At 67.5% G+C, this 113,197-nt stretch carries 108 protein-coding genes and 2 pseudogenes (1 of these 110 cut by a window edge); 79 read left to right on the top strand and 31 right to left on the bottom strand.

Features of this window, described 5'->3' with window-relative positions; translation table 11 throughout:
* Both ACZZZQ_RS00550 and ACZZZQ_RS00545 read right to left on the bottom strand, forming a co-directional pair.
* Positions 1–268, bottom strand: partial view of a response regulator gene (locus ACZZZQ_RS00550; RefSeq protein ID WP_056278385.1) — the beginning only. The gene continues 386 nt to the left of window position 1, outside the view; the window shows 268 of its 654 coding nt (coding positions 1–268); the start codon lies at positions 266–268; its stop codon lies off the left edge, out of view.
* Complete coding sequence (locus ACZZZQ_RS00545; protein ID WP_463506662.1) at positions 265–1,914, bottom strand: sensor histidine kinase; 1,650 nt, start codon at positions 1,912–1,914, stop codon at positions 265–267. The genes ACZZZQ_RS00550 and ACZZZQ_RS00545 overlap by 4 nt, the downstream gene beginning before the upstream one ends.
* Positions 1,915–2,071: 157 nt before the next feature.
* Between ACZZZQ_RS00545 and ACZZZQ_RS00540 the strand changes: the two genes are divergently transcribed.
* Positions 2,072–3,616 carry a CitMHS family transporter gene (locus ACZZZQ_RS00540; protein ID WP_230100612.1) on the top strand — a complete coding sequence of 515 codons (1,545 nt, stop codon included), beginning with the start codon at positions 2,072–2,074 and terminating at the stop codon, positions 3,614–3,616.
* 18 nt (positions 3,617–3,634) lie between these two features.
* Positions 3,635–4,048 carry a hypothetical protein gene (locus tag ACZZZQ_RS00535; RefSeq protein ID WP_053095751.1) on the top strand — a complete coding sequence of 138 codons (414 nt, stop codon included), beginning with the start codon at positions 3,635–3,637 and terminating at the stop codon, positions 4,046–4,048.
* Between the two features lie 13 nt (positions 4,049–4,061).
* Here ACZZZQ_RS00535 and epsC read toward each other — a convergent pair whose 3' ends face one another.
* Entirely contained in the window at positions 4,062–4,631 is a 570-nt protein-coding gene (gene epsC / locus ACZZZQ_RS00530; protein WP_053095752.1) for a serine O-acetyltransferase EpsC, read from the bottom strand.
* Positions 4,632–4,638: 7 nt separating this feature from the next.
* Positions 4,639–5,577 (bottom strand): cysteine synthase A, encoded by a 939-nt coding sequence (gene cysK, locus ACZZZQ_RS00525; protein WP_053095753.1) that lies wholly within the window; start codon positions 5,575–5,577, stop codon positions 4,639–4,641.
* Between the two features lie 98 nt (positions 5,578–5,675).
* Between cysK and prmC the strand changes: the two genes are divergently transcribed.
* The 16 genes from prmC (at position 5,676) to ACZZZQ_RS00445 (ending at position 21,571) form a co-directional block, all read left to right on the top strand.
* Positions 5,676–6,536 carry a peptide chain release factor N(5)-glutamine methyltransferase gene (prmC, locus tag ACZZZQ_RS00520; protein ID WP_463506661.1) on the top strand — a complete coding sequence of 287 codons (861 nt, stop codon included), beginning with the start codon at positions 5,676–5,678 and terminating at the stop codon, positions 6,534–6,536.
* A 48-nt stretch (positions 6,537–6,584) separates the two neighbouring features.
* Positions 6,585–7,292, top strand: a complete 708-nt coding sequence (locus ACZZZQ_RS00515; RefSeq protein ID WP_053095755.1) for an L-threonylcarbamoyladenylate synthase — start codon at positions 6,585–6,587, stop codon at positions 7,290–7,292.
* Positions 7,289–8,461, top strand: coding sequence for an MraY family glycosyltransferase (locus ACZZZQ_RS00510; RefSeq protein ID WP_053095756.1), 1,173 nt, complete (start codon positions 7,289–7,291; stop codon positions 8,459–8,461). Before ACZZZQ_RS00515 ends, ACZZZQ_RS00510 begins: the two co-directional genes overlap by 4 nt.
* Positions 8,458–9,033: a hypothetical protein gene (locus tag ACZZZQ_RS00505; protein WP_053095757.1), complete on the top strand. Its 576-nt coding sequence runs from the start codon at positions 8,458–8,460 to the stop codon at positions 9,031–9,033. The genes ACZZZQ_RS00510 and ACZZZQ_RS00505 overlap by 4 nt, the downstream gene beginning before the upstream one ends.
* Positions 9,034–9,179: 146 nt before the next feature.
* Complete coding sequence (gene atpB / locus ACZZZQ_RS00500; RefSeq protein WP_053095758.1) at positions 9,180–9,962, top strand: F0F1 ATP synthase subunit A; 783 nt, start codon at positions 9,180–9,182, stop codon at positions 9,960–9,962.
* A gap of 43 nt (positions 9,963–10,005) precedes the next feature.
* Positions 10,006–10,242, top strand: coding sequence for an ATP synthase F0 subunit C (atpE, locus tag ACZZZQ_RS00495; RefSeq protein ID WP_042541851.1), 237 nt, complete (start codon positions 10,006–10,008; stop codon positions 10,240–10,242).
* Positions 10,243–10,269: 27 nt separating this feature from the next.
* The gene (locus tag ACZZZQ_RS00490; protein ID WP_053095759.1) at positions 10,270–10,824 is read left to right on the top strand and encodes a F0F1 ATP synthase subunit B; all 555 of its coding nucleotides are present in this window, start codon (positions 10,270–10,272) and stop codon (positions 10,822–10,824) included.
* On the top strand, positions 10,824–11,612 hold the full coding sequence (locus tag ACZZZQ_RS00485; protein WP_053095760.1) for a F0F1 ATP synthase subunit delta: 789 nt from the start codon (positions 10,824–10,826) through the stop codon (positions 11,610–11,612). The genes ACZZZQ_RS00490 and ACZZZQ_RS00485 overlap by 1 nt, the downstream gene beginning before the upstream one ends.
* Positions 11,613–11,659: 47 nt before the next feature.
* On the top strand, positions 11,660–13,300 hold the full coding sequence (gene atpA, locus ACZZZQ_RS00480) for a F0F1 ATP synthase subunit alpha (RefSeq protein WP_053095761.1): 1,641 nt from the start codon (positions 11,660–11,662) through the stop codon (positions 13,298–13,300).
* A gap of 20 nt (positions 13,301–13,320) precedes the next feature.
* Complete coding sequence (locus tag ACZZZQ_RS00475) at positions 13,321–14,220, top strand: F0F1 ATP synthase subunit gamma (RefSeq protein ID WP_053095762.1); 900 nt, start codon at positions 13,321–13,323, stop codon at positions 14,218–14,220.
* Between the two features lie 23 nt (positions 14,221–14,243).
* Entirely contained in the window at positions 14,244–15,698 is a 1,455-nt protein-coding gene (gene atpD / locus ACZZZQ_RS00470) for a F0F1 ATP synthase subunit beta (protein WP_053095763.1), read from the top strand.
* Positions 15,699–15,700: 2 nt separating this feature from the next.
* Positions 15,701–15,961, top strand: a complete 261-nt coding sequence (locus tag ACZZZQ_RS00465; protein ID WP_053095764.1) for a F0F1 ATP synthase subunit epsilon — start codon at positions 15,701–15,703, stop codon at positions 15,959–15,961.
* 72 nt (positions 15,962–16,033) lie between these two features.
* The gene (locus tag ACZZZQ_RS00460) at positions 16,034–16,780 is read left to right on the top strand and encodes a YaaA family protein (protein ID WP_400340863.1); all 747 of its coding nucleotides are present in this window, start codon (positions 16,034–16,036) and stop codon (positions 16,778–16,780) included.
* A gap of 118 nt (positions 16,781–16,898) precedes the next feature.
* Positions 16,899–17,678, top strand: a complete 780-nt coding sequence (locus ACZZZQ_RS00455) for a large exoprotein (protein WP_463506660.1) — start codon at positions 16,899–16,901, stop codon at positions 17,676–17,678.
* Between the two features lie 242 nt (positions 17,679–17,920).
* Positions 17,921–18,739 (top strand): PP2C family protein-serine/threonine phosphatase, encoded by an 819-nt coding sequence (locus tag ACZZZQ_RS00450; protein ID WP_053095767.1) that lies wholly within the window; start codon positions 17,921–17,923, stop codon positions 18,737–18,739.
* Between the two features lie 57 nt (positions 18,740–18,796).
* Positions 18,797–21,571: an FtsK/SpoIIIE domain-containing protein gene (locus tag ACZZZQ_RS00445; RefSeq protein WP_463506659.1), complete on the top strand. Its 2,775-nt coding sequence runs from the start codon at positions 18,797–18,799 to the stop codon at positions 21,569–21,571.
* Between the two features lie 19 nt (positions 21,572–21,590).
* Here ACZZZQ_RS00445 and ACZZZQ_RS00440 read toward each other — a convergent pair whose 3' ends face one another.
* Complete coding sequence (locus tag ACZZZQ_RS00440; RefSeq protein ID WP_400340866.1) at positions 21,591–22,586, bottom strand: asparaginase; 996 nt, start codon at positions 22,584–22,586, stop codon at positions 21,591–21,593.
* Positions 22,587–22,689: 103 nt separating this feature from the next.
* Between ACZZZQ_RS00440 and ACZZZQ_RS00435 the strand changes: the two genes are divergently transcribed.
* On the top strand, positions 22,690–23,184 hold the full coding sequence (locus ACZZZQ_RS00435; RefSeq protein ID WP_463506658.1) for an OsmC family protein: 495 nt from the start codon (positions 22,690–22,692) through the stop codon (positions 23,182–23,184).
* A gap of 12 nt (positions 23,185–23,196) precedes the next feature.
* Here the strand turns inward: ACZZZQ_RS00435 and ACZZZQ_RS00430 are convergent, their stop codons facing one another.
* Positions 23,197–23,976, bottom strand: a complete 780-nt coding sequence (locus ACZZZQ_RS00430) for a lysophospholipid acyltransferase family protein (RefSeq protein ID WP_187249494.1) — start codon at positions 23,974–23,976, stop codon at positions 23,197–23,199.
* 123 nt (positions 23,977–24,099) lie between these two features.
* Here ACZZZQ_RS00430 and ACZZZQ_RS00425 point away from each other — a divergent pair, with 123 nt between their 5' ends.
* Positions 24,100–25,089, top strand: coding sequence for an FKBP-type peptidyl-prolyl cis-trans isomerase (locus ACZZZQ_RS00425; RefSeq protein WP_056278410.1), 990 nt, complete (start codon positions 24,100–24,102; stop codon positions 25,087–25,089).
* A gap of 36 nt (positions 25,090–25,125) precedes the next feature.
* A complete protein-coding gene (gene dxr, locus ACZZZQ_RS00420; RefSeq protein WP_431739371.1) occupies positions 25,126–26,208 on the top strand; it encodes a 1-deoxy-D-xylulose-5-phosphate reductoisomerase in 1,083 nt (360 codons plus the stop codon).
* 84 nt (positions 26,209–26,292) lie between these two features.
* Here the strand turns inward: dxr and ACZZZQ_RS00415 are convergent, their stop codons facing one another.
* The 3 genes from ACZZZQ_RS00415 to ACZZZQ_RS00405 form a co-directional block, all read right to left on the bottom strand.
* The gene (locus ACZZZQ_RS00415; RefSeq protein ID WP_463506657.1) at positions 26,293–27,915 is read right to left on the bottom strand and encodes a Mur ligase family protein; all 1,623 of its coding nucleotides are present in this window, start codon (positions 27,913–27,915) and stop codon (positions 26,293–26,295) included.
* Between the two features lie 89 nt (positions 27,916–28,004).
* Entirely contained in the window at positions 28,005–28,700 is a 696-nt protein-coding gene (locus tag ACZZZQ_RS00410; protein ID WP_463506656.1) for a YcnI family copper-binding membrane protein, read from the bottom strand.
* A gap of 88 nt (positions 28,701–28,788) precedes the next feature.
* Complete coding sequence (locus ACZZZQ_RS00405; protein WP_463506655.1) at positions 28,789–29,361, bottom strand: hypothetical protein; 573 nt, start codon at positions 29,359–29,361, stop codon at positions 28,789–28,791.
* Positions 29,362–29,443: 82 nt separating this feature from the next.
* Between ACZZZQ_RS00405 and ACZZZQ_RS00400 the strand changes: the two genes are divergently transcribed.
* The gene (locus ACZZZQ_RS00400; protein ID WP_150115054.1) at positions 29,444–30,760 is read left to right on the top strand and encodes a M50 family metallopeptidase; all 1,317 of its coding nucleotides are present in this window, start codon (positions 29,444–29,446) and stop codon (positions 30,758–30,760) included.
* A 43-nt stretch (positions 30,761–30,803) separates the two neighbouring features.
* Here ACZZZQ_RS00400 and ACZZZQ_RS00395 read toward each other — a convergent pair whose 3' ends face one another.
* Positions 30,804–32,687, bottom strand: coding sequence for a chorismate-binding protein (locus tag ACZZZQ_RS00395; protein ID WP_463506654.1), 1,884 nt, complete (start codon positions 32,685–32,687; stop codon positions 30,804–30,806).
* Between the two features lie 230 nt (positions 32,688–32,917).
* Here ACZZZQ_RS00395 and ispG point away from each other — a divergent pair, with 230 nt between their 5' ends.
* Together ispG and ACZZZQ_RS00385 are read left to right on the top strand one after the other, a co-directional pair.
* Positions 32,918–34,069, top strand: a complete 1,152-nt coding sequence (gene ispG, locus ACZZZQ_RS00390) for a flavodoxin-dependent (E)-4-hydroxy-3-methylbut-2-enyl-diphosphate synthase (RefSeq protein ID WP_187249498.1) — start codon at positions 32,918–32,920, stop codon at positions 34,067–34,069.
* 83 nt (positions 34,070–34,152) lie between these two features.
* The gene (locus ACZZZQ_RS00385; RefSeq protein WP_187249499.1) at positions 34,153–35,019 is read left to right on the top strand and encodes an alanyl-tRNA editing protein; all 867 of its coding nucleotides are present in this window, start codon (positions 34,153–34,155) and stop codon (positions 35,017–35,019) included.
* A 6-nt stretch (positions 35,020–35,025) separates the two neighbouring features.
* Here ACZZZQ_RS00385 and ACZZZQ_RS00380 read toward each other — a convergent pair whose 3' ends face one another.
* Together ACZZZQ_RS00380 and ACZZZQ_RS00375 are read right to left on the bottom strand one after the other, a co-directional pair.
* Positions 35,026–35,718 (bottom strand): nucleotidyltransferase domain-containing protein, encoded by a 693-nt coding sequence (locus tag ACZZZQ_RS00380; protein WP_056278433.1) that lies wholly within the window; start codon positions 35,716–35,718, stop codon positions 35,026–35,028.
* Between the two features lie 40 nt (positions 35,719–35,758).
* Positions 35,759–37,174, bottom strand: a complete 1,416-nt coding sequence (locus ACZZZQ_RS00375) for an RNB domain-containing ribonuclease (protein ID WP_463506653.1) — start codon at positions 37,172–37,174, stop codon at positions 35,759–35,761.
* A gap of 164 nt (positions 37,175–37,338) precedes the next feature.
* Here ACZZZQ_RS00375 and ACZZZQ_RS00370 point away from each other — a divergent pair, with 164 nt between their 5' ends.
* Positions 37,339–38,109 carry an isocitrate lyase/PEP mutase family protein gene (locus tag ACZZZQ_RS00370; protein ID WP_053095782.1) on the top strand — a complete coding sequence of 257 codons (771 nt, stop codon included), beginning with the start codon at positions 37,339–37,341 and terminating at the stop codon, positions 38,107–38,109.
* Positions 38,110–38,152: 43 nt separating this feature from the next.
* On the top strand, positions 38,153–39,910 hold the full coding sequence (locus tag ACZZZQ_RS00365) for a proline--tRNA ligase (RefSeq protein WP_463506652.1): 1,758 nt from the start codon (positions 38,153–38,155) through the stop codon (positions 39,908–39,910).
* Positions 39,911–39,976: 66 nt separating this feature from the next.
* Here the strand turns inward: ACZZZQ_RS00365 and ACZZZQ_RS00360 are convergent, their stop codons facing one another.
* Entirely contained in the window at positions 39,977–40,480 is a 504-nt protein-coding gene (locus tag ACZZZQ_RS00360; protein WP_053095784.1) for a pyridoxamine 5'-phosphate oxidase family protein, read from the bottom strand.
* A 124-nt stretch (positions 40,481–40,604) separates the two neighbouring features.
* Here ACZZZQ_RS00360 and ACZZZQ_RS00355 point away from each other — a divergent pair, with 124 nt between their 5' ends.
* Positions 40,605–41,645: an LOG family protein gene (locus ACZZZQ_RS00355; RefSeq protein WP_053095785.1), complete on the top strand. Its 1,041-nt coding sequence runs from the start codon at positions 40,605–40,607 to the stop codon at positions 41,643–41,645.
* Here ACZZZQ_RS00355 and ACZZZQ_RS00350 read toward each other — a convergent pair.
* Entirely contained in the window at positions 41,614–42,969 is a 1,356-nt protein-coding gene (locus ACZZZQ_RS00350) for a flavin monoamine oxidase family protein (protein WP_463506651.1), read from the bottom strand. The genes ACZZZQ_RS00355 and ACZZZQ_RS00350 overlap by 32 nt on opposite strands.
* A 131-nt stretch (positions 42,970–43,100) precedes the next feature.
* Here ACZZZQ_RS00350 and nusA point away from each other — a divergent pair, with 131 nt between their 5' ends.
* The 5 genes from nusA (at position 43,101) to ACZZZQ_RS00325 (ending at position 50,070) form a co-directional block, all read left to right on the top strand.
* Positions 43,101–44,084, top strand: a complete 984-nt coding sequence (gene nusA / locus ACZZZQ_RS00345) for a transcription termination factor NusA (protein ID WP_053095786.1) — start codon at positions 43,101–43,103, stop codon at positions 44,082–44,084.
* A 59-nt stretch (positions 44,085–44,143) separates the two neighbouring features.
* Positions 44,144–44,398, top strand: a complete 255-nt coding sequence (locus ACZZZQ_RS00340) for a YlxR family protein (protein WP_072591126.1) — start codon at positions 44,144–44,146, stop codon at positions 44,396–44,398.
* A 95-nt stretch (positions 44,399–44,493) separates the two neighbouring features.
* Positions 44,494–47,301: a translation initiation factor IF-2 gene (gene infB, locus ACZZZQ_RS00335; RefSeq protein WP_187249504.1), complete on the top strand. Its 2,808-nt coding sequence runs from the start codon at positions 44,494–44,496 to the stop codon at positions 47,299–47,301.
* Positions 47,302–47,372: 71 nt separating this feature from the next.
* The gene (rbfA, locus tag ACZZZQ_RS00330; RefSeq protein WP_053095788.1) at positions 47,373–47,807 is read left to right on the top strand and encodes a 30S ribosome-binding factor RbfA; all 435 of its coding nucleotides are present in this window, start codon (positions 47,373–47,375) and stop codon (positions 47,805–47,807) included.
* Between the two features lie 304 nt (positions 47,808–48,111).
* Positions 48,112–50,070, top strand: a complete 1,959-nt coding sequence (locus tag ACZZZQ_RS00325; RefSeq protein WP_463506650.1) for a helix-turn-helix transcriptional regulator — start codon at positions 48,112–48,114, stop codon at positions 50,068–50,070.
* A gap of 9 nt (positions 50,071–50,079) precedes the next feature.
* On the opposite strand, the gene ACZZZQ_RS00320 is transcribed toward ACZZZQ_RS00325, so the two are convergent.
* The gene (locus ACZZZQ_RS00320; protein WP_463506649.1) at positions 50,080–50,979 is read right to left on the bottom strand and encodes an HhH-GPD family protein; all 900 of its coding nucleotides are present in this window, start codon (positions 50,977–50,979) and stop codon (positions 50,080–50,082) included.
* Positions 50,980–51,083: 104 nt separating this feature from the next.
* Between ACZZZQ_RS00320 and truB the strand changes: the two genes are divergently transcribed.
* The 6 genes from truB (at position 51,084) to ACZZZQ_RS00290 (ending at position 57,397) form a co-directional block, all read left to right on the top strand.
* Positions 51,084–51,977 carry a tRNA pseudouridine(55) synthase TruB gene (gene truB, locus ACZZZQ_RS00315; protein ID WP_463506648.1) on the top strand — a complete coding sequence of 298 codons (894 nt, stop codon included), beginning with the start codon at positions 51,084–51,086 and terminating at the stop codon, positions 51,975–51,977.
* A complete protein-coding gene (locus ACZZZQ_RS00310; RefSeq protein ID WP_320488041.1) occupies positions 51,974–52,342 on the top strand; it encodes a hypothetical protein in 369 nt (122 codons plus the stop codon). The genes truB and ACZZZQ_RS00310 overlap by 4 nt, the downstream gene beginning before the upstream one ends.
* 53 nt (positions 52,343–52,395) lie before the next feature.
* The gene (locus ACZZZQ_RS00305) at positions 52,396–52,842 is read left to right on the top strand and encodes a hypothetical protein (protein ID WP_233277308.1); all 447 of its coding nucleotides are present in this window, start codon (positions 52,396–52,398) and stop codon (positions 52,840–52,842) included.
* On the top strand, positions 52,839–53,792 hold the full coding sequence (locus ACZZZQ_RS00300) for a bifunctional riboflavin kinase/FAD synthetase (RefSeq protein WP_230100583.1): 954 nt from the start codon (positions 52,839–52,841) through the stop codon (positions 53,790–53,792). Before ACZZZQ_RS00305 ends, ACZZZQ_RS00300 begins: the two co-directional genes overlap by 4 nt.
* Positions 53,793–54,001: 209 nt before the next feature.
* Complete coding sequence (locus ACZZZQ_RS00295) at positions 54,002–56,146, top strand: DEAD/DEAH box helicase (RefSeq protein WP_463506647.1); 2,145 nt, start codon at positions 54,002–54,004, stop codon at positions 56,144–56,146.
* Positions 56,147–56,368: 222 nt separating this feature from the next.
* On the top strand, positions 56,369–57,397 hold the full coding sequence (locus tag ACZZZQ_RS00290) for an ATP-dependent 6-phosphofructokinase (protein ID WP_053095796.1): 1,029 nt from the start codon (positions 56,369–56,371) through the stop codon (positions 57,395–57,397).
* 73 nt (positions 57,398–57,470) lie between these two features.
* Here ACZZZQ_RS00290 and ACZZZQ_RS00285 read toward each other — a convergent pair whose 3' ends face one another.
* On the bottom strand, positions 57,471–59,570 hold the full coding sequence (locus ACZZZQ_RS00285; RefSeq protein ID WP_463506646.1) for a S9 family peptidase: 2,100 nt from the start codon (positions 59,568–59,570) through the stop codon (positions 57,471–57,473).
* Positions 59,571–59,729: 159 nt separating this feature from the next.
* Between ACZZZQ_RS00285 and ACZZZQ_RS00280 the strand changes: the two genes are divergently transcribed.
* Positions 59,730–61,109, top strand: coding sequence for an anion permease (locus ACZZZQ_RS00280; RefSeq protein WP_463506645.1), 1,380 nt, complete (start codon positions 59,730–59,732; stop codon positions 61,107–61,109).
* Positions 61,106–61,441: a peptidase gene (locus ACZZZQ_RS00275; protein ID WP_187249511.1), complete on the top strand. Its 336-nt coding sequence runs from the start codon at positions 61,106–61,108 to the stop codon at positions 61,439–61,441. Before ACZZZQ_RS00280 ends, ACZZZQ_RS00275 begins: the two co-directional genes overlap by 4 nt.
* 25 nt (positions 61,442–61,466) lie before the next feature.
* Here ACZZZQ_RS00275 and ACZZZQ_RS00270 read toward each other — a convergent pair whose 3' ends face one another.
* Positions 61,467–61,757: a hypothetical protein gene (locus ACZZZQ_RS00270; RefSeq protein WP_463506644.1), complete on the bottom strand. Its 291-nt coding sequence runs from the start codon at positions 61,755–61,757 to the stop codon at positions 61,467–61,469.
* Positions 61,758–62,112: 355 nt separating this feature from the next.
* Here ACZZZQ_RS00270 and ACZZZQ_RS00265 point away from each other — a divergent pair, with 355 nt between their 5' ends.
* Both ACZZZQ_RS00265 and ACZZZQ_RS00260 read left to right on the top strand, forming a co-directional pair.
* The gene (locus tag ACZZZQ_RS00265; protein WP_463506643.1) at positions 62,113–63,027 is read left to right on the top strand and encodes a metallophosphoesterase; all 915 of its coding nucleotides are present in this window, start codon (positions 62,113–62,115) and stop codon (positions 63,025–63,027) included.
* Between the two features lie 93 nt (positions 63,028–63,120).
* The gene (locus ACZZZQ_RS00260) at positions 63,121–64,581 is read left to right on the top strand and encodes an aspartate ammonia-lyase (protein ID WP_053095801.1); all 1,461 of its coding nucleotides are present in this window, start codon (positions 63,121–63,123) and stop codon (positions 64,579–64,581) included.
* A 72-nt stretch (positions 64,582–64,653) separates the two neighbouring features.
* Here ACZZZQ_RS00260 and ACZZZQ_RS00255 read toward each other — a convergent pair whose 3' ends face one another.
* Positions 64,654–65,520, bottom strand: coding sequence for a fumarylacetoacetate hydrolase family protein (locus ACZZZQ_RS00255; protein ID WP_463506642.1), 867 nt, complete (start codon positions 65,518–65,520; stop codon positions 64,654–64,656).
* Positions 65,521–65,608: 88 nt separating this feature from the next.
* Between ACZZZQ_RS00255 and ACZZZQ_RS00250 the strand changes: the two genes are divergently transcribed.
* The 4 genes from ACZZZQ_RS00250 (at position 65,609) to ACZZZQ_RS00235 (ending at position 68,981) form a co-directional block, all read left to right on the top strand.
* Positions 65,609–66,949, top strand: a complete 1,341-nt coding sequence (locus ACZZZQ_RS00250; protein WP_463506641.1) for a PrsW family intramembrane metalloprotease — start codon at positions 65,609–65,611, stop codon at positions 66,947–66,949.
* 12 nt (positions 66,950–66,961) lie between these two features.
* Positions 66,962–67,657 (top strand): alpha/beta fold hydrolase, encoded by a 696-nt coding sequence (locus tag ACZZZQ_RS00245; protein ID WP_463506640.1) that lies wholly within the window; start codon positions 66,962–66,964, stop codon positions 67,655–67,657.
* Between the two features lie 219 nt (positions 67,658–67,876).
* On the top strand, positions 67,877–68,245 hold the full coding sequence (locus ACZZZQ_RS00240; protein WP_053095804.1) for an FKBP-type peptidyl-prolyl cis-trans isomerase: 369 nt from the start codon (positions 67,877–67,879) through the stop codon (positions 68,243–68,245).
* A 181-nt stretch (positions 68,246–68,426) separates the two neighbouring features.
* The gene (locus ACZZZQ_RS00235; RefSeq protein ID WP_053095805.1) at positions 68,427–68,981 is read left to right on the top strand and encodes a YceI family protein; all 555 of its coding nucleotides are present in this window, start codon (positions 68,427–68,429) and stop codon (positions 68,979–68,981) included.
* 27 nt (positions 68,982–69,008) lie between these two features.
* Here the strand turns inward: ACZZZQ_RS00235 and ACZZZQ_RS00230 are convergent, their stop codons facing one another.
* The gene (locus tag ACZZZQ_RS00230) at positions 69,009–70,301 is read right to left on the bottom strand and encodes an MFS transporter (protein ID WP_463506639.1); all 1,293 of its coding nucleotides are present in this window, start codon (positions 70,299–70,301) and stop codon (positions 69,009–69,011) included.
* Positions 70,302–70,486: 185 nt separating this feature from the next.
* Between ACZZZQ_RS00230 and rpsO the strand changes: the two genes are divergently transcribed.
* A complete protein-coding gene (gene rpsO / locus ACZZZQ_RS00225; RefSeq protein ID WP_017203073.1) occupies positions 70,487–70,756 on the top strand; it encodes a 30S ribosomal protein S15 in 270 nt (89 codons plus the stop codon).
* Between the two features lie 107 nt (positions 70,757–70,863).
* Here the strand turns inward: rpsO and ACZZZQ_RS00220 are convergent, their stop codons facing one another.
* Complete coding sequence (locus ACZZZQ_RS00220) at positions 70,864–71,868, bottom strand: isopenicillin N synthase family dioxygenase (RefSeq protein ID WP_463506638.1); 1,005 nt, start codon at positions 71,866–71,868, stop codon at positions 70,864–70,866.
* Between the two features lie 155 nt (positions 71,869–72,023).
* On the opposite strand from ACZZZQ_RS00220, the gene efeU reads away from it, so the two are divergent.
* The 3 genes and pseudogenes from efeU to efeB all read left to right on the top strand — a co-directional run bounded on the left by efeU (position 72,024) and on the right by efeB (position 75,538).
* Entirely contained in the window at positions 72,024–72,974 is a 951-nt protein-coding gene (efeU, locus tag ACZZZQ_RS00215) for an iron uptake transporter permease EfeU (protein WP_463506637.1), read from the top strand.
* The gene (gene efeO, locus ACZZZQ_RS00210) at positions 72,971–74,203 is read left to right on the top strand and encodes an iron uptake system protein EfeO (protein ID WP_463506636.1); all 1,233 of its coding nucleotides are present in this window, start codon (positions 72,971–72,973) and stop codon (positions 74,201–74,203) included. Before efeU ends, efeO begins: the two co-directional genes overlap by 4 nt.
* A 22-nt stretch (positions 74,204–74,225) precedes the next feature.
* Positions 74,226–75,538, top strand: a pseudogene (gene efeB / locus ACZZZQ_RS00205) (iron uptake transporter deferrochelatase/peroxidase subunit).
* 13 nt (positions 75,539–75,551) lie between these two features.
* Here efeB and ACZZZQ_RS00200 read toward each other — a convergent pair.
* Together ACZZZQ_RS00200 and ACZZZQ_RS00195 are read right to left on the bottom strand one after the other, a co-directional pair.
* Positions 75,552–76,415 carry a serine hydrolase domain-containing protein gene (locus tag ACZZZQ_RS00200; protein ID WP_463497213.1) on the bottom strand — a complete coding sequence of 288 codons (864 nt, stop codon included), beginning with the start codon at positions 76,413–76,415 and terminating at the stop codon, positions 75,552–75,554.
* Positions 76,412–77,569, bottom strand: a complete 1,158-nt coding sequence (locus tag ACZZZQ_RS00195; protein WP_072591142.1) for an acyltransferase family protein — start codon at positions 77,567–77,569, stop codon at positions 76,412–76,414. Before ACZZZQ_RS00195 ends, ACZZZQ_RS00200 begins: the two co-directional genes overlap by 4 nt.
* 109 nt (positions 77,570–77,678) lie before the next feature.
* Between ACZZZQ_RS00195 and ACZZZQ_RS00190 the strand changes: the two genes are divergently transcribed.
* The 3 genes from ACZZZQ_RS00190 (at position 77,679) to ACZZZQ_RS00180 (ending at position 80,981) form a co-directional block, all read left to right on the top strand.
* Positions 77,679–78,902 (top strand): LLM class flavin-dependent oxidoreductase, encoded by a 1,224-nt coding sequence (locus ACZZZQ_RS00190; RefSeq protein WP_056279032.1) that lies wholly within the window; start codon positions 77,679–77,681, stop codon positions 78,900–78,902.
* Between the two features lies 1 nt (position 78,903).
* Positions 78,904–79,548 (top strand): FMN reductase, encoded by a 645-nt coding sequence (locus ACZZZQ_RS00185; RefSeq protein ID WP_053095813.1) that lies wholly within the window; start codon positions 78,904–78,906, stop codon positions 79,546–79,548.
* A gap of 80 nt (positions 79,549–79,628) precedes the next feature.
* Entirely contained in the window at positions 79,629–80,981 is a 1,353-nt protein-coding gene (locus ACZZZQ_RS00180; RefSeq protein ID WP_463506635.1) for an FAD-binding oxidoreductase, read from the top strand.
* A gap of 84 nt (positions 80,982–81,065) precedes the next feature.
* On the opposite strand, the gene ACZZZQ_RS00175 is transcribed toward ACZZZQ_RS00180, so the two are convergent.
* Positions 81,066–81,764 carry a response regulator gene (locus ACZZZQ_RS00175; protein ID WP_187249520.1) on the bottom strand — a complete coding sequence of 233 codons (699 nt, stop codon included), beginning with the start codon at positions 81,762–81,764 and terminating at the stop codon, positions 81,066–81,068.
* Entirely contained in the window at positions 81,761–83,032 is a 1,272-nt protein-coding gene (locus tag ACZZZQ_RS00170; protein ID WP_320488056.1) for a sensor histidine kinase, read from the bottom strand. The genes ACZZZQ_RS00175 and ACZZZQ_RS00170 overlap by 4 nt, the downstream gene beginning before the upstream one ends.
* 161 nt (positions 83,033–83,193) lie before the next feature.
* On the opposite strand from ACZZZQ_RS00170, the gene ACZZZQ_RS00165 reads away from it, so the two are divergent.
* On the top strand, positions 83,194–84,633 hold the full coding sequence (locus ACZZZQ_RS00165; protein ID WP_463506634.1) for a cation:dicarboxylate symporter family transporter: 1,440 nt from the start codon (positions 83,194–83,196) through the stop codon (positions 84,631–84,633).
* 60 nt (positions 84,634–84,693) lie between these two features.
* Here ACZZZQ_RS00165 and ACZZZQ_RS00160 read toward each other — a convergent pair whose 3' ends face one another.
* Complete coding sequence (locus tag ACZZZQ_RS00160; RefSeq protein WP_091232420.1) at positions 84,694–84,870, bottom strand: DUF5302 domain-containing protein; 177 nt, start codon at positions 84,868–84,870, stop codon at positions 84,694–84,696.
* A 39-nt stretch (positions 84,871–84,909) separates the two neighbouring features.
* A complete protein-coding gene (locus ACZZZQ_RS00155; RefSeq protein ID WP_232224545.1) occupies positions 84,910–85,482 on the bottom strand; it encodes a DedA family protein in 573 nt (190 codons plus the stop codon).
* A gap of 154 nt (positions 85,483–85,636) precedes the next feature.
* Between ACZZZQ_RS00155 and ACZZZQ_RS00150 the strand changes: the two genes are divergently transcribed.
* From ACZZZQ_RS00150 to ACZZZQ_RS00125, 6 genes are all read left to right on the top strand, one after another.
* Positions 85,637–87,562: a GDSL-type esterase/lipase family protein gene (locus ACZZZQ_RS00150; protein ID WP_463506633.1), complete on the top strand. Its 1,926-nt coding sequence runs from the start codon at positions 85,637–85,639 to the stop codon at positions 87,560–87,562.
* Positions 87,563–87,854: 292 nt separating this feature from the next.
* The gene (locus ACZZZQ_RS00145) at positions 87,855–90,131 is read left to right on the top strand and encodes a polyribonucleotide nucleotidyltransferase (RefSeq protein ID WP_053095817.1); all 2,277 of its coding nucleotides are present in this window, start codon (positions 87,855–87,857) and stop codon (positions 90,129–90,131) included.
* A gap of 216 nt (positions 90,132–90,347) precedes the next feature.
* Complete coding sequence (locus tag ACZZZQ_RS00140; RefSeq protein ID WP_053095818.1) at positions 90,348–91,376, top strand: aldo/keto reductase; 1,029 nt, start codon at positions 90,348–90,350, stop codon at positions 91,374–91,376.
* An 80-nt stretch (positions 91,377–91,456) separates the two neighbouring features.
* A complete protein-coding gene (locus ACZZZQ_RS00135) occupies positions 91,457–92,059 on the top strand; it encodes a histidine phosphatase family protein (RefSeq protein ID WP_053095819.1) in 603 nt (200 codons plus the stop codon).
* A 70-nt stretch (positions 92,060–92,129) separates the two neighbouring features.
* On the top strand, positions 92,130–92,870 hold the full coding sequence (gene dapB / locus ACZZZQ_RS00130; protein WP_187249523.1) for a 4-hydroxy-tetrahydrodipicolinate reductase: 741 nt from the start codon (positions 92,130–92,132) through the stop codon (positions 92,868–92,870).
* Positions 92,870–93,304 carry a hypothetical protein gene (locus tag ACZZZQ_RS00125; protein ID WP_463508074.1) on the top strand — a complete coding sequence of 145 codons (435 nt, stop codon included), beginning with the start codon at positions 92,870–92,872 and terminating at the stop codon, positions 93,302–93,304. Before dapB ends, ACZZZQ_RS00125 begins: the two co-directional genes overlap by 1 nt.
* A gap of 6 nt (positions 93,305–93,310) precedes the next feature.
* On the opposite strand, the gene ACZZZQ_RS00120 is transcribed toward ACZZZQ_RS00125, so the two are convergent.
* The 3 genes from ACZZZQ_RS00120 to ACZZZQ_RS00110 form a co-directional block, all read right to left on the bottom strand.
* Positions 93,311–93,736, bottom strand: a complete 426-nt coding sequence (locus ACZZZQ_RS00120) for an OsmC family peroxiredoxin (protein WP_056278497.1) — start codon at positions 93,734–93,736, stop codon at positions 93,311–93,313.
* Between the two features lie 85 nt (positions 93,737–93,821).
* Positions 93,822–94,388, bottom strand: a complete 567-nt coding sequence (locus tag ACZZZQ_RS00115; RefSeq protein ID WP_053095823.1) for a DUF4395 domain-containing protein — start codon at positions 94,386–94,388, stop codon at positions 93,822–93,824.
* 16 nt (positions 94,389–94,404) lie between these two features.
* The gene (locus ACZZZQ_RS00110; protein ID WP_053095824.1) at positions 94,405–94,818 is read right to left on the bottom strand and encodes a thioredoxin family protein; all 414 of its coding nucleotides are present in this window, start codon (positions 94,816–94,818) and stop codon (positions 94,405–94,407) included.
* Between the two features lie 96 nt (positions 94,819–94,914).
* Between ACZZZQ_RS00110 and ACZZZQ_RS00105 the strand changes: the two genes are divergently transcribed.
* Genes ACZZZQ_RS00105 through ACZZZQ_RS00095 form a run of 3 tightly spaced genes read left to right on the top strand, consistent with a single transcriptional unit; the run spans position 94,915 to position 96,958 of the window.
* Complete coding sequence (locus ACZZZQ_RS00105; RefSeq protein WP_463506632.1) at positions 94,915–95,724, top strand: thymidylate synthase; 810 nt, start codon at positions 94,915–94,917, stop codon at positions 95,722–95,724.
* The gene (locus ACZZZQ_RS00100; RefSeq protein WP_053095826.1) at positions 95,721–96,197 is read left to right on the top strand and encodes a dihydrofolate reductase; all 477 of its coding nucleotides are present in this window, start codon (positions 95,721–95,723) and stop codon (positions 96,195–96,197) included. The genes ACZZZQ_RS00105 and ACZZZQ_RS00100 overlap by 4 nt, the downstream gene beginning before the upstream one ends.
* Complete coding sequence (locus ACZZZQ_RS00095) at positions 96,197–96,958, top strand: SDR family NAD(P)-dependent oxidoreductase (RefSeq protein ID WP_372983635.1); 762 nt, start codon at positions 96,197–96,199, stop codon at positions 96,956–96,958. The genes ACZZZQ_RS00100 and ACZZZQ_RS00095 overlap by 1 nt, the downstream gene beginning before the upstream one ends.
* A 60-nt stretch (positions 96,959–97,018) precedes the next feature.
* Here ACZZZQ_RS00095 and ACZZZQ_RS00090 read toward each other — a convergent pair whose 3' ends face one another.
* Positions 97,019–97,558: an NUDIX domain-containing protein gene (locus ACZZZQ_RS00090; protein ID WP_056278504.1), complete on the bottom strand. Its 540-nt coding sequence runs from the start codon at positions 97,556–97,558 to the stop codon at positions 97,019–97,021.
* A 112-nt stretch (positions 97,559–97,670) separates the two neighbouring features.
* Here ACZZZQ_RS00090 and dapA point away from each other — a divergent pair, with 112 nt between their 5' ends.
* From dapA to ACZZZQ_RS00010, 16 genes are all read left to right on the top strand, one after another.
* Positions 97,671–98,648: a 4-hydroxy-tetrahydrodipicolinate synthase gene (gene dapA, locus ACZZZQ_RS00085; protein ID WP_372983634.1), complete on the top strand. Its 978-nt coding sequence runs from the start codon at positions 97,671–97,673 to the stop codon at positions 98,646–98,648.
* A gap of 68 nt (positions 98,649–98,716) precedes the next feature.
* Entirely contained in the window at positions 98,717–100,393 is a 1,677-nt protein-coding gene (locus tag ACZZZQ_RS00080) for a ribonuclease J (protein ID WP_400340922.1), read from the top strand.
* Positions 100,394–100,466: 73 nt separating this feature from the next.
* Complete coding sequence (locus ACZZZQ_RS00075) at positions 100,467–100,961, top strand: GNAT family N-acetyltransferase (protein WP_056278507.1); 495 nt, start codon at positions 100,467–100,469, stop codon at positions 100,959–100,961.
* 81 nt (positions 100,962–101,042) lie between these two features.
* Positions 101,043–103,781, top strand: a complete 2,739-nt coding sequence (locus ACZZZQ_RS00070; protein WP_463506631.1) for an FtsK/SpoIIIE family DNA translocase — start codon at positions 101,043–101,045, stop codon at positions 103,779–103,781.
* Positions 103,781–104,356, top strand: a complete 576-nt coding sequence (gene pgsA, locus ACZZZQ_RS00065; protein ID WP_072591151.1) for a CDP-diacylglycerol--glycerol-3-phosphate 3-phosphatidyltransferase — start codon at positions 103,781–103,783, stop codon at positions 104,354–104,356. The genes ACZZZQ_RS00070 and pgsA overlap by 1 nt, the downstream gene beginning before the upstream one ends.
* Complete coding sequence (locus ACZZZQ_RS00060) at positions 104,353–104,835, top strand: CinA family protein (RefSeq protein WP_372983631.1); 483 nt, start codon at positions 104,353–104,355, stop codon at positions 104,833–104,835. Before pgsA ends, ACZZZQ_RS00060 begins: the two co-directional genes overlap by 4 nt.
* 141 nt (positions 104,836–104,976) lie before the next feature.
* Positions 104,977–105,285, top strand: coding sequence for a helix-turn-helix domain-containing protein (locus tag ACZZZQ_RS00055; RefSeq protein WP_042541772.1), 309 nt, complete (start codon positions 104,977–104,979; stop codon positions 105,283–105,285).
* Between the two features lie 23 nt (positions 105,286–105,308).
* Positions 105,309–105,533 carry a DUF3046 domain-containing protein gene (locus ACZZZQ_RS00050; protein ID WP_053095835.1) on the top strand — a complete coding sequence of 75 codons (225 nt, stop codon included), beginning with the start codon at positions 105,309–105,311 and terminating at the stop codon, positions 105,531–105,533.
* Positions 105,534–105,818: 285 nt separating this feature from the next.
* Positions 105,819–106,862, top strand: a complete 1,044-nt coding sequence (gene recA / locus ACZZZQ_RS00045) for a recombinase RecA (protein ID WP_053095836.1) — start codon at positions 105,819–105,821, stop codon at positions 106,860–106,862.
* 306 nt (positions 106,863–107,168) lie between these two features.
* Positions 107,169–107,741, top strand: coding sequence for a regulatory protein RecX (locus tag ACZZZQ_RS00040; RefSeq protein ID WP_053095837.1), 573 nt, complete (start codon positions 107,169–107,171; stop codon positions 107,739–107,741).
* Between the two features lie 86 nt (positions 107,742–107,827).
* Positions 107,828–109,375 (top strand): tRNA (N6-isopentenyl adenosine(37)-C2)-methylthiotransferase MiaB, encoded by a 1,548-nt coding sequence (gene miaB, locus ACZZZQ_RS00035; RefSeq protein ID WP_463506630.1) that lies wholly within the window; start codon positions 107,828–107,830, stop codon positions 109,373–109,375.
* A gap of 32 nt (positions 109,376–109,407) precedes the next feature.
* The gene (gene miaA, locus ACZZZQ_RS00030) at positions 109,408–110,346 is read left to right on the top strand and encodes a tRNA (adenosine(37)-N6)-dimethylallyltransferase MiaA (RefSeq protein ID WP_463508073.1); all 939 of its coding nucleotides are present in this window, start codon (positions 109,408–109,410) and stop codon (positions 110,344–110,346) included.
* Positions 110,347–110,404: 58 nt separating this feature from the next.
* Positions 110,405–110,932 (top strand): dihydrofolate reductase family protein, encoded by a 528-nt coding sequence (locus tag ACZZZQ_RS00025; RefSeq protein ID WP_056278524.1) that lies wholly within the window; start codon positions 110,405–110,407, stop codon positions 110,930–110,932.
* Positions 110,925–111,401, top strand: coding sequence for a GNAT family acetyltransferase (locus ACZZZQ_RS00020; RefSeq protein WP_056278525.1), 477 nt, complete (start codon positions 110,925–110,927; stop codon positions 111,399–111,401). Before ACZZZQ_RS00025 ends, ACZZZQ_RS00020 begins: the two co-directional genes overlap by 8 nt.
* A 22-nt stretch (positions 111,402–111,423) precedes the next feature.
* The gene (dapF, locus tag ACZZZQ_RS00015) at positions 111,424–112,296 is read left to right on the top strand and encodes a diaminopimelate epimerase (protein ID WP_053095842.1); all 873 of its coding nucleotides are present in this window, start codon (positions 111,424–111,426) and stop codon (positions 112,294–112,296) included.
* Complete coding sequence (locus ACZZZQ_RS00010) at positions 112,296–112,946, top strand: HAD family hydrolase (protein ID WP_072591157.1); 651 nt, start codon at positions 112,296–112,298, stop codon at positions 112,944–112,946. The genes dapF and ACZZZQ_RS00010 overlap by 1 nt, the downstream gene beginning before the upstream one ends.
* A gap of 18 nt (positions 112,947–112,964) precedes the next feature.
* Here the strand turns inward: ACZZZQ_RS00010 and ACZZZQ_RS00005 are convergent.
* A pseudogene (locus tag ACZZZQ_RS00005) lies at positions 112,965–113,197 on the bottom strand (16S rRNA methyltransferase); the annotation flags it as partial.

Below are 113,197 nucleotides of genomic sequence, written 5' to 3'. Positions count from 1 at the left end.
GTCGAATCGTCGGCGCGTCGTCGGCGGCCGAGATGAGGATCGCGTCCACGCCGCTCTCACGCACGAGGGCGATGCCGTCTCCGTCCGGGAGGAAGACATCCGCCAGGAGGAGGTCAGGGCGTGATGAGCGGATGCCGTCCCGTGCCTCGGCGAGGGTGCGGACGGGCTCCAGTGCCGAGAATCCGGGCTGGTCGTCGATGATGCTCCGGTGCAGTCGTCCGACGCGGAAGTCGTCGTCGAGGATCAGCACCCGCAGGGGATCGTTCATCGGTTCTCCTCAGTCGTCGATGTGCCGGTGACGGTGCCACCGAGTCGAGCGGCGAACACGGCACCGTGCTCCTCGCCTCCGGCGTCGATGATCCAGAGATCGCCGCCGCGGCGTCGCGCGATGTCTCGGGCCAACGGGATGCCGAGCCCGCGGCCGTGCACGCGGTCTGTGTCGTCGTCGCGCGGCTGACTCGGAGCCATCGGGTCGATCCCCGCGAGGCCCGGTCCCGAGTCTGCGACCGTGACGACGAGCGCGTCGCCGTCTCCGAGCACCGCGACCTCGACCCAGCGGGGAGTCCGCGCTCCGGCGACGGCGGCGGTCACCGCGTTATCGACGAGGTTGCCCACGACGGCGGCGACGTCCTCCGGTTCTGCCACGCTGCCGATCAGCTGGCTCTCGTCCGCGACGCGCAGGGAGACGCCGCGTTCACCGGCCTCGATCCCCTTGGCGCCCAGGAAAGAGTGCAGGAACGGGTCGCTGAGCAGGTCGAGCCCGGCGACGGGGAATGCGACCGAGCCGCGCTCGACGAGCTCATCGAGGAACCCCCGGGCATCGTCGATCCTGGCTGCGTCGATGAGCCCCGCGACCACGTGCATCCGATTCGCGAACTCGTGACGCTGCACGCGCAGGGCGGCGGTCACGGCTTGCACGGTCTCCAGTCGCTCCGTCAGAGCGATGAGGTCGGTGCGGTCACGGATGATCAGCACATGTCCGAGCGGCCTGCCGTCGCGGATCACCGGACGGGAATCGATGTAGAGCACGCGGTTGTCCACGACGGTGCTCGACGTCGTGGGCGCTCCCGTCGCGGTCTCGACGACAGCGGTCGGCAGCGAGAGCTCCGCCAGCGGTCGTCCCACAGCGGCGTCGAGACCGAGCATCCGATCGGCCGCATCGTTGCTCACCCGCACGATCCCTGCCGTGTCGACGGCCAGGACGCCGTCATCCACGCCATTCAGCACTGCTGTCTGGTTCTGCACGAGCGCCACGAGCTCCTCGGGCTGCACGCCGAGCGTCAGGCGCTCCCAGCGACGGCGCAGCAGCAGGAAAGCGAGGAGAGCCAGCGCCAGGGCACCGGCGGCGGTAATGCCGATCACCGCGAGCAGCGGAGGCAGGTCATCGAAGACGCCTGTGCGCTCGAATCCGACGCTGACCTCGCCGACGGGGATCCCCGCATCGTCGAGCACGGGGACCTTGGCGCGAGCCGACTCGCCGAGGGTTCCGGTCTGCCAGTCGACCACCTCGTTCCCGGCGAGCACCTCCTCGAAGGGTGTGCTCACCATCTGGCCGATGCGTGAACTGGTGGGATGGGCGAGGCGGATGCCGTCCTCATCGGCGATAACGACGAACAGTGCACCGGTGCGGTCAGAGACGTCCGCTGCAAGGCGCGCGAGCTCGCCCTTCCTGAGCTCGTCCGGGTCCGGCGCCTCTTCGGCGGCCGAGATTCGTGCGACCTCGTCGCGGACCTGCGGGTCCTCGGCGAGGGTCCGGGCGATGCCGAGGGCAGTGGACTCGGCTTCGGTGCGAAGCTGCTGCACGGCGAGAAGGAGGTACACGCCGGTGCACATCACGACGACAAGGGCGACCGTGGCGAGATGCAGCAGCAGCGTGCGGGTCGCGAACCGAGGTCGCGTCGTCGTCGTCGACACCGTGGTCCTTCCTTCTCTGCTCCCGCGCAATATGCGCAGAACCCACGCTACGCGCACAACATCCGAGAATGCGGCATACCGCGCTCTGCGGGGAGGGATTGCCTAGTCTCGTCAGGATCCGTCGCAGTCGACGGAGCTTCGACGAAGGAGTCACAGCATGCTCGATGCACTCACCGGCCTGTCCACGGCCGCAGAAGAGGCGCCGACCTACGACCTCGCGTTCGTGCCGCCCGAATGGGTTCTGGTCCTCCTGGGATTCACCATGGTGCTGGCCTTCATGACGCTGATCATGACGAAGCGACTGACGCCCATGGTGGCGCTGATCCTCGTGCCGACCGTGTTCGGGCTGTTCGCCGGTGCGGGGCTCGGCATGGGCGACATGATCCTCGATTCGATCGCCACGATGGCCCCGACCGCAGCGCTGCTGATGTTCGCGATCATGTTCTTCGGCATCATGATCGACGTCGGCCTGTTCGATCCGCTGATCCGGGTGATCACGCGTGTTCTCGGCGATGACCCGGCGAAGGTCGTGCTGGGAACCGCGATCCTCGCGGGAGCCGTCTCGCTCGACGGCGACGGCTCGACGACGTTCATCATCACGACGTCGGCGATGCTGCCGATCTACCTCCGTCTCGGCATGAGTCCGGTCGTCCTCACGTGCGTCGCCGGCTTGATGAACGGCACTCTGAACATCGTTCCCTGGGGCGGGCCGACGGTGCGCGCGGCGACCGCTCTGGGACTGCAGCCGACGGACATCTTCGTCCCCATGCTGCCGGCTCTCGGCGTCGGCATCGTCGTGACGCTGGGCTTCGCCTGGATGCTCGGGCTGGGGGAGCGCCGCCGACTCGGGCGCCTCGACTCCGAAGGGCTGCTCACGGGTTCCGACGGCGGTGCTCTTTCTACAGTGCCGAAGATCTTCCGCGGTGCCGGACCGAAGCCCGGCGCCCGTGCAGCGCTCCGCACCGGCAACATCGTCGTCGTCGCCGGTGGGCGAGGCCCCGTCGCCGCGGCCAGCGTCGACCCGGCCGACACCGCCATGGCGGACACCATGCTCGACCCCGCGCGCCCGACGCTGAGGCCGCGACTGATCTGGTTCAACCTCGCGCTCACCGTCGCCGTCATGGTGCTGCTCGTTCTCGACATCATGCCGCTCCCGTACGTGTTCATGGTCGGTGCCGCCGTCGCGCTGCTGGTCAACTTCCGAGGGATCAAGGAACAGGCGTCCGAGATCGTGGCTCATGCGCCCAGCATCGTCGGTGTCGTCTCGATGGTGATCGCGGCCGGAGTCCTGGTCGGCGTCCTGACCGGCACCGGGATGGTCGATGCGATGGCGACCTGGATCACCGACGTGCTTCCGCCTGCGCTCGGCCCCTTCCTCGCACCCATCACCGGTGTTCTGTCGATCCCGTTCACGTTCTTCATGTCGAACGACGCCTTCTACTTCGGCATCCTGCCGGTGCTGTCGCAGAGCGCGGCGACGTTCGGCATCGACCCCGTCGAGATGGCGAGGGCATCGATCATCGGTCAGCCGGTCCACCTGCAGAGCCCGCTCGTGCCGGCGATCCTGCTGCTCGTCTCGCTCGCCAGCGTCAACCTGGGCGATCACCACAGGAAGGTGCTGTGGCGCGCGGTGATCGTGTCGCTCGTGATGCTCGCCGTCGGCATCCTGTCGGGCGCGATCCCCTTCTTCGTCGCCCAGTGAGAGCGATATGCTCAGCGCGTGATCACCTTCCTCTTCCGCGCGCTGATGTACGTCATCTCGGCCGGCCTCGGTCTCATCGTGGCCGACCTCGCGCTCGAGGGGTTCCAGATCCAGTGGGACCAGTGGTGGGGGTTCGTGCTCTGCATCCTGATCTTCGCCGTGTTGCAGAGCGTGCTCTCACCATGGGTCAGCAAGATCGCGGATCGCTACGCACCGGTCCTGATGGGCGGCATCGGCATCTTCTCGACGCTCATCGCCCTCGTGGTCGTCGTCCTGCTGCCGATCGGTGGGCTGCGCATCGTCGATCTCGTGGGCTGGCTGCTCGGATCGGTGATCGTCTGGCTGATCACGGCGCTCGGCAGTGTGCTGCTGCCACTGATCTTCCTTCGCAAGAAGGTCGACAAGGTGAGGTCTCGCCGCGGGGCGGCCTGAGAGCGCGGGCGCGTCAGATCGAGTAGTCGGGTGCGGTGAGCACCGCTCGGGTGTCCTCGCCCATGACCCGTGCACGGGGCTTGGCGGGCACACCGACGAGGATGCTGTCCGCCGGGGCGTCGCGCGTAACCACGGCATTCGCTCCGACCACGGAGCCCTCGCCGATCGTGATCGGTCCGAGGATCTTCGCGCCTGCTCCCACGGCCACGCCGTCGCCGAGCGTCGGATGCCGCTTGCCTGAGTCACGCGTGCGGCCGCCGAGAGTGACCCCGTGATACAGCATCACATCGTCGCCGACCTCTGCCGTCTCGCCGATGACCACGCCCATGCCATGGTCGATGAAGAAGCGTCGACCGATCCGCGCGCCGGGGTGGATCTCGATCCCGGTGAGCCATCGCGACACCTGTGATGTCGCACGGGCGAGCAGTCGCAGCCGGCGGCGCCACAGCGCGTGCGAGACCCGATGGGCCCAGATCGCGTGCATCCCCGGATACAGCAGTGCCACCTCGGCGCCGCTGCGCGCGGCGGGGTCGCGAAGTCGGGCTGCCGCGATGTCCTCGCGCATTCGGCCGATCATGTCCATCGGGAGTTCAGGCCTCGCGCAGATCCTCGTAGAGCGCGGTCGAGAGGTAACGCTCGCCGAACGAGGGGATGATGACGACGATCGTCTTCCCCGCAGCCTCCGGGCGCTGGGCGACCTGCAGAGCGGCCCAGATCGCGGCTCCGCTCGACATGCCCACGAGGATGCCCTCGCGGCTCGCGGTCTCGCGCGCGACACGGATGGCGTCGTCGAACGTGACGTCGATGACCTCGTCGAGGACATCGCGATCGAGGATCGGAGGCACGAAGTTCGGTCCGATGCCCTGGATCTTGTGCGGCCCGGGGTGTCCCTCGGTGAGGATGGGCGAATCCTTGGGTTCGACGGCGACGATCTTCACCCCGGGGACGCGCTCCTTCAGGACCTGACCGACGCCCGTGATGGTTCCGCCCGTGCCGATGCCGGCGACGAGGTAGTCGACGGAGCCCTCCGTGTCGCGGAGGATCTCCTCGGCCGTCGTGCGGCGGTGGATCGCGGGGTTCGCCTCGTTGGCGAACTGCTTCGCGAGAATGGCACCCGGAGTGCGGGCGGCGATCGCCTCCGCCTCGGCGATCGCGTTCGTCATGCCCTTCGTGGGGTCGGTGAGGATGAGTTCGGCGCCGAACGCCTTGAGAAGGAGGCGCCGCTCCTTGGACATCGAAGCGGGCATCGTGAGGATCACCTTGTACCCGCGTGCGGCGCCGACCATCGCCAGCGCGATACCGGTGTTGCCGCTGGTCGCCTCCACGATCGTGCCTCCGGGCTTCAGCTCGCCCGAGGCCTCCGCAGCGTCGACGATGGCGATGCCGAGCCGGTCTTTGACGCTCGAGGCCGGGTTGTAGAACTCGAGCTTGGCGAGAACTGTCGCGCCGAGGCCCTCGGTGACCCGGTTCAGACGAACCAGGGGAGTGTTGCCGAAAGCGGAGGTGATGTCGGAGTGGATACCGGGCATGGGGAGAGCCTTCCTGTGCGGGGGACTGCGCGCTCCAGCCTAGGCGAGAGCCCTAGGGGGTGGGCAATATGACACCTGCTGCGCTCTACGCTTGATCCATGTCCGATCTCTCCCTCGCCTCCGCCGTGCATGCGGCGGCCCGACAGCTCGCAGACGCCGGCGTCACGGATCCTCTCCTCGACGCGGAGCTGCTCGCCGGTCACGTCCTCGGCGCGCGGCGTGGTGAGGTGCAGGCATCGATCATCCGCGGTGATGCGGTGGAGGAGGCGGACGCCGAGGCGTTGCGGGCTCTGGTCGCCCGTCGTGCGAGCAGGGAGCCGTTGCAGCACATCACCGGAACGGCGCCGTTCCGCCACCTCGAGCTCGCGGTCGGGCCCGGAGTCTTCGTCCCGCGACCTGAGACCGAGACGGTCGTGCAGTACGCGATCGACGCGCTCCTCGGGTCCGCGCTTCCCGACCCGATCGGCATCGATCTCGGCACCGGCAGCGGGGCGATAGCACTCGCCATGGCCACCGAGGTGCCCCATGCGCGGATCTTCGCCGCCGAGCTCTCGCCCGACGCGTATCCGTGGGCGGCTCGGAACACGGCGGGGGTGGCCAACCTCACCCTCGTGAACGACGACCTGGCGCACGCGTTCGCGGAGCTCGACGGCACTGCCTCCGTCGTGATCTCGAACCCGCCGTACGTTCCGGACGCCGCGGTGCCTCGTGACCCTGAGGTTCGGCTCTTCGATCCGTCGATGGCGCTGTACGGGGGAGAAGACGGGCTCGACATCGTGCGTGTGCTCAGCGTGCGCGCGCTCGAGCTGCTGCATCCGGGCGGGCTGCTGGTGATCGAGCACGGGGAGCTCCAGGGCGAGGAGATCCGCAGCATCCTCACGCGCGACGGCTGGCGTGCCGCCGCGACGCACCGCGACCTCACCTTGCGAGACCGCGCGACGACCGCTCTGCGTCCCTGACGCGCAGACACGAACCGCACAGACATCGCCAACTAGAATCGGATCGTCATGTCCTCCATCTTCGATTGCGGCGACGAGGCCCAGCTCCTCGCCGGCATGCGCCACGCCCGCCAGGCCATCGCCCGCGGCGAACTCATCGTCATGCCCACCGACACGGTCTACGGCGTCGCCGCCGACGCGTTCTCTCCCGCTGCCGTACAGCGCCTCCTCGACGCCAAAGGGCGAGGGCGCAATCAGCCGCCTCCCGTGCTCATCGGCACGAAGGAGACGCTGCACGCGCTGGCGGAGTCCGTTCCCGAGCCCGTCCAGCGACTCGTCGACGCCTTCTGGCCCGGCGGCCTGACCATCGTTCTCCCCGCTCAGCCCTCTCTCGTCTGGGACCTGGGCGACACGGAGGGGACCGTCGCCGTCAGAATGCCCGAAGGGCGCGTCGCGCTGGAGCTCCTGGCGGAGACCGGACCGCTGGCCGTCTCCAGCGCGAACCTCACCGGCCGTGAGTCGGCGATCTCCGCGTTCGATGCCGAGCGGATGCTCGGAGACAGCGTGTCGGTGTATCTCGCAGACGGCGTCAGTCGCGACGGGGTCGCGTCGACGATCGTCGACGCGACCTCCCTGGTTCCCCGCGGCGCGGAGCCCGCCGCCGGTGGTGTTCGCATCCTCAGAGCCGGCGCCGTCAGCCGCGAACGGCTGGAGGAGGTGCTCGGCGACCTGCTCGAACCCGAGGCGCCGTCGCCGGAATCGGACGGGGATTCGTGAAGCAGTACCTCCTCACGATCATCCTGACCGCCGCGATCACCTTCGCGTTGACCTGGGCGGTCTGGAAGCTGAGCCTGCGTTTCAAGCTGTACCCCGGCATCCGAGAGCGGGATGTGCACACGACTCCCACTCCCCGTCTCGGTGGCGTCGCGATCTTCCTCGGCATCGCAGCGGCGATCGGTGTCTCGGCTCTGAATCCGTTCTTCACCACCATGTGGATGCCGCCGCAGACGATGTGGTCGATCCTCGCCGCATCCCTCTTGATCGCCGTCATCGGCGTCGTCGACGATCTGTGGGATCTCGACTGGATGATCAAGCTCGGCGCACAGTTCCTCGCTGCCGGGATCATCACCGTCGGTGGCGGGCTGCAGATCCTCTCCCTGCCGTTCGGCGATCTGATCGTCTTCTCGAGCTGGCTGAGCATCACCATCACGATGTTCGCGATCGTCATCGTGATGAACGCCGTCAACTTCATCGACGGCCTCGACGGCCTCGTCGCCGGCGTCTGCCTGATCGCGAACGGCGTGTTCTTCGCCTACTCCTACATCCTGACGCGTGACACCGGAGCATCGAGCTACTTCAACCTCGCATCCTTCCTCGCCGCAGTGCTGATCGGCGCGTGCCTCGGCTTCCTCCCGTTCAACTGGAGTCCTGCGAAGCTCTTCATGGGCGATTCGGGAGCGCTCGTGATCGGTCTGCTGATGGCGACGTCCGCGATCGCCGTGACCGGGCAGCTCGAGCCGTCGGCCCTCGATCCCGAGCGTCTCGGACGATCGCAGCTCCTCGGCGCGTTCATCCCGATCCTGCTCCCTCTTCTGGTCGTGCTGCTGCCGCTCCTCGATTTCGGGCTCGCAGTGCTGCGACGGATGAACGCGGGGAAGTCGCCGTTCTCACCCGACCGCAAGCACCTGCATCACCGCATGCTCGACCTCGGCCACCGCGACCGCGACGCCGTGCTCATCTTCTACGCCTGGACCGCGGTCATCTCCCTGGCCGTCCTCCTCATGTACGTGGGCGCGCGTGAGGACTGGCCCGGCCAGTACCTCCCCGGAGTCGTGTTCGGCCTGGTGGGAATCGCCGCGTGCCTCGTCATCACCCTGAATCCTCTGCGCCGACGGAAGCCCGCGGCGTCTGCTGAGTCCGACCCGACACCCGTGGAGTCCCCGTGAGCCCGAGCCCTGTTTCCAGCAATCCGATCCTGCGGAGGACGCTGATCTGGTCCGCGGTCTCGATGGCGGTCCTCGCGATCGTCGCCGGAGCGATCGGCCTCCTCGTCGGCGGGACGGAAGGTCTCGTCAGCGGCCTGCTGGGCGTCGTGCTCGCCATGCTGTTCCTCGGCATCACCGCCCTCAGCATCCTCATCGCCAACCGCTGGTTCGGCGATCCGCTCTACGTGCAGCTGTTCTTCGCGATCGTGCTCGGCGGATGGCTTCTGAAGCTCGGCCTCTTCGTCGTGATCATGATCGTCCTGAGCGGTCAGCCGTGGATCGAGCCGATGGTGTTCTTCCTGTCGATCGTCACGGGAGTGGTGGCGACCCTCGTCATCGACGTGATCGTCATCACGCGGATGCGCCTTCCGCACGTGAGCGACGCGTCCCTTCCCTCCGAGGCTCCGATCGATCGCGCGCCGGGGGTGGAGCTGCCGACCGTCGTGCCGGAGGATCGTGCGCCCGGGCGCCACCACATCGTGCCCGAACCCCCTGCGCAGGAAGGCTCCGACGAACAGCCCCCGCGGTCTTAGGACACCCTCTTATTCTGATAGTGTTGAGACGTGCCCGCCGCTCGCCCGCGAGCGCTTGCGCTTGAAGCACACCGACCATCGTCGCCCCGGTTCTGACCGGTGCCCCGAAGCTGGAGCCCGCGCTGTTCAATCTTGCTGCGACCCTGATGCCCAAACTCGCCTCTGACGGCGAGTTCCACGGACCTTCGATCGACGAGTTCTTCCCGGAGATCCTCTTCGAAGTCGCGGGTATCCCCGTGCACCGAATCCACCTCGTGCAGTTCCTCGCCGTGGTCGCCGTCGTGCTGATCCTCGTCCTCGGAACCCGCCGTATGAAGATCGTCCCCGGACGCTTCCAGAGCGTCGTCGAGATGGGGCTGGACTTCGTCCGCACCAATATCGCGCACGATCTGCTCGGACGCAAGGACGGCAACCGATTCCTGCCGATCCTCACCACCATCTTCTTCATGGTGCTGTTCATGAACATCACGGGAATCATCCCGTTCCTGAACATCGCAGGCACGAGCATCGCGGCCGTGCCGCTGACGCTCGCGCTGGTGAGCTACATCACCTTCATCTACGCGGGTATCAAGAAGAGCCCGCTGGGCTTCTTCAAGAACGCGCTGTTCCCGGCCGGCGTTCCGTGGCCGGTCTACATCATCGTGACGCCGATCGAGTTCCTCTCGACGTTCATCATCCGGCCCGTCACGCTGATGCTCCGACTCCTGATGAACATGGTGGTCGGCCACATGCTCCTGGTGCTGTGCTTCGCAGCCACCCAGTTCTTCTTCTTCACCGCAGGTGGCGGCTGGGCCGCTCTCGGTGTCGGAACCCTCGCCTTCGGCGGCGCCTTCACTCTCTTCGAGATCCTGGTCGCCGTTCTCCAGGCATACGTCTTCACCGTCCTCACCGCGGTCTACATCCAGCTCGCGGTCGCAGAAGAGCACTGAGCGGGTCGGCAACTGCCGTCCCACCCAACGAAAGGAAAAACCCGTGGACGCTACTACGGTTCTCGCAGACATCAACGGTCACCTCGCATCGGTCGGCTACGGCCTCGCAGCGATCGGTCCGGCCATCGGCGTGGGTATCGTCGTCGGCAAGACCATCGAGGGTGTCGCTCGTCAGCCCGAGCTGGCCGGCCGCCTGCAGGTCCTCATGTGGATCGGTATCGCCTTCACCGAGGCGCTTGCATTCGTCGGCATCGCCGTCGGATTCATCCCCTTCCCGTAATCCGAACCGACTTCTGAAGGAGACAGGATGCTGAACGCTCTTGTCACGAACCTCGCAGCAGAGGGTGAAACACCCAACCCTCTGATCCCTGCGTGGTACGACATCATCTGGTCGGGTCTGTGGTTCCTCGTCATCCTCATCGTCGTGTGGAAGGTCGCCCTTCCGAAGTTCACGGCAATGCTCGACAAGCGGTCCGCCGCCATCGAGGGCAACATCGCCAAGGCGGACGAAGCACAGAAGCAGGCTGAGGCCGCGCTCGAGGAGTACACCCGTCAGCTCGCCGAGGCACGCACCGAGGCCGGTGAGATCCGCGAAGCCGCCCGTGAGGACGGCAAGAAGATCGTCGCCGAGGCCAAGGAGGCCGCGTCGAGCGAAGCAGCTCGCATCACCGCGACCGCGCACACGCAGATCGAGGCCGAGCGGCAGACCGCTCTCGTCTCGCTGCGCAGCGAGGTCGGCTCGCTCGCGATCGACCTCGCCGGTGGCGTGGTCGGCGAGACGCTCTCCGACGATGCACGTGCGACCGCGGTCGTCGACCGCTTCCTCGCCGACCTCGAAGCATCCGAGAAGGCGGCTCAGTAATGGGCAGCGCGACCACTCAGGCACTCGCGGCATCCACTCAGACGCTTGCCGCAGCGACGGACGTCACTCTCGACACGGCGCGGGAGCTGTTCGCAGCCGCACGCGCCGTGGCGGAGTCGTCTCATTTGAGCGGCGCGCTCGCTGACCCGTCGGCTCCGGTCGTGGCGCGACAGAACGTCGTCGCCGCGGTGTTCGGCGGGTTCTCGCAGAACGCGCAGACCGTCCTGAAGACGGTCGTCGCCGAGCGCTGGTCATCGGCTTCCCAGCTCGTGGACGGCGTCGAGGAACTCGCGATCAGGGCTGCCGCGATCGCCGAACCGCAGGCTGACATCGGGGGAGAGCTCTTCGGCTTCACCCGGGTGATCGCCGCGAACGCGGAGCTCGAGCTCGCGCTCGGAAGCCGCCTCGGGGGCGAAGACGCCAAGGGCGCGCTCGTCGACAGGCTTCTCGCCGGGGGCGTCAGCGACGCGACCGCCGTGATCGTCTCGTCGCTGGTGCGCCAGCCTCGTGACCGTCGCGTTCGGCAGATGCTCACCCGTGCGACGCGGGTCGTCGCCGACCAGGGCGACCGTGTGGTCGCGACGGTGCACAGCGCCACACCGCTCACCGACGCACAGCGCACCCGTCTCAGCGACGCTCTCTCGCGTCGTTACGACGGCAAGATCTCGCTCAACGAGGTCAACGACCCCTCTGTCGTCGGAGGCCTGCGCGTGCAGATCGCCGATGACGTCATCGACGGCAGTATCTCCGCCCGTCTCGCCGATCTTCGCCAGAAGCTCGCCGGCTAACACGACTTCGCGCGGGGAACCGCGCACCCAGATACAAAGGGAAGACAATGGCAGAACTATCGATCAGCCCCGACGTCATCCGTGACGCGCTGAAGGACTTCGCCGCAGCATACGAGCCCACTGGGGCCGCGGCGACCGAGGTGGGCACCGTCATCGACGCAGCCGACGGCATCGCGCATGTCGAGGGACTGCCCGGGGTGATGGCGAACGAACTCGTCACCTTCGCGGACGGCACCAAGGGTCTCGCGCTCAACCTCGACGAGCACCAGATCGGTGTCGTCGTGCTCGGTGACTTCACCGGCGTCGAGGCCGGCCAGGAAGTCACCCGCACGGGTGAGGTCCTCTCGGTTCCCGTCGGCGACGGCTACCTCGGTCGCGTCGTCGACCCGCTGGGTAACCCGATCGACGGCCTCGGCTCCATCGCCACCGAAGGCGTTCGCGAGCTCGAGCTGCAGGCACCGGGTGTCATGCAGCGCAAGTCGGTGCACGAGCCGATGCAGACCGGCATCAAGGCCATCGACGCCATGATCCCCGTCGGCCGCGGTCAGCGTCAGCTGATCATCGGTGACCGCCAGACCGGCAAGACGGCCATCGCGATCGACACGATCATCAACCAGAAGGCCAACTGGGAGTCGGGCGACGTCAACAAGCAGGTGCGCTGCATCTACGTCGCCATCGGTCAGAAGGGCTCGACCATCGCTTCGGTGAAGGGCGCGCTCGAAGAGGCCGGCGCTCTGGAGTACACCACCATCGTGGCGGCTCCGGCATCCGACCCCGCCGGTTTCAAGTACCTAGCTCCCTACACCGGTTCGGCCATCGGCCAGCACTGGATGTACGGCGGCAAGCACGTCCTCATCATCTTCGACGACCTGTCGAAGCAGGCTGAGGCCTACCGTGCGGTGTCGCTCCTCCTGCGTCGTCCGCCGGGCCGCGAGGCTTACCCGGGTGACGTCTTCTACCTGCACTCGCGTCTGCTCGAGCGTTGCGCGAAGCTGTCAGACGAGCTCGGCGCAGGTTCGATGACCGGTCTCCCGATCATCGAGACCAAGGCGAACGACGTCTCGGCATACATTCCGACCAACGTGATCTCGATCACCGACGGCCAGATCTTCCTCCAGTCCGACCTCTTCAACGCCAACCAGCGTCCGGCGGTCGACGTGGGTATCTCGGTGTCGCGAGTCGGCGGTGACGCTCAGGTCAAGTCGATCAAGAAGGTCTCCGGAACGTTGAAGCTGGAGCTCGCGCAGTACCGCTCCCTCGAGGCGTTCGCGATGTTCGCATCCGACCTCGACGCGGCTTCGCGTCGTCAGCTCTCCCGTGGAGCGCGCCTGACGGAGCTGCTCAAGCAGCCTCAGTACTCGCCGTACCCCGTCGAGGAGCAGGTCGTCTCGATCTGGGCCGGAACGAAGGGCAAGCTCGACACCCTCGAGGTCTCGGACGTTCTTCGCTTCGAGCGCGAGCTGCTCGACTACCTGCGTCGCAACACGAAGGTGCTCGAGACCCTGCGCGAGACCAACGTCCTCGATGACGACACCGTTGCCGAGCTCGACAAGCACACCGACGCTTTCCTTCTGGAGTTCCAGGGTGGTAAGGGGCAGGCCATCGGCGCCCCGGGTCACGAGGAGCACGCTGCAGCCGAGGCTGAGGACGTCAACCAGGAGAAGATCGTCAAGGGTCGTCGCGCGTAATCGCGTGAGGAACTGATTTCATGGGCGCTCAACTCAGGGTCTACAAGCAGAAGATCTCTTCTGCTCAGACGACCAAGAAGATCACGAAGGCGATGGAACTCATCGCGGCTTCGCGCATCCAGAAGGCGATGGCACGCGTCAAAGCGTCCAGCCCCTTCGCGCGGGCCGTGACGAGGGCCGTGTCCGCCGTCGCGACGCACTCGAACGTCGACCACCCGCTCACCCGCGAGCCCGAGACGATCCGCCGTTCTGCGGTCGTGATCTTCTCGTCGGACCGCGGTCTCGCCGGAGCCTTCAACTCGCAGATCCTCCGTGAGGGTCTCGAGGTGGCGGAGCTCCTGCGGGGGCAGGGCAAGGAGCCGGTGTTCTACCTCGTCGGACGCAAGGCCGTCGGCTACTTCCAGTTCCGCCGCATCGCGGCTGCTGCGGAGTGGACGGGCGACACCGACACCCCGTCGTTCCACACGGCGGAGGAGATCTCGGCCACGCTGCTCGAGGACTTCTCGCGCGGTGCGGACGAGGGTGGCGTCGACGAGATTCACCTCGTGTACAACCGCTTCGTCAGCATGATGACGCAGTCGCCGGAATCCGTGCGACTGCTCCCGCTGGAGATCGCGGAAGCCGATGACTCGGAAGCGGGCAGCGCCGTCTACCCGCTGTACGAGTTCGAGCCGGATGCCGAGACAGTCCTCGACGCGATCCTGCCGGTGTACATCCAGAGCCGCGTCTTCAACGCTCTCCTGCAGTCGTCTGCCGCCAAGCAGGCCGCCACGCAGAAGGCGATGAAGTCGGCCAGCGACAACGCCGACAAGCTCATCACCGACTACACCCGTCTGCGCAACAACGCGCGTCAGGCGGAGATCACGCAGCAGATCGCGGAGATCGTCGGCGGCGCCGACGCACTCTCGTCGAGCAAATAGACCATCAGGAAAGAGACGAAGAAATGACCCCCACCGCTACGGCTGACCAGCCGGCGACCGCGGTCGTCGGGCGCGTCGCGCGCGTCAACGGTCCGGTTGTCGACATCGAGTTCCCGCACGACTCGATCCCCGACATCTACAACGCTCTGAAGACCACCATCGTCATCGGCGAGGAGTCCACGGAGATCACCCTCGAGGTCGCTCAGCACCTCGGCGACGACCTCGTTCGCGCCATCGCGCTGAAGCCCACCGACGGCATCGTCCGCGGCCAGGAAGTCCGCGACACGGGCGAGGCCATCTCGGTCCCGGTCGGCGACGTCACCAAGGGCAAGGTCTTCAACGTGATCGGCGAGGTCCTGAACCTCGAGCCCGGCGAGACCATCGAGGTCACCGAGCGCTGGCCGATCCACCGCAAGGCTCCCAACTTCGACCAGCTCGAGTCGAAGACCACGATGTTCGAGACCGGCATCAAGTCGATCGACCTCCTCACGCCGTACGTGCTGGGTGGAAAGATCGGTCTGTTCGGTGGAGCCGGTGTCGGCAAGACCGTCCTCATCCAGGAGATGATCCAGCGCGTCGCGCAGGACCACGGTGGAGTCTCGGTGTTCGCCGGTGTCGGTGAGCGCACCCGTGAGGGCAACGACCTCATCCACGAGATGGAAGAGGCGGGTGTCTTCGACAAGACGGCCCTCGTCTTCGGCCAGATGGACGAGCCGCCGGGAACGCGTCTGCGCGTCGCCCTCTCGGCTCTGACGATGGCGGAGTACTTCCGTGACGTGCAGAAGCAGGACGTGCTGCTCTTCATCGACAACATCTTCCGCTTCACGCAGGCCGGTTCCGAGGTCTCCACGCTGCTGGGCCGCATGCCCTCCGCCGTGGGTTACCAGCCGAACCTCGCCGACGAGATGGGCCTCCTGCAGGAGCGCATCACGTCGACCCGTGGCCACTCGATCACCTCGCTGCAGGCGATCTACGTGCCCGCCGATGACTACACCGACCCGGCACCGGCGACCACGTTCGCCCACCTCGACGCCACCACGGAGCTCTCGCGTGAGATCGCGTCGAAGGGTCTGTACCCGGCCATCGACCCGCTGACCTCGACGTCGCGCATCATGGACCCCCGCTACTTGGGCGAGGACCACTACCGCGTCGCCACCACGGTCAAGCAGATCCTCCAGAAGAACAAGGAACTGCAGGAGATCATCGCCATCCTCGGTGTCGACGAGCTCTCCGAAGAGGACAAGATCGTCGTGTCTCGTGCACGTCGTATCCAGCAGTTCCTCTCGCAGAACACCTACATGGCCAAGAAGTTCACGGGTGTCGAGGGTTCGACCGTCCCGCTCAAGGAGACCATCGAGTCGTTCGATGCGATCGCCCGCGGTGACTTCGACCACGTCGCCGAGCAGGCCTTCTTCAACGTCGGTGGCATCTCCGATGTCGAAGAGCAGTGGGCGAAGATCCAGAAGGAGAACGGCTGATCATGGCATTGCATGTCAGCCTCGTCTCCGCGGATGCGGAGGTCTGGACGGGAGAGGCGAGCCTCGTGGTCGCCAAGACCGTCGAGGGTGAGATCGGATTCATGGCCGGCCACGAGCCGGTCCTGGCGATCCTCGCCCAGGGCGAGGTCCGGATCACGCAGACGGATGGCACAAAGGTGCTCGCCAACGCGCAGGACGGATTCCTCTCGATGGAGAGCGACGTCCTGACGATCGTGGCAGGCAACGCGGCTCTCATCGCCTGATCAGTCCCAGTTCCTCGCGTCCGCCTCGGCCCTCAGTGGGTCGGGGCGGACGTGTCTGTATCCCGAGGTCTCATGAAGATTCTGCTGCCCCCGTCGGAGACCAAGCGACCCGGAGGACGCGATGCGCCTCTCGACGAGAGCTCGCTGGCGCTCCCCGGGCTGGTCGCCGAGCGCCGAGCGGTGATCGATGCGCTCATCGATCTGGCGCACGACGAGCAAGCAGCGCGCAGAGTGCTGAAGCTGAGCCCCAAGCAGGCAGGCGATGTCGAGCACAATCGGATGCTGCGCTCGGCCGCGACGATGCCGGCGGTCGACCGTTACACGGGCGTTCTGTATGACGCTCTCGACGCGGGCAGTCTCGACCCCGCGTCTCGCCGCTGGCTCGGTTCGCACGTCTGGATCCACTCGGCGCCGCTGGGTCCGATCGGGGCGCTCGATCTCATTCCGCCGTACCGGCTCGCTGCCGGGACCTCAGTGCCGGGCCTGGCTGCGCTGCGCAGGCACTGGGCAGACGCGACCACGACGGCCATAGCGGGGGAGGACCCCGACTTCATTCTCGATCTGCGCAGTGAGGCCTACGTCGCGCTCGGTCCCGTGCCGGACTCCGTGCCCTCCGCTTATGTGCGGGTCGTCACCGAGCACGGACGGGCTCTCAATCACTTCAACAAGAAGTCCAAGGGTCTTCTCGTGCGCGCGCTGGCGGAGGACCGCCCGCGAGTTCGGTCGCTTCGCACGCTTCGGACATGGGCGGCGAGCAGGGGTCTCGTCCTTCGACCGACCGACGACCGCGGTGTCGAGGAGCTCGTCGTCGCGGAATGACGGTGCATGACGGGCAGTGCGCTGTCTCCGCGTGTGTCGTTGCCCCGAATATCAGCACACCGATATGGTGGGTCTCGCGGCGCGCACAGCGTCCGCTCCATCGGATCCGGAGGGGATCATGTACAACGACTATTACGACAACGGGGCGGCTATCGCCGGTCTGTTCGTCGTCTTCTTGATCAGTCTGCTCTTTGCGCTGGCGTTCTATGTGATCTCGTCGATCTTCCTCATGAAGATCTTCGAAAAGGCTGGCGTCCAGGGCAAGTGGCGCGCGTGGGTGCCGGTGTACAACACGATGATCTTCGCGAAGCTGGGTGACATCTCGCCGTGGGTCGTCCTCATCGGCATCGGTCTCTCGTTCATTCCGTACCTCAACTTCCTGACCGGCATCGCTCTCGCTGTGGTGCTCGCTCTGGCCGCATGGCGGGTCGGACTGAAGCTGCAGAAGGATGCCGTCTGGGTGGTCCTGTTCGTTCTGCTCTCGATCGTCTGGTACGGCATCAACGCCTTCGACAAGTCGCGCTGGAACCCGAACATCGTTCCCGCACCGTGGGCAGGAAACAGCTTCCTCGCCGATTCCACCGTCTGGGATGGCGTTCCTGTGCAGCCGCGTCCGGCAGCCGGTCCCGGCTACGGCGCTCCGCAGGGCTACGGCGCTCCTCAGCAGGGCTACGCGCCGCCCGCGCCGCAGGGATACGCACCGCCCGCGCAGCCCGGCTACGCTCCGCCCGCCCAGCCCGGTTACGCTCCGCCCGCGGCCCCGTCGACCACCGGTGCTCCGCCGGCTTCTCCGTCGACGCCGCCCACGGCACCGCCCACGGCACCGCCGGCTCCGCCCGCAGCGCCTCCGGCCGCTCCGCAGGTTCCGCCCACGGATCCCACGCAGCCTCCGGCCTGATCGCATACCGCACAGAGCCCTCGACTTCGGTCGGGGGCTCTGTGCTGTATGGGGCGCTCGCGGCGTGGTGAAGAGCAACGGTGGAAGACGATAACGTGGAGGCATGCTCATGTCGCAGCCCAGAGTCGGCGCCGCAGGACTCCGCGTGATGGCCGGGGGTGCGCGTGCGGCCGTCGCGGCGTCCACTACGATATGTGAGTGTCCTGGGGTAGCCCGAACCGCAGGAAATCCGGAGGCGACGAGTGGCTGAGACGACGACGAAGACGCGCCGCGTCACGGTTGCGCAGCGTCAGCTGCTCCTGTCCTGGGCAGGCGTCACCGACGTGGGGCGGCGACGTGAGACGAACCAGGACGCGTTCTTCGCGGACTATCCGCTCTTCATCGTCGCCGATGGCATGGGTGGCCATGCGGGCGGCGAGATCGCGAGCCGCAGCACGGTGAAGCGGCTCGACGCCGTGGTCGCTGCCGGCGCGGTCGATCGCGGCGCCATCGAGGGTGCGTTGGAGATGGCGGTGGCCGACATCGCCGACCATCCGGAGACCACGGACGAGGGTACAGGGACGACGCTCACCGGAGTCTTCCTCGAGTTCGAGGGCGACGAGCCGCATTGGACGTCGCTCAACATCGGCGACTCGCGCGTGTACCTCCTCAGGGACGACCGCCTGGTGCAGATCACCACCGACCACTCGGTCGTGCAGGAGCTCATCGCGGCAGGCAAGATCAGCCCCGAAGAGGCCGAAGGTCATCCGTACAGCAATGTGATCACACGAGCGGTCGGGGCGAGCGAGCTCACCGCTCCCGACTACGTCACGCTCGATGTGCGCCCGGGAGATCGTTTCGTGATCTGCTCTGACGGACTAACGAAGGAGCTGACCGACTACGGCATCCAGCATTTCCTCCGCGAGAACGCCGATCCGGCTGCCGCCGTCGATGCGATGCTCGCTGCGGCCCTCGAGAATGGCGGTCGCGACAACGTGACGCTCGTCATCGTGCAGATCGCGGACGAGTCGCCCTCGGTGCCGGACGAGTCCTCCTCCACAACGGACGAGTCCTCCGTCTGACTTTCTTTCACTGTGGAGGGCTGATTCTGAGCCCCGCATGTGCGGTCCACTGGAGGCATGGACTCTCTGCCGATCGCGATCCCTGCCGCCCCCGCACCGGCTCGTAGGCCTCCGACACCGTTCGTCGCGGCACTCGTCCCCGTAGCCGCTGGAGTGGTGCTCTGGCTCGTCACCGGTTCGCTGTTCTCCCTGTGCTTCGCGGTTCTGGGTCCCCTGATGATCATCGCTTCGCTGATCGACGGGTCGCGATCCCGACGCAAGGCGTCGCGGGTGGCTGCGACCGACAGCGAGGCTGCCTGGTCGCTCGTCGAAGCACAGTTGACGCAGCTTCACGATGATGAGCGTCAGTTGCGGTGGCATCGACATCCCGACGCTGCGGCAGGTCTGGCGCAGCCGCCGCTGCGCGGCCTCGATCCACCCGCCGCCGCCACCCAGGTCGTCGTCGGCAGCGGTACCGGCGACAGCGGCGTGCGCGCTTCGGGTGGCGATGGGGAGCGCGAACGGGACTTCCGGCTGCGATGCGCCGGGGTCGAGCGGGTGCCGGTGACGGTGCCCCTCAGCGGTGGCATCGGACTGCGCGGCTCGTATCCTCTCGTCGCCGCCGCGACGAGAGCGCTCGCGGTGCAGCTGTGTCTCAGATTCGGCGCCGCCCAGATGTCCATCATCGGCTCCCGTCTTGAAGAGCTGGGGCTCGCGGGGTTCCCGCAGGCCCACGCCGCGCGGCGCGGCTCGTTCCGGGTGGCCGTGGTACAGGGCGCTGATCCTCGACCGACGGCCGACGCCGTGATCTGGCTGCTGGATCGGGATGACGATGTTCCGGAAGGGATCACGACCGTCATCGACATCACCGAGCCGCACCGGGCGCGCGTCCGCACGGCGCAGGGGATCGTCGAGGTCGACGCCGAGTTCATGTCCCGGGATCAGACGATCGCGATCGGGGTCAGTCGCACAGGAGAGGGAGAGGAACTCGATTCTGTCCCCGCGTCGGTGGCGCTCAGCGACCTGCTGCAGCCGGAATCGCTCGACGGTCTGCCGGCCGCAATCGGCCGTGGTGAGCGGGAGGACATGCTCCTCGACATCGTCGATGACGGGCCGCACGCCATCGTGACCGGCACGACCGGAACGGGCAAGAGCGAGCTGCTGGTCTCGTGGGTGACGGCCATGGCGAGCCGCCATGGACCTGATCGAGTCACATTCGTCCTCGCCGATTTCAAAGGCGGCACAGCCTTCGAGCCGCTTCGGATGCTCCCGCAGGTGGTTGCAGTGATCACGGACCTCGATGAGGAGGGCGCGCGGAGGGGCGTCTCCAGCCTGACCGCCGAGCTGCGGCGCCGCGAGTCGGTCCTCGCCGAGGCCGGCGCACGTGACGTCCGTGAGGTCGGCATGGCGAGGCTGGTCATCGTGGTCGACGAGTTCGCCGCGCTGCTCCAGGATCATCCGGACCTCGGGGCTGTGTTCACGGACATCGCCGCTCGGGGAAGGGCGCTGGGCATGCACCTCGTGCTCGGGACACAGCGCGCGTCCGGCGTGATCCGCGATGCGTTGGCGGCGAACTGTCCGCTGAGAGTGAGCCTGCGTGTTGCGGACGCCGCTGACAGTCGGGCAGTCATCGGTGCCGACGACGCGGCTGAGCTCCCGGGCGGCGTCGAGTCGAGGGGCTTGGCTCTGGTTCGGCGCCCGCAGGACGCTGCGCCGATCGCGATGCGAGGAGCGCTGACCGGCGTCGCCGATCTCAGGGCGATCGCGCTGAGATGGGCTGACGCCGACATTCCGGGTAGCCCGTGGCTGCCGGTGCTGCCGCGGATGCTTCCTCTCGCGGAGCTTCAGGCTGAGACACGCAAGGAGGGCGACGTCATCCTGGGCCGCGCGGACGATCCGCAACGTCAGGAGCAGCCACTCGAGCGGCTGTCGATCGGATCCGATCGAGGAATCGCCTTCCTCGGAGGACCCGAGTCGGGGCGCAGCTCGGCCTTGCGTGCACTGGCCAAGCAGCATGGGCATCAACTGTGGATACCGAGCGATCCAGAGCATTCGTGGGACGCCGTCGTGGCTCTGGCGGAAGGGGGAGTTCCGCGCGGAGGGCTCGTGCTGTGCGACGACATCGACGTCCGGATCGGCGAGCTGCCCGTCGAGTACGGCCAACAGCTGGCGCAGCTCTGGGAGCAGATCCTCCGCAACGGGGCCGGAGCCACGATCGCGATCACGGCGACGAGAGCATCGGGGCCTGTCGGGCGGCTTCTCGATGCTCTGCCGCGTCGTGGGCTGCTCAGGATGCCGAGTCGGGTCGATCACCTTGCTGCGGGTGGGGACTCCGCAGGTTTCGATCCGCAGCGCGGTCCGGGACGGATGCGGATGGGGGATCGGGAGATCCAACTGGTCTGGGTCCCCGAGGAGCGACTGCGGTCGTCGGGTTCATCCAGTGGCACCTCTCGATATCGGGAACGGGAAAGTGACGGCTGGGCTCCGCGGCGTGCCCTCACGGCGCTCATCACGCCGGGGGTGGCTGCGGTGGCGGAGTCAGTGGCGGCTGCGTATCCCGACTGCGACGTCGTCACTCTGAGCGGCGAACCGCGCGATGCTCAGGCACCCACGCGTCCCACCGTCGTGCTCGGCGATGCAGACGCGTGGCAGCGCAGTTGGACGCTGTGGCAGCGGGTGCGTCGAGAGGGCGAAGTGCTCATCCGCGCGGAGAATGCCGCGGAGCTGCGGCAGCTCGCCGGTGTGCGAGAGCTCCCGCCGTATTCGCGACCGCATGCGGGCCGGGCGTGGTCGCTGGTCGGCGACTCCGGGCCCCGACGAATCGTGATCCCGGCACTCGCGCCCCGGCGATGAGAAGCGTGTCGTCTCCTGGTCAGATGGCACTGCCGGGGCGAACGGCTCCGACCGTCGCCCCACCGCCGAGCACCTCGAGAGGCAGCGCGGCGGCGAGTGTCGCCACGTCCGAATCGGTGAGCCCGCCTGCGCGCGCCAGCAGAGTCGCCGCCACGATGGTCGACGCGCGCGCCCCGCCGTCGAGCATCTTCAGCGCGACGGTCGTGCCGTTCGGGGCGACCATGACCATGATCCCTTCGGCACCGCCCTTCGCGAACACGCCGAGTGTCTCGATCGCGATGGTGTCCGGGCGCCCCGGGCCGTCGATCGTCCACGGGTGCTCACGCACCGCGCGCACCAGCGAGCCGGCCACCCGGTGCAGGGCGAAGGGCGAGCGGTCCGAGGCGGTGCCGATCCGGTGGATCGATCGGGCGAGGCCCGTCAGCGTGATCGCGTATACCGGGGCGCCGCAGCCGTCGATGGCCGTGTGAGCGACCTTCTCGCCGGTGAGACGCTCGATCACGTCGCGGATGTGCAGCTGAAGGGGATGCGCCGGGTCCAGGTAGCTGTCGGTCGGCCAGCCCGTCGCGACGCAGGCACGGAGCATGGCCGCGTGCTTGCCCGAGCAGTTCATGCGGATACGTGTCTGTGCGCCGTGTTCGCGCACGAGCTCGTCGCGAGCGGCGGTGTCGCCCGGCCACGCCGGCGGGCAGCCCAGGTGGTCCTCGGTGAGACCGCCCTCGGTGAGCACGTCGCGAACCACGGAGGCATGACGATCCGTGCCGCTGTGGCTCGCCGTCGACATGGCGAGCTGCTCGTCCTCCAGAGCGGCACCCGCGGTGATGCACGCCACGGCCTGCAGCGGCTTGAGGCTCGAGCGCGGAAGTATCAGGGCGTCGGCGTTGCCGTATCGAGCGACGATGTCGCCGTCGGGGGAGAGGACCACCGCCGCCCCCGCGTGGCGGGACTCGATGAACCCGCTGCGTTCGACGACGGCGAGTTCCACGGCATCTTGAACGGTGAGAGTCTCCAGCACCTCCCCAGGATATCGTCGGATGGGTGTCGACCGTGCCACCGGCACATCGTCCGGCACATCGTCCGGCACATCGTCCGGCAGAGTCGAGTGGCAGACTGTCGATATGGCAGATCGACTCGCGCCGCTCGGCGAGCACCGTTACTCACTCACCTCGACCTGGACCGGAAACTCTGGCACCGGCACCAGCGGCTACCGCGAGTATCGACGCGATGTCACGCTCGAGGTCGACGGCAAGCCCGACATCCTGGCCTCAGCCGATAAGCCGTTCCGTGGCGATCCGTCCCGGTGGAACCCTGAGGATCTGCTCCTCGCCTCCCTGTCGCAGTGCCATCTGCTCTCGTATCTGCACGCGTGCGTCACGGCTGGCGTCGTCGTCGTCTCCTACCGCGATACGGCCTCCGGCGTGATGCGAGAGGACGGGCGCGGCGGCGGCGCGTTCGTCGAGGTGATGCTGCGGCCCGAGGTCGTCGTCGCGGACGCCTCGATGATAGAGGCGGCCGAACGTGCCCATGCCCAGGCGAACGCATGGTGCTTCATCGCGAATTCGATGAACTTCCCCGTGCGGCACGAAGCCTCGGTCCGCGCCCAGCAGAGCTGACCGGCGGCGGCGTCAGCGGCGCTCGTGGGGCAGCGCCTGCTTGATCTTCTCAATCGTGCCCTGCGCGGGAGCCTCGTTGTAGGCGTCCGCCAGTTCCTGCCCGGACAGGGCATGGATCGCGGCCATGATCTCGTCCGTCGCGAGTCTGCGGGCGCGCCCGCTTGTGGCGGGTCCGTGGGGCGAGAGGTCGAGAGGTTCGCCGAAGCGCACGGTGATGCGCTCCTTGAGGGTCGGCATCTTGGCGCCGACGGGCATCACCTTGTCCGTGCCGACGAGGCCGACCGGCACGACCGGCGCACCGGTCTGCAGGGCGAGGAACGCCACGCCGGTGCGTCCCTTGTAGAGGCGTCCGTCCGTCGAGCGCGTGCCCTCCGGATAGAGGGCGACAGCGAGGCCCTCCTCGAGAAGCTGACGCTGCACGTCGAGTGCGTCGAGGGCGGCCTTCCCCGCGCCACGGCGGACCGAGATCGCCCCGATGGACTCGAAGAACGTCTTGCTGAGCCAGCCCTTGAATCCAGGGCCCTCGAAGTACGTGGACTTCGCGAGGAAGTGCACGGGCCTCGGTGCGGCGACCGGGATCGCGATCGAGTCGATGAACGACAGGTGGTTGCTCGCGAAGATGACCGGGCCGTCCTTCGGGACGTTCTCCCTGCCTTCGATGCGGGGCCGGTAGATCGTGCGCGCGAGGGGCGTGATGAGGCTGCGACCGAGCGCATAGGCGAAGCCGGCGTGTCGAGGCTTCTCAGTCTCTGCGGGCGAAGTTTCGGGCTCCACGGACTGCTCTGACGTCATCAGAGCAGATTACCCCGGCGATCATGCCCCAGTGGGAATGAAGCGCCGGAGCGAGTCTCCCAGCATCGGCAAAGGGGTATGGGGGATGATGGGGTGTCCCGCCCGCGATCCTGAGGTTCCACTGTGCGCAAGCGTCCGCTTATCGTCCTGTCCACCGTCGCCGCGGCGACCCTTCTGCTGGCCGGGTGCGCCGGAGGCTCGGACCCCGAGTCCACGAGCACTCCTGACCCTGCCGCCGAGACCTCCTGCCTGGCGGACATCGCGTCGGGCGCCGGCTCCGATGCCGTGACCGTCGAGGGATCCGGGGCAGACGCCAAGGTCACGGTGCCGGCGGGCACCGACCTCGCGGAGGCCGAGCGCTCGGTCGTCGTCGAGGGTGACGGCGATGACGTCATGCCCGGCGATCTCGTGTCTCTGCGCTACCAGCTCATCGACGCCACCACCAACGAGGTGCTCAGCACCTCGGAGCGGGGCCCCGACGGGGTACTGTCAGCCCTGCTCGCGGTGCAGCAGCCTCAGCAGATCGTCGACCCGACGCAGTCCACGGTGTTCACGGTGGCGGCCGAGTGCCTCCCGATCGGTTCGAGTGTCGTGCTGACGCTCCCCGCCGCGCAGGAGGGCATGAACCCGAGCGTCCTCTACGTCGAGACGATCGAACAGCTTCCTACGACCGCATCCGGCTCTGATGTCGACGCGACCGAAGGCATGCCGACCGTGAAGCTCGACGACGAGGGCTCGCCGACGATCACGCTCCCGGACTCCGATGCTCCCGCCGAGACGGAGGTGGCCGTCCTCAAGCAGGGCGACGGCGCCGTCGTCGGCGCAGGCGACCTGGTCACTGTGCAGTACCGCGGTGTGAAGTGGTCGGACGGCTCGGAGTTCGACTCCAGCTGGAGCCGGGATGCAGCTCCCTCGCAGTTCCAGACCAGCGGTGTCGTGACGGGCTTCAAGATGGCACTCGAGGGCCAGAAGGTCGGTTCGCAGGTCATCGTCACCATGCCTCCGAAGGATGGCTATGGCGAGGGCGAGATCAACGACACCGATCTGACCGGCGAGACCCTGGTCTTCGTCGTCGACATCCTCGCGACCACGCCGATCGAACAGGCCCAGTAAGACGGAGGGGTCGAGGGCTTGCCATAGGCTGGCGGCATGCGTCGCATCATCGTCCTCGGCTCCACCGGCTCTATCGGCACACAGGCGCTCGACGTCATCCGGGCGAATCCACGTCGCTTCGAACTCGTCGGGCTCGCGGCCGGAACGAATGCCGAGATGCTCGGAGAGCAGGCTGCCGCTTTCGGGGTCGAGAACATCGCGCTCGGCGCGACCGAGGCCGAGCAGCTCGTGCGTGACGTCGAGGCTGACGTCGTTCTCAACGCCATCACCGGATCGATCGGACTCGGCGCCACTCTCGCGGCGCTGAAGGCTGGAAGAACGCTCGCTCTCGCGAATAAGGAGTCCCTCGTCGTCGGAGGCGAGTTGGTGCGCGCAGCAGCTGCCCCTGATCAGATCGTCCCGGTCGACTCCGAGCACTCGGCGCTCGCCCAGGCGCTGCGAAGCGGCACGCACGCCGAGGTGCGACGCCTGGTCGTGACGGCATCCGGTGGTCCGTTCCGCGGCCGTTCGCGTGATCAGATGCTCGATGTCGCGCCGCAGGAAGCGCTCGCGCACCCGACCTGGGACATGGGCCGGATGGTCACGACGAATTCCGCGACGCTCGTGAACAAGGGACTCGAGGTGATCGAGGCGCACCTGCTGTTCGATGTCGCCTACGACGACATCGAGGTCGTGGTGCACCCGCAGTCCATCGTGCATTCGATGGTCGAGTTCATCGACGGCTCGACGATCGCTCAGGCGTCCCCGCCCGACATGCGTCTGCCGATCTCGCTGGGTCTCGACTGGCCGAGCCGTGTGGGCGGCGTCGGTCGCCCGCTCGACTGGACTCAGGCGACTTCGTGGACCTTCGAGCCGCTCGACAACGACGCGTTCCCGGCGGTCGATCTCGCGAAGTCCGTCGGTCGTGCGGCCGCCACTTTCCCTGCGGTCTACAACGCGGCCAACGAGCAGGCCGTCGATGCCTTCCACGAGGGGCGTCTGCCGTTCCTCGGGATCGTCGACACGATCTCCCGGGTCGTCGACTCCCACGAGCCCCCGCAGACGCTGACGGTCGAGTCGCTGGCGGATGCCGAGGAGTGGGCGCGCCGCAAAGCCGACCAGCTCATCGCTCGGGCCTGATCGAACGGTTCTGGGCGGTATTCCGCCCAGGCCGCGCGGTCGGCCCGGGCGCGGATGCGGTCGTCGACGGCATCCGCTCCCGGTTCAGTCCTCGGCCGGGTAGGGGACCGGCCAGTGCGAATCGGGCACGGGCCATCCGGCTGCTCGGAGGGCACGACGCGCCAGCTCGCGGGCCGAGTACGGCGTGCGAACGCCCCGGATGTCGCGATAGTCCTGGTGGCCGGGTCCCGCCCACAGGATCGAGTCGCCTTCGCCGACCAGGCCCACGGCTGCCACGATGGCCGTCTCGGGAGGCGAGTACTCATGGATCTGCGCGTCCGGGCGCGCTGCGCGTGCGCCGGCCACGAGAGTGGCTCTGATCGAGTCGGGGTCTTCGAAACGGGGGTGGTGGTCCGTGACGACGAGGATGTCGCTGCCCTCGACGGCCGTGCGCGCCATGTCGTAGCGCTTGCTGGCATCGCGGTCGCCATCGGCGCCGAAGAGCATCAGCACCTTGCCCGGTGTGACACGGCGGACCGCGGCGAGCGTCTTCTCGAACGCGTCGGGGGAGTGCCCGAAGTCGACGAAGACGACCGGGCCGGAGTCGCCGGAGACGAGCTGGGTGCGACCGGGAAGGTGCGCCAGAATGCCACCGTCGCGATCGAGTGCCGTGGCGATTCGATCCCAGGCGTAGCCGCCCTCGAGCAGCATCACGATGGCGAGTGCTGCGTTCGCGGCCATGTGCGGACCGATCACGGGAACCGTCGTCGTGAGCCTGCCTGCCGGGCCGGTGAGAGTGAACGTGGTGCCGGACGCGCGTTCGTCGTCGATCACGACGACCCAGTCGGCACGGGCCGCGGCATCGGGGTCGGCGGCGATGGAGGGCGTGCCGACGGTGACCACGGGGATCTCCGAGCGCTGAACGACCGTGGCGCCCGACGGGGAATCGAGGCATACCACTGCGCGGGTCGCTCGATCCGGACGGAAGAGCGGCAGCTTCGCCTCGAAGTACTCCTCCATGTCGGCGTAGTCGTCGAGGTGGTCATGGCTGAGGTTGGTGAAGCCGGCGACGTCGAAGCGGATGCCGTCGACGCGATGACGTGAGAGCGCCTGCGCGCTGACCTCGACGGCCACGGCTTCGACATCGCGCTCGCGCATCAAGGCGAGGAGCGCGTGCATCTCGGATGCCTCAGGAGTGGTGAGTCTCGACACGATCACCTCGCCGGCGATGTGTCGTTCGGCGGTCGATGAGAGTCCGGTGACGACGCCGAGCTGGTCGAGGATGCCCTCGAGGAGGTGCGAGACACTCGTCTTGCCGTTCGTCCCGGTCGTCGCGAACAGCAGCGGGAGCGGCTCGCCTGCGCCGGTGCCGTAGACCCAGGCGCTGAGGGCGCCGAGGACTGCGCGCGGGTCGTCCACCACGAGCACGGGCAGGCCCGCGGGTTCGGCGATCTCGGCGCCGTCCTCATCCGTGATGATCGCGACAGCGCCCTTCTCCGCGGCGGTGACCGCGAAATCGGCACCGTGGCGGTTCACGCCTCGGATCGCGACGAACGCCTCGCCGGGGCGGAGATCGGCGGTGGCCAGGGTGACGCCGGACAGGGTGACGCCGGTCACCTCGCCACGGACGTCTCGTGCGAATCGAGAGGCGAGTTCGGACAGCTCACGCCGGGGCGGGTTCGCGGGGCGGAGCACGGGAGGCAGGCTCGGTTGTTGTTCAATCGACATGTCCCTTTCATGATCTCACGCCCGCGGCGCGATGACCGGGTGCGGCACGTCTCCCCGGCCGCATGCGATCGGGGAGACGTGCCGGCGCGTCACGCCGCGCGGCGGTACGCCAGTACCGAGACCACGAGCGCGGCGATGCCGGCGACGAGGCCGCCTGCGCCCAGCGCCGTGCCGACCGCATTCGCGGATCCCGCATCGTCGGCCGCGTCCGCACCGGCGGAGTCTGCATCTCCGGCATCTTCGGCAGAGTCATGCTCGCCGTGCCCGCCGGCAGCGGCCGCGGTCACCTCGACCACGGGAGCGGGCGCGTCGAGGCTGTGCGGGTCCTCGCCGTCCTCCGCGAGCTGTGTCCATTCGGTGCTGCCTTCGACGCAGGTCTGGATCACGGGGAAAGCGAGAGAAGCGGGTGTGTTCTCGTCGAGGCCGACCGCCATGCTGACCGCTCCGCGCAGGTCGTTGGGCACCGGTGTGACGGCGGTGTACGTCACGGCGCTGACGAGTCCGTCGTCGCCCTTCTCGATGTCGATCGTCCAGTCGCTGTCCATGGTGGGCGCGACCGACGCGAGCCCCTCCGGCATCGTGACCTTCAGCGAGGTGGTCGGAGAGTTCTCGCAGCCGTGCGCGAACGAGAAGGTCAGAACGCCGTGGTCTCCTGCGCTCAGCTCGTCGGGGCTGACGCTGACGTGTGCGCTGGCCATGGCCGGGATGGCGAGTGCGAGGATCGCACCCCCGATGAGGCCTGCGGTGACGTTGCGACGGGTGGTGCTGGTGTTGGTGGAACGCATGGTGGTACTCCTGTGTGCTGATCTGCGGGCGCGTCGGTGTGCGCGTCGTCCGCGGGAAGGGGAAACGCCTCGGGGAGGCGATGCGAGATCAGTCGAGTGCAGGAGGCCCGCGGCGGGAGACCGACGCAGCGAGAAGGTCCTGATCCGGCAGCCGGATCGAGAGTACGGGGAGCGCGGGGGGCTCGGACAGAGGCCGGAACACGGCGACCGCGTGACGAAGGCGAGCCCGCACCCATCCGGCGATGGCCCGCACCGACGATTCGCCGTGGCACAGCAGCGCAGTGGTGAGGATCGCCGCGACGCCGTGGCCGATGAGCATGAGGGAGTCGGGGGCGGTCGTCGCGACCACCGGGCCCAGAGCTGCGAGATCGAGGTGGTGCTGATGTCCCGCCGGTGCCGCCGTTCCGGTCGGCGTGCCGAGCAGCTGGAACACCAGGTGGAAGAGCCCCTGGCTGATCAGCACCGTCAGAGCGATCCGCGCGCGAGACATCCCTACGCCGATGAGCAGCGCGGCGAGCGGGACCAGGAGGATCGCCACGGCGACCACGAGGAGCGGATGCGGCGCGGCCCCGCCAGCGGTGGTGTGCGATGCGGCGGCGACGAGAGTCGCAGCACCGGATGCCGTCGCTGCGCGCAGAAGTCGCAGCTGGCGGGAGGTCACGGGACAAGCCTAACCGTGCGACGCGGTCGCCCCGTGCAGCTCTCGGGGCGTATTCCTAGGCGTCGAGCACTAGCTTGGGGGAGTGGAAGCACTGCTCTATCTGGCCGGCATCGTGTTCATGCTGATCGGCCTCGGTCTGTCGATCGGTCTGCACGAGGTCGGACATCTCCTGCCGGCCAAGCTGTTCGGCGTGCGCGTCGGCCAGTACATGATCGGCTTCGGTCCGAGGATCTGGTCCAAGCGAATCGGCGAGACCGAGTACGGGTTCAAGCTGCTGCCGCTCGGTGGGTTCATCTCGATGTCGGGGATGTACCCGGCTTCCGCCGCATCGGGGCCCGCGAAAGGCGTGTTCAGCGCTCTCGTCCAGGACGCACGGACGGCGAATGACGAGACGATCGCCGAGGGCGCGGAGGACCGCGTCTTCTACCGGCTTCCCGTGTGGAAGCGGGTCATCGTGATGCTCGGCGGTCCGCTGATGAATCTGATCCTCGCGGTCGTGATCTTCACCGTCCTCGTCTCCGGGATCGGGGTCCAGCAGGGAACCACGACGATCGCTTCGGTGAACGAGTGCGTGCTCCCCGCCGGCTCATCGGCGACCGAATGCACGCCGGACGATCCGGCCACGCCCGCGGCAGAAGCCGGGATCCTGCCGGGCGACGTCCTCGTGTCCGTGGACGGGCAGCCGGTGTCGACGTTCGCTCAGGCGACGGCCATCGTGCAGGCGGCGCCGGGCGAGACCCTGGAGATGGTGGTGCTGCGGGACGGTGCCGAGGAAACGCTCAGCATCACGCCTATCGAAGCTGAGCGCACCATCACGGATGCGAGTGGGCAGCCCGTCCTCGACGACGACGGGCAACCCGTCGTGCGAGAGGTCGGCTACGTGGGTATGGCCGCTCAGATGGGCTTCGTGCCGCAGCCGCTCTCCGCCGGCCCCCAGATGGCCGCGGACACCGTCGCCCGCGTGGGGTCGATGATCGTCACCCTTCCCGTTCGGATCTGGGATGTGGGCGTCTCACTGGTCACTGGTTCGGAGCGGGACCCGAATGGACCCCTGAGCGTCGTCGGGGTCGGACGCATCGCCGGTGAGGTCGCGGCGACCGATGCGCCGGTCCTCAATCGGTTCTCCGTGCTTCTCGGACTTCTCGGCTCCCTGAACGTGGCCCTGTTCGTGTTCAACCTGATTCCGCTCCTGCCGCTCGACGGCGGTCATGTCGTGGTCGCCCTGTGGGACGGCATCAGGCGCGCCTGGGCGAAGCTGTTCCGTCGTCCGCCGCCCGCGCCCGTCGACGCGACCAGGCTCGTGCCGCTCACGGTCGTCGTCGCCACGCTTCTCATCGCGATGGGCGCCGTGCTGCTCCTCGCCGACGTGTTCAACCCCGTGAAGCTCTTCGGAGGTTGAGCGGCCGGTGCGGCCGATCCACCGGACTGCGCCCGGTCGAGGATCAGCTGAGCGCGTGCGTGACCAGGCGCTCGAGAGTGCGGATGCCGTCGCGGGACAGGATCGATTCCAGGTGCCCCTGCACCGACGCGAAGCGGTCGCCCCGAAGCGCATAGACGTCGCCCGACTCCGGGTCTGCCGACACCTCGACCGAGCCGATCGACGTCGTGCCCGGAGCAACCCTGGCGGTGAAGGTGTTGTAGAAGCCGATCGAGGCGTTCTCGCCGAACACGGGCACCGCCTTCTGCAGCCCCTGGTGCGGCGCCGCGAGGGGTGTCAGTTCGATGCCGAAGCGATCACTGAGGATCTGGTGGCTCAGGCACACCGCGAGCAGTGGCGCCTCGGCGTCGACACGTCGGGACACGACCTCACGCAGTCGAGTGATGCGGTCGCTCTCGACGTCACGGGGATCGCCGGGGCCCGGACCCGCGACAACGAGGTCGGCTGCATCGAGCTCCGCGTCGTCGGCCTCGCTCCAGGCGCGGATGGCGACGTCGAGTCCCAGGTGGCGCAGCTGATGCGCCAGCATCGTGGTGAAACGATCCTCTGCATCGACGACGATCGCCGATCGCCCGGCGAAAGGACCGCTCAGGTCATCGCCCTGCGGATTCAACCAGAAGTCCGCGAGCCGCGCATTGCGGGACGAGAGGAGCTCCGAGACCGCGGGGTCGTCGGCAAGCGTCTGCGGCCGACCCGGGGCGTCCGCGTCGTCGCGGGCTTCGGCGACGCGGTCTCGGTCGATCGCTCCGATCGCGCCGAGCACCCCAGCGGCCTTGCCATGCGTCTCCGACACCTCGCCGTGGGGATCCGAGTGCCGAACCAGGGTCGCACCCACCGGGACGCTGAGCGATCCGTTCTGCAGGTACACGGTTCGGATGAGGATCGGGGCGTCGAGGTCGTGACCGCCGTCGACGTTCGGAGTGAACAGTGCGGCGACGCCCGAGTAGTATCCGCGGGGCTTCTTCTCGTGCCGGCGGATCACCGCGCATGCGTTCTGCATCGGCGAGCCCGTCACCGTCGGCGCGAACATCGTCTCGCGCAGGATGTCCCGCGGGTCGAGCGTGCTGCGCCCGCGGAGCATGTACTCCGTGTGCGTGAGGCGGGACATCTCCTTCAGATGCGGCCCGGTGATGCGCCCACCGTCGGAGCAGACGGCGCTCATCATCTTGAGCTCCTCGTCCACGACCATGAAGAGCTCCTCGGTCTCCTTGGTCGACGAGAGGAAGTCCACCAGGGTGTCCCGAGTCGCTCCGCCGGCCGGGTGGCGGAAGGTGCCCGAGATCGGGTTCATGGTGACGACGCCGCCCCGCGCGACGACATGCGCCTCGGGGCTCGCGCCGACGGCGATGTGTCCGGGCGTGACGACCGCGAAGGTCCAGTAGGCGCCGCGTTCGTGCGTGAGCAGGGCGCGGAACCAGGTGAGGGCCGCGGTACGGTCGTCGACGTCGATCTCGGCGGTGAAGTCGCGGCGGATCACGAAGTTCGCGCCCTCGCCCCGTCCGATCTCGTCGGCGATCACGGTCTCGACGATCCGGGCGTAGTCGTCGTCGGCGATGTCGAAGCCGCCGTCACGAAGGGGGACAGGGGCGGAAGGAAGTTCGGCGACCAGTTCGGAAGCCGGGAGATGCAGATGCTCGTCGACCACGATGCATCGCAGCGGCGCGCCGTCGTCCTGGGCGACGAACCCGCGCTCGCGCACCTGGCGGTACGGCACCATGGCGAAGATCTCGCGAAGGGTGCCCTCGATCGTGAGCGGGATGTCGGCGAGCAGGTCGACGTCGACGACCTCGCCTGTGAGCAGCTCGACGGTGTCGGCGCCGTCGCGGGCGATCAGCACGAACGAGGCCGTGGGATCTGCGGTGAGCTCGGCAAGACGTGAGAGGGTCATCGGTGTCTCCTGTGCGTGGCTCCGGCTCGGCTCAACGAAAAGACCGCCCCGGAGGCGGTCTGGATTCGTGGGAACGCGAACACACCGCCTAAGAGGCGGGCCACCAGGTGAAGTTCGCGAGCATGGGCTGAAAACTATCACACCGAACGCCGCGTTCCCGGTCGTATGACGCGCATCCGAGCCGGGCGACATCCAGCCTGTCTGCATCCAGGCGGCGTAGGCTGGGGGTTGTGCCAGCAGTGAATCTTGGGATGCCGAAGATCCCCGAAGTCCTCGCCCCGCGCCGCAAGTCTCGCCAGATCAAGGTGGGCAAGGTGCTCGTGGGTGGTGACGCTCCCGTCACCGTGCAGTCCATGACGACGACGAAGACGACGGACATCAACGCGACGCTCCAGCAGATCGCCGAGCTGACCGCGTCCGGATGCGAGATCGTCCGTGTCGCCGTCCCTCATCAGGACGACGCCGACGCGTTGAAGATCATCGCCATGAAGAGCCAGATCCCGGTGATCGCCGACATCCACTTCCAGCCGCGCTACATCTACACCGCCATCGATGCGGGATGCGGCGCCGTGCGTGTGAACCCCGGGAACATCCGGGAGTTCGACGGCAACGTCGGCAAGATCGCGGAGGCGGCCAAGGCCGCGGGTGTCTCTCTGCGGATCGGTGTCAATGCCGGGTCGCTCGACCGGCGCATCCTCACCAAGTACGGCAAGGCGACGGCTGAGGCCCTCGTCGAGAGTGCCGTCTGGGAGGCGTCGCTGTTCGAGGAGCACGACTTCCACGATTTCAAGATCTCGGTCAAGCACAACGACCCGATCGTCATGGTGAAGGCCTACCGCCTGCTCGCCGAGCGGGGCGACTGGCCGCTGCACCTCGGTGTGACTGAGGCCGGTCCGGCGTTCCAGGGCACGATCAAGAGCGCCACGGCGTTCGGCATCCTGCTCGGTGAGGGCATCGGAGACACCATCCGCGTCTCCCTGTCCGCACCGCCCGCCGAAGAGGTCAAGGTCGGTCACCAGATCCTGCAGTCGCTGAACCTGCGAGAGCGCAAGCTCGAGATCGTCTCGTGCCCCTCGTGCGGGCGCGCGCAGGTCGACGTGTACACGCTCGCCGAGAACGTGACCGAGGGTCTCAAAGACATGACGGTGCCGCTGCGCGTCGCCGTCATGGGATGCGTCGTGAACGGTCCCGGCGAGGCGCGGGAGGCTGACCTCGGGGTCGCCTCGGGCAACGGCAAGGGACAGATCTTCGTCAAGGGCGAGGTCATCAAGACCGTGCCGGAGGCCGACATCGTCGCGACGCTCATCGAAGAGGCGAACCGCATCGCGGCCGACATGGGGCCGGAAGCGCCTCTCGGCACCGCGCAGGTCGTCACGGTCTGACCGCGGAGCGTTCCCTCGCTCGGACTCGAAAGCGGGTCCTGTCGGCGGGGACGGCGACCATCCAGCACACCTCAAGGAGCTCCATGTCCTCGTCAACTGTCGTGTCCTTCGCCGGTGGCGACGTCTCGGGTTCGAGCACCGTCGCACGGGTCGAGTCGACTCCCGCAGGTGTCGTCGTCGTCGTCGACGCGACGCCCTTCCACCCCGTCGACCACACCTGGCCCGATCAGCCGGGAGACGGCGGCGAGATCGCGCAGGACGGTTCGAGTGTCCGCGTCTCCGAGGCTGTGATGGCAGCGGTCTCCGACGAGGGCGAGTTCGCCGTAGCATCCGACATCCCGGTGAAGCGCGGCGCCGAGGGATGGACATGGCTCGTCGGTCATCCGCTGGAGGGGGAGGCCCCGTCCTGGCTGGTCGAGGGCGCACGTGTCGAGCTGTCGGTCGATTCGTCCCGGCGGGCTGGTCTCAGCCGCGGACATACGGCCTGCCACCTCGCGTCGTTGGCGCTCGACCTGGCTCTCGCCGACCTCTGGCGGAAGGACCCGGGCGAGGATGCTCTGGGCAACCCGAACTTCGAGGGGAAGGCCAATCAGTCCAGCCGCATCCACGTCGACGGTGCTGTGGACGAATACCGACTGGGAAAGAGCCTGCGCCGGGCAGGCTTCGACACGGAGACCTTCGCGACGACGCTCGCTGAGCGCGAGGCGGCGATCAACGCTCAGCTGGCCGAATGGGTGGCCTCCGGCGCATCGAGCAGGGTGGTGACCGAAGGCCCGACGATCGTGGACCGCCGTACTTGGCACTGCGACCTGCCGGAGGGCACGGCCGAGATCCTCTGCGGCGGCACGCACGTGGCGTCCCTCGCCGAGTTCGTCTCGATCTCAGTGACACTCGACCTGACCGATCCGCAGCTGCTGGTCATGACGACGCGGGCCGTGCCTGCATCCTGAGCCCGCTCAGCGCACGAAGCCGCTCTGCACCCGGCCGCCCGCGCGGATGAGCTCGTCCTCGACCCGGGCGGCGAAGGCGGCGTAGTCGCGCGCGAGCAGAGGGGTGCTCAGGAGGTCGGCACGCTCGCGACTGAGGCTCCGAAGCCGTCGCGGAAGCCACTTGCCCGTCGCCGTCCAGCGTCCTTCGCTCAACAGCATGAGCTCCGCCATCCTCTCGAACAGGATGGCGGCCTCGACCTGCTGCTCCAGCGCATCCGTCGCATCCCTGAGATCGTCGAGCACATCGGTGATGACGTATCGGCGAAAGGCGGACTCCTTCGCGCTCAGGGAGGGGCCGTCGTCGAGCACGCTCCGCCATCGAGCGCGCAGCGCGGAGAGGCGACCGTCGTCTCGGATCGCGATGCCTTCGACGAGCATGTGCACCGTCACCGGTCGATGCTGTGCGACGCCGCGGTCGGCCCACTCGTCGAATCCCGCCGGGGTGTATGCGAAGACCTCGAAGATCTCGCCCTCGAACTCGTGCGTCGAGGCCTCGCTCGTCTGCTCCTCGACCGCGAAGAGGCGGTCGCCGAGAAGCAGCAGATCGATGTCGCTCGACGGTGTCCGCTCTCCGCGCGCGGTGCTCCCCGCCACTACCGCGACGTCTGCCCCGGGATAGTGAGCGTCGACGAATCGTTCAGCGATGGCGAGGTGGTCCACGCCGCCAGCGTAACGTCCCTCCGCGTGCGTTCCCGGTGAGTCAGACGGCGAACTCGATCTCACCTCGGGTGATGTCCACCCGCTCGACACGGAGGCGCACGGTCGCGCCGGGGACGGTGTCGGGCGGCACAAGGGCGGAGGCCGTCACGGCGGGATCGGCGATCTGGACGGTCGCGCGCTCACCGCGCATCTCGATGACGGTCGCGTCGACGGATGCGCCGACCAGCGGTGTCATCAGCGCAGCCTCGACGCAGTTGATCGTCGCGGAATCGAGCCGGGAGGCACGCTGGCCGGACTCCTGCATCAGTGCAGGAAGCTCGGCGAGGGACTCGCGCACCCAGCCCGGAACCTCGCGACCCTCGGATGCGGCGAGGCAGACAGTGAGCGACCAGCGGTCGACGAGACGCCGCAATGGTGCGGTGGCATGAGCGTAGGGGGCGGCGATCGCCGCCTGTTCCGTGTCGGGCGGTACCGGGCCGTCGAAGGTCACATACCCCGCTCCGCGGAACAGGGACGCCGCAGCTTCGAGGATCGGGAGGGTCATGGGGTCTTCGCGGTCCAGCTCGCGGAGGTAGTCACCATACCTGCCGGTCGTCCACGGCCGGCCGAGGGCCTCGGTCTGGTGGCGGAACGCCTCGAACGACTTCTCGTCGGGCTGGGGCATCGTCCGCAGGATCCCGATGCCTGCGTCGATCATGAGCGACGCGGCTGCCATGCCCGTCATGAGCGACAGCTGAGCATTCCATTCCTCGACAGGAAGCGGATGCCGGCGTTCGATGGCGAAGGTTCCGTCGACGCCCCGCACGACCTCTTCGTCCGGCAGGTTCAGGCTCGCACCGCCCCGCAGCTTCTCCTGCGCGATGCGGAGCGCGCCGATCTCCGGCAGAAGCTCGGCGGGACCCGCCTCGCCCTGATCGAGTGCCGCCTGCGTGCTGGCGTAGTCGAGCTGGGCGCGCGAGCGGATCAGCGCTCGCTCGAGCCGGAACTCCTCGACGACTCCCGCGGAATCCAACGCGAAGGTCCAGACGAGCGCGGGGCGATCCACGTCGGCCAGCAGCGACGCACGATCCTCGCTCAACACCTTCGGATGCAACGGGATCGTGCCGTCCGCTGCATACAGGGTCTGACCTCGCCGGCGGGCTTCCGCGTCGACAGCGCCGCCCGGTCGCACGAAAGCGGGTACATCGGCGATCGCGTAGCGGACGGTGTAGCCGGATCCCCGGCGCTCGAGGTGGAAGGCCTGGTCGAGGTCGCGCGACCCGAGCGGATCCAGGGTGGCGAACGGGATGTCGCGCAGATCGAGCTCTGGGGTGGCAGCATCCGAGGCTGCAGCCTCCGCCAGGACCGCCGCAGGGAAGTCCGTGGGGGCGCCCAGAGATTCCCGAAGGGTGGCGAGCGCGACGGCGAGCTCGGTCTGCGCGGCTGACGGAGCAACGTGGGATCGGCGCTGAGGCATGACCCCACACTAGATCCTTCGCTTTCGCGAGCCGGTGCCGTCGGGACAGCACCGCGGGAGCCGAGTGGCCGAGCCGTCAGCCGCAGCGATGCGCACCACCCGGAACCTGAGATTCGCGTGTCCGTCCGGCCCTGACCGGAATACTGGGCGTTAGCGTTGGGGACATGACCACTGCTGCGAAAGCCCAGACCCTGATCGGACTCTACGAAGCTCCGGAGATCCTCCGCGTCGTGAACGTGTGGGACGTCGTGTCCGCCCGCGCCGTCGCGAAGCTTCCCGAGACGAAGGCGATCGCGACGGCCGGACACGGCATCGCCGCCTCGTTCGGCTTCGAGGACGGCACCATCACCCGCGACATCATGATCGACATGGTCGGCCGCATCGCCGCATCCGTCTCCGTTCCGGTGACCGCCGACCTCGACGACGGATACGGCGACGCAGGAGAGACCACGCGACTCGCGATCGGCGCCGGCGTGGTGGGTGCCAACGTCGAAGACCGCCTGAAGCCGTTCGACGAGTCGGTCGCGGCCGTCGAGGCCATCGTCAAGGCCGCCGAGGCCGAGGGGGTTCCGTTCGCTCTGAACGCTCGTACCGACGCTTTCGTGCGCGCCGGCCACCGTCCTGTCGCCGAGAGCATCGCCGATGCGATCCAGCGCGGCCGGGCGTTCCTCGACGCCGGCGCCACGGCTGTCTTCGTTCCGGGCATGCTCGACGCCAACATCACGCGTCAGCTCGTGGAGGGGCTCGGCGAGGGCAAGCTCAGCGTCATCGGGCTTCCCGGCACCCTCGCCGCCTCGGAGTACGAGAAGCTCGGTGTGGCCCGCATCTCCTACGGCCCGCTCCCTCAGCGGGTCGCCCTGACCGCGGTCCAGGATCTTGCGGCAAGCCTCTACGCGGGCGGCGTGATCCCGAACGGCCTGCCCGCGCTCAACTGACGCATCGCGAAAACGAGCGACCACCGGTCAGTAGACTTGCCCGGTGGTCACTCGTCTTTCGAAATTCTTCCTCCGCACGCTCCGTGAAGACCCTGCAGGCGCAGAGGTCGCGAGCCACAAGCTGCTGATCCGCGCCGGGTACATCCGGCCGCAGGCTGCCGGTATCTTCGCGTGGCTCCCGCTGGGTCTCCGCGTGAAGGCCAAGATCGAGACCGTCGTCCGCGAGGAGATGGCCGCGGCAGGCGCACAGGAGGTGCACTTCCCGGCTCTCATGCCCCGCGAGTCGTATGAGGCGACCGGACGCTGGGACGAGTACGGCGACCTGCTGTTCCGTCTCCAGGACCGCAAGGGCGGCGACTACCTGCTCGCCCCGACGCACGAAGAGGCCTTCACGCTGCTCGTGAAGGACCTGTACTCGTCGTACAAGGATCTTCCCCTCACGCTCTACCAGATCCAGGACAAGTACCGCGATGAGGCGCGTCCGCGGGCAGGACTGCTTCGCGGACGCGAGTTCACGATGAAGGACGCCTATTCGTTCGATTCCTCCGATGAGGGTCTCGATCTCAGCTACCAGGCTCAGCGCGATGCCTACGAGCGCATCTTCCAGCGCCTGGGTCTCGAGTACGTCATCGTCCAGGCGGATGCCGGAGCGATGGGCGGTTCGCGGAGCGAGGAATTCCTGCACCCGACTCCCGTCGGCGAGGACACGTTCGTCCGCAGCGCCGGCGGATACGCCGCCAATGTGGAGGCATTCACGACCGCCGTTCCCGACGCCATCCCGTTCGACGCGGATGCGGCACCGGTGATCTTCGACTCGCCGAACACGCCCACGATCGAGACTCTCGTCGCGCACTCGAACGTGCACCTCGACGGCGACTACACGGCTGCGGACACGCTCAAGAACGTCGTGCTCGCGCTCACGCACCTCGACGGCACCCGTGAACTCGTCGTCGTCGGCATCCCCGGCGACCGCGAGGTCGACGAGAAGCGGGCCGAGGTCGCGTTCGCGCCCGCCGAGGTCGAGACCGCCACGGCAGACGACTTCGAGAAGAATCCGCTGCTCGTCAAGGGCTACATCGGCCCCTGGTCGCCCACGGGAGCTGTGCTCGGCGAGGAATCGGCTACCGGCATCCGCTACCTGGTCGACCCCCGTGTGAGCGAGGGCACGAGCTGGATCACCGGTGCGAACCTCGACGAGAAGCACGCGCATTCGGTTGTCGCCGGACGTGACTTCTTCGCCGACGGCATCGTCGAGATCGCCGACGTCCGCGCGGGCGATCCGGCTCCTGACGGCTCCGGTCCGGTCGAGCTCGCGCGCGGAATGGAGATCGGTCACGTGTTCCAGCTGGGTCGCAAGTACGCGGACGCGCTCGGACTCAAGGTGCTCAACGAGAACGGCAAGCTCGTCACGGTCACGATGGGGTCGTACGGCATCGGCGTGACGCGCATCCTGGCGATCATCGCCGAGTTGAACAACGACGAGAAGGGTCTCATCTGGCCAGCTTCGGTCGCGCCCTTCGATGTGCAGGTCGTGGCTGCCGGTCGTGACCAGATGGCCTTCGACGTGGCAGCTGAGCTCTCCGCTCAGCTCGAGTCCGCCGGTCTCGACGTGCTCTACGACGACCGCCCGAAGGTCTCGCCCGGAGTCAAGTTCGGAGACGCCGAGCTCGTCGGCGTTCCGCAGATCGTGATCGTCGGCCGAGGGGCCGCGGACGGTCAGGTCGAGCTGTGGGACCGGCGCACGGGGGATCGCAGCGCGGTGTCCGTCGCCGACGCCGTCGATCAGCTGACCCAGCGCTGACCTCGACGACAGAGAAATGCCGCGCACCTCACCGGGTGCGCGGCATTCTGTCGTTCGGAGCGGACGTCAGCAGACGATCCGGCCGTGGTTCATGATGTCGTCATCGGGCGTGTCCTTGGTCACGAGGGCCTTGAGCGCGCCGGCCGCCATCGCGATCTTGCCCTTGGAGGGCTCCCAGAACTCGGTCACCGTCGGCGTCACCTTGAGAAGTGCGATGCCGGGAGTGTCCAGCCCGTCCTCGAACCAGATGTCGAGCGAGGGCGAATAGAGCTCTTCCATCTTCGCACGGTCGTGCACCACGGACGCGTTGCCGGCCACCGACACGTATCGCATGCCCTTCGCGTCGCAGTACGAGAGGCCGACCTGTCGATGGGCGCGCGCCTCCTCGACCTTCTCGGTGTCTTCGGCGGTAAAGAACCAGATGTCGCCGGCGTCGTCCATCTGCCGGGTCGACATCGGCCTGCTCACGAGGTTGCCGTCGTCGTCGGTGGTCGTCAGCATCGTGAAGTCGATGTCCTCGACGAGTTCGGTGACGCGTGCCAGTGCTTCCGGTCCAGTGATCTCTGTCATGCAGCCACTGTCCCGCAGGAGACCTGACTTGGCACGGGCGTTGACACGGGGGCGTGAGCGTGGTGAGGGCGGAGGGCGGCGTTGCGGCGGCCCGCCCGACGTGCTCCCATGACAGGCTGAGGGCATGACCGACGAACCGCTGACGGCGTCGCTGAGCGCCGAGATCAACAACGTCCTCGACGAAGCAGGGGTCAAGACCGATCGCAGACTCGTGATGCGCATGATGCGCACAGCGGTCCTGCTGGGGGAGGACGGCACGAACCGCCTCGATCTCAAGATCGCCTCCGCCGCCCTCGCCGAGATGCGGGACGCCTTCCGCTTGTTCGCACCGTTCGAAGGGGTGCCGAAGGTCACGGTGTTCGGATCGGCGCGTACCCTCCACGACGATCCGCTCTACGTCCAGGCGCGTGATGTCGCGGCTGCTCTCGCGGCGGACGGATGGATGGTGGTGACCGGAGCAGGACCGGGAATCATGCAGGCTGCCGCTGAAGGTGCCGGCCCCGCGCTCTCGCTCGGCGTGTCGATCAGGCTGCCGTTCGAGGAGAAGGCCAACAGCCTGATCGCGGCGAGCGAGCATGTGGTGGCGATGAAGTACTTCTTCACCCGCAAACTCATGCTCATCAAGGAGTCCAGCGGCTTCATCTGTCTCCCTGGCGGATTCGGCACCCTCGACGAGATGTTCGAGCTGCTGACCCTCCAGCAGACCGGAAAGGCCGAGCCGACGCCGATCGTGCTGCTCGACGAGCCGGGAGGCACGTTCTGGAACGGCCTCAAGCGATTCATCGACGAGGACCTGGCGCCGACAGGGGTGATCTCCGAGGGTGACTTCGATCGCGTGGTCATCACCGACTCCGTCGAGTCGGCAGCCGCCGTGATCGCCGGGTTCTGGCGCAACTACGACTCGCTGCGCTGGGTGGGGGACTCGCTCGTGCTGAGACTGCGTGGAGAGCCGACGGACGAAGAGCTCGAGGATCTCAACGACCGGTTCGCCGGGATGCTGGCGAGCGGACGGATCGAACGGACAGCTCCGCGGTCGCCGGAGGTCGCAGACGACGATCTGCTGCACCTTCCTCGTCTCTCCCTGCATCTCGACCAGCGACAGGTCGGCAACCTGTTCCGTCTGATCGGCGCGATCAACTCGCTGGAGTCCGCTCCCGCGCTGTGATGCCTGCCGCGAATTCCGCCAGGTCGATCGACCGACCGAGAATGCGCTCAGCGGCGCGGTGCCCCGAGTAGTACGCGGCCCCCACGGTCGCCGGCTCGTCGCCCCATGTCGCCTCACCGGCGAAGTGCAGCACTGCGTCGACCGGCCCCGCGAGCTCGTCGTGGTCGTGGTGTGACGAGCCGACCGCGAGATGCGAGTACGACCCGTTCGAGAACTCGTCCTGTCCCCATCGCGTGATCCAGTGCGCGGTGGGGTCGCCGACGGCATCCGGGTAGAGGAACCGCAGGGCGCTCACGACGTCCGCGACGACCTCCTCATCCGACAGATCCTGCATCCGGCGGCCGAACGGGCCGGCGGTGAAGGTCAGCAACGTCGGGATCCCGCTGACCGCCGAGACGTCGTACCAGGAGTGCCAGTGCTCACCGGCCTCGCCGAGCGCCCGGAGAACGTAGCTGTCCTCGCGCCAGAAGCGTTCCGGGAACTGGATGAACACCTTGTTGAACACTCCCATGCCCAGTCGCGCGATCGGTCCGCCGACAGCGTCGGGCAGCGGAGGGGCGAACTCGATCGACTCCGCCTTGAGCACGCCGAGCGGCACGGTCACCAGCGCGTTGCGGGCCGAGAACTCTCCGTTCCGGGTCGACACGGTGACGCCCCGGTCGGTCCGCTCGATGCGGGTGACGACGTGACCGAGTCGGATGTCGAGACCGGCGGCGATCCGACGCGGGAGCTCATCGTAGCCGCGCGGGAAGATGACCTCGTCGCCGTCGATCGCATCCTCGTCGAGCCCGTGCGCGTCGAGGTCCCCGACCCATGCACCACACTGCTCCTCGACGCGGTGACGGAAGAACTCGCGGACCTCATCGATGCGCTCCGGCTCGAAGCCCGAGCGGTCGAGCGCGCGCTCCGTGACATCCAGATAGGTGTCGCCGGGGGAGGACCGGGTGATCTCCTCTGCCAACAGTCGATCTGCTTGCTCGACATCGGCGACCCACTGAGAAGTGCTCGCAGGATCCATCGCCCTGCCCTCCCCGTCGAAGTTCTCGATCGGCCTGCCTCCGGCCTGGAAGCTGCCGACGGTGTACTCGAGGGTGGGGATGCCGAGCGCCTGCACGAGATCCCACAGCGGGGAGTCGTCGACGCCGTGGACCCACGATGCACCGCGATCGACGGGAAAACCCGCAGCGCGGTCGGTGTGCATCCTGCCCCCGACGCGATCCCTCGCCTCGAGGACGACGACGTCGGCTCCGGTGTCGTCGAGCATGCGGGCCGCCGTCACACCCGACATCCCTGCCCCGATCACGATGGTGTCGTACGTCGTCACTGAGTCCTCCTGCGCGCTCGGCACCGCGTCGGTGCGGCCGCCTCCGTGGCATCGGGCGGTGGGCACAGGGTATCGTGGTACGGATGTCGCGCGTGAACACCCGCGCGACGAGAGCTGAATAGGGAGTCGTCATGGATATCGAACTGAGTCTGCTGCGTGGGATCGAGAAGGAGAAGGCGATCCCCTTCGATGAGCTGGTCTCGATCATCGAACAGGCCATCCTGACCGCCTACTCCAAGCACGTCTCGGACGACGGCGCCACCCCCGAGGGGGTCCGCGTCGAACTCGATCGTCGCACCGGGCACGTCGCTGTGCTGCAGGTCGTCAAGGACGAAGAGGGCGCGATCATCGGCGAAGAGGACGCGACGCCGAATGACTTCGGACGTATCGCGGCCTTCGCCGCCAAGCAGGTCATCAGCCAGCGCCTGCGGGACATCGCGGATGATGTCGTGCTGGGAGACTTCAAGGACAAGGAAGGCGACATCGTCGCCGGCGTGATCCAGCAGGGACCGAATCCCCGCATGATCCACGTCGATCTCGGAGCCGTCGAGGCGATCCTTCCTCCGGAGGAGCAGGTGCCGGGCGAGGAGTACACCCACGGGTCGCGCCTCCGCGTCTACGTGACCAGCGTCGCGAAGGGTCTCAAGGGACCGCAGATCACCGTCTCGCGCACGCACCCCGGTCTCGTCCGCAAGCTGTTCGCGCTCGAGGTGCCCGAGATCGCCGCAGGTCTCGTGGAGATCGTCTCGCTGGCTCGTGAGGCCGGCCACCGCACCAAGATCGCCGTCCGTGCGAACGACCCGGCGATCAACGCGAAGGGCGCCTGCATCGGCGAGATGGGCCGACGCGTTCGTGCCGTCACCGAGGAGCTGGCCGGCGAGAAGATCGACATCGTCGATCACGACCCGGAGCTCGCCGCGTTCGTCGCGAACGCCCTCTCTCCCGCCAAGGTCACGAGCTCGTTCATCCTCGACGCGAACACCAGAGCCGTGCGTGCACTCGTGCCCGACTATCAGCTCTCGCTCGCGATCGGCAAGGAGGGGCAGAACGCCCGACTGGCTGCCAAGCTCACCGGAGCGAAGATCGACATCCAGCCGGACAGCGTCCTGGACTGACCGCTCGCCACGTCCGACTCGCGCCAGCCGCGCGAGTCGGACGGGAACACAGGTGTAAGATGGAACCCGTACGAACGTGCGTCGGCTGTCGCACGCGTGCTCCCCGCGCCGCTCTTCTCAGAGTGGTGTCCCAGAACGACATCCTCATCCTCGATGAGCGCGCCGTTCTGCCAGGGCGAGGCGCGTGGGTCCATCCGACACCGGAATGCGTGGATGCCGCTCTGCGGCGCCGGGCTTTCGGAAGAGCACTGCGCGTCTCCAGCGATCTGGACACGCGGATCATCGAACAGCACCCACCAAGAAACAAAGGCTGAACGGCTATGGAAACAAAGTGAACGGCTCGAAATGAGACCCGTCCGCGACTAGTGGTCTGCCCTGTCTGGGTGGACCGACCCCAGACAGGAGAATTGTGGCTGGTAAACCACGCGTACACGAGATCGCCGCCGAACTCGGCGTCGACAGCAAGATCGCACTTGCAAAGCTCAAGGAACTCGGAGAGTTCGTCAAGAGCCCCTCTTCGACCATCGAACCGCCGGTGGCGCGCAAGCTTCGCGCTGCCATCGAGTCGGACGCCTCGCTGAAGGGCTCCGCGGATGCGGCTCCCGCCGCAGCGAAGCCCGGTGCCGCCAAGCCCGGTGCAGCCAAGCCCGGTGCAGCCAAGCCCGGTGCCGCCAAGCCCGGTGCCGCCAAGCCCGGTGCCGGTGCACCGACACCCGGACCCAAGCCCGGGCCCAAGCCCGCGCCCGCGCCCGAGGCGCCTGCTGCAGCTCCGGCACCCGAAGCTCCGGCCGAGGCCGCCGCTCCGGCTGCCGCCACGCCGGCAGCTCCCCAGTCCGCAGACAGCGCAGCTTCCAAGCCCGCTGACGGCGGCGCACCCAAGCCCGGCGCCCCGCGCCCGGGCAACAACCCGTTCTCGTCCGCTCAGGGCATGGGTCAGCGGCCCAACGGACCGCGACCCGGCAACAACCCCTTCGCCTCCGCGCAGGGGATGGGCCAGCGCCCGACGCCGGGCAACATCCCGCGTCCGCAGGCTCCGCGTCCCGGCGCGCCGCGTCCGGGTGCACCTCGTCCCGGTTCCCCCCGTCCCGGCGCCCCGCGCGGCGGTCAGGGCGGTCGTCCCGGTGGTGCACCGTTCCAGCAGCGTCCGGGTGGACCCGGTCGTCCCGGCGGTGCCGGCGGACCCGGCGCAGGTCCCGGCGCTCGTCCCGGTGGAGGCTTCGCAGGTCGTCCCGGTGGCGGTGGAGGTCGCGGTCGTGGTCCCGGTGGAGGTACCGCAGGTGCCTTCGGCAAGGGCGGCGGCAAGAGCAAGCAGCGCAAGTCGCGGCGGGCGAAGCGGCAGGAATTCGAGATGCGGAGCGCCCCGGTCGTCGGTGGCGTCAACGTCACCCGCGGTAACGGCGAGATCATCCGTATGCGCCGCGGCGCGTCGATCTCGGACTTCGCCGACAAGATCGAGACGCTGACCGGCTACACGGTCCAGCCCGGAACCCTCGTGACGATCCTCTTCAACCTCGGCGAGATGGCCACGGCCACCGAGTCGCTGGATGAGGCGACGTTCGAGGTCCTGGGTGCGGAGCTCGGATACAAGATCCAGATGGTCTCGCCCGAGGACGAGGACAAGGAGCTCCTCGAGGGCTTCGGTCTCAACCTCGAGCAGGAGCTCGAGGAGGAGAGCGAGGACGACCTCGAGATCCGTCCTCCGGTGGTCACCGTCATGGGCCACGTCGACCACGGTAAGACGCGCCTTCTCGACGCCATCCGTCAGACCAACGTCATCGAGGGTGAAGCCGGCGGCATCACCCAGCACATCGGTGCGTACCAGGTGTGGACGGAGCACGAGGGCATCGAGCGTGCCATCACCTTCATCGACACCCCGGGTCACGAGGCCTTCACGGCCATGCGTGCTCGTGGAGCGCAGGTCACCGACCTCGCGATCCTCGTGGTCGCGGCCGACGACGGCATCATGCCGCAGACGGTCGAGGCGCTCAACCACGCCCAGGCGGCGAACGTGCCGATCGTGGTCGCGGTGAACAAGGTCGACAAGCCCGACGCCAACCCGGCCAAGGTGCGCCAGCAGCTCACCGAGTACGGCCTGGTCGCAGAGGAGTATGGCGGAGACGTCATGTTCGTCGACGTCTCGGCCCGTGCGAACACCGGAATCCAGGAGCTCCTGGACGCGGTGCTGCTCACTGCCGATGCAGGCCTCGACCTGACCGCCAACCCGAACAAGGCCGCTCGCGGTGTCGCCATCGAGGCGAAGCTCGACAAGGGTCGCGGTTCGGTCGCCACGGTGCTCATCCAGTCCGGAACGCTGCGCGTCGGTGACGCGATCGTCGCCGGAACGGCGTACGGCCGCGTGCGTGCGATGGCGGATGAGAACGGCGAGCAGGTCCTCGAGGCCTACCCGTCGCGTCCCGTGCAGGTGCAGGGTCTGAACTCCGTGCCGCGTGCCGGCGACGTCTTCATCGTCACTGAGGAAGACCGCATGGCCCGTCAGATCGCCGAGAAGCGTGAAGCTGTCGAGCGCAACGCGCAGCTGGCGAAGGCCCGCAAGCGCATCTCGCTCGAGGACTTCACCCGTGCTCTCGAAGAGGGCAAGGTCGAGTCGCTCAACCTCATCATCAAGGGTGACGTCTCCGGTGCCGTCGAGGCGCTCGAGGAGTCGCTTCTCAAGATCGAGGTCGACGACTCGGTGCAGCTCCGCATCATCCACCGCGGTGTCGGTGCGATCACGGAGTCCGACGTCAACCTCGCGACGATCGACAACGCGATCATCGTGGGCTTCAACGTCCGTCCCGACACGAAGGCGCGCGAGCGTGCACAGCGTGAAGGCGTGGACATCCGGTTCTACTCGGTGATCTACAACGCGATCGACGAGATCGAGAGCTCGCTCAAGGGCATGCTCAAGCCGGAGTACGAAGAGGTCCAGTCGGGTGTCGCCGAGATCCGCGAGGTGTTCCGCTCCTCGAAGTTCGGCAACATCGCCGGTGTCATCGTGCGCTCGGGAACGATCACGCGAAACGCCAAGGCTCGCGTCATCCGCGACGGTGTGGTGATCGCCGATGGCCTCGCCATCGAGTCGCTGCGTCGGTTCAAGGACGACGTCACCGAGGTTCGCACGGACTACGAGGCCGGTATCGGCCTCGGCAAGTTCAACGACATCCAGATCGGCGACGAGATCGAGACCACTGAGCTGGTCGAGAAGCCTCGCAGCTGATCGAGTTCGATATCTTCGGGCGAGGGTGCGTCATGCACCCTCGCCCGAAGGGTACGTAGAGGGAGAGAACAATGGCTGGTGAACGACAGGCACGTCTGGCCGATCGCATTCGTGTGATCCTCGCAGAGCGACTGGAGAAGGGTCTGCGCGACCCGCGACTCGGATTCGTGACCATCACCGACGTCCGCGTGAGCGGAGACCTGCAGCACGCCTCCGTGTTCTACACGGTGCTGGGCACCGAGGAGGAGCGCCTCTCCAGCGGTGCGGCGCTGACCTCCGCGACCGGCATGCTCCGCAGCGAGGTCGGGAAGCAGCTGAGCACCCGCCTGGTTCCGACGCTCGAGTTCATCCCCGACGCGCTGCCCGAGAACGCCGATCACATCTCGGCGCTTCTTCGCGAGGCGCAGCAGCGCGATGCCGACGTGGCGAAGCTCGCCTCCTCCGCCTCGCACGCCGGTGACGCAGACCCGTACCTGCGCCAGGAAGACGACGACACGCAGGCCTGAATATCGCGCCCTCGTCTGAGGGTGTGAGCAGTCTTGGTAACCTCGGCCTAACGGGCAGTCGCCCGTGGGGACTGGGGAGTTCAGCATCGACGTTTCGCGTGCGCAGAGGACAGCTTCGGTCGCACCGGCAGCTGTCGAGACGATTCTCGAGGAACTCCTCGAGCACGACCTGAGCTGCGCGCCGCATGTCGCGGCGCGACTCGCTGCCGAGCTGTCGGAGGACCCTCCCACCATCCTGGCCGTCGCAGCTCGTCTTGACGGGGCTCAACGGCAGGGGCTCAGGTCGCTCCCCTCACCGTTGCCGATGGTGTCATCGGTCGAGACGCTTTTCGCCCAGCTGGAGCTGGACGACAGCGACCGTGAGGTGCTCATCGCGGTGTCGATGCGCCTCGACGACAGGCTGGATCCGCTGGTCGGTTTCGCCGGTCGTTCTGCCGCGGAGCTCACCACAGGCCCTCTCGGAGCGCTCCTCGACATCCACGCCGGTCGCGTCCGTCTGTCCGACCCCCGCTTGGCGATCTGGTTGCGAGCGACGACGCCCTCCTCCGCGGCTGCTGCAGTGCACCTGCGACTCCACCGACTCTTCGACGAACGCGGCGAGCAGGTGGACGCCGACTGGCACAGCGCTCGAGCTGCGATGCACGGCGAACCGGTGACTGCCGGGGAGCTCACACGGATAGCCAGGGAGCATTCGGAGGCGGGACTCAGCGAGCGCGCCTTCCACCTCGCTGCAGAAGCCGCCGCCCACTCGAGCGGGGTCGAGCAGGACGAGGCAAACCTCGTCGCCGGTGTCGCCGCCATCGCGGCCGGGCACGCGGTCGAGGCGGCGCGACGGCTCGGAAGTCTCTTCCCCGGTGGCGACGAGCTCTATCGGCTCCAGGGTCTCGGCGGGCTGCTCGTCGCCGAGACGCATCTGCGCGGGTCAGTTCCCGAGGTCGACATGAGCGTGATCCGACCGGATCGCGATGACGCGGAGCACTGGTACTCCTGGGCGCGAGCTGCTGCCTTCGCAGCGATGCTGTGCGCCGAACGCGGTGACCGTCGCACGATGCGCTCGTGGCTCGACGCTCTCCGTCACGCGAGCGCGCGCGTCGAAGCCGATCGCGAACTCCGAGATCCGGTCGTCGCACTGGCCTGGCTCGTCATCGGCGACCGCGAGAAGGACGACGTTCGCGGGGCCGGGCCCCTCACCGGCGGCCTGTTGAGGGCTCTGCAAGCGGCGGTCGACGGGGACGTCGACCGCGGGCTGAGCCTGCTCGCCGCCGGTGACTCGCCGGTCGGCGTCGAGGTCGACCCGTTCGTGGCCGGCTTCGAGCTCAGTCCACTCGTCGCGGCGTACCGCGCGGTCGCCGAGGTGCTGCTCCTGATGTGGCGTGGAGACATCGGCGCCGCGCGCGACCGGATGCTTCGTGCGGCCGTCGAGCTGCCTGTGGCGCTGCCTTTCGCCGGGCTCGGCGTCGTGATCGCACGACGCCTCGATCTCGCGGTTCTCGGACATCTGGGGCCGTTCGCCAAGGCTCTCACCGCCGCCCTCCCGGCCCCTCTGCGCATCGATCAGCTGGTGGACAGGGGAATCGAATCATTCCTGTCGGGACACTCGGCCGAAGCCGCGGCGTGCATGCGGCTCTGGAGGGATCGCGGCGCTCCTCAGCCGACCCTGTCGGTGCCCGGGCTGGAGGAGGCGATCGTGGTCACGCATGGCGGATCATGGAGCCCGCAGCGGATCGAACCGCCCGAGATCGCTCTGGCGCAACGGCTGCGCGTGCAGATCACCAGCTGCTCGGACGACGAGTGGCGCCTTGCGCGGCCGGTCGTGGTCGCCGCCGCACGGACCTTGACCTCGCCTTTCTCCCGCGGACGGGTCGAGGCGATGATCGGCACGAGGTCGCTGATCAAGGGAGACGTGGGTCTCGGACGGGAGCACCTCTCGATGGCACGGAACCTGCTCGAGGTCTCCGGTGCGACGGCGTGGGCGAGAGCGGTCTCGGTGCGTCTGGAGCAGGTGGAGGCCTCCGACGGAGCTGCCGCCAGCGGTGACCCGCTCTCCTCGTGCCGGCGAGTGTGGGAGTCGATGCTCACCGCTCGAGAGTTCGAGGTGGCGATGCTGGCGGTCGGCGGAGCTTCTAACCGCGACATCGCGGATGCGCTCCACGTTTCGGTGCGCACCGTGGAGGTGCACCTCGGTCGGGTCTTCGTGAAGCTCGAGGTGAGGACCCGAGTCGAGCTCACGGTGCTCGCTCACCGCATCGGGCAGTTCGTCTGACGGGCGGACTCAGCGGGGAAGCGACAGCAGTTCGCCATCGGCCTCGGCGAGGCCGTCGGCGATGAGCGAGACGATCGCACGGTCGCGCTGAAGCGGATCGGGCCAGTCGGCCAGCACGGAGTCGATCAGCACCGGGGTGGGCGCGGCGGTTCGCAGCACCCGGAGCACGGCTCCTCGTGCCTGGCGGTCAGAACCCTCGAAGGCGGCTTGGCGTCTGCGGGTGTCACCGGTCTCGGGTCGCCCTGCGGCCAGCCACGCGCATGTGTCGCTCAGCGGGCAGACGTCGCAGCGCGGCGAGCGTGCCGTGCACACCGTCGCGCCCAGCTCCATCGCGGCCGCGTTGAACACGGCGGACTCGGCGACATCGGCGGGCAGCAGCGAGTCCATCAGCGCCAGGTCGCGACGCGAGGGCGGTCCCGGCTGCGCGTGGCCGAGGATGGCGCGCGCCATCACACGTCGAGTGTTCGTGTCGACGACGGGGTGCCGGTCGCCGTAGGCGAAGACAGCGACAGCCCTGGCCGTGTAGTCGCCGATGCCCGAGAGCTTGAGGAGGGCATCGATGTCGTGGGGGACGACGCCGCCGTGTCGCTCAGAGATCTCGATGGCCGCGCGATGCAGCCAGAGTGCGCGGCGCGGGTAGCCGAGGTTGGCCCACTGCTGCACGACCTCGGCGGGTGAAGCGGCAGCCATGGCCGCGGGCGTCGGCCACCGGGCGAGCCACGCCTCGAGGTGCGGTATCACTCGGTTCACGGGCGTCTGCTGCAGCATGAACTCGCTGACCAGCGTTCCCCACGCGCCGAAATCCTCGCGGAATTCCGTGCGCCGCCACGGCAGGTCGCGTGCGGCACCCCGGTACCAGTCCGCAAGAGGCTCGGACACCTCGGCGGGTGGATGCGAAGTCGAAGGCACCTCGTCAGCCTAGGCGAACACCGATCCCCCTGAAGAGCGGCGGACGGCGTCGACATGGGTCGCGACGGGCAGAGGGGAGTTCGAGCGCACCGTAGGCTTGAGAGATGGTCTCGCCCGGCATCCTCCTCGTCGACAAACCAGCTGGACTGACCAGCCATGACGTCGTCGCACGCACTCGACGTGCGCTCGGCACTCGCAAGGTCGGGCATGCCGGAACCCTCGACCCCATGGCCACGGGTCTGCTCGTGATCGGCGTCGAGGGCGCGACGCGACTGCTCACCTACATCGTCGGAGCGGACAAGACCTACGAGGCGACGATCCGACTGGGACAGACGACGGGCACGGACGATGCGGACGGCGAGATCCTGACCCGAGCCACGGCGGGGTCCTGGGACTCGGTCACCCCCGATCGGGTCGCGGCGGGGATCGACGCGCTCACCGGCGCGATCTCTCAGGTCCCGAGCTCGGTGTCCGCGATCAAGGTCGACGGACGTCGTGCGTACGACCGTGTGCGGGCCGGCGAAGAGGTCGTGTTGGCCGCTCGTGACGTCACAGTGTCGCGGTTCGAGGTTCTGGCGGAGCGTTCCGGTGACGGGTTCCTGGATCTCGACGTCGTCGTCGACTGCTCCTCCGGCACGTACATCCGTTCCCTCGCTCGTGACCTCGGGGCAGCGCTCGGGGTCGGTGGGCATCTCACGGCCCTTCGGCGCTCGCGAGTCGGCGACTTCGACGTCGCGGATGCCGTGACGGTCGACGGCGTCGTCGAGACAGCGCTGCTGACTCCGGCCGCCGCCGCCGCGAGGGTCCTGGACGTGATGCCGGTGTCGGCAGAGGAAGCGAGAGATCTGCGTCACGGCAAGCGGCTGGTCGGCCAGGCGGATCGGCTGACCGGCGCCCTCGCGGCTGCGATCGACGAGGACGGCGTCCTGGTCGGCGTCGTCGAGAGGCGCGGTGCCGATCTCAAGAGCGCCATGAACATGCCGGAGGCGGCTCGATGATCCTCTGGCTGACGATCGCCCAGGTGGCGGTCGCGACCCTGGCCGGACTGTTCTGCGTGTCACTCGGCCTGGCCGGACGACGTCCGAGCGACTACTCCGTCGGTGCGCTCGCGCTCGTCGAGCTGCTCCTCATCGTGCAGGTGATCGTCGCCATCGTGGCGCCGCTGGTGGGGAACCCGCCGACGGGCGACCTGCTCGAGTACTGGGTCTATCTCGTCTCCGCGGTGCTGCTCCCCATCGGCGCCGTGCTGTGGGCGCTGATGGAGAGGAGCCGTTGGAGCACGGTGATCCTCGGGGTGGCGGCGCTGGCCGTCGCGATCATGATCTGGCGCATGCACGTGATCTGGACCATCCAGGTGGCCTGACCGGTCGGCGAGGCATCCGGGGCTTCCCGCCCGGATCTAGAATGGAGGACGCTATGAGCACCACCGTTCCCACCTCCCGCATGACCGGCATCGGTCGTGTCCTCGTGATCGTCTACGCCGTGATGGCGCTGGCGGCGACCGGGCGAAGCTTCGTGCAGATCTTCCGCCAGTTCGGTGAAGCCCCTCTCGCGTACTCGCTCTCGGCGCTCGCTGCCGTCGTGTACATCCTGGCGACGTTGGCACTCGTTCTCGCGAATCGACGCGGCTGGTACGCGGTGGCCTGGGTGGCGATCGTCTTCGAGCTCGCCGGCGTCCTCGTGGTCGGCTCGCTCAGCATCTTCTTCCCCGAGCTTTTTCCGCACGACACGGTCTGGTCGATGTTCGGGCGCGGGTATCTGTTCATCCCGCTCGTGCTGCCGATCTTCGGCATCTGGTGGCTGCGCACGCATAGGCCGGCCCGTGCGGTCGCGTCCGCTCTCCGCGTCGAGGCGAGCGCATGATCGTCTTCCGAGACCCGAGCGAGGTTCCCCCCGGTTTCGGTCCCTCCGCCGTGGCGATCGGCAAGTTCGACGGCGTCCACGCGGGGCACAGAGCGGTGATCGGGCGCCTCAAGGAGATCGCTGCCGAGTCGGGGATCCGCGCCGTGGCCGTCACGTTCGACCGCAATCCGCTCGCCGTGCTGCGGCCCGACCGCTGCCCGGAGAACGTGGTCACGGTCGAGCGGAAGATCGAGCTGCTGAGCGAGCTCGAGCTCGACGCCACGCTGGTTCTGACGTTCGACGAGGAGCTCGCAGCGCGCAGCGCGGAGGACTTCGTCGCCGGCATCCTGACCAGTGCCCTGCACGTGTCCACCGTTCTCGTGGGTGAGGACTTCCGGTTCGGCCGCGGCGGAGCGGGCAACCCCGATCTCCTCCGACAGCTCGGACCGAAATACGGCTTCACCGTAGAGGTCGTCGACGACGTCTTCCTCGACGGCTCCGACCGTCGGGTCTCGTCCACCTGGATCAGGGAACTGCTGATGGCCGGAGATGTCACCGCCGCCGCGCGTGTGCTCGACCGCAACGTCGACGTGCGCGGGGAGGTGGTGCACGGACTCAAGCGCGGACGCGAGCTCGGCTTCCCCACGGCGAACCTCTCGGCGTCCGTCGACTCGTTCGTGCCGGCCGACGGAGTCTACGCAGGCTGGCTCGTCGACCACGAGACCGGCCTCCGCCACCGGGCTGCCATCTCGGTCGGCACCAACCCCACCTTCGACGACGTGCTCGAACGTCAGGTCGAGGCGCACGTGATCGGAGAGACCGATCTCGATCTGTACGGTCACGACGTCACCGTCGAGTTCGTCGAGCGCCTGCGCGGAATGGTCGCGTTCGAGGGGATCGAGAAGCTGAAATCCCAGATGGCCGCTGACGTGACGGATGCCGAGACCGTCCTGTCGCGCGACGACCGCTGAACTCGCCCTGAACTCTGCGTGTCCTGATCTGCGTGGCTCAGGCGGCATGGCATAGAATGGGCCTCGGTGGTCCCTGATCCTCGCGCGTCCTTCGCTCGTCGACGACCGCCGGAAATACTGTTCGTACGGTCCTGGCTCACGCCACACGCGGACACCGAGAACGGTCGATGCATCCTCAGGGTGTTCCGGCCTTCACGCTCAGGAGGAGCATGCCGACCACGGCAACCGCCGCAACACGGCGCAAGAAGACGTCCCGTCGCGACGATGAGGCACCCCTCATCCCGATCCTCGCCCGCAAGGTGCGTGAGATCGAGGCGAAGTCGCAGCGAGGAAAGCTCGGACCCACCAACCGGGTCAAGTTCCAGGTCATCGCCTTCCTGGTGCGTGAAGAGCGCGCCAGGGTCAAGGCGGATGCCGACATCGCCGATGCCGCCCGCGCAGAGCTTCTCAAGCGACTCGACGGCGTCGCCACGATCCTGGCGAAGACGGCGGCGCGCGACACGTCGCTGATTCAGCTTCTCGAAGCCGATCAGGCGACCTCGCCGGTGGCGAAGCGCATGCGACGCGACTGGCTGCTCGAATCGGGGGCCGAGCTGGCTCCGGAAGAGCTGATCATCGCCGACATCGCGCCCGTCCAGGCACCCGTGGTGTCTGCGGCGATCGCCGAGCGCCAGGTGACCCCGCCCTCTGTCGAGGCGCGTCAGCTGGCGAACCCGTTCCTCGCGCCCGATCTCACCCCGCGCGCCACCACGACTCCGCGTCGACGTCTCGACGGCTGGGAGCTCATGGGCCCGCTGTACAAGGCTTTCGAGACCGGAGCCGGGGGAGGAGCAGCCAGTATGGACCTGCCTCCGGCGCCCGAGTACGACCACCTCTCGCCCAAGGGCCTCGAGGTTATGGTGCATCAGTCCCGCTTCCTCGAAGCGGTGCGAGCGGGGCACAGGAGCTTCCTCCTCGCCGACGAGCCCGGTCTGGGCAAGACGGCGCAGTCGGTGCTCGCGGCGTCCGTGGCCGGGGCCTACCCGCTGCTCGTGGTCGTGCCCAACGTGGTCAAGATGAACTGGGCGCGAGAGGTCGAGCGCTGGACCCCTCAGCGCAGGGCCACCGTGATCCAGGGCGATGGTGATGACATCGACGCCTTCGCGGATGTGTTCATCGTGAACTACGAGATCCTCGATCGCCACATGTCGTGGCTCGCATCCATCGGCCTCCGGGGCATGGTCGTCGACGAGGCCCACTTCATCAAGAATCTCAGCTCCCAGCGGTCGCAGAACGTGCTGTCGCTCGCGAATCGCGTTCGCGAGCGCACCCCCGGCGGCAACCCGCTGATGCTCGCGCTCACGGGAACCCCACTGATCAACGACGTCGAGGACTTCGACGCGATCTGGCGCTTCCTCGGGTGGACGACGGGTGAGAAGCCCGGGCCGGAGTTGATGGAGAAGCTCGACGCGACCGGCTTCACCCCCGCAGACAAGGCGTTCTACCCCGAGGCTCGCGAAGCCGTGATCTCGATGGGTATCGTGCGGCGCAAGAAGAAGGACGTCGCCGCCGACCTTCCCGACAAGCTCATCGCCGACCTTCCCGTGCAGCTGGACGACGAGTTCGGCCGCGGCATCCGTCAGGCCGAGCGAGAGTTGGGCGAGCGGCTCGCCGCCCGCTACCGGCGGATCATCGAAGCGCGAGGGGATCGCGGACTGGCACCCGGCGAGATCGACGACGACATCGTGCGTCTGGTCGCCCAGAACGAGCTCGAGGAGTCGAAGGCCGCTGGCACCGGGGGAGACAACGTCTTCACGATGGTGCGGCGCATCGGACAGGCGAAGGCGCACCTGGCAGCCGACTACGCGGCCCAGCTGCAGCGATCGGTGGGCAAGGTCGTGTTCTTCGCGAAGCACATCGACGTGATGGACCAGGCGGAGGCGCACTTCGCGTCGGCCGGCATCCGTTCGGTCTCGATCCGCGGCGACCAGACCTCGACCGTGCGGCAGCAGTCGATCGACGACTTCAACAGCGACCCCGAGGTCGGCATCGCGGTGTGTTCGCTGACCGCTGCCGGTGTCGGCCTGAACCTGCAGGCCGCATCCAACGTGGTCCTGGCGGAACTGTCCTGGACGGCCGCGGAGCAGACTCAGGCGATCGACCGCGTGCACCGTATCGGTCAGGACGAGCCGGTGACGGCGTGGCGGATCATCGCCGCGCACACGATCGACGCCAAGATCGCGGAGCTCATCGATCAGAAGCAGGGCCTCGCGGCCCGTGCCCTGGACGGCGAGGCCCTCGACGAGGCGGCGGCCGAGCCTGTGCAGCTGGGCGCTCTCATGCATCTTCTGCGGGAGACGCTCGGCGTCGTCTGAGCCTTCTCGAGTCGACAGAAATCGGCGTTAAGAACTCTGTTTCTTGGCGCCGATTTCTCATGTCGGGCGGACGTATCGCGCATTTCTGGCGAATCGTCGCGCAACGGCGGCAAGATCCTCGGTTTTCATCGTCTCGAATGGCGCCCGGTCCGCCCGGAGCGCTAGTGTCGATCGCAGGCAACGTCGCCTGTTCCCCCTTCCCTGAACCCGTCTGAGGCAAGCATGAAGATCGGCATTCTGACGAGCGGCGGCGACTGCCCCGGACTCAACGCGGTCATCCGCGGCATCGTGCTCAAGGGCACCACCACCTACGACCTCGAGTTCGTCGGCATCCGCGACGGCTGGCGCGGCGTGGTCGACGGGGACTTCTTCCCGCTCACCAGACACGAGGTGAAGGGCCTGTCGAAGGTCGGCGGCACGATCCTGGGCACCAGTCGCACGAACCCCTACGAGGGTGAGCGCGGCGGCGCCGAGAACATCGCCAAGACGCTGTACGGACACAAGATCGACGGCATCATCGCGATCGGCGGCGAGGGGACCCTCGCAGCAGCCGACCGCCTCGCCAAGGACGGCATCAACGTCATCGGCGTGCCGAAGACGATCGACAACGACCTGCGCGCCACGGACTACTCGTTCGGGTTCGACACGGCGGTCAACATCGCCACGGACGCGATGGATCGTCTGCGCACCACGGGCGACTCCCACCAGCGCTGCATGGTCGCCGAGGTCATGGGGCGCCACGTCGGTTGGATCGCCCTTCACGCGGGCATGGCAGCGGGCGCTCACGCCATCTGCATCCCCGAAGTCCCCATGTCGATCGACGACATCACCGAGCTCGTCTCGAGCGCGCACGATCGCGGTCGCGCACCGCTCGTCGTCGTCTCCGAGGGGTTCAAGCTGCTCGGTATGGATGAGGCCTACAGCGACAAGGGCCTGGACGCATTCAACCGTCCTCGACTCGGCGGCATCGGCGACCAGCTCGCTCCGGCGATCGAGCGCATCACGGGCATCGAGACCCGCGCGACGATCCTCGGCCACATCCAGCGCGGCGGATCGCCGTCGGCCTTCGACCGCGTGCTCGCGACGCGCCTCGGACTCCACGCGGCCGACGCGATCATCGACAAGGCATGGGGCCAGATGGTCGCGATGCAGGGCACGGACATCGTGCGCGTGCCGTTCGCCGAGGCTCTGGGCGAGCTGAACACCGTTCCGCGCAGCCGCTACGACGAGGCAGCAGCGCTCTTCGGCTGAGTCTCGATCGCGTGCACCACAGAGAACGGGCCGATCCCTGCGGATCGGCCCGTTCTCTGCGTTCTTCGAGAGGTCAGCGCGATGCGAGGCCGACCGTGTCGAGGATCCAGGCGAGCTCGAACGCCCGCTCCTTCCACGAGTTGTAGCGTCCGCTGACACCGCCGTGACCGGCGACCATCTCGCACTTGAGCAGGGCGTCGGTCGCACCGGCGACGCGCAGGGCAGCGATCCACTTCGCAGGCTCGACGTAGAGGACGCGTGTGTCATTGAGCGAGGTCACGGCCAGGATGCGCGGGTAGCGCACGCCGTCGCGGACGTTCTCATACGGCGAGTACGACCTCATGTACTCGTACACCTCGGCTCCGTGCAGCGGGTCGCCCCATTCATCCCACTCGATCACCGTCAGGGGGAGGGAGGGGTCGAGGATCGTGGTGAGCGCGTCGACGAACGGCACTGCCGCGAGCACGCCGGCGAACAGCTCGGGAGCGAGGTTCGTCACCGCGCCCATGAGGAGTCCTCCCGCGCTTCCTCCCTCGGCGACCAGGCGCTCGGGCGACGTGACTCCCTGCTCCACGAGGTGCTCGGCGCACGCGACGAAGTCGGTGAAGGTGTTGCGCTTGTTCAGCAGCTTGCCGTCCTCGTACCACTGCCGACCCATCTCGCCACCGCCGCGGGCATGAGCGACGGCGAAGACGATGCCGCGGTCGAGTTCCGAGAGCCGCGCGACCGAGAAGCCGGGGTCGATCGAGTGCTCGTACGAGCCATAGCCGTAGAGATGCACCGGGCGCGGGTCGGCGCCAGGCTCTCCGAACGATCGCTTCCACACGAGGGAGATCGGCACGCGGGTACCGTCCGACGCCGTGGCCCAGTCGCGCTTCTGGCCGTACTCCCGGGGGTCATACCCGCCGAGGACGGCGACCTGCTTGCGCAGATGCAGCTCGCGGGTGGCGAGATCCATCTCGTAGACGGTTCCCGGCGTCACGAACGACGTGTAGCCGAGCCGGAGGAACGGCGAGTGCCATTCCGGATTGCCGCTGACGCCTGCCGAGTACAGGGGCTCGTCGAACGCGATGTCGTCGACCGAGTCCGTGGTGTAGTCCAGGATGCCGACTCGTTCCAGGCCTTCACGGCGGTACTCCACCGTCGCGAAGTCGCGGAACGCGTCCATCCCGAGCAGTCGGCGACCCGGCTCGTGCGCGAGGACGATGCGGCGCTCACCCTGTGGGTCGGAGGCGGGCACGGAGACGAGCTCGAAGTCCAGGGCCTCATCGTTGTGCAGGATGTAGAGGCGGTCCTCGCCGTCCACCACGGCGTGCTCGAGCGAGTACTCGACGCCTTCGCGACGCGGCCAGACGATCCGAGGAGCTGCGGTGAGGTCTCCGGCGAGATCGACGAGGTACTCCTCGCTGGTGATGCTCGATCCGACGGCGATCACCAGGTACTTGCGGCTGCGGGTGATGCCGGCGCCGAGCCAGTACTTCTCATCGGGCTCGTGGAAGAGCTTCACGTCGTCCGAGACGGGAGTGCCGAGACGATGCAGCCAGAGAGTGTCGGGCCGCCACGCCTCGTCGCGTGTCGTGTAGAGGATCCCGGTGCCGTCCGGTGTGAAGAACGCGCCACCCGTGTCGGGGATCTCGTCGGGGAGCGTCTCGCCGGTCGCGAGGTCGCGCACGTGCACCGTGTAGAGCTCGTCGCCCTCGAAGTCCGTCGCCCAGAGCAGCTTCGTCGCGTCGTCCGAGGTATCGAACGCTCCGAGGGAGAAGAACTCATGCCCCTCGGCCTCGACGTTGCCGTCGAGCAGCACGATCTCGCCCGGCACCGCCACGCCCGGCTCCAGCACCGGGGGAGTCCAGTCGTCCTCGGCCGCGGCAGTACGGCAGTGGATGCCGTACTGCGCGCCCTCTTCGGTGCGGCTGTAGTACCACCAGGCCCCGCGCCGCGTGGGCACGGACAGATCCGTCTCCTGCACACGGCCCTTGATCTCCTGGAACAGAGTCTCGCGGAGGTCGGTCAGATGGGAGAGCTCGGCTTCAGTGTGGGCGTTCTCGGCTTCGAGGTGTGCGATGACCTCGCCGGATTCCTTCTCCCGAAGCCATTCGTATGGATCATCGAAGGTGTCACCGTGGTGCGTGCGAAGGGTGGAGCGGCGGTCTGCGATCGGGGCATCAGTCACGCTTCCCACGCTATCCCAGGTCAAGTTGACCGGCACCCGGGAGGGTGGGAGGATCTACCGGGGCCGGTTAACGGAAGTAAAACCCACGGTGAACTCTTCGTTCGTCACGTCGATCCCGTCGACACCTCTCCTTTCTTCCTCAACGACCGAAAGCGAACGGTGGAAACCGCAGCCCTCATCGTCGTGCTGGTTATCCTGCTGGCACTCTTCTTCGACTTCACCAACGGGTTTCATGACACCGCCAACGCGATGGCCACGCCCATCGCGACAGGCGCGCTGAAGCCCAAGACCGCTGTCCTTCTCGCAGCAGTCCTCAACCTCGTCGGAGCATTCCTGTCGACGGAGGTCTCCAAGACCGTGTCGCACGGGATCATCCGCGAGGACACGATCCAAGGTGACGTGTTCCTGCCGATGATCTTCGCCGGTCTCATCGGCGCGATCACCTGGAACATGCTGACCTGGCTGCTGGGTCTGCCCTCGAGCTCGTCCCACGCGCTGTTCGGCGGCCTCATCGGAGCCACCCTGGTCGGCGTCGGAGTCAACGGCATCGACTTCGGGATGGTGCTCTCGAAGATCATCCTCCCGGCGCTCATCGCCCCGCTGACGGCAGGCATCATCGCCTTCGCGGCGACCAAGCTCGCGTACTCGATCACCCGACGCTACGACGGCAAGCCCGACGGGCGGGACGGCTTCCGCTGGGGACAGATCTTCACGTCGTCATTGGTCGCACTCGCGCACGGCACGAACGACGCTCAGAAGACGATGGGCGTGATCACCCTCGCGCTGATCACTGTCGGGTGGCAGAGCAGCGAGCAGGCCGATCCGTATCTCTGGGTCATCATCGCCTGTGCGGTGACGATCGCCCTCGGCACCTATCTCGGCGGGTGGCGCATCATCCGCACTCTGGGCAAGGGGCTGACCGAGGTCAAGCCCGCGCAGGGCTTCTCGGCCGAGAGCTCGACGGCAGCGACCATCCTCGCCTCCAGCGCTTTCGGCTTCGCGCTCTCGACGACGCAGGTCGCTTCGGGGTCGGTCATCGGCTCCGGCCTCGGCCGCCGCGGCTCCACGGTCCGCTGGCGGACCGCCGGTCGAATCGCCATCGGCTGGCTCCTCACACTTCCGGCTGCAGGCGCAGTCGGTGCCCTCGCGGCCCTGCTCATCACCTGGCTCGGCCTCTGGGGCATCGCGATCGACGCGGTCCTGGCGCTGGCCGTGATCATCGGCCTGTTCCTTCGATCCCGCAAGGATGCAGTGACCTCCGCGAACGCCATGAGCGATGTGGCCGAGTCGGGGCTCGCGATCGAGCACCCCGACACGCCCCCGCCCACGCGTCGACAGCAGCGGATCATCGAGGCCAAGGCCGAGGCCAAGGCTCGCGCGGAGGCGCGCGAGAAGGTCAAGGCTCAGGCCAAGGCGGACGCCAAGGCGAAGGCAGCGGCCAGGGCCGCGAAGAAGGCCCCGAAGACCGGCGCCTCGACGCGCGTCGACGGCCCCGGGGTCGACAGTCCCGAGACGGCGAAGAGCGAGGAGTCGAAGTGAGTGTCGGCATCGACTGGGGCGCATTCGTCCAGGTGTTCCTTGCGGCTCTGATCGGAGCCTGCGCGGTCGTGACGTTCTATGCGTTCGGTCTTCGGCTTCTTGTTCGCAGCGGACACGCGCCGGTCGTGAGTCCGGCGGAGTTCACCGACGCCATCACCGTGATCTCCGAGAAGGAGCTCAAGCGGGCTGCCAAGCAGGCGGCCAAGGCGGCGAAGAAGAGTCCGCTCACCGAGGGGCAGCGACGGATCGCACTGTTCGGCGCGTACGGATGCTTCGCGCTCTGCGCGGCTGCGGTCGTGGCAGGCATCCTGATCATCGTCGTCGGGCACTGACCGACGAGTCCTGCCCAGGAGGGCGTCAGCGGAGGAGACCGGCGACGAGGTCGTCGACGATCTCGTCGGTGGTGGTGTCCGGATCGATCGGGGTCGTGAGCCGATCGAGCAGCAGGCCGTCGATCGCATAGTGGAAGAGCGCGATCTCTCGGCGACCGCCCGGAAGACCCGCTCCCGCGTTGAAAGCGACGTCCGCGTCGAACCCCGCTCGCTGCCACGCGCCGAGAAGGGCGCCGACATCGGGGCGGCGGCTGCTCTCGAGCCGCAGCTCGAACAGTGCGAGTGTGACGTCGCGGTCATCGGTGAGGCGACGCACGATGTCGCGGATGTACTCGGCGAAGAGCTCCTGCTCGGCTCCTCCGATGACCGCCGTGCGAGGTCGTCGTCGCTGGGGGCGAGACGCTCGCCGATCCGATCGACGAGGCCCGCGATGAGTGCCTCTCGGCTGCGGAAGTAGTTCGAGGTGGTGCCCACCGGCACACCCGCGACGATGTCCACGGCTCGGTGGGTGAGACCGCGAGAGCCATCGGTCGCCAGAACGGTCAGCCCTGCATCCGCGATGATCCGTCGCCGTGTCTCGTTCTTCGCCATCCGAGCACTGTATCGCGACTACTACAGCTGCCGTGGAGTCGTCGCCCGTCCGGTGTCGCGCCGCGGCCTAGGCTGAGACCATGTCAGCGCCTTCCGACAGCGGCTTCGTCTTCGGTCGCCATGATCCCGCCTCGCACGTCATCATCCATGTGAGCGACCCGCACTTCCTCGCGGGTGGAGCGCGGCTCGGCGGACGATACGACGTCGGGTCGAACTTCGCTCGCACCCTTGAGGCGATCAGGGCCGTGCACCCGCACCCGTCGGCGATCGTCATCACCGGCGACCTGGCCGACCTGGGGGAGCCGGATGCGTATCGCCGTCTCCGCCGCGCCGTCGAGCCCGTGGCGCAGGAGCTGGGGACGACCGTCGTCTGGGTTGCCGGCAACCACGACGAGCGGCCGGCGCTGCGCGAGGGGCTGCTCGACCTGCCCGCGACGGAGGAGCCCGTGACGGGCGAATGGGACCTCGACGGTCTGCGCCTGATCGCCCTCGACACGAGTGTGCCCGGATGGCATCACGGCGACCTGGACCCCGGCCAGCTCTCATGGCTGGCAGAGATCCTGAAGCAACCGGCGCCGCACGGCACGCTGCTCGCGATGCACCACCCGCCGCTCCCGAGCCACCTTCCGCTCTTCGACATACTCGAGCTGCGGCACCAGGACGAACTCGCGGAGGTCATTCGTGACACGGACGTGCGCGGTATCCTCGCCGGCCACCTGCATTACTCGTCGCACGGCACCTTCGCGGGCGTGCCTGTCAGCGTGTCCTCGGCGACCTGCTACACGATGAATGTCGCTCGTCCGGCCGCCGATGTGAACGGCATGGATGCGGCGCAGGCGTTCCAGATCGTGCATGTACGACCCGAGACGATCACCCACACCGTGGTGCCCGTGACCGACGCGCCGACCGGCGATCACTTCTCGATGGCGTGGCTGGAGAGAATGGCCCGTCTCAGCCCGGCAGAGCGTCTCGAGGCTTTCTCTCGCAAACGCTGACCCGCCGTCGTATCCCTGGCCGTGCATGCACGCAGGCGTAGACTGGATGCATCCCCCGCACCACACACTCGCCACTACCCACAAGGATGTGACATGGCTTCTGCCGCGCCTGCCCCCACCCGCACCGAGACCGATTCGCTCGGGAGCATGGAGATTCCCGCCGACGCGTACTGGGGGATCCACACCGCCCGCGCCGACGCGAACTTCCCGATCACCAAGCGTCCGATCTCGGTCTATCCGGACCTCGTCGTCGCACTCGCGATGGTCAAGCAGGCCAGCGCCAGAGCGAACCGCGAGATCGGCGTCCTCGACCCCGAGCGTGCGGACCTGATCGATCGGGCCGCCCAGCGTGTCATCGACGGAGAGTTCCACGATCAGTTTACCGTCGGTGTGATCCAGGGCGGTGCCGGCACGTCGACGAACATGAACGCCAACGAGGTCATCACCAACATCGCCCTCGAGCTCGCCGGACGCGAGAAGGGCGACTACGCGTTCCTCTCGCCGATCGATCACACGAACCGCAGTCAGTCGACCAACGACGTCTACCCGACGGCGGTCAAGATCGGTCTCTCTCTGACACTCCGCTCGCTGCTCGAAGAGCTCGATCTGCTGCGCATCTCGTTCCTGCACAAGTCGCACGAGTTCCACGATGTGCTCAAGGTCGGACGCACGCAGCTGCAGGACGCCGTGCCCATGACTCTGGGTCAGGAGTTCCACGGCTTCGCTTCGACCCTCGGCTACGATCACACGCGCCTCACCGAGAACGCCTCGCTGATGTTCGAGATCAACATGGGTGCGACCGCCATCGGCACCGGCATCACCACGCACGTCGACTACGCACCCGCTGTGCTGAAGCATCTGCGCGAGATCACCGGACTCGACCTGGTGACGGCCGGCGACCTCGTCGAGGCGACCAGCGACACCGGCTCGTTCATGTCGTTCTCGTCGACCCTGAAGCGCAACGCCATGAAGCTGTCGAAGATCTGCAACGACCTGCGACTGCTGTCGTCGGGTCCGCAGGCGGGCTTCGGCGAGATCAACCTGCCGGCGATGCAGGCCGGTTCCAGCATCATGCCGGGCAAGGTGAACCCGGTGATCCCGGAGGTCGTCAACCAGGTGGCGTTCGCGGTCGCCGGCGCCGACATGACGGTGACGATGGCGGCCGAGGCCGGGCAGCTCCAGCTCAACGCATTCGAGCCTGTGATCGCCCACTCGATCTTCCAGTCCATCACCTGGATGCGACAGGCGATGTGGACGCTGCGCGTCAACTGCGTCGACGGCATCACCGCGAACCGAGACCGCCTCGGCGCCATGGTCGGCGCTTCGGTCGGCGTCATCACAGCACTCACGCCGTTCATCGGATACGCCGCCGCGGCCGCGCTGGCTAAGACCGCGCTGCTGACGAACAGGAACGTCGCCGACCTGGTCGTCGAAGCCGGACTGATGTCTCGCGAAGAGGTCATCAAGCAGTTGTCGCCCGCGCGTCTGTCGGGACTCGAGGCCATCACGGCCGCGATCCCGGTGATCGGGTCCGAGGACCTCATCGAGATCTGACTCCGAGCACACGGAAGGGCCCCGGCGACATCTCGCCGGGGCCCTTCCGTGTGTCACAGAGTGAGCGGGTGATCAGTCCAGCACGCGACAGTGGGTGGTGAGCTCGCCGATGCCGTCGATGCCGACCGTCACCGTCGAACGATCCCGGAGGAAGATCTGGGGGTCTCGAGAGTATCCGGCACCGCCGGGGCTCCCGGTGGAGATCAGAGTGCCGGGAAGCAGCGTCAGGGACTGCGAGAGATGCGCGATGAGCTTCGCGACCGACCGCACCATCTGATCCGTGCTCGCGTCCTGGACGGTCCGGCCGTCGACGATCGCCCAGATGTGCAGGTCCTGCGGGTCGGCGACCTCGTCGGCCGTGACGGCGAAGGGACCGGTCGGGGTGAAGCCGTCGAACGACTTGCACCGTGACCACTGCGCTTCAGAGAACTGGACGTTCCGCGCGGTGATGTCGTTCACGACGGTGTAGCCCCAGACGTGCGAGAGCGCGTCGGCCTCTGCGACATCCTTCGCCGGGGTGCCGATCAGCACACCGAGCTCCGCCTCGTAGTCCACAGCCTCGCTCAGCGAACGCGGCCACGACGTCGTCTGCTCGTGGCCTGTCAGCGAGTTCGGCCACAGGGTGAACACGGTCGGAGCGGCGTCGGTCTTCAGACCGAGCTCGCTCGAGTGAGCCGCGTAGTTGAGGCCGACCGCGAGGACCGCCGGGGGAGCGATGACCGCTGAGGCGAAGCTCCACCCGTCGAGCGGGTGCCGCGGGGCATCGCCGTCGAGGGCCGAGCGAAGAGCGGTGAGCGTCTGCTCGCCCCCTTCGATCAGCTGCTGAAGCGTCGCAGGGGGGTCGGGAAGGAGATCGGAGACGAGGATGGCATCGGCACCCTCCACCACTGCGAGATGCGCAGCGGGAGAGTCGGCACGACGCAGATGAGCGAACCGCATGCTCCTACGCTATCCGCTGCTCGGCTCGATTGCCTGGAGGAAGTCGCCAGACCCGGGCGAAGTTGGTTGTTCGCCATATGCTTTGGCTATGAGTTCCGGAGGACCGTCCCAGCCATCGCCGTACACGCCGCCGCCCGCGCAGCAACAGCCGCCGACGTATCCCCAGCGGCCGCCGACGTATCCCCAGCAGTATGCTGCGCAGCCCCCGCAGTATTCGGCGCAGCAGTATGCGCAGTCGAACTACGCCCCGCCGCAGTTCTCCCAGCGTCCTCAGTACGCCTCGGTCCTCGCTCAGCCGACCCCGTATTCGCCTCCCGCTCCGGCCGCACCCTCGCCTGCCCCCGGTCTTCCTGCCCTGCCGGTGGCACGCCGAGGCGGACGCGTCGCGCTGTTCGCGCTGTTCGGCTTCCTCGGTCTGCTGATGCTCGGGCTCATCGCCTACTTCGGTCTGTTCCTGGGTCCGCTCGCATCGATCATCGGCCTCGTCCTCGCGCTCGTCCCGCTCGCCATCGTCTTCTTCGTCGTCCGTATGATCGACCGGTGGGAACCCGAGCCCAAGTCGCTGGTGTTCTTCGCGATCGCCTGGGGTGCGATCGCCGCCGTGGGACTCACGCTCCTCGTCGACCTCGGGCTGACCGCGCTCCTGGGGTTCCGGGGAGAAGTGGCGGGCGCCGTCATCCAGGCGCCGATCGTCGAGGAGTTCTGGAAGGGTTTCGGAGTCTTCCTGATCTTCCTCATCGCGCGTCGCTCGTTCGACGGTCCGGTCGACGGGGTCGTCTACGGGGCGCTGGTCGGTGCCGGCTTCGCGTTCACCGAGAACATCCAGTACTTCGCGATCAGCCTCATCGAGGGCGGCGGCGAGCAGCTGACGGTGACGTTCATCCTCCGGGCGATCATGTCGCCCTTCGCCCACGCGATGTTCACATCGCTGACGGGTCTCGCCATCGGCCTGGCCGCTCGACGGCACGCGTCGACAGGGGCCGCACTCGGGTTCGGTCTGCTCGGGATGCTGGGGGCGATGGTGCTCCACGGCCTGTGGAACGGATCGTCCTTCGCGAACTTCTTCCTCCTCTACTTCGTCCTCCAGGTGCCGCTGTTCGTAGGGTTCATCGTGGGGATCATCGCGTTGAGGCGCGAGGAGTCTCGCCTCACGAAGGCCCGTCTGGGCGATTACGCGGCCGCCGGGTGGTTCACCCCCGAGGAGGTCACGATGCTCGCGACTCCCGCCGGGCGCAAGACCGGCCTGGCATGGGCGTCGCAGCTTCGGGGCGATCGGCGTCCGCTGATGCGCGAGTTCATCAAGGACGCCACCATGCTGGCATCCGTCCGTCAGCGCGCGATAACGGGGCGCGACCCTATGGCACCGGCGGACGAGCAGGCGCTGCTCGCCCGAACCCGCGCCACTCGGGCTGCTCTGCTGGCCTACTGAGACCCGCTGATCATGGCCCTCTTCATCCTCGTGCACGGAGCAGGAGACACGGGGTGGTCATGGCATCGGCTCGCCGCCGTCCTGCGGGAGCGCGGACATGAGGTGATCGCACCCGACCTGCCGGGCGATGACGAGTCCCTCACTCTCACCGACTACGCGGACGCCGTCGTGGCCGCGGCAGACGCGAGACGGGGCGGTGTCGTGGTCGGCCATTCGTTCGGGGGATTCACCGCACCGATCGTCGCTGAGAGATTGGCGGCGGACGTGCTCGTGATGCTGGCGGCGATGATTCCCGACCCGGGGGAGCGTCCGGACGAGTGGTGGTACAACACCGGATTCGAGGATGCCGTGGCGGCGCAGGCAGCCCGCGACGGAGGCCTCACCGGCAACGACGATCCGCACATCGGCTTCTATCACGACGTGCCGCGAGCGCTCGCCGACGAGGCGATCGGTCGGGAGAGAGCACATCCGTCGGTCGCATCAATGGCCGTCCCGTGGCCGCTCACGGCCTGGCCCTCTGTTCCCACTCGGTTCGTCGTCTGCACGGAGGACAGATTCTTCCCGCCCGCATTCCTTCGCGACCTCGCCCGGAAGCGCCTGGGCATCGTCGCCGACGAGATCGAGGGGAGTCACTGTGTCGCCCTCAGCCGGCCCGAAGAGCTCGCATCGATGCTGATCGCCTACGCGCAGGAGCAGCAAGCGTCATGATGCTCGAGCCGTCAAGCAGGTTCCGTACCAAGACTCAGCGCCCGGTGCTGCGGCGATGCCTGCATGTCTACCGGGCGCTGAGTTGATCTGTAAACAGGGTGCACCCGGTGTGCGCGGGTGTCAAGGGCTTAGGGGCAGTCGACGGGCGGCATCGCCGTTTCGCCCTCAGCGGAGCGATCGCGTTGACCCGCGCCGGGCGACTCGGGTTTGATGGAGGACATGACTGATCGCACAAAGCCTGAGTTCGACGCCCCCACCGGACCCGCCCCCGCGGAGCTCGTGATCCGCGACATCATCGAGGGAGACGGAGCCGAGGCCAAGCCCGGCGACACGGTCACCGTGCACTACGCCGGTGTCGAGTTCGAATCGGGCGAGGAGTTCGACTCGTCGTGGGGTCGCGGCGAGACCATCCAGTTCCCGCTTCGCGGCCTGATCCAGGGGTGGCAGGACGGCATCCCGGGCATGAAGGAAGGCGGACGGCGCGAGCTCGTCATCCCGCCGCACCTCGCATACGGCCCGGTCGGAGGAGGCCACTTCCTCTCGGGCAAGACCCTCATCTTCATCATCGATCTCGTCGCCGTCGGCTGACCCGATCGACGCCGGAAGGCGCCGGGCCCACTGCGGGCTCGGCGCCTTTTCGTCGTCCGAGGAAATATCCGCATTCAGGGGAATACATGCATGTGCATGTAAGTTGTTACGCGTGACGCCGTGAACACGGCCCCTCATCCGTTGCCGCACACATGCGGCTGATGTCTCCAGAGGAGAAACCATGACCAGCATCGACATTCCCGGCTACCGTCCCGGCACCTGGGTGCTCGACCCGTCGCACAGCGAGGTCACGTTCAGCGTGCGCCACATGATGATCTCGAAGGTGCGCGGTACGTTCGGCGTCAAGAGCGCGACGCTGATCGCTCCCGAGAACCCGCTCGAGGCCCGCGTCGAGGCGAGCGTCGACGTCACCTCGATCGACACCAAGGACGAGGGGCGCGACACGCACCTGCGCTCCGGCGACTTCTTCGACACCGAGAACTTCCCCACGATGGAGTTCGTGTCGACGGGTGCGCGCGCCGAGGACGGCGAGCTCTTCGTCGACGGCGACCTGACGATCCGCGGCATCACCAAGCCCGTCAGCTTCGAGCTCGACTTCGGTGGCTTCGGCTCCGACCCGTGGGGCAACTACAAGGCCGGCGCATCGGCCAAGACGGTCATCAACCGCGAGGACTTCGGCCTGACGTGGAACGCCGCGCTCGAGACCGGCGGCGTGCTCGTCGGCAAGGACGTCACGATCAGCCTCGACCTGCAGGGCGCTCTGCAGCAGGACTGATCACCTGATCTCGAGAACCCCGGGCCCTCAGGGCTCGGGGTTCTCTGCGTCGTAGCCGCGGAATCCCGGGCTGCGCCGTGCGAGCAGGGCGACCAGGGTGATCACCAGCAATCCGCCCAGCAGCGGCGGGAACCACAGGGTCGTGAGGGTCGCGAGCGTGCCCGCGTAGAGGGCGCCGATCCGGGGGCCGCCGGCGACCACGATGATGAAGACCCCCTGCAGTCGACCGCGCATGGTGTCGGGCACGGCCGCCTGCATCATCGTGTTGCGATAGATCGAGCTGATGTTGTCGGATGCGCCGGAGAGCGCGAGCGCGATGCACGAGGCGATGATCAGCCCGACGTTCGGCGTCGCCTCGGTCGCCCCGGCAGAGACGGCTCCGATGACCAGGACCACGCCGAAGAGCAGGATGGACGCGCCATAGGCCTCGACCGCGCGCTCGATGCCGCGTCCGTGCCAGCGGTACTGCACGACCCGACCGGAGAAGAGGCTCGATGCGAATGTGCCCGCGGCGACGGCTGCGGTGAGGATGCCGGTGGTCACCGCTCCGCCGCCCAGCAGAAGGGTGCCGAGTGCAGGGAAGAGCACGAGGGGCTGCCCGAATGTCATGGCGATGATGTCGACCACGTACTGCATCCGGATGTTGTTCGCGCGGCGCAGGAACCTCCACCCGTCCACGAGTGATGCGAACCCCGGCCGCACGATGTCCCCTTCCGGCCGCAGCGGAGGGAGACTCCACAGGCCGAGGAACATCGACAGCATCAGGATGACGTCGAGTGTGTAAGTCCACCCGTAGCCTGTCAGCGCGACGAGTATGCCGGCTATCGCGGGGCCGGCCATCACGGTGAGGCCGAACGCCACTCCGTTGAGCGCGGACGCGGCGGCGAGCTTGTCGCGGGGGATGAGCCGTGGCACGATCGCGGTCCGGGTGGCCATGCCGACCGAGTTCGCGGCGGAGTTGACGATGCTCAGCACATAGAGCCACCAGATCGTCTCCGCACCGGTCCAGGTGAGCGCGGCGAGCAACGCGGTCGAGGCGAAGGTCACCGTGGCCGCGACCAACGCCACGCGGCGGCGGTCGAACGCGTCCGCGAGCATCCCGCCGTAGAGGCCGGCGAAGATCATGGGGACGAGTCCGGCGACCGCGATCATCGATACCGCGAAGGTGCTTCCGGTGAGCGCGAACACGTGCAGCATCACCGTGACGATCGTCAGCTGCCCGCCGATCCCCGCGAGCACCGAGCCGATCCACATGCGTGCGAACGCAGGGCTGGCCCGCAGGGGGCTGAGATCGATCAGATGGCTGCGTGCAGCGCTCACGCCGCGTATCCGTCATGCATGATTCGAGAGTATCCGAGGTGCCGTCGGGCGGGCGTGGGCACGGTCACCCAGCGGCATCGAGTCCTGGTAGACTCTTCAGGTTGCCGTTTGATCGGCCGCGGATAAAGAGAGCTCACGCATCAGGCGTCGGGCACCGCGCAACAAGCAGAGAGGGGATCGAATCTATGGCACTGGAAGCAGACGTCAAGAAGGCGATCATCGAAGAGTACGCGACGCACCCCGGTGACACCGGATCCCCCGAGGTGCAGGCCGCGATGCTGACGCAGCGCATCAAGGACCTCACGGAGCACCTGAAGGAGCACAAGCACGACCACCACTCGCGTCGTGGCCTGTTCCTGCTCGTGGGTCAGCGCCGTCGTCTGCTCGGCTACCTCCAGAGCGTCGACATCGAGCGTTACCGCTCGCTGATCGCACGCCTGGGTCTCCGCCGATAACGCGGAGCGAGCCAGCGTACAATCGCGCAGAACATTCTTGAGAAGGCCGCCCCAGGTGTGGGGCGGCCTTCGTCATGTTCGGGGGAGGCGTGCGGCGCCTCCCCGGGTCAGGCGTTCGTGCCGACCAGGTCGGGGTGGTGGATCGCAGCCACGTCGGGGTGCGCACGCAGTCGCGACTTCATGGCGTTCTCGCCATAGGTGGCATGGATGGGGTTGCTCGGGTCCTCGGTGATGCCGGTCGCCGCCGCGGCGAGATCTGCGGGAAGCTCGAGAAGCGGCAGCTGCTGATCGAGCGCGGGGTTGAAGAAGAACGGGACGGAGATGCGCTCTTCGGGTGCCCGAGGGGAGATGACGCGGTGGTTGGTCGCCTTGAGGTAGCCGCCGGTCGCGTACTCCAGCAGCTCGCCGATGTTGACGACGAACGCGCCCGGGATGGACGGGGCTGACACCCACTCGCCGTCTCGTTCGACCTGCAGGCCGCCCTTGCCGGGCTCGACCCAGAGCAGGGTCAGCACTCCGGAGTCCTTGTGCGCTCCGACGCCCTGCTGCGGCTCGGGTTCGTGGGTGCCGGGGTAGCGGACGATCTTGATCAGCGTCGACGGATCACGGAAGGGCTCGTCGAAGTACGACTCGTCCGCCCCGAGCGTGACGGCCCAGGCGCGCAGGAGCTTGCGGGCGACCTCTGTCAGCGTGTCGTGCCACTCGGTGATCACCGCTTTGAGCTCGGGCTGTGCGGAGGGCCACAGATTCGGGCCGACGAGTCGATTGAAGGCCGGACCGCCCTCGACAGGCTCGCGCTCGGGGCCGATGTCGATCTGCTCGCGCCAATCGACCTTGCCCTGCGTCCGCTCGCCGCCGACCCGCGTGTACCCGCGGAAATGAGGACTCTTGACGTTCTCGATCGCGAGCTTCTCGTCGTCGGGCAGCGCGAAGAAATCGAGCGCCGCGCGGTGCAACCTCGCCTCCAGCTCGGGGGAGATGCCTGTGCCGGTGAGATAGAAGAAGCCCACGTCGTGCGTGGCCGCGCGAAGGTCGTCGCGGAACCGAGCAGCGGCTTCGGGACCGGCATCGAGCTGGGACAGGTCGAGGATGGGAAGCGAGAGATCAGCCATTCACCGAGCGTAGATCGGGTCTGGGCGAGTGCGGTTCAGTGTTGCGCCGAATTACCGAGAGGCGATCGCGTGTGTGCGAGGCCCGAGCGGAAGGGGTGCTAATGTCTCTGAAGTAAGGGATGCCTTACCTCAGTCTTTCCCAGAGAGTTCCCTCCGTGCTCGCCACTTTTCTCATCGGTCTTCGTGAAGGCCTCGAAGCCGCGATCGTCGTCGGCATCCTCGTCGCCTACCTGCGCAGGCTCGGTCGCGGTGACGCGTTGCCCAGGCTCTGGGCGGGGGTCGGCCTGGCAATCGCCCTCGCACTCGGCATCGGGGCCGTCCTGACCTTCGGTGCGTACTCGCTGACCTTCGAGGCTCAGGAGCTGATCGGCGGACTGCTGTCGCTGCTCGCGGTGGGCATGGTGACCTGGATGATCTTCTGGATGCAGAAGGCCGGGCGCACGATGAAGGCGACCCTCGAGGACGGACTCGACCGCGCGCTCACACAGGGCGGCGTCTGGGCGCTGATCGCGATCGGCTTCGTCTCGGTGGCACGCGAGGGGATCGAGACGACTCTTCTGCTGTGGTCGATGGTGCAGTCCTTCGGCGATGCTCCGTCGGCGCTGCTCGGCGCGGTGCTCGGGCTTCTCGCCGCCGTGGTGATCGGCTGGGCGCTCGCCCGCGGCGCCGTCCGGCTCGACCTTCGCCGGTTCTTCACATGGACCAGTGGGTTCCTCGTCATCGTCGCAGCCGGGGTGCTCGCCTACGCGATCATGGACCTCCAGGAGGCCGGCGCGGTGCCGGGACCGTTCACCGCGGCGGCACCGATCGACGCGACCACCGGGGCGGTCGCTCTCGGCTGGGCGGCATTCCCCTTCGGCTGGGCCTTCGATGTCACGAATGTGATCGCGCCCGACAGTGCCTGGGCGACCATCCTGCAGGCGACCGTCGGCTTCATGCCACGGATGACGTGGCTCCAGGTCACGGCTTGGACCGTGTACATCGTCGTCGTCGGGCTCTTCTTCATCCGGGGGCTCCGGTCACGCCGGTCCGCCTCCACACGCATGCAGACGTCCCCTGGCCGGGACACGTCGGCATCCACACTCACCCAGCAAGGAGCAGCATGACCACCTCTCGCCGAATCCTCGGTGCCGTCGCCGCAGCAGGCGCGGCAGCACTCGTCCTCAGCGGGTGCGTCGCCAAGAGCGATGTCGCCGCAGGTGCATCCTTCGACGTCTCGTCGACCGACTCGGCGTGCGCCGTCTCGGCTGCGACCGCCAAGAGCGGCACACTCACGTTCGATGTGAAGAACGACAGCGCGCAGACCTCGGAGTTCTATCTGCTCGCAGAAGACGGCCTCCGCATCGTCGGCGAGGTCGAGAACATCGCGCCCTCAGCGTCGCGGACCCTCACGGTGGTGGCTCAGCCGGGGGAGTACTTCACGCTGTGCAAGCCGGGCATGATCGGCGAGGGGGTCGGCAAGTCCGCGTTCACCGTGACCGGCGACCGGGTCGCGGTCGACGGCGAGGATGCCGATCAGAAGCAGCAGGCCGTCGACCTCTACGCCGCCTTCGTCAAGGACCAGGTCGGTCAGCTGGTTCCGTCGGTCGACGAGTTCGTCACCGCCTATGAGTCCGGCGATGATGAGGCCGCGCGAGCGCTGTTCCCCCAGACGCGCGCGTTCTACGAGCGCATCGAGCCGGTCGCCGAAGCGCTCGGGACGCTCGACCCCCGCATCGACTACCGTGAGGTCGACGCTGTGGCGGAGGGCCTCGACTGGACGGGCTTCCACCGCATCGAGAAGGACCTCTGGGTGCCGGCGCAGGACGCCCTCAACGCCGACGGCGAGACGCCCGCATGGCAGGACTGGGCACCGTCGACGACGGAGGAGCGCGCCGAGTACGGCGACCAGCTGATCGCCGACGTGCAGGAGGTCTACGACTACGTGCACTCGGACGACTTCACCGCGGCTCTCGACGACCAGGGGATCGGCGGCATCTCGAACGGCGCGATCGCGCTGCTCGACGAAGTGGCGACGGGCAAGATCTCCGGCGAGGAGGACTGGTGGTCCGGCACCGACCTGTACGACTTCGCCGCGAACGTCGAGGGGTCGAAGATGGCATTCTCGCTCGTTCAGGATTTCGCCACGGCACAGGGGGATGAAGGCGCGGATCTCGTGACCGAGATCGAAGGCGGATACTCCGCTCTCGAGGAATCCCTCGCGGCGCACGGCTCGCTCTCCGACGGCTTCGTCGGCTACGCCGAGCTCACCGATGCGGACAAGCGCGAGTTCACCGATCTCATCAACGCCCTCGCAGAGCCGCTCTCGCAGCTCACCGGCACCGTCCTCGACTGATCCGACGGACACGGTCTCGCACATGAACGACAGCGCGAAGGACGCTGCAGCTGCCGACTCCCTCCCGGAGTCGGCGGCCGCGGCATCCTCGGCCACGGGTCTCAGCCGGCGCGGACTCCTCGGACTGGCACTCGGCGGCGGCGTCGCGTCCCTCGCCGTCGGAGTCGGCGCCGGACTGTCGGGGGAGTCGCGCTCGGACGCGCGAGAGCAGAAGCGGACGCCCAGCGTGCGTACGACTTCTTCGGCGCCCATCAGGCGGGAATCACGACGCCCGTGCAGGAGCATCTGCATTTCGCCTCCTTCGACATGATGCCTCGCACCGACCGCGAAGACCTGGTCTCGCTGCTGCAGGATTGGACTTATGCCGCCTCGCGGATGACGCAAGGGCTCGCGGTGAGTGCCACCGGCGCTGTCGGGGGCGATGCGGAGGTGCCGCCGGATGACACGGGCGAGGCTCTCGGGCTGACGGCAGCCGGCCTCACGATCACGTTCGGCTTCGGCCCGACCCTGTTCGAGAACGACGAGGGCGACCGGTACGGCATCGCCTCCCTGCGTCCCGAGCGGCTCGAGAGGCTTCCCGCCTTCCTCGGCGACGATCTCGACCCGCAGACCTCGCACGGCGATCTCTGCATCCAGGCGTGCGCCGACGACCCCCAGGTCGCCGTGCACGCGATCCGCAACCTGAGCCGCATCGCCTTCGGTCGTGCCAAGCTGCGCTGGTCCCAGCTCGGGTTCGGCAAGACGTCCCGCACGACGTCGGCGCAGGCGACGCCCCGCAACCTGTTCGGCTTCAAGGACGGGACCGCGAACATCCTCGCCGATGACTCCGTCGCCCTCGACGAGAACGTGTGGCTCGGCCCCGATGACAGGCCCGAGTGGATGGTCGGCGGGTCGTACCTCGTGGCGCGCAAGATCGCGATGCGGATCGAGACCTGGGACCGCGTGCGGCTCTCCGAGCAGAACACCATCATCGGGCGCGACAAGGGCGAGGGCGCTCCGCTCTCCGGCGGCGACGAGTTCGCGGCGCCGGATTTCGGTACGTCGGCCATCGATCAGAACGCGCACGTGCGTCTCGCGCATCCGGACCAGAACGACGGCATCCGGATCCTGCGGCGAGGATTCAACTACGTCAACGGCAACAACGATCTCGGACGGCTGGACGCGGGGCTCTTCTTCCTGTCGTACCAGCGGGATCCCGCTCAGTTCGTCTCGCTGCAGCGCCGGCTGTCGACGGATCGGATGAACGAGTACGTCACGCATGTCGGGTCAGGGATCTGGGCGGTCCCCGGAGGCTCGAAGCCGGGCTCGTTCGTCGGCGCCGACCTCTTCGCCTGATGCCGGTCGAGGGTCAGGAGCGCAGCGTCTCCGCGACAAAGGTCGCGTAGGCATCCGCACCGAAATGGTCGTCGGCTGTGATCGTGACGACGGCATCCTCACCGAATATCAGCAGCTGTCCGTACGCCCCGTGCAGGCGCCACACCTGGCCCGGGCCGTCCCAGCCCGCGAGCGCATAGCGCTCGTAACCGGCATTCTCACCGGCGACCACCCAGTCGGAGTGCATCGCGTCGATGATCTCGGTCGGCACGAGTCGTCGGCCCTGCCATTCGCCACGGTCGCGGATCAGCCGACCGAGGCGCGCCATCTCCTCCGTGCGCAGCGCGATGCCGCCTCCCGCGACGATGCGTCCCTGCGGGCACCGCTCCCACTCGAGGTCGTCGAAGCCCAGAGGCGCGAGCAGCCGGGGGCGCAGATACTCGACGACGTCACCGGTCCGAGTGGCCAGGATCATCATCGCCGCGTACGTGCTGGCGTTGGAGTACTGGAAGACGTGACCGCGAGACGGGCGCGAGAGGAACTCTCGTGCGAGATCGGGCCAGTCCGTCATCATGGTCTCCGACCAGGCGAGATCGACTCCGCTCGACATCGAGAGCAGTCGTCGCAGCGTGAGGTGCTCGACGCCGTCTCCGAAGGTGAGGTCCGGCACGTACTCTGCGATCGGGGCATCGAGCGAGATGAGACCGTCGGCGGCAGCGATTCCGGCCGCGAGGACGCACACGCCCTTCGCAACCGAGTGGATCTCCTCGCGGACGTCGGCAGTCCACCGGTGCTCGGCGACGTCGTCACCCACGAGCACGTGGAGCCCGTGAGCCCCGAACCCCGACGAGTCTGCATGGTCCACGAGGCGGTCGCGGATCATCTCGGCTCTCGTCACTCCTTCAGGCTAGCCGCTGCGCCCTGACGGGGCCGACGAGAGCCGGTCGGGTCGCTGCGGTGGCCCTCGCGTCGAGCCAGCTCGGGGTCTCGGAAGAGCCAGGACGGGCGAGGCTCCACCAGCGGGCGGAAGAGCCAGCGCACGGGCTTGGTGGCGAGCGCGAGAGCCAGCACCACCGACAGCAGCGTCACGAGCGGCAGCCACAGCCACGTCGGGTCGAGGTCGCGCAGCACCCCGGTCTCGCGGAAGGGGTACAGCACGAACGAGTGGAGCAGGAACACGTACATCGTGTACTGGCCGAACTTCGTCCACCAGTAGGTTCCGCGGGGGATCAGAGCGAAGAAGGCGGCGCTCAGGATCACTGCCATCAGCATGAGTGCGACGCGCACACCGCCGGCCCACCACTGCTCTCCGCCGAGGTCCGCGTACGCGTCCTCGTAGAACAACCAGTGGCGCAGATCGAGCTCCTTCCAGACATCGATCCACCGCCAGGCCGAGAATCCTGCCGCGGCGAGGAGTACGACGCTGACGACGCGGATCCACCACGGGCGGATCTCGAGGAGGCGGAAGCGAGTGACGACGTCGCGTTCGCGCAGCCACCAGCCGAGTGCGAAGAAGGGCAGAAGGCCCAGGGTCCGCGAGAGCGAGAACGTGCTGTCGACGTTGGGCAGATAGCCCACGCCGATCGAGATGATGACGGTCCACAGCAGCGGCCACCGCAGCAGCGCGAGGTAGGGGAGGACGAGGCGGAAGATGCCGAGCGCCAGGAGGAACCAGAGGGTCCAGGACGGTTTGGTGAAGTTCGGGTCGGCCTGACCCTCGACCAGCCATTTCGTGAGGGTCCACAGGAACTCGAAGATCACGTAGGGCAGCAGGATGTCGGTGATCACCCTGGCCATCTGCACACGCGTCGGGGAACCGGACTTCGAGAAGTAGCCCGAGATGATCGCGAACGCCGGCATGTGGAAGGCGTAGAGGGCGAGATAGGCCGCGAGCGCGATGTCGGAGTCGTAGGTGAGGCGCTGGATCGCGTGGCCGAGCACCACGAGGACGATGCACGCATATCGCGCGTTGTCCCAGAACGGCACGCGCTTGCGGGGCTTCTGGACGGATCCGGTGGCGGGGTTCGTCAGGGCGGATCCGTCGCTGTGCATGCTCTGAGGCTACTCGGGGAATAAAGTTGCTCGCATCGCGTTGACTCAGATACATTCAAATGAATAGAACCGGATGCAGGGCACCCGATTCGGAGAAGACGGAGCAATCATGAGTGAGCAGGCAGGCGTCCCGGTGCAGTTCGGCATCATGTCGGTCAGCGACATCACCCGCGACCCGACCACCGGCGAGACGCCGAGTGAGCAGGAGCGGATCAAGGCGACCCTCGCGATCGCCAAGCACAGCGAGGAGGTCGGCCTCGACGTCTTCGCGATCGGCGAGCACCACAACCCTCCGTTCTGGTCCTCGAGCCCCACGACGTTCCTCGCCGCCCTCGCGGCTCAGACCGAGCGTCTGATCGTCTCGACGTCGACCACCCTGATCACGACCAACGACCCGGTGCGCATCGCCGAGGAATACGCGATGCTGCAGCACGTCTCGGACGGGCGCATGGACCTCATGCTCGGCCGCGGCAACACGGGTCCGGTGTACCCCTGGTTCGGTCAGGACATCCGTCAGGGGCTCCCGCTGGCGATCGAGAACTACGCCCTGCTGCACAAGCTGTGGCGTGAGGACGTCGTGAACTGGGAGGGCAAGTTCCGCACCCCGCTGCAGGGCTTCACCTCGACGCCTCGTCCCCTCGACGGAGTCGCGCCGTTCGTGTGGCACGGATCGATCCGCACCCCGGAGATCGCCGAGCAGGCCGCGTACTACGGCGACGGCTTCTTCGCGAACAACATCTTCTGGCCCAAGGAGCACTACCAGCGCCTGATCGAGCTGTACCGCCAGCGCTACGCGCACTACGGACACGGCACACCCGAACAGGCGATCGTCGGCCTCGGCGGCCAGGTGTTCATGGCGGCGAAGTCGCAGGATGCCGTGAATCAGTTCCGCCCCTACTTCGACAATGCCCCTGTGTACGGTCACGGACCGAGCATGGAGGACTTCACCGAGATGACCCCGCTGACGGTGGGCTCGCCTCAGCAGGTCATCGACCGCTATGCCGCCATGCGCGAGCACTACGGCGACTACCAGCGTCAGCTGTTCCTGATCGACCACGCGGGCCTTCCGCTGAAGACCGTCCTCGAGCAGCTGGACATCCTCGGTTCCGAGGTCGTGCCCGTGCTGCGCAAGGAGCTGGCGAAGGATCGTCCGGCCGGCGTGCCGGATGCTCCGACCCATGCCGCACGGGTGAGGGCCGAGTTCGGCGACGGACCGACGCGTCAGGCTCGTCCGGGTGCGAACCGCGGTGACAACCTGACGGGGGATTCGCCCTATCAGGACTCTCCCGCTCCGGCGGGAGCCGCGTTCGGACTCAGCCGGAAGGGGGCCTGAGATGACCACTCGTCGTATCGCCGTCGTGTCTGCCGGGCTCTCGAACCCGTCGTCCACGCGCATGCTCGCGGATCGCCTCGCGGCCGAGACCGTGAAGGCCCTCGCGGGGCACGACATCGAGGCGAGCGTCGACGTGATCGAGCTGCGCGACTACGCCCACGACATCACGAACAACCTGCTCACCGGATTCGCACCGCCCGCGCTCGAGACCGCGATCAACACAGTGGTGTCGGCGGACGCGCTCATCGCCGTCACGCCGATCTTCTCGACGAGCTACAACGGGCTCTTCAAGTCGTTCATCGACGTGCTCGATCCCGACGCGCTCACGGGCAAGCCGGTGCTGATCGGAGCGAACGCCGGCACGGCTCGGCACTCGCTCGCCATCGACTACGCCATCCGTCCGCTCTTCGCCTACCTGCATGCCGACGCCGTCTCGACCGGTGTGTTCGCGGCGTCGAGCGACTGGGGCGGGGGCGGCGACGACGTCGCGCCTCTGGCCAAGCGCGTCGAGAAGGGCGCTCGCGAGCTGGCTGAGGCGATCGCGAAGCGCGAGGTGGCTGCGGCCGCCGACCCGTACGACCCGGCGACGTATCTCGGAGAGGGCCGTTCGTTCGGCCACATGCTCGGCGGTCTCGCCGGCGAGTGATCGATCCCCGGCACGACCGGGAATGAGCGCAGGGCCATGAGGCCGTAGACGATGTCCGAAGGGAGTCGTACGGTGACCTCATGGCCCTTCGCTCTGTCCTCGAATCCGCGCGGCATGCCCTGCGCGGCGCTCTCGTCCTCCCCGGCGACGAATCCTTCGACGCGGCGCGTCGTCCGTGGAACCTGGCGATCGAACAGCATCCGGCGGGCGTGGCCGCACCGGCCGATCTGCGCGATCTGCGCGCTCTTCTCGACGCCGCCGGCGACGCGGGCGTGACGCTCGCGGTCCAGCCCACCGGACACGGCGCCGGCGGAGACCTGGCCGACGCCGTCATCGTCCGAATGGCGGCCTTCGACGAGCTGTCGATCGACCTCGGTTCGGGGGTGGTCCGCGTCGGCAGCGGAGTCCGCTGGGGCGCCGTCGTCGAGGCGCTCGAAGGAACGGGCTGGGTGGCTCCTGCCGGCACGAGCCCGGTCGTCGCCGTCGCGGGGTACACCCTGGGCGGCGGCCATTCCTGGTTCAGTCGCACAGCAGGACTCGGGTCGGACAACCTCAGGGCCGCGTGGGTGCTGCGGAGCGACGGGACCCATGATCGGGTCGACGACGAGAGCGACCCGGAGATGATGTGGGCGCTTCGCGGAGCGGGCGGCGTCGTCGGAATCGTGACGGCCCTCGAGATCGACCTGGTTCCCGCGCCGTCGCTGTGGGGAACCGAACTCACTTTCGACGCCGCAGACGCCGGGTCGGTGCTGCGGGCCGTCCGCGATCTGTCCGCAGAGGCCCCGGCATCGCTCAACGTGTTCGTGAATTCGATGCGTATGCCCGACGCTCCGCAGCTTCCCGAGGAGATCCGCGGACGCAGCTTCCTCAGCGTGCGGGCGCTGTCCACGGTCGGATCCGCCGATGAGCTGTTCGAGCGGGTGCGGCGAGCAGGCACGGTTCGTCGTGAGATGTCGGGGGCCACATCGCCGAAGACCGTCGCGGCGTCGAGCGGCGAACCCACCGAACCGACGCCGGGCAAAGGCGTGTCTGCTGCGCTCTCGTCGCTCGACGACGCGACGATCGACGATCTCTTGCGGTTCCGCGAGCTGCCGGATCAGTGGCCGATCATGGGCATCGACATCCGGATGCTCGGTGGCGCGCTGAACGATCCTCGACGCGCCGGATTCGCGACACTTCAGGGCGTCGGCTGGCTGCTCCACGCCCTGGTGCCCGTCTTCCCCGGGGTGCCGAGCGAACCGGGGGAGGCGAGCATGGCGGGCTTCCGTGAGCTGCTGGCGCACGCGATCGCCCCGTGCACGGTCCCGACGTTCCTGGGTCCGGGTGAGACCCTCGAGCGCTGCGGTGACCCGACGGCGATCGATCGCCTTCGCGCCATCAGGGCCGCCGCCGACCCCGGCTCGCTGATCCACGAGGGGCGGCTCCCGCGCTGACACCGGGCTGAGACCGGGCCGCATCCAGCGGAAAGGAACCGCGTCGTTCGAACGATCGGGACGGGCGGGGGTGCCGCGCCGGCATCATTCGTCTCCGTCGACGCGTCTCGTCCAGCGGTACTCCGTCTCCGGGCGTCCACGTGCGCCGTAGCGAGCGCTGCGTGTGATGATGCCCGAATCGGTGAGATGCTCCAGGTACCTCCGTACGGACACGCGTGACATCCCGAGTCGCGCGGCGGCCTCGCTCGCCGAGACCGCGGCGCTGGAGGAGCGCAGCTCTGTCGTCACCTTCTGCAGCGTCGCGGTCGACAGCCCTTTGGGAATCGGGATCGTCCCCGTCGTGCGCCCGAGAAGCGCATCGATCTCCGCCTGGGTCGCCTCTCCGGCCGTCGACCGTGCCTGCTCCCGATGGATGCGATACGCGGTGAGACGCTCGTGGAACACCGCGAAGGGGAACGGCTTGACGAGGTACTGGTAGACGCCGAGAGCTGCCATCTGCCGGACGGTGTCCGCATCGCGCACGCCGGTGATCGCGATCACATCGACGGCAGCGTGTCGGGCACGCAGCCCTCGGAGCACATCGATGCCGGAGCCGTCGGGCATCGTGATGTCGAGAAGGACCAGGTCGAACGGCTCGTCGTGCGGCTGATCGAGCACGGCGGTCAATGCGGCCCTGGCGCCGGTGCACTCGCCGCCCACGATGAAGCCGTCGATCCTCTCGAGGTACGAGCGGTGGAGCTCGAGTGTCAGAGCGTCGTCATCGACGATCAGCGTGCGGATCATGGGCTCCTGCGTCCTCTCGCTGGCGGGAGGGTGACGGTGAACGTGGTCGGATGAGCGGAGAGCTCCACAGTGCCGCCCACCCCGGCCACCACCGCGCGGACGAGAGCGAGCCCGACTCCGCGCCCGTGGTTGTTTGCAGGCTTGGTCGAGAAGCCCTGGGTGAAGACGCGCTCGCGCAGGTCGGAGGGTATGCCGTCCCCGCCGTCGGAGACCTCGAGGACGATTCCGCCGTTCTTCGAGGGGCGCAGCGAGACCCCCACCCAGCGCTCAGCACCGGTGGCGGCGGCATCCATCGCGTTGTCGATCAGGTTGCCGAGCACGGCGACGCTGTCGACGGGGGAGAGCGGGGAGGCGGGAGTGTCCGGGTCGATGCTCACCCGCCAGTCGATCCCGCGCTCCCTGGCCTGCGACGCCTTGCCGAGAAGCAGGGCACCGACGGCGGGGTCGCCGGCCTGTCGTGCGGTGACCTGATCGACGAGCGACTGACTCTGGCGTGAGGTCTCGGTCAGGATGTCGATCGCCTCCTCGCTACGGCCGAGCTCGAGAAGCGCGACCGCCGTGTGCATGCGATTGCCGTGCTCGTGCGTCTGAGCGCGCAGCGCGTCGCCCAGAGTGCGCAGGGATTCGTATGACGACACGGCGTCCCTCACCTGACCCGGCGGCAGGTCTCCTGCGATACCGCGCGTGAACCGGCGAGCGATCCACGCGCCGAGCGCACCGAGAGCGATGAGGCCGACGGTGATGCCGAGTGACAGGGGGAGACGACGGATCAGGGTGTCGGAGATGGTCTCGGTCGTCACGCCGGCCGAGACCCAGCCCACCGGTTCGCCATCGGAGGCGAGTACCGGAACGATGGTTCGCACCGAGGGCCCGAGAGTGCCGGTGAACACCTCGGTGAAGGTTCGAGGCGTGTCGGGGATGGTGCCGAGGTATCTCGCCCCGATCTGCTCGATGTCAGGGTGGGTCACGCGGGTGCCGTCAGGCGTCATGATCGTCACGAAGTCGAGATCCGCGTCCGAGATCACATCGAGCGCATAGGGCTCGAGGGTCTGCGTGGCCGTTGCGGCATCGCCGGCCTCGAGGGTGTCGATCACGAGCGGCGACACGGCGAGAGTCACTGCTGTCGCCGCCGTGACGCGCTCGGCCTCGGCATGCGTGGCGCGTTGCGCATCGATCACGAGGAAGACGGCGACCAGAGCTCCCACGACGAGCGCGGCGACCAGGAGCACGGCGAACACCCGTGAGGCGATGCTGCGGGCAGGTCTCATCGCGTCCTTCCGATCGACGGTGATCGCGGAGTCCGGCATATCGGTAATGACCAATACGACCACAAATGGCTTTGCCGAGTGATGTCCGCGACGGTGAGCTTACCGAAGGCGAGGGCGCCCGCGGGCATGAGACGAAGACGTTCATGATCAAGGAGGAAAACATGGCCATCACGACAGGGTTCTCGCTTCCCGGATTCCATTGGCGGCGCGGCAAGCAGGCATGGGACAGGCATACGTGGCTGTACGTGTCGGTGATCATCGCCGTCGTGCTCGGAGCCGCGGTCGGCCTCATCTGGCCCGAGGTCGGACAGAGCCTCGAACCGATCGGCAAGGGCTTCGTCTCTCTCATCAAGATGATGATCGCGCCGATCATCTTCTGCACGATCGTGGTGGGCGTCGGTTCGATCGCCAAGGCAGCGACCGTCGGCAAGATCGGCGGACTCGCGCTGCTCTACTTCATGGTCATGTCGACGTTCGCGCTGGCGATCGGCCTGGTGGTCGGCAACATCATCCACCCCGGTGCGGGCCTCGATATGGCGAACTCCAGCTATGACGCGACAGCGACCGAGGCGAAGACCACCACGGAGTTCATCCTGGGCATCATCCCGACGACGTTCTTCTCCGCCTTCACGGGCGAGAGCGTGCTGCAGGTTCTGTTCATCGCGCTGCTCGTCGGGTTCGCGCTCCAGGGACTCGGCGAAAAGGGCGCCCCGATCATGGATGCGGTCAAGAACCTCCAGAAGCTGGTCTTCCGCATCCTGGGCATGATCTTGTGGCTTGCACCGCTCGGCGCGTTCGGAGCCATCGCCGCGGTCGTCGGCAAGACGGGCATCGCCGCGATCTGGAGCCTCGGCGTGCTGATGGTCGCGTTCTACATCACCTGCATCCTGTTCATCGTGGTCGTGCTCGGAACCCTGCTCTTCGCCGTCACCCGGGTCAACATCTTCAGCCTGGTGAAGTACCTCGCCCGCGAGTACCTGCTGATCGTCGGCACCTCGTCATCTGAGTCCGCCCTTCCGCGTCTGATCGCGAAGATGGAGCACATCGGGGTATCCAAGCCCGTCGTCGGCATCACGGTCCCCACCGGATACTCGTTCAACCTCGACGGCACGGCGATCTACCTCACGATGGCGTCGCTCTTCATCGCGACCGGCATGGGGCAGCCGATGGCGATCGGTGAGCAGATCGGCTTGCTCGTCTTCATGATCATCGCCAGCAAGGGGGCCGCCGGTGTCACCGGAGCCGGACTCGCCACCCTCGCCGGCGGGCTGCAGGCTTACCGTCCCGACCTGGTCGACGGCGTCGGCGTGATCGTGGGCATCGACCGGTTCATGTCGGAGGGACGCGCCCTGACGAACTTCACCGGCAACGCGGTGGCGACGCTGCTCATCGGCACCTGGACCCGCCAGATCGATCGCGAACGCGTGCAGCAGGTGCTGAGCGGCGCGCTGCCGTTCGAGGAGTCCTCGCTCGACGGCGTGGACGACCACGGCATGGCGGACGAGAGCACGGCCGTGGACATCCAGGGCCTCAAGGAATCCGCGCTCGACGAGATGGCGGCGAAGGAGGAGCGGGCACGGGCGCGCGCGGCGCGAAGCTGAGCTGCCTGTTGAGAAGAGGGATGCGGGAGTCGACGGCAGTCGGCTCCCGCATCCGTGTGGTCAACCGCTCTTGCGTCGGAACTCGCGCCGCGTCTGCGGGGCGGGCGCGCCATGGACGGCGGAGTCGCCATCCAGGTGGGCCTCGCCCTGCCGGTGGTGCGCGTTCTTCTTCTCGAGCGCTTCCTTGAACTTGCGCTTCATCTCCTCGCTGGAGGAGGCGCCTTCTTCGGTGCTCATGCTCGCCAGCCTAGGGCACGCATCTGAGGCATGGGTGGATCAGTTCCGAGCTCGGCGCGACACGACATCGATCGCGGCACCGAGCCCGACGGCGACGATGACAGACACGAGGACAGCGACCAGAGGGCCTCCCGGAAGCAGCACGGCGACGATGGCGCCCACGGATGCCTGGTAGGCGGACCACCCGAACGCCGCGATCGTCACGAGCGGCAGATACCGAGCCGGCGGGATCCGCGAGGCCCCTGCCATGAGGTTGATCGCCAGTCGAGCGAAAGGGACGAAGCGCGCGGTGAAGAGCACGGTGGCGGTTCCGCCTTCCAGACGCAGCCGCGCCCAGGTGAGCGCTCGGCGCACTCGGGGCGTGCGCATCCAGCGCCACCTGTCGATGCCCACGCTGCGACCCACGAGATAGCAGGTGACGTCTCCGGCGACCGCGGCGATGCCCGCCCACAGGATCACACACCACAGGGGAGGATCGCCGGTCGTCGATGCGACGGCGCCGAGCGCGGTCACCGCGATCTCTCCCGGAACCACCACGAAGAACGAGTCGCCCAGCACGAGCAGGCTCATGACCACCAGAGCCCAGGGGCCGTCGAGCAGTTCAGTGGACACGTTCCCACCGTGGTCGTCGGAGGTGAACGGGAACCAACGCCGGGATAGCCGGTGAAGAGCCGTCCAGCATCCGGTGAACTTCTGGTGCTCCGACCCGATTCGCGCCTCGGGTGGGAGTCGAGGGCTGCATCCTGAGGACGTGAGAGTCGCGATCGTGACAGAGTCCTTCCTTCCGCACATGAACGGTGTCACCGGATCCGTCCTGCAGATCCTCAGTCACCTCGAACGTGCTGGCCATGATGCGCATGTGATCGCGCCCGATGGGACCGGCATCCCCGGGGAGGTGCACGGAGCCGCTGTGGAAGCGGTCCCCAGCCTCGCGCTGCCGGGGTACCGCAGTGTGCGCGTGGGGACCCCGCCTGCACGTCAGGTCGCGGCATCGCTGCGACGCTTCCGCCCCGATGTCATCCACCTGGCTTCGCCCTTCGCCCTCGGATGGCGAGGCGCGCTCGCCGCAGAGCACATCGGCGTCGCCGCCGTCGCCGCGTACCAGACCGATGTCGCGGCATACACGCAGAGGTATCGCATCCCTGTGGCGACCGGTGTCGCCGAATCGCACATCGCGCGGCTCCATCGGCGCGCGACCATCACGCTCGCGCCGTCGCCCGACTCGGCGCAGCAGCTCGCGCAGCTCGGTGTGGATCGCATCCGTCTGTGGGGGAGAGGCGTGGATGCCGAGCGGTTCCAGCCGGCCCGCCGGAGTGCGACACTGCGCGCGGAGTGGACGAGCGAGGTCGTGATCGGCTACGTGGGCAGGCTCGCACCCGAGAAGCAGGTGGAAGACCTGGCAGTGCTGCAGACGATCCCCGGTGCGCGCCTCGTGATCGTGGGCGACGGACCGAGCAGGCCTCGACTCGAGTCCCTGATGCCCGGTGCGTGCTTCCTCGGGCACCTCGAAGGCGACGCGCTCGCAGCAGCCATGGCATCCTTCGACGTGTTCGTGCACCCGGGAGAGAGCGAGACCTTCGGACAGACCCTCCAGGAGGCCCACGCCAGCGGGGTGCCCGTCGTCGCCACCGGTCGCGGCGGCCCCCTCGGCCTCGTCCGGATGGGAATCGACGGATGGCTCTACCGTCCCGGCGATCTCGGCGACCTGCGGATGCGCGTGGTCGACCTCACCGGCGACGGCCGCAAACGCCGGGCGTTCGGCGCAGCGGGACGCGAGGCCGTGCAGGGTCGCAGCTGGGCGAACGTCTGTTCTCAGCTGATGGGGCATTACGAGGAGGCCCGAGAGCTCAGGATGATCGATGAGGGAGCGCGCGCTCGCCGCCTGACGCGGCCGGAGCCCATCGCCCCGGTGCAAGCGCGCACCTGGCGGCGTTACGTGGCGCTGGGGGACTCGCTCACGGAAGGCCTGTGCGATTCGGCACCGGATGGTGCGCTCCGTGGATGGGCCGACCGGCTCGCCCTGCTGCTCGCCGCACGCGGAGGTCTCCGGTATGCGAACCTCGCCGTCCGGTCGAAGCGTGTGCGTGATGTGTGCGGCACCCAGCTCGATCGAGCGCTCGAACTGCAGCCGGACCTCGTGTCCATCCTGATCGGCGCCAACGATCTGGTTAAGTCGACGGTCGACGTGCCCGCGCTCGCCGCGGAGCTCGAGGGCGCGGTCACCCGGCTCCGCGACATCGGGGCCGACGTGCTGCTCGTCACTCCGTTCCTGCCCCGTCGGAGAGCGGCCGGGATCTACACCAGGAGGTTCGCGGCATTCGCCACGGCACTGTCCGGCATCGCGGCCCGGACGGGCGCGATCCTGATCGACACCGACCTGTACCCGTCGCTTCCGGATCGCCCGAACTGGGGGGAGGACCTCGTCCACCTCAGCAGTCGTGGTCACAGATTCCTCGCGTATCGCGCGGGCGAGGTCCTCTCGGTGCCGCACGCCGACGCGCTGGGGGTGCTCGATGCCGCGCTGCATGAGAACGAGCAGATCGGCGCGGGACTGTGGTGGCGCCGCCATGCGCTGCCCTGGGTGTGGCGACGACTCCACGGTCGGGCGGCCGGCGATGGCCGGGTCGCGAAGCACGACGACTACGTCTATCTCGGACGATCGAGCGCTCCGCAGGACGTCAAGGTCCACTGAACGAACCCGCCGCGGACGGAAACGGAGGACATTCAAGGGCGCGCTGATAGGCTGGACGAGGTCGACGTGTGTCGACCGCACAACTTCATATCGACTCATGGAGCGATCGGCGGAGAGCTGGTCCCCTGTGGTGGGTTCCTCGGCGCGACGTCGGGTGGCTTTCTACTGGTGGCCAGCGCAGGTGAGATTCGCGGGGATGCCCGCGCGCCCGTATCCGGCTGAATCCGCTCCTTCATGAATGCGCTCGCGCGTCACACGGACTCGCGAGTCTAAACAAAGAAGGAGAGACCTCTTGGAAGGTCCTGAAATCACCGCCACCGAGGCCGTTCTCGACAACGGCCGCTTCGGCACCCGCACCATCCGCTTCGAGACCGGCCGCCTCGCGCAGCAGGCTCAGGGCGCAGTCGCCGCGTACCTCGACGGCGAGACCATGCTCCTCTCGGCCACCAGCGCAGGCAAGCACCCGCGCGAGGGCTTCGACTTCTTCCCGCTGACGGTCGACGTCGAAGAGCGTTCGTACGCAGCAGGCAAGATCCCCGGCTCGTTCTTCCGTCGTGAGGGACGTCCCTCGACCGAGGCGATCCTCGTCTGCCGTCTGATCGACCGTCCGCTGCGTCCGTCGTTCGTCGACGGCCTGCGCAACGAGGTCCAGATCGTCATCACCGTCCTGTCGATCGCCCCGGGCGAGTTCTACGACGCCCTCGCGATCAACGCGGCTTCTGCGTCGACGCAGATCTCGGGTCTCCCGTTCTCGGGTCCCGTCGCCGGTGTGCGCCTCGCGTTCATCCCCGGCCACGGCGAGCACGCGGACCAGTGGGTCGCGTTCCCGACGGCTGAGCAGGTCAGCGAGGCCGTGTTCGACCTGATCGTCGCCGGTCGCGTCGTCACCAAGTCCGACGGCACCGAAGATGTCGCGATCATGATGGTCGAGGCTGAGGCCACCGAGGGCAGCTGGAACCTCATCAAGGCCGGCGCCACCAAGCCCGACGAGGCTGTCGTCGCGCAGGGCCTCGAGGCGTCGAAGCCCTTCATCGCTCAGCTAGTCAAGGCTCAGGCCGAGCTCGCCGCCAGCGCGTCGAAGGAGCCGGGTGTGTACCCGGTCTTCCCGCCGTACTCCAGCGAGGTCTACGACTTCGTGGCCGAGCGCTCCTACGACGACCTGGTGAACGTCTACCAGATCGCCGACAAGCAGGAGCGTCAGGGCAAGGACGACGAGGTCAAGGACCGCGTCAGGGCGCAGCTCATCGAAGCGGTCGAAGCAGGCAACCTGCCCGCTGGAGCCCCGATCGAGTTCTCCGCAGCGTACAAGTCCGTCACGAAGAAGATCGTCCGCGGCCGCATCCTCACCGAGAGCGTGCGCATGGACGGCCGCGGCCTGGCCGACATCCGTCCGCTCGACGCCGAGGTCCAGGTCATCCCGCGCGTTCACGGCTCCGCGATCTTCCAGCGCGGCGAGACCCAGATCATGGGAATCACCACGCTGAACATGCTCAAGATGGAGCAGCAGATCGACTCGCTGTCGCCGACCACGAGCAAGCGCTACATGCACCACTACAACTTCCCGCCCTACTCGACCGGTGAGACCGGCCGGGTCGGTTCGCCGAAGCGTCGCGAGATCGGGCACGGCTTCCTCGCCGAGCGCGCGCTCGTGCCGGTGCTGCCCAGCCGCGAGGAGTTCCCCTACGCGATCCGTCAGGTCTCCGAGGCGCTGAGCTCCAACGGCTCGACGTCGATGGGTTCCGTCTGCGCGTCGACCCTGTCGCTGCTGAACGCGGGTGTGCCTCTGCGCGCAGCCGTCGCCGGCATCGCGATGGGACTCGTCTCCGATGAGGTCGACGGAGAGACGCGCTACGCGGCCCTCACCGACATCCTCGGCGCAGAGGACGCACTGGGCGACATGGACTTCAAGGTCGCCGGTACCAGCGAGTTCGTCACGGCCATCCAGCTCGACACGAAGCTCGACGGCATCCCGTCGTCGGTGCTCGCCGGCGCGCTGACCCAGGCTCGCGACGCCCGTCTGACCATCCTCAACGTGCTGAACGCCGCGATCGACGCTCCCGACGAGATGGCGCCGACCGCGCCGCGCGTCATCAGCGTGCAGATCCCGGTCGACAAGATCGGTGAGCTGATCGGCCCGAAGGGCAAGACGATCAACGCGATCCAGGACGAGACCGGCGCGCAGATCTCCATCGAGGAGGACGGCACCGTCTACATCGGCGCGACCGACGGCCCCTCGGCCGAGGCTGCCCGTGCCCAGGTCAACGCGATCGCGAACCCGACCAACCCGGAGGTGGGAGAGCAGTTCCTCGGAACCGTCGTGAAGATCGCGACGTTCGGTGCGTTCGTCTCGCTGCTGCCCGGCAAGGACGGCCTGCTGCACGTCACCGAGGTGCGCAAGCTCGCCGGTGGCAAGCGCGTCGAGAACGTCGACGACGTCCTGTCCGTCGGCCAGAAGATCCTCGTGAAGATCACGAAGATCGACGACCGCGGCAAGCTGTCGCTCGAGCCCGTGCTCGACGACGCCCCCGCAGCGGACGCAGCTCCTGCTGACGAGGCCGCTGCCGAGTAATCGCCAGCGCTTCGATACGAGGCCCGGGCTGTCCACACGGACGGTCCGGGCTTCGTCGTATCCGATGTGATCAAACCGTTATGGGAAGTTCTTGCGCCGTTCCCCGTATTGGTCGGGGAGTTCGCAGATCTCGCCTACTCTCGAAGTACGCACCGGGGGGTGCATTTCAGGCAGTGACGCAGGTCGGTACGCACCGATTGACGCGGGGGTGAGGATATGCGGTTGTTCAGTGTAGGCGCAGGAGCGCCGGCCGATCGCGCGCAGCAGGGCGCCGCAGAGCACCCGTCCGCACCCATCCCGATCGTCGGACCCGGAATAGGGGAGACCATCCGCGTCCCTCTCGGCGAGACCGGGCTCGAGACCTTTCCGCTCATGCTCGGTGCGGCGGAGTTCGGCTGGAACGTCGATCTCGAGACGAGCCATGGGATCCTCGACCGCTACGTCGAATTCGGTGGCAACGCCATCCACACCGCCGACGGATTCTCCGGCGGTCGCAGCGAGCACATCATCGGCCAATGGCTGCAGTCCAGAGGGCGACGCGACCGCGCCCTGCTGAGCGTGCGGATCGGTGCTCACGCAGACAATCCGGGTCTCGGCTCGGTGAACCTCGTCCGCGCTGTCGAGGGGTCGCTCACGCGACTCGGCGTCGAGCGCATCGACGTGCTGTATCTCGACGCGACGCTCGACCGCACGACGAATCTCGAGGACACCCTCGCGACGGTCGAGTGGATGGTCGACGCGGGCAAGATCGGCGCACTCGGCGCATTCGGCTTCGCACCCGAGCGGCTCGTGGAGGCGCGCATCCTCGCCTCGGCCGGGTACCCACGCATCGAGGTCATCGATTCGCCGTACAACCTCGTCCGCCGTCAGCCGTTCGAAGGGGACCTGCGTCTGGTGGCGGGTGCGCAGAGCCTCGCGGTCACGCCGTCGCACGCTCTCGAGCACGGTTTCCTCTCCGGTCGCCACCGCAGCAAGGCGCTGACCTCGCGGGGCGTACGCGGGGAGCAGCTGCGGGGGCATCTCAATAGGCGTGGCACGAAGATCCTGCGGGCTCTCGACCAGGTCGCGACCGAACTCGAGGTTCCCGTGGCCGCCGTGTCCATCGCGTGGCTGCTCGCGCAGCGGACCATCGCGGCGCCCATCGTCAACACCTTCGCGACCGAGCACGTCGACGAGCTGATGCAGGGCGCCGGGGTCACGCTGTCGCGCGCACAGGTCACCGAGCTCACTCGCGCCGGCAACTGAGCGTCGTAACGCCTCTGTCACAGACCTGGCATAGGGTGGAGTGAATCCCGGCGGACGCTGTCGATGAAGCGAGCGAGTTTGTGACGCATTACATATATCTGGTCAGACATGGTGAACATCAGGACGCCGAGCACGGTCTCGCCGACGGACCCCTGTCGCCGCGTGGCCAGCGTCAGGCCGAACTCATCGCAGATCGGCTCTCGGGACTCCCGCTCGACGCCGTCTGGCACTCTCCGCTCCTGCGCGCCAACGAGACGGCCCGTGCGATCGCCGAGCGGCTCCCGTCGGTCGATCCAGAGCCGACCGCACTGCTGTTCGACTGCGTGCCCACGGGGATGACCGACGAGACCCCGGCCGCCTACGAACCGTTCTTCGGCTCGGTGACCGAGGCGGAGCTCGATGCCGGGCGTGCTCAGATGTTCGACGCGGTCAACGAGTTCCTGGTGCGCAAACCGGGTGACGTGCACGAGGTTCTCATCACGCACAACTTCGTGATCTCGTGGTTCGTGCGTGAGGTCCTCGGTGCCCCCGAGTGGCGATGGATGACCTTGAACCAGGCGCACTGCGGCCTCACGGTGATCGCCCAGAAACAGGGCCGGCCCTGGACGCTCCTCACTCACAACGACACCGGGCACCTCCCAGTCGAGCTGCGCACCGGCATCCCCGATGCGATGCCCGTCTGATTCCCCGTTGATTCCCTGAGTTCCGGCCCGCCGCGCCGGGCGGATCGACGTCGCGAAATAGACTGAACGCATGACCACCCAGGTAGCACTCGTCGGCGGAACCGGGAAGCTCGGATCGATCATCGGTGCGGTGATCGACGAGCTCGACGGCTTCGAGGTGACGCGCGTGCTGACGTCTCGTAGCGACCTCGCCGAGCTCGACGGTGCGGACCTGGTGATCGACGCGACCACGCCTCAGGTCAGTGTCGACGTCGTGCGCGCGGCGGTCGAGCGCGAGATCAACATTCTCGTCGCCACGTCGGGATGGTCCACCGAGCGGATCGCACTCGTGCGTCCTCTGGTGGAGAACGCCGGAACCGGGGCTGTCTTCATCCCGAACTTCTCGCTGGGATCGGTGCTCGGTTCGGCTCTGGCCGCAGCAGCCGCGCCGTTCTTCGGATCGGCGGAGATCGTCGAGGCACACCATGAGGCGAAGGTGGATTCGCCGAGCGGCACTGCGGTGCGCACGGCCGAGCTCATCGCCGCCGCACGCGCCGAACAGGGTCCCGTCAGCGCACCGCACGCCGACCAGCGAGCGCGCGGACAGCAGGTCGGCAGCGTGCCGATCCACTCGCTCCGGCGTCCCGGCGTCATCGCCAAACAGGAGGTCGTCCTGTCCGGCCCCGGTGAGTCCCTCACGTTCACGCATGACACGGTCGACCCCGCACTCGCCTACGCCCCGGGCATCCGTCTCGCGGTGCCGTTCGCGGCCCAGGCGATCGGCGTCTTCGTCGGGCTCGAGAGCATGATCGACATCGGCATCCGCTCGTGATGTCGCGGATCGGCGTCGGCCTGATGGCCGGCGCACTGCTGGTCTACCTCGCCGTCGCCATCTGGTTGGCCGTGATGTTCTTCGCTGTCGGCACACCGGTGTCCATCGGCATGGGCATCGCGCTGATCGTTCTCGCCCCGATCGGGGCATGGGCGCTCGTCCGAGAGATGCAGTTCGGGTTCGCTGCCGACCGGCTCGGGCGTGAGCTCGATGCCGAGGGCGGTATGCCCGCGGCGGAGTCCGAGCTGACGCCGAGTGGCCGAATCGCTCGTGCCGACGCCGACCCGCTCATCGCGAGATACGCGGGGGAGGCGGATGCGGAGCCGACGGACTGGCGCGCGCGCTACCGACTCGGCGTCGTCCAGGATGCCGCTGGCCGCCGCAAGGACGCTCGCGCCAGCATCCGCGAGGCGATTCGCATCGCTCGCGGATGACCGACGTCAGGCGAGCGTGGCCTCGAGCGTGATCTCGATGCCGGCGAGCGCCTGCGATACGGGGCAGCCGACCTTCGCCTCGGCAGCGATCGACTGGAACTCCTCAGGGCTGAGCCCGGGGACGACCGCGTTCACGTTGAGGTGGCTTCCGCTGATTCCGACACCGGGCTTGAAGGTGACGGACGCGCTGGTGTTGACGCGCTCCGGCGGAGTGCCGTTCTCGGACAGCGCGTGAGATAGCGCCATGCTGAAACACGACGCGTGGGCTGCGGCGATCAGCTCTTCAGGCGTGGTGGTGGTGTCGCTGCCCTCGCTGCGGGCCTTCCAGTTGATCGGGAAGGTCCCGAGCTTCGACGAGGAGAACGCGACTGTGCCCGAGCCCTCGGTGAGGGATCCGGTCCAGGTGGTGGTGGCTTCGCTGGTGACGGGCATGATTCCTCCGTTGTATCGCGCGCTGCTCGATGCGGGTCGCGTGTGCGGCCAGCCTATCGAGCGTGGGCGTGCGGCGGAACAGCGCTCAGGCGGTCGACGCCGCGCGACCGAGGATGCCTGCTCGCTGCAGCAGCAGATAGATCTGGCATCCGAGGCAGAAGGAGAACGCCGCATTGAGGAAGGCGGCGATGAAAGCGGCGGCGGTCGCGATGGGCAGCGCCCACGGGACCCCGGCGAGGTGCAGCACGAGACCGATCGTGACGACGACGAGACCGACACCCTGGGCGAACCGCGGTGGACGCGGATCCTCGAGCTCGGTCGGAGCGGCCAGTCTCGGACGGATGACCCTGCGGAACACGACGCCCCATGGTGCAGTCGCGGGTGACAGGACGCCCCACAGGAACAGCAGGGCGATCACGATCGTGAGGAGGAACCCCGGGTCCAGCGCGCGCTGTGCAAGGGTCGCCGACGTCACGGCCCACGTGGCCGAGCCGATGTCGGCCGAGTCGAGCGGCTGATAGGCGAACCAGCCGAAGGTCCGTGCGGTCGAGATGCCGACCAGCGCCAGATATGTCGCGACGAGCAGCAGCACTGTCGTGACCGTCGCTGCGAATCGCGGGCCGCGGGGATCGATGCCGGCCGGTGTCGTCATGTGCTTTCCGTCCTCGTCATACGGTTGCCAGCGCGTCGTTCAGCGCGTGTCGATGGGGCACGCCATGGAAGCGTGCGCGGACGGCTCCTGATCCGTCGACGATGAAGGTCGTCGGTGTCTGCATGACCTTGTATCGAGCCGACAGATCCGGTCGATGCGTCAGGTCGACCTCCACGTGGTCCAGGCCCTCCGATTCTGCGACGTAGCTGCTGAGCATGCGTCGTACCTGGGGGCAGCGGGTGCACATCTCGGTGCTGAACTGCACGACTGTCGCTCTCGCGCCCAGGCGCGACACGCCCGCGTCGTTCGGATCGAAGCGCAGATGGCCGCCTCCGCGACGCCGTCCGTCGAGAAGTCTCAGCACGACACCGATCGTGCCGGCGAGCACGAGCAGCGCTGCGGCGAGGAGAAGGGCGACGGCGGGTGACATGCGTCGAGAATACGGGCGATCCGGCACCGCCCGGGCCGATATGTCGCATCGTGACGATCCGACTCGACAGCCCCCAGGGCGGGTAGTCTGGCACACATGAGCGCAGCCGTCCCGACGCCGTACGAAGACCTTCTCCGAGACGTGCTGGAGTCCGGCACTCACAAGTCCGATCGAACAGGAACCGGCACCACCAGCGTCTTCGGGCGGCAGATCCGCTTCGATCTCTCCGAGGGCTTCCCGCTCATCACCACGAAGCGGGTGCACTTCAAGTCGATCGCCTACGAGCTCCTCTGGTTCCTCAGGGGCGACTCGAATGTGAAGTGGCTGCAGGAGCATGGCGTCACCATCTGGGACGAATGGGCGGATGCCGACGGCGATCTGGGTCCGGTCTACGGAGTGCAGTGGCGCAGCTGGCCGACGCCGGAGGGTGAGAGCATCGATCAGCTCGCTCAGGTGATCGAGCAGATCCGGCAGACGCCCGACTCCCGGCGACTCATCGTGTCTGCCTGGAACCCGGCGGACATCCCCGACATGGCGCTTGCTCCCTGTCACGCCCTGTTCCAGTTCTACGTGGCGGACGGCAAGCTCTCCTGCCAGCTCTATCAGCGCAGCGCCGACCTGTTCCTCGGCGTCCCGTTCAACATCGCGTCCTACGCCCTGCTGACGTTGATGGTCGCCCAGCAGGTGGGACTCGAGCCGGGTGACTTCGTCTGGACCGGGGGTGACTGCCACATCTACGACAATCACCTCGACCAGGTGAACGAACAGCTCACGCGCGAACCGTATCCATACCCGACGCTGAGGTTCGCCCGGAAGCCCGAGTCGATCCTCGACTACGACTACGAGGACTTCGTCGTCGAGGATTACCAGCACCACGCTCCGATCAAGGCGGCGGTCGCGGTATGACCTGGGTCGGGCTGATCTGGGCAGAGGCGCACGGCGGCGTCATCGGAGCAGAGGGCGGCATGCCCTGGAACGTCCCCGAGGATCTCGCTCACTTCAAGGAAGTCACCCTCGGCGCTCCCGTGATCATGGGTCGCAAGACGTGGGACTCGCTCCCTGAGCGCTTCCGCCCGCTTCCAGGGCGAGAGAACATCGTCATCACCCGCCAGCAGGACTGGTCCGCGGACGGCGCCCGTCGTGCCGCGACCGTCACGGACGCGGTGCGCGGCCACGAGAAGGTATGGATCATCGGCGGCGCCGAGATCTTCCGCCTGGTGATCGCCGACGCCGACCGCCTCGAAGTCACCGAGCTCGACATCGAGGTCTCCGGCGACGCGTATGCGCCGTCCAAAGCCGGGTGGCGGCTCGTGAACGAGGGGGAGTGGCAGACGTCGCGCTCCGGCATCCGGTTCCGCTTCCTGGGATACGAGCGCTGATGCCCACCGCACTGATCACCGGAGCGAGCGCCGGCCTCGGCGCAGAGTTCGCGCGCCAGTTGGCCCGGCGCCGAGCCGATCTGATCCTCGTCGCACGTTCCGCCGGCGATCTCGAGGTCGTGGCGGCCGAGTTGCGCAGCGAGCACGGTGTCGCGGTCGAGGTGCTTCCCGCCGACCTGTCGATCGACGAGGATGTCGAGCGCGTGGCCGACCGTCTCCGTGATGTCTCCGATCCGGTCGACCTTCTCATCAACAATGCAGGCTTCGGCCTCCCGCTGCAGTTCGCCGACAACGACATCGACGACGAGGTGCGCCATCTGCGCGTTCACGTCGAGGCGTCGATGCGGCTCATGCACGCGGCGCTTCAGACGATGCGCGGCCGTGGGGGCCGGATCATCAACGTCGCGTCCGTCGCAGGGTTCATCTCGCGCTCCACGTATTCCGCGTGCAAGAGCTGGTTGATCGGATTCAGCCGCTGGGCGAATGTCGAGTACGCACCCGACGGAGTGACGGTCACCGCCGTCTGCCCGGGTTTCACGCACACGACCTTCCACGAGCGGATGGGACTCGAACCGGGGCACGAGGGCGTTCCCGGCTTCATGTGGCTCGACGCGCGGAATGTGGTCCGCGAGGCGCTCCGTGACGCGGCGCGCGGAAGGGCCGTCTCGATCCCGTCGCTGCGTTACAAGGCGATCGTCGCTGTCGCGTCCCTGCTTCCGAGCGCGCTGACCTCCGGCGTCGCACGTCGCGGCCGCGTCTGATCTGAACGTCGACCGCGTCCCGCTGTGGGCGCGCCGTGCGCGAATGAGGGCGCTAGGAGATCAGCGGAATCTGCCCAGACGGATACCGGCGTATCCGATCGCCGCCACGGTCTCTCCATCGGTGATGCGGCCATCGGAGATCATGCCGAGGACGTCGGAGAACGGTACCCAGGTGACGGCGTCGATGCCCTCCTCCGCCTGCGTGTGAGTGGAGTCGTCGGACGGAGTCAGACCCCGAGCGAGGAACACGTGCTCGGGGGCGTGGGCGATCCCGTTCAGGGCGTTCATCGTTCCGAGTTCCGTCCAGTCCTCGGCGACGAAGCCCGTCTCCTCGAGCAGCTCGCGCTGCGCTGCAGCGAGCGGTTCTTCGCCGTCGCTTCCTCCGGCAGGAATCTCTATCGACACTCCGGTCGTGTAGCGCTCGAGAGTGATGAGGCAGACGCGGTCCTCGTCATCGAGTGCGACGACGAAGACTGCCGGATGCCGCATGGTCACCACGCCGTAGATGCCATCGCCCCCGGGCCCCGTGACCTGGTCCTCCCGAACCTCGATCCACCGGTTCTCGTACACCGTCGACGATTCGCGTGTGACCCATGCCATGGAGTCGAGCCTATGTGGATCCCTATCGAGATGATGGTCGCGATCGTCCGGGGAGATGTCATCCGCCGTCCCTCGTCTGGGTGAGCGGCATCCGAACCGATACGCTGGGGGCATGACGCACTCGGGCAACCCCTTCGGACAGGTTCTCGTCGCGCTCGTCACTCCGATGACGGCCGACGGCGAAGTCGATTGGCCCGCCGTCGAGAAGCACATCGATGACGTCATCACCGCCGGTGCTGACGGAATCGTCGTGACGGGAACGACCGGCGAGACCTCGACCCTGACGGACCCTGAGAAGCTCCAGCTCGTCGAGGTCGGAAAGTCGGTCTCGGCCGGACGCGCCAAGATCATCACCGGCGGTGGATCCAACGAGACCGCGCACGCGATCGAGCTCTACAAGGCGAGCGAGAAGGCCGGCGCAGACGCCATCATGATCGTCACGCCGTACTACAACAAGCCGACCCAGGCCGGGATCCTCACGCATTTCCGCCTGGTGGCCGACGCCACCGACCTGCCGGTGATCCTCTACGACATCCCCGGTCGCACCGGCGTGCCGATCAAGTACGAGACCATCCTGCGCCTCGCCAAGCACCCGAACATCCTCGCAGTGAAGGACGCCAAGGGCGACTTCTCCGAGGTGAGCCGCGTCCTGAACCAGACCGACCTCATGTACTTCTCGGGAGACGACGCGAATGTTCTGCCGCATCTCGCCATCGGCGCGACCGGCCTGATCGGCGTGACCGCCAACGTCGCGGCGGCTCCGTACCGCACCATCATCGACGCCGTCAACCGAGGCGATCTGACGACGGCCACGGCAGAGCACAAGAGGCTCGAGCCGCTCGTGCGCGCGGTCATGACGCATGTCCCGGGAACCGTCGCCGCGAAGTACATCCTGCACGGCCTGGGCCGGATCTCCAGCCCCCGCGTGCGTCTGCCCCTGGTGGGTCCCGAAGAGTGGGAGGCCGCGCTCATCGAGGACGAGCTCGATCTCGTGAGGGACGTTCCGGGAGCAGACTTCTCCAACTTCCGCCCCGACCGCAACGCGGCCGCGGGCGGCGCCCTGCCGAAGGTGCACGGCACGACCCGCTGAGAACGCACGCGCCGAGGCGCGTCACCATGAACGAACGGACGCGTGGAGTGTCCGACTGAGGAGACAGCATGTCCATCCCGCTCGCAGAACCCGCAGCTCTCGACGAGGGGACGCTGCGGGTCACTCCGCTCGGCGGACTCGGTGAGATCGGTCGCAACATGACCATCTTCGAGTTCGACGGCAAGATCCTGATCGTCGACTGCGGAGTGCTCTTCCCGGAGGAGCACCAGCCCGGAGTCGACCTGATCCTGCCGGACTTCGAGCCGATCAAGAGCCGCCTCGACGACATCGTCGGAGTCGTCCTCACCCACGGGCACGAGGACCACATCGGTGCCGTTCCCTACCTGCTGCGCCTGAAGAGCGACATCCCCGTGATCGGATCGGGCCTCACGCTCGCGCTGGTCGAGGCGAAGCTCAAGGAGCACCGCATCAAGGCCTACACCCTCACGGTGAAGGAGGGCCAGCGGGAGCAGGTCGGACCGTTCGACCTCGAGTTCATCGCGGTCAACCACTCGATCCCGGACGCACTCGCCGTGGCGATCCGCACTCCCGCGGGCCTCGTGCTGGCGACCGGCGACTTCAAGATGGACCAGCTTCCGCTCGACGGACGCATCACCGACCTCCGCGCGTTCGCCCGCCTCGGCGAGGAAGGGGTCGACCTGTTCCTCGTCGACTCGACGAACGCCGACGTGCCCGGGTTCACTCCCACGGAGCGCTCGATCGGCCCCGTGCTCGATCAGGTCATCGGCAAGGCGCCTCGCCGGGTCATCGTCGCGAGCTTCTCGAGTCACGTGCACCGCGTGCAGCAGGTTCTCGACGCCGCGCATGCGCACGGCCGACGGGTCGCGCTGCTCGGACGGAGCATGCTGCGCAACATGACGATCGCCGAGGACCTCGGATACCTGAAGGTGCCGAGCGGTCTTCTCATCGACTACAAGAAGGCCCGCGACCTTCCGGACGACAAGATCGTCTACATGTCCACCGGCTCGCAGGGCGAGCCCATGGCCGTTCTGAGTCGCATGGCCAACCTCGACCACGCGATCGAGCCCGGACCGGGTGACACCGTCATCCTGGCCTCGAGCCTCATCCCCGGCAACGAGAATGCCGTGTACCGCGTGATCGACGGTCTGACCAAGCTCGGCGCGAACGTGGTGCACAAGGCGAACGCCAAGGTGCACGTCTCGGGCCATGCTGCAGCGGGTGAGCTCATCTACTGCTACAACATCCTGCGACCCAAGAACGTGCTGCCCGTGCACGGCGAGTACCGCCATCTGATCGCCAACGCCAAGCTGGCGCAGGACACGGGCATCGAGGCCGAGCGCACGATCATCGCCTCGAACGGCACGGTCATCGACCTGAAGGGCGGCGACGCCCGAGTGGTCGGCCAGCTCGATCTCGGTTTCGTGTACGTCGACGGCTCGACCGTCGGCGCGATCACGGACGCAGACCTCAAGGATCGTCGGATCCTGGCTGAAGAGGGCTTCGTCTCCGTGATCGTCGTGGTCGATGCCGCCACCGGTCGCATCATCTCCGGTCCGGAAATCCACGCGCGCGGCATCGCCGAAGACGATTCCGTCTTCGATGACGTCACCCCGAAGATCATCGCCGCCCTCAAGGAGGCCTCCGGCAACGGCGTGCGCGACACGCATGCGCTCTCGCAGGTCATCCGTCGGACCATCGGGCGCTGGGTCAACCAGAAGCTCCGTCGTCGTCCGATGATCGTCCCGCTGGTCATCGAAGCGTGATCGGAGCCCGGTGGTTCGCGGGTTCCCAGTCGACCGACACTCGGCTGTAACGCGAACGGCCTAGGCTCACTCCATGCCGGACGTCTTCTCGATTCGACCCGCCGACCAGGCGGACGGGAGCTTCCTCGGCGACATGGTCGTCGAGGCGGCGAACTGGCGCTCGGGCGGGGCACGCGCTCGGCATGAGATTCTCAGCGCCGTCGAGCACCGGCGCTACATCGCGGGGTGGATGCGGCCGGCGGATGCCGGTTTCATCGCGCTCGACTCCGATCTGCGACCCATTGGTGCGGCGTGGTATCGGATGCTCGCACCGGACGACGCAGGCTTCGGTTTCGTCGGAACCGCGGTGCCCGAGCTCATCATCGGAGTGCAGCCGATCTGGCGGGCGCACGGAGTCGGACGGACCCTGCTTCGACGCCTCGTGACCCACGCGCGCGAGCAGGGGCACCCTCGGATCAGCCTCAGCGTCGAACGGGACAACTTCGCGCACGCCCTGTATAGGTCGGAGGGTTTCGTGGTCACCGACGCGGGGGATCTCCGTGACACGATGGTGCATCGCACGTCCTGATCTCCCTTCGCGGGCCCGGGAACCGGCCGGAATGCCGCGTCATTACGGGTGAATGTCGGCCTCTGGCCGTAACGTGAGAGCATGGCCAGGAGTACCACGAAGTCCGCGCGCGCGTCCGAGAGCGCCACGCCTCGCCCGAAGCGGCAGGCTGCGCCGAAGGCCCAGGCTGCGCCGAAGAAGTACATCGACGAGATCGACAAGCCTCCGGTGGCGGTACGAGCGTGGAACGGGCTCGCCCACGGCGTCGGTGGCCTGTTCCGGGCATTCGGCCCGGAGACGCTCGAAAAGGATGACCGGCGCGACGGATTCCCCTTCCTGCTGGTGCTTCTGGCGATCGCCGGAGCGGTCAACGAATGGTTCTTCATCGGCAACGAGGTCGCGTCGAACATCAGCGCCTACTCGGTGGGGCTTCTGGTCGGGCGCGTGGCTTTCGTCATGCCCGTGCTGCTGCTGCTGCTGGCAGGGTGGCTGTTCCGCCATCCCTCGTCCGTCCACGACAACGGGCGCATCGGCATCGGCTTCGGACTCTTCGTGCTCACCCTGGCAGGCTTCTGCCACATCGCAGCGGGTCGAGTCGACTCCGCCGGACTGCTCGTTCGTGCGCAGCCCCGGGACGGCATGCCTGCGCTCAGCGAAGCGGGCGGTCTCTTCGGCTGGATGATCGGTGAGCCGCTCTCGTATCTCACTCCGGTGGGTGCCTATATCGTCCTGGCCCTGCTGGCGGGACTCAGCATCCTGATCCTGACCAAGACTCCGCCGAACCGTATCGGGCAGCGCCTGGGCGACCTCTACGCGTGGATGTTCGACGCTGAGCGCACCGAGAAGCCTGCGAAGGAAGCCGCGGCGATCGACGAGTCCGACAAGGTCGACGACCCCGACGTCCTTCCCTGGTGGCGGCGGAACAAGACCGGCCGTGAGGAAGACCCCGACGAGGGGAGCCTGGGCTCCGACGACATCACCGCGCTGCTGACGACCTCCGAGCCGACTCCGGCTTACGATCAGGCCGTCGTCGTGGAAGATCCGTACGACGCGGCGACGGAGGTGCTGACGGACGTGCGGTCCGTGACGGAATCCCTGGCAGGGCAGCAGACCACCGCATTGCTCGACGACGAGTCCGACACCGGAGAGATGCCGGAGCTTCCGGGTCTCGACGGCTTCGGCACGGCAGGGCCGGGGGAGCGAGGCCCCCAGGCCCCCGTCGCCCCGTACGTGCTGCCGTCGCCAGGTCTTCTGGTCGAAGGGCCTCCACCGGTCGCGCGCTCCGAGGCGACCGACAAGGTGATCGAGCAGATCACGAGCGTGCTGACACAGTTCAAGGTCGACGCGAAGGTCACTGGTTTCTCGCGTGGCCCCACGGTCACCCAGTACGAGGTCGAGGTGGGGCACGGCGTCAAGGTCGAGAAGATCCTCCAGCTGAGCAACAACTTCGCCTATGCGGTCGCATCGAACGATGTGCGGATCCTGTCGCCGATACCCGGAAAGAGCGCGATCGGAATCGAGATCCCGAACGCCGACAAGGAGATGGTCGCGCTCGGCGATGTGCTCAGGTCTCCGGCAGCGCACAAGAGCACCCACCCGATGACGATCGGCGTCGGAAAGGACGTCGGTGGGAACATCGTCATCGCCAACCTCGCGAAGATGCCTCACCTGCTTGTCGCCGGTTCCACCGGCTCCGGAAAGTCGAGCTTCGTCAACTCGATGATCACGAGTCTGCTCATGCGCGCCCGACCCACGGATGTGCGGATGGTCCTGATCGACCCCAAGCGCGTGGAGCTGACGAGCTACGCCGGGGTGCCGCACCTGATCACACCCATCATCACGAACCCCAAGAAGGCGGCGGAAGCGCTGCAGTGGGTCGTGAAGGAGATGGACATGCGGTACGACGACCTCGCGTCGTTCGGGTTCCGTCACATCGACGACTTCAACCGTGCCGTCCGCGCCGGCGAGGTGGAGCTTCCCGTGGGAAGCGAACGCGTGCTCAAGCCCTACCCGTACCTCCTCGTCGTCGTCGACGAGCTGGCGGACCTGATGATGGTCGCCCCGCGCGATGTCGAGGACTCGATCGTCCGCATCACCCAGCTCGCACGCGCGTCCGGTATCCACCTCGTGCTCGCGACGCAGCGACCCAGCGTCGATGTCGTGACCGGTCTGATCAAGGCGAATGTCCCCTCACGCCTCGCGTTCGCCGTCACGAGCGTCACAGACAGCCGCGTGATCCTCGACAGCCCCGGCGCCGACAAGCTGATCGGACAGGGCGATGCGCTGTTCTCGCCCATGGGGTCGTCCAAGCCGTTCCGATTGCAGGGTGCGTGGGTCGATGAGAAGGAGATCGACGCGGTCGTCAAGCACGTGACGCGTCAGGCTCGTCCGGACTACCGCGCCGACGTCCAGGAAGCGCTGGAGCCCACGAAGAAGAAGGAGGTCGACGAGGACATCGGCGACGATCTCGAGCTTCTTCTCGCCGCGGCCGAACTCATCGTGTCGTCGCAGTTCGGGTCAACGTCGATGCTGCAGCGCAAGCTCCGCGTCGGGTTCGCGAAGGCCGGTCGCCTGATGGACCTCCTCGAGTCGCGAGAGATCGTCGGCCCGTCAGAAGGATCCAAGGCGCGCGATGTGCTGGCGACGGCCGAACAGCTGCCCCAGGTCATGGCGAAGCTGCGAGGCGACGACACTCCGCCGAAGCCGCCTGCCCCCTCCTCGGCCGCGACTGCTGCCGGAACGCCGCACGACCCGGTCGAGGCGCAGTTCCAGGGACTTCCTGTGGTCGAGGCTGAAGACGATGGCGACGAAGACGCCTGGGGACTGACGGGACGCGACTGATGGCCATTCCACGGCAGCTTCCCAACGCGATCACGGTCGCGCGCATACCGCTCGCGGTGATCTTCTTCGTCCTTCTGCTGATCGGTGGCACGTTCGGACTCGACGACATCGCTGTCCGCTGGATCGCCGCCGTTCTCTTCATCGTCGCGATCTCGACCGATTGGGTCGATGGCTATCTGGCCCGCCGCTACGAGATCGTCAGCGACTTCGGAAAGCTCTGGGACCCGATCGCCGACAAGCTGCTCACCGGCGCGGGATTCATCGGTCTCGCGATACTGGGCGAGCTGAACTGGTGGCTGGTGATCATCATCCTCATCCGGGAGTGGGGCATCACGATCCACCGTCTTATTGTCGCGAAGGAGCACGTCGTGGCTGCGGCCTGGATGGGCAAGATCAAGACGGCCGTGCAGGCGGTGGCCCTGTCCTGGGCGCTGCTTCCGTTGCACGTCGTGATCGGGCTGGAGCCGTGGCTGCTCGTGACCGCCATCCTGATGGTGCTCGTGCTGATCCTCACCGTGGCGAGCGGAATCGACTACATCGTCGCGCAGGTACGAGGCGCGCGGCAGCCCTCGTGACATCTGCGTCGGCCGTGCTCGCCGCGCTGGTCGAGCGTGGCTGGACGCTCGGTGTCGCGGAGTCGTTGACGGGCGGTGCTCTCGCTGCCGAGTTCGTCTCCGTGCCGGGGGCGTCGGCCTCGCTCCGCGGAGCGATCGTCGCGTACGCCACTCCGGTGAAGCACACGCTGCTGGGCGTCGACGACGCGTTGCTCGACGCGCACGGTCCCGTGCACCCCGACGTCGCTCTTCAGATGGCGGCGGGGGTGCGCGGTGCGTTGAACGTCGACGGGGCCCCTGCCGACGTCGGCGTCTCGACCACGGGTATCGCGGGGCCGGACTCACCTGACGGTCAGCCGGTCGGCACGGTGCATGTGGCCGTGGTGACGCCGGATTCCTCGGTGACGGAGGTGTTTCGATTCGACGGTGATCGTACCGAGGTGCGGGCGCAGGCGGTCGACGCGGCGATCGATATGCTCGCTCGGGTTCTGCGGGAATAGGGGATGGGTGCGCTCCGTTATCTCCTATGTGCTCACACCGAAAGCACAGCGTGCGAAGGTAGATTTTGTGAAGGTCGGTAGGACTAGACTGGCGGTCTCTTCGAGGGAGACCTCGAGAAGGCGATCTGGGAGGAGGTTCCGATGATTCTTGTACGACAGGAAATCGGCGATGTGCTGAGGGACTTCCGCCTGCAGAAGGGGCGGACGCTCCGGCAGGTTGCAAGCAAGGCTTCTGTGGCGCTGGGCTATCTCAGCGAGGTCGAGCGGGGCCAGAAGGAAGCATCGAGTGAGATTCTCGCCTCGGTGGCTGACGCTCTGGATGTTCCCATCTCGATCATCATGCGAGAGGTCGGCGACCGGATCTCGGTCCTCGAAGGCATTCAGGTCTTCCCTGATGTCGTTCCGGACGACCTCGTGGCTTCTGTCGAGCCCGAGCTGTCGCTCCACTGAACGTCGGACTCTCATAGCCTCTGATGCGACGTAGTGAGTTCCTCCGCGCAGTCGACGCGGAATTCGGCGGTCGCGGGTCATCTCTGATCAGCGACCTCGTTCTGACTCAGCTCGCCGGGCGCACTGCCGACGAAGCGCTGGACGCTGGCGTCGCACCGCGCGAGATCTGGCTGGCGCTGTGCGCCGAGACGGATGTCCCCCTGGAGCGGCGACACGGTGCAGGTCGTCTGGAGCCGCGCAAGCGATGACCCTCTGAGGCGTTCGCGGCGAGGGCCGCGTTCGAGGCGGTTTCGATTTGCGACACGCCGCGACGGCGTGTCGTCGAATATGTGTTCGAAACGGGCGTAGTCTTCTGCACAAGTGGTTCAGAGACGTTTCTCTCCCTGTTTCGCGGTGCTGACGACGCAATGTCGGAGGCTCCTCCTACGGTGAAGAACAAGCCGAAGAGCCATACGCCTTGTCGGAGAGTTCCGCCCAGCCGGGAGGACCGCGACAGCCTACAGGCGGCACCACGCGAGCATAAGGAGCACGTCATGCCATCACCCGCTGACCGCGAGAAGTCCCTCGAGACCGCCCTCGCCCAGATCGATCGTCAGTTCGGAAAGGGGTCGGTCATGAGACTGGGCAGCGACGAGCGTGCGCCTGTCGCCGTCATTCCGACCGGTTCCATCGCTCTCGATGTCGCCCTCGGCGTCGGAGGACTGCCGCGTGGACGAATCGTCGAGATCTACGGTCCTGAGTCGTCGGGTAAGACGACGCTCACCCTCCACGCGATCGCCAACGCTCAGCGCGCCGGCGGAATCGCTGCCTTCATCGACGCCGAGCACGCGCTCGACCCTGACTACGCCGCGAAGCTCGGTGTCGACATCGACGCCCTTCTCGTCTCGCAGCCCGACACGGGTGAGCAGGCGCTCGAGATCGCGGACATGCTCGTCCGCTCCGGGGCGATCGACCTGATCGTCATCGACTCCGTGGCCGCGCTCGTGCCTCGAGCCGAGATCGAGGGCGAGATGGGTGACTCCCACGTGGGTCTGCAGGCTCGTCTGATGTCTCAGGCGCTGCGAAAGCTCACCGGTGGGCTCAACCAGACGAACACCACGATGATCTTCATCAACCAGCTGCGAGAGAAGATCGGTGTCTTCTTCGGCTCGCCGGAGACCACCGCGGGTGGAAAGGCGCTGAAGTTCTACGCGTCCGTCCGAATGGACATCCGCCGAATCGAGACTCTGAAGGACGGCACCGACGCAGTCGGAAACCGTACGAGGGTCAAGGTCGTGAAGAACAAGATGGCTCCGCCGTTCAAGCAGGCTGAGTTCGACATCCTCTACGGCGTCGGCATCTCCCGTGAGGGCAGCCTGATCGACTTCGGTGTGGAGCACGGCATCGTCAAGAAGTCCGGGTCCTGGTACACCTATGACGGTGACCAGCTGGGACAGGGCAAGGAGAACGCGCGAACGTTCCTGCTCAAGAACCCCGACATCGCGCTGGCGATCGAGACCCAGATCAAGCAGAAGCTCGGCATCGGAGGAGCCACCGAGGCACCTGCTGACGAGCTCGCCGAGCGCCGCCCGGCATGATCGTGATGGTTCGCGGTTGTGGCGCAACCGGAGTGAACCATGAGTGATGGCGGGGGCGAGCCTCAGGAGCTCGCCCCCATCATCCCTCTGTTCGGCCGCGATTCCGCGCGGATGAAGCCGGTCGATCGAAGTACTGCCGGGTCCGATGCAGTCACCCCCCGCGCCGCGGAAGACGCAGGCCTCGTGGAATCGACGGCGGCAGGAGTCGCATCCACCGGCGACTCGGCTCCAGCTCCACTCGTCGACTCTCGTGGGCCCAGCGAACGGCATCCAGCTCGTGGCGCTGCGGCTCGGTCTGCTCCCCGATTGCGTGCACTGCAGCCGCACGAAGACTCAGCAGATGAGAGCGGAGTCGATCCGTCGAAGCTGCGTGTCGACGCCGAGGAGCTTCTCGTGCGCAAGCTGAGGGCTCGATCGCTCTCTTTGTCCGAGGCGCGGATGGTGCTCAAGGGCTACGAAGAGAACGGCGTCCGGCTCGACTCCGGATCGATCGACGACGTGATCGACGACTTCTGTCGCCGCGGCTACCTCGATGACGCGGTTCTCGCCGATCAGCTCGTGATGTCGGGAATCGAGCGAAAAGGACAGGGAAGGGTCGCTCTGTCGCGAGCGCTCTCGCAGCGGGGGATTCCCCGCGATGTGATCGACGCGGCATTGGGCGACGTTCCCGACGACGACGCGGAGCGTGCACTCGAGTACGCTCGCTCGAAAGCACGATCGATGTCGCGCCTCGACCCGGATACTGCTCTGAGACGCCTCGTCGGTCAGCTATCACGTCGCGGGTACAACGGTTCCATCGCGATGACGGCTGCGAAGACGGCCCTCGCCGAGGAATCTTCCGGCTCGTCGTCGCGGGTCCGATTCGTTGATTCGGACTGACACCCGGGAGGGCGCGCACCTCGCCCGGCGCTGGCCGGTCAGCGGCAGCGGCAGCGAGGGGGAACCGCTCGTACAATGGGGAGATCATGACTATCCCGCGCAGTGAACCGACGATCATCGCGTCGTCGTCAGCCGCAATCGACCGTGACGGGCGCCAGCGTTCGTACGAGGTCCGCACCTTCGGCTGCCAGATGAACGTCCACGATTCCGAACGTCTCTCGGGCTCGCTCGAAAGTGCGGGATACGTCCGAGCCACGGACGGCGCCGAGGCCGATGTCGTGATCATCAACACGTGCGCAGTTCGCGACAATGCCGCGGGCAAGCTCTACGGGACCCTCGGTCAGCTCGCTTCGGTGAAGCGCCGCAAGGACGGCATGCAGATCGCCGTCGGGGGCTGTCTCGCCCAGATGGACAAGCAAGCCGTTCTCGATAAGGCCCCATGGGTCGATGTGGTCTTCGGCACGCACAACATGGGGTCGCTTCCCGGCCTTCTCGAGAGAGCGCGACACAACGGTGACGCCGAGCTGGAGATCCTCGAGTCGCTCGAGGTGTTTCCCTCGACGCTCCCGACCAAGCGCGACTCTGCGCACAGCGGGTGGGTGTCCATCTCGGTCGGATGCAACAACACGTGCACCTTCTGCATCGTTCCGAGCCTTCGCGGCAAGGAGAAGGACCGGCGTCCGGGTGACATCCTGAACGAGGTCCGCCTCCTCGTGGAGGATGGTGCCATCGAGGTCACCCTGCTCGGACAGAACGTCAACTCCTACGGCGTGGAGTTCGGCGATCGCCAGGCTTTCGGCAAGCTCCTGCGCGCGGCGGGCGAGATCGACGGACTCGAGCGCATTCGGTTCACGAGTCCTCACCCGGCTGCGTTCACCGACGACGTGATCGACGCGATGGCTGAGACTCCCACTGTGATGCCGCAGCTTCACATGCCGCTGCAGTCCGGCAGCGATCGCATCCTCAAGTCCATGCGTCGTTCCTATCGCAGTGAGAGGTTCCTCGGAATCCTCGACCGCGTCCGTGATCGCATTCCGCATGCCGCGATCACCACCGACATCATCGTCGGGTTCCCCGGTGAGACCGAGGCGGACTTCGAGGACACGATGCGGGTGGTCGAACAGGCCCGCTTCTCGAGCGCCTTCACCTTCCAGTACTCGATCCGCGAGGGCACACCGGCGGCGACCATGGAAGACCAGGTTCCGAAGGCCGTCGTGCAGGAACGCTACAACCGGCTCATCGCGCTGCAGGAGCGCATCTCGCTCGAAGAGAACCAGAAGCAGATCGGCCGCGAGGTCGAGGTCCTCGTCTCGACGGGCGAGGGCAAGAAGGACGCCGAGACGCATAGGCTGACCGGCCGGGGAGAGGACAACCGCCTCGTGCACTTCGAGGTGACCCCGGGGTCGGCTGTTCCCCGGCCCGGTGACGTCGTCTCGGTGACCATCACCCATGCGGCTCCGTTCCACCTGCTCGCCGATGACCCGACGGGCTCCCCGCTCAAGATCCGTCGCACGCGCGGCGGGGACGCGTGGGATCGCGCCCAGGCGGAATCGTGCGCCGTGCCGGCGCCTGCGGCGCCCGACGGCACGCGGGCGGTGTCTCTCGGCCTGCCGACGCTGCGCGTCGGCAGGTGACCGCTGCTCGCGACGAAGCCGGTATCCAAGGGATGACGGGTACGGAGCCGGGCGGCACGCACGATGCGCCGCGGCTCTGGGCAGTCGTCGGCGCGACGGGGACGGGCAAGAGCGATCTCGCGCTCGATCTCGCCGAGGCGCTGCGCCGGCGGGGCAACGCAGCCGAGATCGTGAACGCCGATGCGATGCAGCTCTACCGCGGAATGGACATCGGCACGGCGAAGCTCGCCGCCGCAGACCGACGCGGTATTCCGCACCACCTCTTCGACGTGCGCGAGGTTGACGAGGAAGCGGCGGTCGCCTGGTATCAGCCTCTTGCGCGCTCCGTGATCATCGATATCCAGCGCCGTGGTGCTGACGCGATCCTCGTCGGCGGCTCCGGACTCTACGTCTCCAGCGTCGTCTTCGACTTCGCCTTCCCGCCGCGCGATCCGGTCATCCGCGCTCGGCTCGAACGCGAGCTCGAGGACGAGGGTGCGGGGGCGATGCTCGACCGGCTGAGAGCGCTCGACCCCGCCACGGCGGCGCGCGTCGACCCGCACAACGGGAGACGCGTGGTCCGCGCTCTCGAGGTGCTCGAGCAGGGCAGCGCCACGCACGGTGCCGCTCTGCCGGAACAGCCGTCGCTCTGGCAGGCGGACACCCGACTGATCGGTCTCCATGTCGAGCGCAGCGTCCTCGTCGAACGGCTCGACGCACGGGTCGAACAGATGTGGCGTGCAGGCCTCGTCGACGAGGTGGCGGGGCTCCGGCGGCAAGGGCTCGAGGATGGCGTCACTGCGCAGCGTGCCATCGGCTACTCCCAGGCTCTGGGGCAGATCGACGGGCGGCTCAGTCAAGACGAGGCGATCGCCGAGACGCAGGCCCTCACGCGTCGGTATGCCCGACGTCAGGTGTCCTGGTTCAAGCGGTATCCGGGTCTCACCTGGCACGAACCCCCGGTCGACGCGACGGCACTCGTCGAGTCCTGAGTCGACATCTCCCTCACCGCCATCGCGCGATGTCGGTGACCGATGAGAAGGTGGATGCATGGCCACCCACTTCTACACGGCGAGCAGCCTCGACGGTTTCATCGCGACTGACCAGCACTCCCTCGATTGGCTCCTCAAGCAGGACATCGACGCCGAAGGACCGATGTCCTATGGGGCGTTCGAGAAGACGATCGGGGCGCTGGCCATGGGGGCATCGACCTACAACTGGGTCATGCAGCACGAAGAAGGGCGCTGGGGCTACGAGCAGCCGACCTGGGTGTTCACGCACAGGGAGCTCGAGATTCCCGTCGGCGCCGACGTCCGCAAGGCGCAGGGCGATGTGACCGCCGTTCACTCCGAGATGGTCACTGCCGCCGGCGGCAAGGATCTGTGGGTCGTCGGTGGCGGAGACCTGGCCGGGCAGTTCGCGGATGCGGGTCTTCTCGATGAGGTGTGGGTGCAGTACGCGCCGGTCACTCTCGGATCCGGGGCACCCCTGTTGCCGCGGATGCTGGACCTCGAGCTCCTCGAGGTGGCTCGCAACCGTAACTTCATGTGCGGGCGTTACCGCGTGCGCCGTGGCTGAGGCGTCAGCCCCTCGGCGCGCAGTCGAGAGCTGGCCGGTCCGGGCGTTCGACCGGGCGCACACCGAGGCGGTTGTCGCGCTCTGGGACGAGGCCGGGCTCACGCGCCCGTGGAACGATCCGCGGCTCGACATCGAGCGCAAGCTCACGGTGCAGCCGGAGCTGTTTCTGGTCGTCGAGAGCACCGAGCCCGAATCGAGCTCGGCACCGATCCTCGGGACGGTCATGGCCGGCTACGACGGACACCGCGGCTGGCTCTACTACCTGGCGACCGCCAAGTCGCACCGCCAACGAGGGATCGCGAGAGCACTCGTGCGCGAGGCCGAACGGCTTCTCGTCGCCATGGGCTGCCCGAAGGTGCAGCTCATGGTCAGGGAGGGGAACGAAGGCGTCCTCGGTTTCTACGACGACCTGGGCTACGAACGATTCTCCGTGTCGAACACGGGCAGACGCCTGATCGTCGACGCCTAGCCGAGATCTCTAGACTGGACGAATGGTCGCATTCACCAAAGGGCACGGCACGGGCAACGATTTCGTGATCATCGCCGACCCCGACGGCTCACTGGAACTCAGCTCGGAACAGGTCGCAGTGCTCTGTGACCGGCACCGCGGCATCGGAGCCGACGGCATCCTTCGTGTCGTGCGCTCTGCAGCGATCGTGGACGGGCGGGCGTCACTCGCTGAGGAGCCGGCAGCTGAATGGTTCATGGACTACCGCAACGCCGACGGATCGATCGCCGAGATGTGCGGCAACGGCATCCGCGTCTTCGCGCACTATCTCGTGCGCTCCGGGCTCGCCACGATCCAGCCCGGGTCGACGCTCCCGATCGGAACCCGGGCGGGCGTGCGCGACGTGACCCGCAGTGAGACGGGATATCAGGTGGATCTCGGCCTGTGGAAGCTCTCCGGCGACGACCCTCTTGTCACGGCGGACGGGCTCCCCGTCACGCGCCCGGGGCTGGGCATCGACGTCGGGAATCCTCATGTGGTGGTCGCCCTCGCATCCGAGGCGGAACTCGCCTCACTCGAACTCCACCGTGCTCCGGTGCTCGAACCCACCCCGCCCGCGGGTGCGAACGTCGAGTTCGTCGTCCCGGGTGAGCCGCTTGTGCGGGACGGGATCGGGCACGTCTCGATGCGCGTCTCCGAGCGCGGTGTGGGGGAGACCCTCAGCTGTGGCACGGGTGTGGCGGCCACAGCTCTGGCGGTGCGCTACTGGGCAGGTGCGAAGGCGCCCGACAACTGGCGGGTCGAGGTGCCGGGTGGCACGCTCGGCGTGCGCATGTTCCCCGCGGAGGACGGCGAGCACGTCGCGCTGTCCGGCCCCGCGCAGCTCGTGTTCAGCGGCGAGGTCGACCTGATCTGATGGGCGCGACCGGTCCGATCGATCTGGTCATCTTCGACTGCGACGGAGTCCTCGTCGACAGCGAGCGGCTCTCGATCGAGGTGGACCGGCGGGTACTCGCCGATCTCGGGTGGGAACTGTCCTCGGACGAGATCGTGCACCGGTTCGTCGGACGTTCTGCCGCCTACTTCCGCTCGGAGATCGAGTCGTTCCTCGGGAGCCCGCTTCGCGATGACTGGGAGGCGACCTATCAGCCGTGGTACGTCGCTGCCTTCGCTGAGCTGATCGCGGTGGACGGCGTCGAGCGCGCACTCGACGAGATCGTGACGGCCACGTGCGTGGCTTCGAGCGGTACCCATGCGAAGATCCGGAGAACGCTCGGGATGACCGGTCTCCTCCCGCGATTCGAGGGAAGGATCTTCAGCGTGGATGACGTGGTCGTCGGTAAGCCCGCCCCGGATCTCTTTCTGCACGCCGCAGATCGGCTCGGGGTGCACCCCGAACACTGCGCGGTGGTCGAGGACAGCCGGTTCGGCGTCCGCGCCGCTCGAGCCGCCGGGATGCGGGTATACGGCTACGCCGGCGGGCTCACCCCAGCCGAGTGGCTCGAACAGGAAGGAGCCGTCGTGTTCGCCGACATGCGCGACCTTCCCGACCTTCTCGGTCGCTGATGTCGCTGCGGCGAGACGTCAGACGAGAGCGATCGGCTCGGTGGGCGGAGTGCCGTGCTTGCGCACCTTGAGGATGCGATAGCCCTTGGAGGTCGCGGTGCGGTGCACGCTGAAACCAGGATGGAACGTCGAGCCGATCCACCGTTGCAGCGAATCCGCGCCGAGGTTGCGCTGCACGACGAGCCACGCGTCGCTGCGCTCGTCGAGGCGGGGGATCCACTTCTCGAGCAGGCCGTGAAGCTCGTTCTTGC

It is taken from the genome of Microbacterium sp. AC132 (assembly GCF_979258525.1).
Note: the sequence above shows the minus strand (reverse complement) of the source record. Positions and strands in the feature narration are given on the sequence as shown.

Excerpts from the sequence above, each read along its gene's own strand:
- ACZZZQ_RS00455 (WP_463506660.1), top strand. The coding sequence starts at position 16,899 with ATGTACAACGACTATTACGACAACGGGGCGGCTATCGCCGGTCTGTTC.
- rbfA (WP_053095788.1), top strand. The coding sequence starts at position 47,373 with ATGGCTGGTGAACGACAGGCACGTCTGGCCGATCGCATTCGTGTGATC.
- ACZZZQ_RS00070 (WP_463506631.1), top strand. The coding sequence starts at position 101,043 with ATGGCCAGGAGTACCACGAAGTCCGCGCGCGCGTCCGAGAGCGCCACG.
- ACZZZQ_RS00290 (WP_053095796.1), top strand. The coding sequence starts at position 56,369 with ATGAAGATCGGCATTCTGACGAGCGGCGGCGACTGCCCCGGACTCAAC.
- ACZZZQ_RS00415 (WP_463506657.1), bottom strand. The coding sequence starts at position 27,915 with ATGTCGATTGAACAACAACCGAGCCTGCCTCCCGTGCTCCGCCCCGCG.
- ACZZZQ_RS00055 (WP_042541772.1), top strand. The coding sequence starts at position 104,977 with ATGATTCTTGTACGACAGGAAATCGGCGATGTGCTGAGGGACTTCCGC.
- dxr (WP_431739371.1), top strand. The coding sequence starts at position 25,126 with ATGCGTCGCATCATCGTCCTCGGCTCCACCGGCTCTATCGGCACACAG.
- ACZZZQ_RS00385 (WP_187249499.1), top strand. The coding sequence starts at position 34,153 with ATGTCCTCGTCAACTGTCGTGTCCTTCGCCGGTGGCGACGTCTCGGGT.
- ACZZZQ_RS00190 (WP_056279032.1), top strand. The coding sequence starts at position 77,679 with ATGAGTGAGCAGGCAGGCGTCCCGGTGCAGTTCGGCATCATGTCGGTC.
- atpB (WP_053095758.1), top strand. The coding sequence starts at position 9,180 with ATGCCCAAACTCGCCTCTGACGGCGAGTTCCACGGACCTTCGATCGAC.
- ACZZZQ_RS00010 (WP_072591157.1), top strand. The coding sequence starts at position 112,296 with ATGGGCGCGACCGGTCCGATCGATCTGGTCATCTTCGACTGCGACGGA.
- ACZZZQ_RS00465 (WP_053095764.1), top strand. The coding sequence starts at position 15,701 with ATGGCATTGCATGTCAGCCTCGTCTCCGCGGATGCGGAGGTCTGGACG.
- pgsA (WP_072591151.1), top strand. The coding sequence starts at position 103,781 with ATGGCCATTCCACGGCAGCTTCCCAACGCGATCACGGTCGCGCGCATA.
- ACZZZQ_RS00110 (WP_053095824.1), bottom strand. The coding sequence starts at position 94,818 with ATGTCACCCGCCGTCGCCCTTCTCCTCGCCGCAGCGCTGCTCGTGCTC.
- ACZZZQ_RS00515 (WP_053095755.1), top strand. The coding sequence starts at position 6,585 with ATGTCCTCCATCTTCGATTGCGGCGACGAGGCCCAGCTCCTCGCCGGC.
- ACZZZQ_RS00250 (WP_463506641.1), top strand. The coding sequence starts at position 65,609 with ATGAGTTCCGGAGGACCGTCCCAGCCATCGCCGTACACGCCGCCGCCC.
- epsC (WP_053095752.1), bottom strand. The coding sequence starts at position 4,631 with ATGGACATGATCGGCCGAATGCGCGAGGACATCGCGGCAGCCCGACTT.
- ACZZZQ_RS00105 (WP_463506632.1), top strand. The coding sequence starts at position 94,915 with ATGAGCGCAGCCGTCCCGACGCCGTACGAAGACCTTCTCCGAGACGTG.
- ACZZZQ_RS00310 (WP_320488041.1), top strand. The coding sequence starts at position 51,974 with ATGATCCTCTGGCTGACGATCGCCCAGGTGGCGGTCGCGACCCTGGCC.
- ACZZZQ_RS00325 (WP_463506650.1), top strand. The coding sequence starts at position 48,112 with ATGGTGTCATCGGTCGAGACGCTTTTCGCCCAGCTGGAGCTGGACGAC.
- ACZZZQ_RS00305 (WP_233277308.1), top strand. The coding sequence starts at position 52,396 with ATGAGCACCACCGTTCCCACCTCCCGCATGACCGGCATCGGTCGTGTC.
- rpsO (WP_017203073.1), top strand. The coding sequence starts at position 70,487 with ATGGCACTGGAAGCAGACGTCAAGAAGGCGATCATCGAAGAGTACGCG.
- miaB (WP_463506630.1), top strand. The coding sequence starts at position 107,828 with ATGACTATCCCGCGCAGTGAACCGACGATCATCGCGTCGTCGTCAGCC.
- prmC (WP_463506661.1), top strand. The coding sequence starts at position 5,676 with ATGTCCGATCTCTCCCTCGCCTCCGCCGTGCATGCGGCGGCCCGACAG.
- ACZZZQ_RS00395 (WP_463506654.1), bottom strand. The coding sequence starts at position 32,687 with ATGACCCTCTCACGTCTTGCCGAGCTCACCGCAGATCCCACGGCCTCG.
- ACZZZQ_RS00475 (WP_053095762.1), top strand. The coding sequence starts at position 13,321 with ATGGGCGCTCAACTCAGGGTCTACAAGCAGAAGATCTCTTCTGCTCAG.
- ACZZZQ_RS00180 (WP_463506635.1), top strand. The coding sequence starts at position 79,629 with ATGGCCCTTCGCTCTGTCCTCGAATCCGCGCGGCATGCCCTGCGCGGC.
- ACZZZQ_RS00370 (WP_053095782.1), top strand. The coding sequence starts at position 37,339 with ATGACCACTGCTGCGAAAGCCCAGACCCTGATCGGACTCTACGAAGCT.
- ACZZZQ_RS00410 (WP_463506656.1), bottom strand. The coding sequence starts at position 28,700 with ATGCGTTCCACCAACACCAGCACCACCCGTCGCAACGTCACCGCAGGC.
- ACZZZQ_RS00260 (WP_053095801.1), top strand. The coding sequence starts at position 63,121 with ATGGCTTCTGCCGCGCCTGCCCCCACCCGCACCGAGACCGATTCGCTC.
- ACZZZQ_RS00240 (WP_053095804.1), top strand. The coding sequence starts at position 67,877 with ATGACTGATCGCACAAAGCCTGAGTTCGACGCCCCCACCGGACCCGCC.
- ACZZZQ_RS00445 (WP_463506659.1), top strand. The coding sequence starts at position 18,797 with ATGGACTCTCTGCCGATCGCGATCCCTGCCGCCCCCGCACCGGCTCGT.
- ACZZZQ_RS00160 (WP_091232420.1), bottom strand. The coding sequence starts at position 84,870 with ATGAGCACCGAAGAAGGCGCCTCCTCCAGCGAGGAGATGAAGCGCAAG.
- ACZZZQ_RS00050 (WP_053095835.1), top strand. The coding sequence starts at position 105,309 with ATGCGACGTAGTGAGTTCCTCCGCGCAGTCGACGCGGAATTCGGCGGT.
- ACZZZQ_RS00100 (WP_053095826.1), top strand. The coding sequence starts at position 95,721 with ATGACCTGGGTCGGGCTGATCTGGGCAGAGGCGCACGGCGGCGTCATC.
- efeO (WP_463506636.1), top strand. The coding sequence starts at position 72,971 with ATGACCACCTCTCGCCGAATCCTCGGTGCCGTCGCCGCAGCAGGCGCG.
- ACZZZQ_RS00220 (WP_463506638.1), bottom strand. The coding sequence starts at position 71,868 with ATGGCTGATCTCTCGCTTCCCATCCTCGACCTGTCCCAGCTCGATGCC.
- ACZZZQ_RS00025 (WP_056278524.1), top strand. The coding sequence starts at position 110,405 with ATGGCCACCCACTTCTACACGGCGAGCAGCCTCGACGGTTTCATCGCG.
- miaA (WP_463508073.1), top strand. The coding sequence starts at position 109,408 with ATGACGGGTACGGAGCCGGGCGGCACGCACGATGCGCCGCGGCTCTGG.
- ACZZZQ_RS00090 (WP_056278504.1), bottom strand. The coding sequence starts at position 97,558 with ATGGCATGGGTCACACGCGAATCGTCGACGGTGTACGAGAACCGGTGG.
- ACZZZQ_RS00375 (WP_463506653.1), bottom strand. The coding sequence starts at position 37,174 with ATGCCTCAGCGCCGATCCCACGTTGCTCCGTCAGCCGCGCAGACCGAG.
- ACZZZQ_RS00185 (WP_053095813.1), top strand. The coding sequence starts at position 78,904 with ATGACCACTCGTCGTATCGCCGTCGTGTCTGCCGGGCTCTCGAACCCG.
- ACZZZQ_RS00245 (WP_463506640.1), top strand. The coding sequence starts at position 66,962 with ATGGCCCTCTTCATCCTCGTGCACGGAGCAGGAGACACGGGGTGGTCA.
- ACZZZQ_RS00165 (WP_463506634.1), top strand. The coding sequence starts at position 83,194 with ATGGCCATCACGACAGGGTTCTCGCTTCCCGGATTCCATTGGCGGCGC.
- nusA (WP_053095786.1), top strand. The coding sequence starts at position 43,101 with ATGGATATCGAACTGAGTCTGCTGCGTGGGATCGAGAAGGAGAAGGCG.
- ACZZZQ_RS00095 (WP_372983635.1), top strand. The coding sequence starts at position 96,197 with ATGCCCACCGCACTGATCACCGGAGCGAGCGCCGGCCTCGGCGCAGAG.
- dapB (WP_187249523.1), top strand. The coding sequence starts at position 92,130 with ATGACCACCCAGGTAGCACTCGTCGGCGGAACCGGGAAGCTCGGATCG.
- ACZZZQ_RS00170 (WP_320488056.1), bottom strand. The coding sequence starts at position 83,032 with ATGAGACCTGCCCGCAGCATCGCCTCACGGGTGTTCGCCGTGCTCCTG.
- ACZZZQ_RS00175 (WP_187249520.1), bottom strand. The coding sequence starts at position 81,764 with ATGATCCGCACGCTGATCGTCGATGACGACGCTCTGACACTCGAGCTC.
- ACZZZQ_RS00140 (WP_053095818.1), top strand. The coding sequence starts at position 90,348 with ATGCGGTTGTTCAGTGTAGGCGCAGGAGCGCCGGCCGATCGCGCGCAG.
- ACZZZQ_RS00355 (WP_053095785.1), top strand. The coding sequence starts at position 40,605 with ATGACCGACGAACCGCTGACGGCGTCGCTGAGCGCCGAGATCAACAAC.
- ACZZZQ_RS00265 (WP_463506643.1), top strand. The coding sequence starts at position 62,113 with ATGTCAGCGCCTTCCGACAGCGGCTTCGTCTTCGGTCGCCATGATCCC.
- ACZZZQ_RS00080 (WP_400340922.1), top strand. The coding sequence starts at position 98,717 with ATGTCCATCCCGCTCGCAGAACCCGCAGCTCTCGACGAGGGGACGCTG.
- ACZZZQ_RS00360 (WP_053095784.1), bottom strand. The coding sequence starts at position 40,480 with ATGACAGAGATCACTGGACCGGAAGCACTGGCACGCGTCACCGAACTC.
- ACZZZQ_RS00235 (WP_053095805.1), top strand. The coding sequence starts at position 68,427 with ATGACCAGCATCGACATTCCCGGCTACCGTCCCGGCACCTGGGTGCTC.
- ACZZZQ_RS00340 (WP_072591126.1), top strand. The coding sequence starts at position 44,144 with ATGGAACCCGTACGAACGTGCGTCGGCTGTCGCACGCGTGCTCCCCGC.
- ACZZZQ_RS00075 (WP_056278507.1), top strand. The coding sequence starts at position 100,467 with ATGCCGGACGTCTTCTCGATTCGACCCGCCGACCAGGCGGACGGGAGC.
- ACZZZQ_RS00430 (WP_187249494.1), bottom strand. The coding sequence starts at position 23,976 with ATGACGTCAGAGCAGTCCGTGGAGCCCGAAACTTCGCCCGCAGAGACT.
- ACZZZQ_RS00195 (WP_072591142.1), bottom strand. The coding sequence starts at position 77,569 with ATGCACAGCGACGGATCCGCCCTGACGAACCCCGCCACCGGATCCGTC.
- atpD (WP_053095763.1), top strand. The coding sequence starts at position 14,244 with ATGACCCCCACCGCTACGGCTGACCAGCCGGCGACCGCGGTCGTCGGG.
- dapF (WP_053095842.1), top strand. The coding sequence starts at position 111,424 with ATGGTCGCATTCACCAAAGGGCACGGCACGGGCAACGATTTCGTGATC.
- ACZZZQ_RS00255 (WP_463506642.1), bottom strand. The coding sequence starts at position 65,520 with ATGCGGTTCGCTCATCTGCGTCGTGCCGACTCTCCCGCTGCGCATCTC.
- ACZZZQ_RS00115 (WP_053095823.1), bottom strand. The coding sequence starts at position 94,388 with ATGACGACACCGGCCGGCATCGATCCCCGCGGCCCGCGATTCGCAGCG.
- ACZZZQ_RS00295 (WP_463506647.1), top strand. The coding sequence starts at position 54,002 with ATGCCGACCACGGCAACCGCCGCAACACGGCGCAAGAAGACGTCCCGT.
- ACZZZQ_RS00460 (WP_400340863.1), top strand. The coding sequence starts at position 16,034 with ATGAAGATTCTGCTGCCCCCGTCGGAGACCAAGCGACCCGGAGGACGC.
- ACZZZQ_RS00540 (WP_230100612.1), top strand. The coding sequence starts at position 2,072 with ATGCTCGATGCACTCACCGGCCTGTCCACGGCCGCAGAAGAGGCGCCG.
- ACZZZQ_RS00490 (WP_053095759.1), top strand. The coding sequence starts at position 10,270 with ATGCTGAACGCTCTTGTCACGAACCTCGCAGCAGAGGGTGAAACACCC.
- dapA (WP_372983634.1), top strand. The coding sequence starts at position 97,671 with ATGACGCACTCGGGCAACCCCTTCGGACAGGTTCTCGTCGCGCTCGTC.
- truB (WP_463506648.1), top strand. The coding sequence starts at position 51,084 with ATGGTCTCGCCCGGCATCCTCCTCGTCGACAAACCAGCTGGACTGACC.
- ACZZZQ_RS00435 (WP_463506658.1), top strand. The coding sequence starts at position 22,690 with ATGGCAGATCGACTCGCGCCGCTCGGCGAGCACCGTTACTCACTCACC.
- ACZZZQ_RS00485 (WP_053095760.1), top strand. The coding sequence starts at position 10,824 with ATGGGCAGCGCGACCACTCAGGCACTCGCGGCATCCACTCAGACGCTT.
- cysK (WP_053095753.1), bottom strand. The coding sequence starts at position 5,577 with ATGCCCGGTATCCACTCCGACATCACCTCCGCTTTCGGCAACACTCCC.
- ACZZZQ_RS00125 (WP_463508074.1), top strand. The coding sequence starts at position 92,870 with ATGTCGCGGATCGGCGTCGGCCTGATGGCCGGCGCACTGCTGGTCTAC.
- atpA (WP_053095761.1), top strand. The coding sequence starts at position 11,660 with ATGGCAGAACTATCGATCAGCCCCGACGTCATCCGTGACGCGCTGAAG.
- recA (WP_053095836.1), top strand. The coding sequence starts at position 105,819 with ATGCCATCACCCGCTGACCGCGAGAAGTCCCTCGAGACCGCCCTCGCC.
- ACZZZQ_RS00120 (WP_056278497.1), bottom strand. The coding sequence starts at position 93,736 with ATGCCCGTCACCAGCGAAGCCACCACCACCTGGACCGGATCCCTCACC.
- ACZZZQ_RS00300 (WP_230100583.1), top strand. The coding sequence starts at position 52,839 with ATGATCGTCTTCCGAGACCCGAGCGAGGTTCCCCCCGGTTTCGGTCCC.